This window comes from Stenotrophomonas sp. SbOxS2, from assembly GCF_013416715.1.
GTDB classification, from domain to species: domain Bacteria; phylum Pseudomonadota; class Gammaproteobacteria; order Xanthomonadales; family Xanthomonadaceae; genus Stenotrophomonas; species Stenotrophomonas lactitubi.
In genome coordinates this window covers 226482-340156 of record NZ_JAAVXD010000003.1, presented here as the reverse complement: position 1 = coordinate 340156, position 113675 = coordinate 226482, and the positions used below count along the sequence as shown (strand labels likewise).

At 65.3% G+C, this 113675-nt stretch carries 109 protein-coding genes, 2 tRNA genes and 1 pseudogene (2 of these 112 cut by a window edge); 50 read left to right on the top strand and 62 right to left on the bottom strand.

Going from position 1 to position 113675, the window contains the following annotated elements:
- The 6 genes from yccS to HFK18_RS06710 form a co-directional block, all read left to right on the top strand.
- Window positions 1-1698: the 3' portion of a YccS family putative transporter gene (gene yccS / locus HFK18_RS06735; protein ID WP_100462181.1), read on the top strand. The gene continues 480 nt to the left of window position 1, outside the view; 1698 of the gene's 2178 nt are visible here — the last part of the coding sequence; the start codon falls outside the window, past its left edge; its stop codon occupies window positions 1696-1698.
- 129 nt (window positions 1699-1827) lie between these two features.
- Window positions 1828-2625, top strand: a complete 798-nt coding sequence (locus HFK18_RS06730) for an SDR family oxidoreductase (RefSeq protein WP_180165246.1) — start codon at window positions 1828-1830, stop codon at window positions 2623-2625.
- A gap of 145 nt (window positions 2626-2770) precedes the next feature.
- Window positions 2771-4660 carry an MFS transporter gene (locus HFK18_RS06725; RefSeq protein ID WP_180165244.1) on the top strand — a complete coding sequence of 630 codons (1890 nt, stop codon included), beginning with the start codon at window positions 2771-2773 and terminating at the stop codon, window positions 4658-4660.
- Between the two features lie 183 nt (window positions 4661-4843).
- Window positions 4844-5131 (top strand): CD225/dispanin family protein, encoded by a 288-nt coding sequence (locus HFK18_RS06720; protein ID WP_089237339.1) that lies wholly within the window; start codon window positions 4844-4846, stop codon window positions 5129-5131.
- A gap of 33 nt (window positions 5132-5164) precedes the next feature.
- The gene (locus tag HFK18_RS06715) at window positions 5165-5449 is read left to right on the top strand and encodes a CD225/dispanin family protein (RefSeq protein ID WP_100462178.1); all 285 of its coding nucleotides are present in this window, start codon (window positions 5165-5167) and stop codon (window positions 5447-5449) included.
- A 43-nt stretch (window positions 5450-5492) separates the two neighbouring features.
- Window positions 5493-5918 (top strand): DUF2752 domain-containing protein, encoded by a 426-nt coding sequence (locus HFK18_RS06710; RefSeq protein ID WP_180165242.1) that lies wholly within the window; start codon window positions 5493-5495, stop codon window positions 5916-5918.
- Window positions 5919-6429: 511 nt separating this feature from the next.
- Here HFK18_RS06710 and ampE read toward each other — a convergent pair.
- The 5 genes from ampE to HFK18_RS06685 form a co-directional block, all read right to left on the bottom strand.
- Window positions 6430-7317 carry a regulatory signaling modulator protein AmpE gene (ampE, locus tag HFK18_RS06705; RefSeq protein WP_180165240.1) on the bottom strand — a complete coding sequence of 296 codons (888 nt, stop codon included), beginning with the start codon at window positions 7315-7317 and terminating at the stop codon, window positions 6430-6432.
- Between the two features lie 94 nt (window positions 7318-7411).
- A complete protein-coding gene (gene nudC / locus HFK18_RS06700) occupies window positions 7412-8344 on the bottom strand; it encodes an NAD(+) diphosphatase (RefSeq protein ID WP_089237348.1) in 933 nt (310 codons plus the stop codon).
- A gap of 142 nt (window positions 8345-8486) precedes the next feature.
- Entirely contained in the window at window positions 8487-8879 is a 393-nt protein-coding gene (erpA, locus tag HFK18_RS06695) for an iron-sulfur cluster insertion protein ErpA (RefSeq protein WP_025874631.1), read from the bottom strand.
- A gap of 31 nt (window positions 8880-8910) precedes the next feature.
- Complete coding sequence (locus tag HFK18_RS06690) at window positions 8911-9375, bottom strand: polymer-forming cytoskeletal protein (RefSeq protein WP_089237350.1); 465 nt, start codon at window positions 9373-9375, stop codon at window positions 8911-8913.
- A gap of 4 nt (window positions 9376-9379) precedes the next feature.
- On the bottom strand, window positions 9380-10123 hold the full coding sequence (locus tag HFK18_RS06685; RefSeq protein WP_089237352.1) for a DUF6776 family protein: 744 nt from the start codon (window positions 10121-10123) through the stop codon (window positions 9380-9382).
- Between the two features lie 178 nt (window positions 10124-10301).
- Here HFK18_RS06685 and HFK18_RS06680 point away from each other — a divergent pair, with 178 nt between their 5' ends.
- The 3 genes from HFK18_RS06680 to HFK18_RS06670 are packed head-to-tail and all read left to right on the top strand — an operon-like array spanning window position 10302 to window position 15067.
- Window positions 10302-10919 (top strand): DUF4126 domain-containing protein, encoded by a 618-nt coding sequence (locus HFK18_RS06680; RefSeq protein ID WP_100553815.1) that lies wholly within the window; start codon window positions 10302-10304, stop codon window positions 10917-10919.
- A gap of 44 nt (window positions 10920-10963) precedes the next feature.
- The gene (locus HFK18_RS06675) at window positions 10964-12862 is read left to right on the top strand and encodes an EAL domain-containing protein (protein WP_180165238.1); all 1899 of its coding nucleotides are present in this window, start codon (window positions 10964-10966) and stop codon (window positions 12860-12862) included.
- A complete protein-coding gene (locus tag HFK18_RS06670) occupies window positions 12863-15067 on the top strand; it encodes a hybrid sensor histidine kinase/response regulator (RefSeq protein WP_180165236.1) in 2205 nt (734 codons plus the stop codon).
- Window position 15068: 1 nt separating this feature from the next.
- Here the strand turns inward: HFK18_RS06670 and bfr are convergent, their stop codons facing one another.
- The 4 genes from bfr to HFK18_RS06650 form a co-directional block, all read right to left on the bottom strand.
- Entirely contained in the window at window positions 15069-15539 is a 471-nt protein-coding gene (gene bfr, locus HFK18_RS06665) for a bacterioferritin (protein WP_025874625.1), read from the bottom strand.
- Window positions 15540-15679: 140 nt separating this feature from the next.
- On the bottom strand, window positions 15680-15889 hold the full coding sequence (locus tag HFK18_RS06660; protein WP_089237360.1) for a bacterioferritin-associated ferredoxin: 210 nt from the start codon (window positions 15887-15889) through the stop codon (window positions 15680-15682).
- Between the two features lie 135 nt (window positions 15890-16024).
- Window positions 16025-16327, bottom strand: a complete 303-nt coding sequence (locus HFK18_RS06655) for a hypothetical protein (RefSeq protein ID WP_257216084.1) — start codon at window positions 16325-16327, stop codon at window positions 16025-16027.
- Window positions 16324-16947 carry an RNA pyrophosphohydrolase gene (locus HFK18_RS06650; RefSeq protein ID WP_025874624.1) on the bottom strand — a complete coding sequence of 208 codons (624 nt, stop codon included), beginning with the start codon at window positions 16945-16947 and terminating at the stop codon, window positions 16324-16326. Before HFK18_RS06650 ends, HFK18_RS06655 begins: the two co-directional genes overlap by 4 nt.
- Window positions 16948-17068: 121 nt before the next feature.
- Between HFK18_RS06650 and HFK18_RS06645 the strand changes: the two genes are divergently transcribed.
- Window positions 17069-17145 (top strand) — tRNA-Met (locus HFK18_RS06645).
- 58 nt (window positions 17146-17203) lie between these two features.
- Window positions 17204-17277, top strand: a tRNA-Gln gene (locus HFK18_RS06640).
- Between the two features lie 282 nt (window positions 17278-17559).
- Here HFK18_RS06640 and rpsI read toward each other — a convergent pair.
- Both rpsI and rplM read right to left on the bottom strand, forming a co-directional pair.
- Entirely contained in the window at window positions 17560-17952 is a 393-nt protein-coding gene (gene rpsI, locus HFK18_RS06635) for a 30S ribosomal protein S9 (protein WP_005411311.1), read from the bottom strand.
- A gap of 2 nt (window positions 17953-17954) precedes the next feature.
- Window positions 17955-18383 carry a 50S ribosomal protein L13 gene (gene rplM / locus HFK18_RS06630; RefSeq protein ID WP_025874623.1) on the bottom strand — a complete coding sequence of 143 codons (429 nt, stop codon included), beginning with the start codon at window positions 18381-18383 and terminating at the stop codon, window positions 17955-17957.
- A gap of 196 nt (window positions 18384-18579) precedes the next feature.
- Between rplM and coq7 the strand changes: the two genes are divergently transcribed.
- Complete coding sequence (gene coq7, locus HFK18_RS06625; RefSeq protein ID WP_180165234.1) at window positions 18580-19224, top strand: 2-polyprenyl-3-methyl-6-methoxy-1,4-benzoquinone monooxygenase; 645 nt, start codon at window positions 18580-18582, stop codon at window positions 19222-19224.
- Window positions 19225-19319: 95 nt separating this feature from the next.
- Here coq7 and sugE read toward each other — a convergent pair whose 3' ends face one another.
- A complete protein-coding gene (gene sugE / locus HFK18_RS06620; protein WP_025874621.1) occupies window positions 19320-19640 on the bottom strand; it encodes a quaternary ammonium compound efflux SMR transporter SugE in 321 nt (106 codons plus the stop codon).
- 166 nt (window positions 19641-19806) lie between these two features.
- Window positions 19807-20601, bottom strand: coding sequence for an adenosylmethionine decarboxylase (gene speD / locus HFK18_RS06615; RefSeq protein ID WP_025874620.1), 795 nt, complete (start codon window positions 20599-20601; stop codon window positions 19807-19809).
- Window positions 20602-20751: 150 nt separating this feature from the next.
- Between speD and crp the strand changes: the two genes are divergently transcribed.
- Window positions 20752-21441 (top strand): cAMP-activated global transcriptional regulator CRP, encoded by a 690-nt coding sequence (crp, locus tag HFK18_RS06610; protein ID WP_089238148.1) that lies wholly within the window; start codon window positions 20752-20754, stop codon window positions 21439-21441.
- 139 nt (window positions 21442-21580) lie between these two features.
- Window positions 21581-22342 carry a sulfite exporter TauE/SafE family protein gene (locus HFK18_RS06605; protein ID WP_180165232.1) on the top strand — a complete coding sequence of 254 codons (762 nt, stop codon included), beginning with the start codon at window positions 21581-21583 and terminating at the stop codon, window positions 22340-22342.
- A 158-nt stretch (window positions 22343-22500) separates the two neighbouring features.
- Here the strand turns inward: HFK18_RS06605 and HFK18_RS06600 are convergent, their stop codons facing one another.
- The 7 genes from HFK18_RS06600 to HFK18_RS06570 all read right to left on the bottom strand — a co-directional run bounded on the left by HFK18_RS06600 (window position 22501) and on the right by HFK18_RS06570 (window position 30599).
- Window positions 22501-23217 (bottom strand): haloacid dehalogenase-like hydrolase, encoded by a 717-nt coding sequence (locus HFK18_RS06600; protein WP_099819691.1) that lies wholly within the window; start codon window positions 23215-23217, stop codon window positions 22501-22503.
- Entirely contained in the window at window positions 23214-24008 is a 795-nt protein-coding gene (gene trpC, locus HFK18_RS06595; RefSeq protein ID WP_180165230.1) for an indole-3-glycerol phosphate synthase TrpC, read from the bottom strand. The genes HFK18_RS06600 and trpC overlap by 4 nt, the downstream gene beginning before the upstream one ends.
- A gap of 74 nt (window positions 24009-24082) precedes the next feature.
- On the bottom strand, window positions 24083-25114 hold the full coding sequence (trpD, locus tag HFK18_RS06590) for an anthranilate phosphoribosyltransferase (protein ID WP_180165228.1): 1032 nt from the start codon (window positions 25112-25114) through the stop codon (window positions 24083-24085).
- A gap of 16 nt (window positions 25115-25130) precedes the next feature.
- Window positions 25131-25718, bottom strand: a complete 588-nt coding sequence (locus tag HFK18_RS06585; RefSeq protein ID WP_088101793.1) for an aminodeoxychorismate/anthranilate synthase component II — start codon at window positions 25716-25718, stop codon at window positions 25131-25133.
- Between the two features lie 2 nt (window positions 25719-25720).
- Window positions 25721-26452, bottom strand: a complete 732-nt coding sequence (locus tag HFK18_RS06580) for an SIMPL domain-containing protein (RefSeq protein WP_257216099.1) — start codon at window positions 26450-26452, stop codon at window positions 25721-25723.
- A 112-nt stretch (window positions 26453-26564) separates the two neighbouring features.
- Window positions 26565-28040: an anthranilate synthase component I gene (trpE, locus tag HFK18_RS06575; protein WP_180165224.1), complete on the bottom strand. Its 1476-nt coding sequence runs from the start codon at window positions 28038-28040 to the stop codon at window positions 26565-26567.
- 177 nt (window positions 28041-28217) lie between these two features.
- The gene (locus HFK18_RS06570; RefSeq protein WP_257216083.1) at window positions 28218-30599 is read right to left on the bottom strand and encodes an XVIPCD domain-containing protein; all 2382 of its coding nucleotides are present in this window, start codon (window positions 30597-30599) and stop codon (window positions 28218-28220) included.
- A 39-nt stretch (window positions 30600-30638) separates the two neighbouring features.
- Between HFK18_RS06570 and HFK18_RS06565 the strand changes: the two genes are divergently transcribed.
- Window positions 30639-31562, top strand: a complete 924-nt coding sequence (locus HFK18_RS06565; RefSeq protein WP_257216082.1) for an ankyrin repeat domain-containing protein — start codon at window positions 30639-30641, stop codon at window positions 31560-31562.
- Window positions 31563-31570: 8 nt separating this feature from the next.
- On the opposite strand, the gene yegS is transcribed toward HFK18_RS06565, so the two are convergent.
- The 5 genes from yegS to HFK18_RS06540 form a co-directional block, all read right to left on the bottom strand.
- On the bottom strand, window positions 31571-32503 hold the full coding sequence (gene yegS / locus HFK18_RS06560) for a lipid kinase YegS (RefSeq protein ID WP_180165222.1): 933 nt from the start codon (window positions 32501-32503) through the stop codon (window positions 31571-31573).
- Between the two features lie 255 nt (window positions 32504-32758).
- Complete coding sequence (locus tag HFK18_RS06555; RefSeq protein WP_180165220.1) at window positions 32759-33346, bottom strand: hypothetical protein; 588 nt, start codon at window positions 33344-33346, stop codon at window positions 32759-32761.
- A 26-nt stretch (window positions 33347-33372) separates the two neighbouring features.
- A complete protein-coding gene (locus HFK18_RS06550) occupies window positions 33373-33852 on the bottom strand; it encodes a GNAT family N-acetyltransferase (protein ID WP_180165624.1) in 480 nt (159 codons plus the stop codon).
- A 12-nt stretch (window positions 33853-33864) separates the two neighbouring features.
- Window positions 33865-34542, bottom strand: a complete 678-nt coding sequence (gene rpe, locus HFK18_RS06545; protein ID WP_180165218.1) for a ribulose-phosphate 3-epimerase — start codon at window positions 34540-34542, stop codon at window positions 33865-33867.
- A gap of 57 nt (window positions 34543-34599) precedes the next feature.
- Window positions 34600-34929 carry a DnaJ domain-containing protein gene (locus HFK18_RS06540; RefSeq protein WP_025874605.1) on the bottom strand — a complete coding sequence of 110 codons (330 nt, stop codon included), beginning with the start codon at window positions 34927-34929 and terminating at the stop codon, window positions 34600-34602.
- Between the two features lie 141 nt (window positions 34930-35070).
- Between HFK18_RS06540 and HFK18_RS06535 the strand changes: the two genes are divergently transcribed.
- From HFK18_RS06535 to HFK18_RS06500, 8 genes are all read left to right on the top strand, one after another.
- The gene (locus HFK18_RS06535; protein ID WP_162291998.1) at window positions 35071-35997 is read left to right on the top strand and encodes a phosphoribosylaminoimidazolesuccinocarboxamide synthase; all 927 of its coding nucleotides are present in this window, start codon (window positions 35071-35073) and stop codon (window positions 35995-35997) included.
- Window positions 35998-36135: 138 nt separating this feature from the next.
- A complete protein-coding gene (locus HFK18_RS06530; protein WP_100462165.1) occupies window positions 36136-36621 on the top strand; it encodes an Mpo1-like protein in 486 nt (161 codons plus the stop codon).
- Window positions 36622-36953: 332 nt separating this feature from the next.
- Window positions 36954-39782, top strand: a complete 2829-nt coding sequence (locus tag HFK18_RS06525) for a monovalent cation/H+ antiporter subunit A (RefSeq protein WP_180165216.1) — start codon at window positions 36954-36956, stop codon at window positions 39780-39782.
- Window positions 39782-40159 carry a Na+/H+ antiporter subunit C gene (locus HFK18_RS06520; RefSeq protein ID WP_025874601.1) on the top strand — a complete coding sequence of 126 codons (378 nt, stop codon included), beginning with the start codon at window positions 39782-39784 and terminating at the stop codon, window positions 40157-40159. Before HFK18_RS06525 ends, HFK18_RS06520 begins: the two co-directional genes overlap by 1 nt.
- Window positions 40156-41691, top strand: coding sequence for a monovalent cation/H+ antiporter subunit D (locus HFK18_RS06515; RefSeq protein ID WP_180165214.1), 1536 nt, complete (start codon window positions 40156-40158; stop codon window positions 41689-41691). The genes HFK18_RS06520 and HFK18_RS06515 overlap by 4 nt, the downstream gene beginning before the upstream one ends.
- Complete coding sequence (locus tag HFK18_RS06510) at window positions 41688-42194, top strand: Na+/H+ antiporter subunit E (protein ID WP_025874599.1); 507 nt, start codon at window positions 41688-41690, stop codon at window positions 42192-42194. Before HFK18_RS06515 ends, HFK18_RS06510 begins: the two co-directional genes overlap by 4 nt.
- On the top strand, window positions 42191-42475 hold the full coding sequence (locus tag HFK18_RS06505; RefSeq protein WP_025874598.1) for a K+/H+ antiporter subunit F: 285 nt from the start codon (window positions 42191-42193) through the stop codon (window positions 42473-42475). Before HFK18_RS06510 ends, HFK18_RS06505 begins: the two co-directional genes overlap by 4 nt.
- On the top strand, window positions 42472-42858 hold the full coding sequence (locus HFK18_RS06500) for a Na+/H+ antiporter subunit G (RefSeq protein ID WP_089237394.1): 387 nt from the start codon (window positions 42472-42474) through the stop codon (window positions 42856-42858). Before HFK18_RS06505 ends, HFK18_RS06500 begins: the two co-directional genes overlap by 4 nt.
- Before the next feature lie 36 nt (window positions 42859-42894).
- Here HFK18_RS06500 and HFK18_RS06495 read toward each other — a convergent pair whose 3' ends face one another.
- Window positions 42895-43851 (bottom strand): sodium:calcium antiporter, encoded by a 957-nt coding sequence (locus tag HFK18_RS06495; protein ID WP_180165212.1) that lies wholly within the window; start codon window positions 43849-43851, stop codon window positions 42895-42897.
- Between the two features lie 73 nt (window positions 43852-43924).
- Window positions 43925-44569, bottom strand: a complete 645-nt coding sequence (locus HFK18_RS06490) for a hypothetical protein (protein WP_180165210.1) — start codon at window positions 44567-44569, stop codon at window positions 43925-43927.
- 124 nt (window positions 44570-44693) lie between these two features.
- On the opposite strand from HFK18_RS06490, the gene HFK18_RS06485 reads away from it, so the two are divergent.
- On the top strand, window positions 44694-45230 hold the full coding sequence (locus HFK18_RS06485) for a hypothetical protein (protein ID WP_180165208.1): 537 nt from the start codon (window positions 44694-44696) through the stop codon (window positions 45228-45230).
- A 115-nt stretch (window positions 45231-45345) separates the two neighbouring features.
- On the opposite strand, the gene hmgA is transcribed toward HFK18_RS06485, so the two are convergent.
- The gene (gene hmgA, locus HFK18_RS06480) at window positions 45346-46644 is read right to left on the bottom strand and encodes a homogentisate 1,2-dioxygenase (RefSeq protein WP_180165206.1); all 1299 of its coding nucleotides are present in this window, start codon (window positions 46642-46644) and stop codon (window positions 45346-45348) included.
- Between the two features lie 103 nt (window positions 46645-46747).
- Window positions 46748-47860: a 4-hydroxyphenylpyruvate dioxygenase gene (hppD, locus tag HFK18_RS06475; RefSeq protein ID WP_170919610.1), complete on the bottom strand. Its 1113-nt coding sequence runs from the start codon at window positions 47858-47860 to the stop codon at window positions 46748-46750.
- Window positions 47861-47989: 129 nt separating this feature from the next.
- Here hppD and HFK18_RS06470 point away from each other — a divergent pair, with 129 nt between their 5' ends.
- From HFK18_RS06470 to HFK18_RS06460, 3 genes are all read left to right on the top strand, one after another.
- Complete coding sequence (locus tag HFK18_RS06470; RefSeq protein WP_050815698.1) at window positions 47990-48484, top strand: MarR family winged helix-turn-helix transcriptional regulator; 495 nt, start codon at window positions 47990-47992, stop codon at window positions 48482-48484.
- Window positions 48485-49023: 539 nt separating this feature from the next.
- A complete protein-coding gene (locus HFK18_RS06465) occupies window positions 49024-49251 on the top strand; it encodes a hypothetical protein (protein ID WP_100462157.1) in 228 nt (75 codons plus the stop codon).
- 19 nt (window positions 49252-49270) lie between these two features.
- Window positions 49271-50332 (top strand): PDDEXK nuclease domain-containing protein, encoded by a 1062-nt coding sequence (locus tag HFK18_RS06460; RefSeq protein ID WP_180165204.1) that lies wholly within the window; start codon window positions 49271-49273, stop codon window positions 50330-50332.
- Window positions 50333-50373: 41 nt separating this feature from the next.
- On the opposite strand, the gene HFK18_RS06455 is transcribed toward HFK18_RS06460, so the two are convergent.
- The 4 genes from HFK18_RS06455 to HFK18_RS06440 all read right to left on the bottom strand — a co-directional run bounded on the left by HFK18_RS06455 (window position 50374) and on the right by HFK18_RS06440 (window position 54857).
- Window positions 50374-51513, bottom strand: a complete 1140-nt coding sequence (locus HFK18_RS06455) for a hypothetical protein (RefSeq protein ID WP_180165202.1) — start codon at window positions 51511-51513, stop codon at window positions 50374-50376.
- 170 nt (window positions 51514-51683) lie between these two features.
- Complete coding sequence (locus HFK18_RS06450) at window positions 51684-52286, bottom strand: thioredoxin family protein (protein WP_180165200.1); 603 nt, start codon at window positions 52284-52286, stop codon at window positions 51684-51686.
- A gap of 16 nt (window positions 52287-52302) precedes the next feature.
- Window positions 52303-53802: an oligopeptide:H+ symporter gene (locus tag HFK18_RS06445; RefSeq protein WP_100553839.1), complete on the bottom strand. Its 1500-nt coding sequence runs from the start codon at window positions 53800-53802 to the stop codon at window positions 52303-52305.
- Between the two features lie 179 nt (window positions 53803-53981).
- Complete coding sequence (locus tag HFK18_RS06440; protein WP_180165198.1) at window positions 53982-54857, bottom strand: tryptophan 2,3-dioxygenase family protein; 876 nt, start codon at window positions 54855-54857, stop codon at window positions 53982-53984.
- A 325-nt stretch (window positions 54858-55182) separates the two neighbouring features.
- Here HFK18_RS06440 and pdhA point away from each other — a divergent pair, with 325 nt between their 5' ends.
- From pdhA to HFK18_RS06420, 4 genes are read left to right on the top strand one after another with little or no spacing between them, the layout of a single operon-like run.
- Window positions 55183-56265 carry a pyruvate dehydrogenase (acetyl-transferring) E1 component subunit alpha gene (gene pdhA, locus HFK18_RS06435; RefSeq protein ID WP_089237414.1) on the top strand — a complete coding sequence of 361 codons (1083 nt, stop codon included), beginning with the start codon at window positions 55183-55185 and terminating at the stop codon, window positions 56263-56265.
- Window positions 56258-57325 carry an alpha-ketoacid dehydrogenase subunit beta gene (locus HFK18_RS06430; RefSeq protein WP_089237416.1) on the top strand — a complete coding sequence of 356 codons (1068 nt, stop codon included), beginning with the start codon at window positions 56258-56260 and terminating at the stop codon, window positions 57323-57325. The genes pdhA and HFK18_RS06430 overlap by 8 nt, the downstream gene beginning before the upstream one ends.
- Before the next feature lies 1 nt (window position 57326).
- The gene (locus HFK18_RS06425) at window positions 57327-57680 is read left to right on the top strand and encodes an SH3 domain-containing protein (RefSeq protein WP_025874583.1); all 354 of its coding nucleotides are present in this window, start codon (window positions 57327-57329) and stop codon (window positions 57678-57680) included.
- The gene (locus HFK18_RS06420; RefSeq protein WP_180165196.1) at window positions 57677-59071 is read left to right on the top strand and encodes a dihydrolipoamide acetyltransferase family protein; all 1395 of its coding nucleotides are present in this window, start codon (window positions 57677-57679) and stop codon (window positions 59069-59071) included. Before HFK18_RS06425 ends, HFK18_RS06420 begins: the two co-directional genes overlap by 4 nt.
- Window positions 59072-59193: 122 nt before the next feature.
- Here the strand turns inward: HFK18_RS06420 and HFK18_RS06415 are convergent, their stop codons facing one another.
- The 3 genes from HFK18_RS06415 to HFK18_RS06405 form a co-directional block, all read right to left on the bottom strand.
- A complete protein-coding gene (locus HFK18_RS06415; RefSeq protein WP_257216098.1) occupies window positions 59194-59559 on the bottom strand; it encodes a VOC family protein in 366 nt (121 codons plus the stop codon).
- A gap of 499 nt (window positions 59560-60058) precedes the next feature.
- The gene (locus HFK18_RS06410; protein ID WP_180165194.1) at window positions 60059-60766 is read right to left on the bottom strand and encodes a YafY family protein; all 708 of its coding nucleotides are present in this window, start codon (window positions 60764-60766) and stop codon (window positions 60059-60061) included.
- A complete protein-coding gene (locus HFK18_RS06405) occupies window positions 60766-61401 on the bottom strand; it encodes an NAD-dependent dehydratase (RefSeq protein WP_180165192.1) in 636 nt (211 codons plus the stop codon). The genes HFK18_RS06410 and HFK18_RS06405 overlap by 1 nt, the downstream gene beginning before the upstream one ends.
- Window positions 61402-61507: 106 nt before the next feature.
- Between HFK18_RS06405 and HFK18_RS06400 the strand changes: the two genes are divergently transcribed.
- On the top strand, window positions 61508-63046 hold the full coding sequence (locus HFK18_RS06400; protein ID WP_180165190.1) for a GGDEF domain-containing protein: 1539 nt from the start codon (window positions 61508-61510) through the stop codon (window positions 63044-63046).
- Between the two features lie 173 nt (window positions 63047-63219).
- On the opposite strand, the gene HFK18_RS06395 is transcribed toward HFK18_RS06400, so the two are convergent.
- Window positions 63220-64146, bottom strand: a complete 927-nt coding sequence (locus tag HFK18_RS06395; RefSeq protein ID WP_100553846.1) for a DUF808 domain-containing protein — start codon at window positions 64144-64146, stop codon at window positions 63220-63222.
- Between the two features lie 233 nt (window positions 64147-64379).
- Here HFK18_RS06395 and HFK18_RS06390 point away from each other — a divergent pair, with 233 nt between their 5' ends.
- Entirely contained in the window at window positions 64380-66023 is a 1644-nt protein-coding gene (locus HFK18_RS06390; RefSeq protein ID WP_230112444.1) for an AarF/UbiB family protein, read from the top strand.
- Between the two features lie 271 nt (window positions 66024-66294).
- Entirely contained in the window at window positions 66295-68400 is a 2106-nt protein-coding gene (locus HFK18_RS06385) for a phosphoglycerol transferase I (RefSeq protein ID WP_180165180.1), read from the top strand.
- 567 nt (window positions 68401-68967) lie between these two features.
- Here HFK18_RS06385 and HFK18_RS06380 read toward each other — a convergent pair.
- Entirely contained in the window at window positions 68968-71397 is a 2430-nt protein-coding gene (locus tag HFK18_RS06380; protein WP_180165178.1) for a DUF3772 domain-containing protein, read from the bottom strand.
- 90 nt (window positions 71398-71487) lie between these two features.
- Window positions 71488-71736: a hypothetical protein gene (locus HFK18_RS06375; protein ID WP_025874572.1), complete on the bottom strand. Its 249-nt coding sequence runs from the start codon at window positions 71734-71736 to the stop codon at window positions 71488-71490.
- Window positions 71737-71918: 182 nt separating this feature from the next.
- Between HFK18_RS06375 and HFK18_RS06370 the strand changes: the two genes are divergently transcribed.
- The 3 genes from HFK18_RS06370 to HFK18_RS06360 all read left to right on the top strand — a co-directional run bounded on the left by HFK18_RS06370 (window position 71919) and on the right by HFK18_RS06360 (window position 74251).
- Entirely contained in the window at window positions 71919-72413 is a 495-nt protein-coding gene (locus HFK18_RS06370) for a lipocalin family protein (protein ID WP_100553850.1), read from the top strand.
- A 12-nt stretch (window positions 72414-72425) separates the two neighbouring features.
- Complete coding sequence (locus HFK18_RS06365; RefSeq protein ID WP_180165176.1) at window positions 72426-73634, top strand: FAD-dependent oxidoreductase; 1209 nt, start codon at window positions 72426-72428, stop codon at window positions 73632-73634.
- A 125-nt stretch (window positions 73635-73759) separates the two neighbouring features.
- Window positions 73760-74251 (top strand): hypothetical protein, encoded by a 492-nt coding sequence (locus HFK18_RS06360; protein ID WP_099819724.1) that lies wholly within the window; start codon window positions 73760-73762, stop codon window positions 74249-74251.
- A 53-nt stretch (window positions 74252-74304) separates the two neighbouring features.
- Here the strand turns inward: HFK18_RS06360 and HFK18_RS06355 are convergent, their stop codons facing one another.
- A complete protein-coding gene (locus HFK18_RS06355; RefSeq protein WP_180165175.1) occupies window positions 74305-74739 on the bottom strand; it encodes a PepSY domain-containing protein in 435 nt (144 codons plus the stop codon).
- A 148-nt stretch (window positions 74740-74887) separates the two neighbouring features.
- On the opposite strand from HFK18_RS06355, the gene HFK18_RS06350 reads away from it, so the two are divergent.
- The 3 genes from HFK18_RS06350 to HFK18_RS06340 are packed head-to-tail and all read left to right on the top strand — an operon-like array spanning window position 74888 to window position 77153.
- On the top strand, window positions 74888-75178 hold the full coding sequence (locus HFK18_RS06350) for a PepSY domain-containing protein (RefSeq protein WP_180165620.1): 291 nt from the start codon (window positions 74888-74890) through the stop codon (window positions 75176-75178).
- The gene (locus tag HFK18_RS06345; protein ID WP_025874566.1) at window positions 75178-75837 is read left to right on the top strand and encodes a response regulator transcription factor; all 660 of its coding nucleotides are present in this window, start codon (window positions 75178-75180) and stop codon (window positions 75835-75837) included. The genes HFK18_RS06350 and HFK18_RS06345 overlap by 1 nt, the downstream gene beginning before the upstream one ends.
- Window positions 75834-77153: a HAMP domain-containing sensor histidine kinase gene (locus HFK18_RS06340; protein ID WP_180165173.1), complete on the top strand. Its 1320-nt coding sequence runs from the start codon at window positions 75834-75836 to the stop codon at window positions 77151-77153. Before HFK18_RS06345 ends, HFK18_RS06340 begins: the two co-directional genes overlap by 4 nt.
- A 108-nt stretch (window positions 77154-77261) precedes the next feature.
- Here HFK18_RS06340 and HFK18_RS06335 read toward each other — a convergent pair whose 3' ends face one another.
- Together HFK18_RS06335 and speA are read right to left on the bottom strand one after the other, a co-directional pair.
- A complete protein-coding gene (locus HFK18_RS06335; protein WP_033832425.1) occupies window positions 77262-77582 on the bottom strand; it encodes a DUF6122 family protein in 321 nt (106 codons plus the stop codon).
- Window positions 77583-77625: 43 nt separating this feature from the next.
- Window positions 77626-79515, bottom strand: coding sequence for an arginine decarboxylase (gene speA / locus HFK18_RS06330; RefSeq protein WP_099819728.1), 1890 nt, complete (start codon window positions 79513-79515; stop codon window positions 77626-77628).
- Window positions 79516-79694: 179 nt separating this feature from the next.
- Between speA and speE the strand changes: the two genes are divergently transcribed.
- Entirely contained in the window at window positions 79695-80549 is an 855-nt protein-coding gene (speE, locus tag HFK18_RS06325) for a polyamine aminopropyltransferase (protein ID WP_180165171.1), read from the top strand.
- 112 nt (window positions 80550-80661) lie between these two features.
- Here the strand turns inward: speE and HFK18_RS06320 are convergent, their stop codons facing one another.
- Window positions 80662-81567 carry an aspartyl/asparaginyl beta-hydroxylase domain-containing protein gene (locus HFK18_RS06320; protein WP_049465655.1) on the bottom strand — a complete coding sequence of 302 codons (906 nt, stop codon included), beginning with the start codon at window positions 81565-81567 and terminating at the stop codon, window positions 80662-80664.
- Between the two features lie 441 nt (window positions 81568-82008).
- Between HFK18_RS06320 and HFK18_RS06315 the strand changes: the two genes are divergently transcribed.
- On the top strand, window positions 82009-82668 hold the full coding sequence (locus HFK18_RS06315; protein WP_089237465.1) for an RIO1 family regulatory kinase/ATPase: 660 nt from the start codon (window positions 82009-82011) through the stop codon (window positions 82666-82668).
- A 96-nt stretch (window positions 82669-82764) separates the two neighbouring features.
- Here the strand turns inward: HFK18_RS06315 and HFK18_RS06310 are convergent, their stop codons facing one another.
- Window positions 82765-83103: a P-II family nitrogen regulator gene (locus HFK18_RS06310; RefSeq protein ID WP_032977217.1), complete on the bottom strand. Its 339-nt coding sequence runs from the start codon at window positions 83101-83103 to the stop codon at window positions 82765-82767.
- Between the two features lie 158 nt (window positions 83104-83261).
- On the opposite strand from HFK18_RS06310, the gene HFK18_RS06305 reads away from it, so the two are divergent.
- Window positions 83262-83513 carry an accessory factor UbiK family protein gene (locus HFK18_RS06305; RefSeq protein ID WP_180165170.1) on the top strand — a complete coding sequence of 84 codons (252 nt, stop codon included), beginning with the start codon at window positions 83262-83264 and terminating at the stop codon, window positions 83511-83513.
- 125 nt (window positions 83514-83638) lie between these two features.
- Complete coding sequence (arr, locus tag HFK18_RS06300; protein WP_180165168.1) at window positions 83639-84073, top strand: NAD(+)--rifampin ADP-ribosyltransferase; 435 nt, start codon at window positions 83639-83641, stop codon at window positions 84071-84073.
- A gap of 667 nt (window positions 84074-84740) precedes the next feature.
- On the opposite strand, the gene HFK18_RS06295 is transcribed toward arr, so the two are convergent.
- The 9 genes from HFK18_RS06295 to HFK18_RS06265 form a co-directional block, all read right to left on the bottom strand.
- Complete coding sequence (locus tag HFK18_RS06295) at window positions 84741-85436, bottom strand: ABC transporter ATP-binding protein (RefSeq protein WP_180165166.1); 696 nt, start codon at window positions 85434-85436, stop codon at window positions 84741-84743.
- A 51-nt stretch (window positions 85437-85487) separates the two neighbouring features.
- On the bottom strand, window positions 85488-86702 hold the full coding sequence (locus HFK18_RS06290; RefSeq protein ID WP_180165164.1) for an FtsX-like permease family protein: 1215 nt from the start codon (window positions 86700-86702) through the stop codon (window positions 85488-85490).
- Between the two features lie 11 nt (window positions 86703-86713).
- Window positions 86714-88033, bottom strand: a complete 1320-nt coding sequence (locus tag HFK18_RS06285) for an ABC transporter permease (protein WP_180165162.1) — start codon at window positions 88031-88033, stop codon at window positions 86714-86716.
- A 56-nt stretch (window positions 88034-88089) separates the two neighbouring features.
- Window positions 88090-89697, bottom strand: coding sequence for an ABC transporter ATP-binding protein (locus HFK18_RS06280; protein WP_180165160.1), 1608 nt, complete (start codon window positions 89695-89697; stop codon window positions 88090-88092).
- Between the two features lie 16 nt (window positions 89698-89713).
- Window positions 89714-92437, bottom strand: coding sequence for a class III lanthionine synthetase LanKC (lanKC, locus tag HFK18_RS06275; protein ID WP_180165158.1), 2724 nt, complete (start codon window positions 92435-92437; stop codon window positions 89714-89716).
- A gap of 107 nt (window positions 92438-92544) precedes the next feature.
- Entirely contained in the window at window positions 92545-92667 is a 123-nt protein-coding gene (locus HFK18_RS21660) for a class III lanthipeptide (RefSeq protein WP_217706647.1), read from the bottom strand.
- A 430-nt stretch (window positions 92668-93097) separates the two neighbouring features.
- Entirely contained in the window at window positions 93098-93220 is a 123-nt protein-coding gene (locus tag HFK18_RS21655) for a class III lanthipeptide (protein WP_200731923.1), read from the bottom strand.
- A 1222-nt stretch (window positions 93221-94442) separates the two neighbouring features.
- Window positions 94443-94919: a nuclear transport factor 2 family protein gene (locus tag HFK18_RS06270; RefSeq protein WP_180165156.1), complete on the bottom strand. Its 477-nt coding sequence runs from the start codon at window positions 94917-94919 to the stop codon at window positions 94443-94445.
- A gap of 62 nt (window positions 94920-94981) precedes the next feature.
- Window positions 94982-95551 (bottom strand): TetR/AcrR family transcriptional regulator, encoded by a 570-nt coding sequence (locus HFK18_RS06265; protein WP_180165154.1) that lies wholly within the window; start codon window positions 95549-95551, stop codon window positions 94982-94984.
- Between the two features lie 183 nt (window positions 95552-95734).
- On the opposite strand from HFK18_RS06265, the gene HFK18_RS06260 reads away from it, so the two are divergent.
- From HFK18_RS06260 to HFK18_RS06250, 3 genes are all read left to right on the top strand, one after another.
- Window positions 95735-97240 carry a YifB family Mg chelatase-like AAA ATPase gene (locus tag HFK18_RS06260; protein WP_180165152.1) on the top strand — a complete coding sequence of 502 codons (1506 nt, stop codon included), beginning with the start codon at window positions 95735-95737 and terminating at the stop codon, window positions 97238-97240.
- Window positions 97241-97339: 99 nt separating this feature from the next.
- A complete protein-coding gene (locus HFK18_RS06255; RefSeq protein ID WP_180165150.1) occupies window positions 97340-97792 on the top strand; it encodes a hypothetical protein in 453 nt (150 codons plus the stop codon).
- Window positions 97793-97828: 36 nt separating this feature from the next.
- Window positions 97829-102172, top strand: coding sequence for an ATP-binding protein (locus tag HFK18_RS06250; protein WP_180165148.1), 4344 nt, complete (start codon window positions 97829-97831; stop codon window positions 102170-102172).
- Between the two features lie 39 nt (window positions 102173-102211).
- Here HFK18_RS06250 and HFK18_RS06245 read toward each other — a convergent pair whose 3' ends face one another.
- The 3 genes from HFK18_RS06245 to yidA all read right to left on the bottom strand — a co-directional run bounded on the left by HFK18_RS06245 (window position 102212) and on the right by yidA (window position 106225).
- On the bottom strand, window positions 102212-102520 hold the full coding sequence (locus HFK18_RS06245) for a hypothetical protein (RefSeq protein ID WP_343202949.1): 309 nt from the start codon (window positions 102518-102520) through the stop codon (window positions 102212-102214).
- A gap of 192 nt (window positions 102521-102712) precedes the next feature.
- A complete protein-coding gene (locus HFK18_RS06240; protein WP_180165144.1) occupies window positions 102713-105028 on the bottom strand; it encodes a TonB-dependent receptor in 2316 nt (771 codons plus the stop codon).
- Window positions 105029-105391: 363 nt separating this feature from the next.
- The gene (gene yidA, locus HFK18_RS06235) at window positions 105392-106225 is read right to left on the bottom strand and encodes a sugar-phosphatase (protein WP_180165142.1); all 834 of its coding nucleotides are present in this window, start codon (window positions 106223-106225) and stop codon (window positions 105392-105394) included.
- 172 nt (window positions 106226-106397) lie between these two features.
- On the opposite strand from yidA, the pseudogene HFK18_RS06230 reads away from it, so the two are divergent.
- Window positions 106398-107042: pseudogene (locus HFK18_RS06230) on the top strand (exopolysaccharide biosynthesis protein); the annotation flags it as partial.
- 49 nt (window positions 107043-107091) lie between these two features.
- On the opposite strand, the gene HFK18_RS06225 reads toward HFK18_RS06230, so the two are convergent.
- Window positions 107092-108402, bottom strand: coding sequence for a sorbosone dehydrogenase family protein (locus HFK18_RS06225; protein WP_165378337.1), 1311 nt, complete (start codon window positions 108400-108402; stop codon window positions 107092-107094).
- Window positions 108395-108835 (bottom strand): DUF2231 domain-containing protein, encoded by a 441-nt coding sequence (locus tag HFK18_RS06220; protein WP_089237509.1) that lies wholly within the window; start codon window positions 108833-108835, stop codon window positions 108395-108397. Before HFK18_RS06220 ends, HFK18_RS06225 begins: the two co-directional genes overlap by 8 nt.
- 317 nt (window positions 108836-109152) lie before the next feature.
- Here HFK18_RS06220 and HFK18_RS06215 point away from each other — a divergent pair, with 317 nt between their 5' ends.
- On the top strand, window positions 109153-110919 hold the full coding sequence (locus HFK18_RS06215) for a S8 family serine peptidase (protein ID WP_100553893.1): 1767 nt from the start codon (window positions 109153-109155) through the stop codon (window positions 110917-110919).
- On the top strand, window positions 110919-111500 hold the full coding sequence (locus tag HFK18_RS06210) for a DNA breaking-rejoining protein (protein ID WP_180165140.1): 582 nt from the start codon (window positions 110919-110921) through the stop codon (window positions 111498-111500). The genes HFK18_RS06215 and HFK18_RS06210 overlap by 1 nt, the downstream gene beginning before the upstream one ends.
- 164 nt (window positions 111501-111664) lie before the next feature.
- On the opposite strand, the gene HFK18_RS06205 is transcribed toward HFK18_RS06210, so the two are convergent.
- The 4 genes from HFK18_RS06205 to cyoB form a co-directional block, all read right to left on the bottom strand.
- A complete protein-coding gene (locus HFK18_RS06205) occupies window positions 111665-112351 on the bottom strand; it encodes an SCO family protein (protein ID WP_180165138.1) in 687 nt (228 codons plus the stop codon).
- Between the two features lie 114 nt (window positions 112352-112465).
- Window positions 112466-112798, bottom strand: a complete 333-nt coding sequence (gene cyoD / locus HFK18_RS06200) for a cytochrome o ubiquinol oxidase subunit IV (protein WP_025877422.1) — start codon at window positions 112796-112798, stop codon at window positions 112466-112468.
- A 1-nt stretch (window position 112799) separates the two neighbouring features.
- On the bottom strand, window positions 112800-113435 hold the full coding sequence (cyoC, locus tag HFK18_RS06195; protein WP_080149637.1) for a cytochrome o ubiquinol oxidase subunit III: 636 nt from the start codon (window positions 113433-113435) through the stop codon (window positions 112800-112802).
- Window positions 113432-113675, bottom strand: the final stretch of a protein-coding gene (gene cyoB / locus HFK18_RS06190; protein ID WP_100553897.1) for a cytochrome o ubiquinol oxidase subunit I. It continues 1733 nt past the right edge of the window; 244 of the gene's 1977 nt are visible here — the last part of the coding sequence; its start codon lies beyond the right edge, outside the window; it ends in the stop codon at window positions 113432-113434. Before cyoB ends, cyoC begins: the two co-directional genes overlap by 4 nt.

The window sequence follows — 113675 nt, the reverse complement described above, 5'->3', positions numbered from 1 at the left end:
TCGATCCTGTGGACCACGTTGTTCGCCAACCGGCCGGTGCGCGAGCGCGTGGCGCGCCTGTACGTGGAACTGGGCCGTTACCTGCAGCTCAAGGCCGCTCTGTTCGAACCCGTGCGCGAGGCGGACCTGCAGCGCCGCCAGCTCGACCTGGCCGAGCAGAACCGCCGCGTGGTCGGTGCGCTGAACGAAGCGAAGACGGCGATCCTGGCACGCTTTGGCCGCTCCGGCCGGCCCGGCGTCAACTCCGGCCTGTACCTGCGCCTGTACTACATGGCACAGGATTTCCATGAGCGCGCCAGCTCCTCCCACTATCCGTATGGCGCGCTTGTCGATGCGTTCTTCCACAGCGACGTGCTGTACCGCTGCCAGCGCCTGCTGGACCTGCAGGGCCAGGCCTGTGCACGGCTGGGCGAAGCGATCCGGCTGCGCCGCCCGTTCGTCTACGGCGAGAGCAACCAGCAGGCTGGGCGCGACCTGGCCGATGCGCTGACCTACCTGCGCGACCAGCAACGCCCGCAGTGGCAGCGTCTGCTCGGCTCCCTGGACCTGCTGGTGCACAACCTGCGCAGCATCGAGCGCCGCCTGCTCGATGCCGAACGTTCCGAAGCCAGCCTGGACAACGTCGACACCCGTCTGCGCGACAGCAACCCGCACACCCTGCGCGAAATGGGCGTGCGCCTGCGCCAGCAGCTCACCCCGGGCTCGGTGCTGTTCCGCCATGGCCTGCGCATGGCGCTGGCACTGATCGCCGGTTTCGTTGCCATCCGTCTGTTCAACGCACAGAACGGCTCGTGGGTGCTGCTGACCATCGTGTTCGTGTGCCGGCCCAGTTTCGGCGCCACCCGCCAGCGCCTGGCCCAGCGCATCGTCGGCACGCTGGCCGGCCTGGTACTGACCTGGGCGCTGCTGCAGCTGTTCCCCCGGCTGGAGATCCAGCTGCTGATCGCGCTGCTGTCGGCGCTGCTGTTCTTCTTCACCCGTACCGACCGCTATCTGGTCGCCTCGGCCGCCATCACGGTGATGGCGCTGACCTGCTTCAACCTGATCGGCGACGGCTTCGTACTGATCGTGCCGCGCATGGTCGATACGATCCTCGGCTGCGCGATCGCAGCCGCCGCCGCGTTCCTGATCCTGCCGGACTGGCAGGGCCGACAGTTGCACCGCGTGCTGGCGCGGGTGCTGGATACCGCCGCCCGTTATCTGGAATCGGTGCTGGGTCAGTACCGCAGCGGCATGCGCGACGATCTGGCCTACCGCATCGCCCGCCGCGACATGCACAACGCCGATGCCGCACTGTCCACCGCTTTGTCGAACATGCTGCGCGAACCGGGCCACGTGCGTCGCAACCTCGATTCGGGTTTCCACTTCCTGGCGTTGTCCAACACCCTGCTCGGGCACCTGTCGGCGCTGGGTGCGCACCGCGACCAGGTCGACAGCTATGCGGGCGATCCACTGGCGCTGGCCGCTGGCGAGCGGGTGCGCAAAGCGCTGCAGCAGCTGGCGTCGGCATTGACTGCGCAGCAGCCGGTGTCGGAAGAAGACAACGATGCCGATCGTGCGGTGGCTGCGGAACTGGAACAGCTCGATGAGACGATGCCGCCGAAACTGCAGCTGATCCGCACGCAGATGGCGCTGGTGCTGCGGATGCTGCCGAAGGTGAGAGCGGCGGCGAATGGCGCGGTGCGTGGTTTGAGCTGACGGCATCCACGCATGACGTGGATCTACGGGTGCGGCTGACGGCCGTGCAACATCGTGTTGCGTCCACGGGGGCATTCCGATCACGCCCCGGCGCCGATACTGCCGTGTCGCCCACGCAGGATCTCCCCCATGAAGATCGAACTCAACGACCGCACCGCGCTGGTCACCGCCTCCACCGCTGGCATCGGCCACGCCATCGCACAGGGGCTCGCCGCCGCCGGCGCGCAGGTCATCCTCAACGGCCGCAGCGCCGACAGCGTGGAACGCGCGCGCCAGCGCCTGCTGGCTGCCCTTCCCAAGGCCAACGTGCTGGGCGTGGCCGCCGACCTGTCCGACGCCAGCGGTGTCGACACCCTGCTGGCCGGCCTGCCGGGGAAGGTCGACATCCTGGTCAACAATGCCGGCATCTTCGGCCCGCAGGACTTCTTCGAGACCGACGATGCCACCTGGGAGCAGTACTGGCAGACCAACGTCATGTCCGGCGTGCGCCTGTCGCGCGCCCTGCTGCCGGCGATGGTCGACGCCGGCTGGGGCCGCGTGCTGTTCATCTCCTCCGAATCGGCACGCAACATTCCGGCCGACATGATCCATTACGGCGTCAGCAAGACCGCGCAGCTGTCGCTGTCGCGCGGCCTGGCCAAGCGCGTGGCCGGCAGCGGCGTCACCGTCAATGCGGTGCTGCCCGGCCCGACGTTGTCCGACGGCTTCGCAACGATGTTCGAAGAAGAACGCGCGCGTAGCGGCAAGCCGCTGGAACAGATCGGCCGTGAGTTCGTGATGGCCCATCGTCCTGCGTCGGTGATCCAGCGCGCGGCCACGGTCGAGGAAGTGGCCAGCATGGTGGTCTACCTTGCCTCGCCGCAGGCGTCGGCCACCTCCGGCGCAGCGTTGCGGGTCGACGGCGGCGTGGTCGACGATATCGTCTGAGGTTCTCAGGTGTGCGGACCAACGGTCCGCACCCACCGTCCGTACCCAGGGGGTCTGAGTAGATCCACGCCATGCGTGGATGCATGCCGCCACGGTCCCGACAGATGGGCAGGAATGCTAGGCTGCGCCGGTCCAAGGAGGTTCCATGTCCGGTCACAACCAGTTCGCCCTGCTGCGCCAGCGCCGTTTCCTGCCGTTCTTCATCGTGCAGGGGTTGGGTGCCTTCAACGACAACGTATACCGGCAGGCGATCATCGGCCTGCTGTTCTACCTCGGCGTGGCCGAGAGCGAGCGCACGCTCTACACCAACCTGGCGCCGGCGCTGTTCATCCTGCCCTACTTCCTGTTCTCCGCCCTGGCCGGGCAGATCGCGGAAAAGCTGGAGAAATCGCGACTGATCGTGATCACCACCACCATGGAGATCGTGATCATGACGCTGGCCGCGGTGGGCTTTCTCGCCGAGAGCCTGCCGGTGCTGCTGGTGGCCCTGTTCTGCACGGGCCTGCAATCCACCCTGTTCGGTCCGGTGAAGTACTCGGTGCTGCCCTCGGTACTGCGCCCGGAAGAACTGACCGGTGGCAATGGCCTGGTCGAGATGGGCACGTCGATGTCGATCCTGACCGGCATGATCGTCGGCGGCCTGGTGTTCACTCTGGCCGGCACCCATGGCCCGATCGTGGCTGCCACGGCGGTCATCGCGCTGGCGATCTGCGGCAACCTGGCCGCGCGCATGATCCCCAAGGTCGATGCCGGCGCCCCTGATCTGAAGATCAACTGGAACCCGATCCCCGAATCGCTGGCCGTGCTGCGCATGGCCAGGAAACAGAAATCGGTACGCAACGCCATCCTCGGCGTGTCCTGGTTCTGGTTCGTCGGCACCATCCTCACCGCGCAGCTGCCGTCCTATGCGGTCACCAACCTCGGTGGCGAGCCCACCCTGTACATCTTCGCGCTGGCGCTATTCTCGGTCGGCACCGGCGTCGGTTCGCTGCTGTGCGAAAAGCTGTCGGCACGCACCGTGGAGATCGGCCTGGTGCCACTGGGCGCGTTCGGCATGACCGCGTTCCTGCTGGACCTGTACTTCGCACGCGCCGGTGAAGCCACCGCGCAGGGCCTGTCGGTCACCCAGTTCGTGCATCAAGCCGGCAGCATCCGCATCATCGTCGACCTGCTCGGCATCGGCCTGTTCACCGGTTTCTTCGTGGTGCCGCTGTTCGCATTGATCCAGAGCCGCACGCCGAAGTCGGAGATGTCGCGCGTGTTCGCCGCGCTGAACATCCAGAACTCCGGCTTCATCGTCGCAGCGGCGGTACTTGGCCTGCTCACCCAGCGCCTGCTCGGCTGGACCATCCCGCAGCTGTTCCTGGCATTGGCCATCGCCAACGCGGTGGTAGCGATCTACATCTTCACCATCGTCCCCGAATTCCTGATGCGTTTCCTCAGCTGGGTGATGGTGCGCACGCTGTATCGCCTGCGCCCGCATGGCATCGAGGGCAACGTACCCGATGAAGGTGCCGCACTGCTGGTCTGCAACCACGTCAGCTACATGGACGCGCTGATTTTGTCGGCGACGATTCCGCGTCCGGTGCGATTCGTCATGTACTACAAGATCTTCAACATCCCGGTGATGCGCTGGATTTTCCGCACCGCCAAGGCGATTCCGATCGCCGGTGCGCGCGAAGATCCTGCGCTGATGCAGCGTGCGTTCGATGAAGTCGATGCCGCACTCGCCGAGGGCGAACTGGTGTGCATCTTCCCGGAAGGCGCGCTGACCCGCGACGGCACGATGGCACCGTTCAAATCCGGCGTGGAGAAGATCCTCGAACGCCGCCCGGTACCGGTGGTACCGATGGCCCTGCGCGGCATGTGGTCGAGCATGTGGAGCCGCCGCGATACCCGCCTGGGCCGCATGCGCGTACCGCGCCGGTTCCGGGCGACCGTGGAGGTGGTCGCGGCACCGGCGGTGAATGGCCATTCGACCGATGCTGCCACCCTGGAAGCCCAGGTCCGCACCCTGCGCGGCGACCTCGCCTGACGCAATCGCCCCTTCCGTGAGGCGATGACGGTACGCTGCATACGCCCCCGTCCAAGGGCCATACGAGGCCTGACGGGGCTGAAAACGCATACATGCGTCGCCGGTTGCGGTAGATTACGCACCCACAGGGGGGAGGTTCGGCCTGTCTATGACACGCCGACCGCCAAGGAATGGAGTCTTGCTTTGAATCAACCGCCACCGCTCAGCCGTCCGGTCTACATCCCCAACCATCTGGTCTGGGCGATCCTGACGACGCTGTTCTGCTGCCTGCCGTTGGGCGTGGTGTCGATCGTGTATGCCGCCCAGGTCGATGGTCGCCGCGCGGCCGGTGACCTGCCGGGGGCCTATAGCGCGTCGCGCAAGGCGGGCTGGTGGGCGGTGGCTTCGGCCGTCGCTCTGCCGGTCCTGTTGCTGTTGTGGTTCGGGCTGTTCGGCGGCTTGGCCGTGCTGGGCGCTCTATCCGACCTTTGATTCACCACCACCACCCATCGAGGAGCTTGAACCATGAACACCAGTACCCCGCAGGTCCCCAACAATCTGGTCTGGGCCATCCTGTCCACCCTGTTCTGCTGCCTGCCGGCCGGCATCGTGTCGATCGTCTACGCCGCCCAGGTCAACGGCAAGCTGGCTGCTGGCGACGTCGCCGGTGCCCGTGATTCGGCCGACAAGGCCAAGAAGTGGGCCATGTGGTCGGCCATCGCCGCCGTCGTCGTCATGGTGCTGTACTTCATCGTGATCATGGCCGTTGGCGGCCTGGGCGCCCTGAGCGGCGGCAACGGCAGCTACTGATGCCCGCGACGGGGTCCGGCCACGCGCCGGATCCCGCTCCTGCATGTCCGCACTTCCCGCTCGTTCCCGCCTGGCCCGCTGGGCCCCGCTGCTGGCCGCTTCCGGCCTGGCTGCGGGTGCCGCCGTGGTCCTGCGCCACGTCAATCCGTATGTCTCCGGCAATCCGCTGCCGGGCTGCCCGCTGTATGCACTGACCGGCTTCTACTGCCCCGGCTGCGGCAGCACGCGCTGCCTGTATTCACTGGTCCACTTCGACCTGCCCGGCGCGATGGCGATGAACCCGTTGCTGGTCATCAGCCTGCCCTTCCTGTTCCTGATGCTGCTCAACACAGCCGGCGTGCGCCCGCGCGTGCTCAATCCGCTGATGCGGGTACTGGCCAGTCCTACGTTCTGGCTGTGGCTGCTGCCTGGCTATGCCGTGCTGCGCAACCTGCCGTGGGCGCCGTTCACTGCGCTGGCTCCGGTGTAGTTTCCAGCCAACGGCGCAGCCCCTCGTGGTGGTCGTTGAAGGCAGAAGCCGTTGGGGTTGGCCGGGCGGGTGGGCTGCGCAGGGGCGCCGTAAACCCATCCATGGGGGCTCGGGCGCGCCATCCATGGCGCTTACGCCCCTGCGCAACCCACCCGCCCGGCCACAGACAATTTCCGTGCGCGTCCACCACGCAAGAAAAAGAGAAGATCAAAAGCGGAAGCGGGTCGCTGCGTTCGGCATCCACGCATGGCGTGGATCTACCGTGTGGACCAAGGTCGACACCTACCAACAGCCGCCGGAACCTGTCGGGGGTGGGGCGGTGTGGGGCTGCAGGACCGTTGGCGCCATGGATGGCGCCATCGAGCCCCCATGGATGGGTTTACGGCGTGTCCTGCAGCCCCACACCGCCCCGCCCAACCCTCAGCAACCCAGAGCCGCTGTTGCTGTTGCTGTTGCTGTTGCTGTTGCTGTTGCTTTCAGCGGGTGCAGGGCTGCAAGCCCTGCAAAGCAACTAGGTCACCCAGCCTGCTATCACCAGCACGGCAAGCGCCGCCAGCCACAGCAGCAGCATCCGCCACACCAGGCTCATCGCATCACGCAGGTCCGGCAGCCGCTGCCACACCGGCAGCAGGCCGGCTTCGGTGTAATCGTGTGCATCTTCGCGCAGTTCGGCATTGACGCTGGCACGCGCCACCGCGCCCAGGAAACCAATGTCGCCGGCCAAGCGCTCACCATGCGCCTGGCGCCATGCCTTCCAGGCGGTGTCGAAGTTGCCCACCAGGGCCATCGAGAACGCCATCAACTGGGCCACCGGCCACTCGATCCAGCCCAGCAGCCGCTGCGCCAGCGCCAGCGGTTCCACCGTCACGCGCGCGCGCATCGGGCTTTCCGCCATCAATGCCAGCAGGCGATAACCGAGCGCACCCACCGGGCCCAGCAGCAGGAACCAGAACAGCACCGCGAACCAACGCCGCAGTGCGTTCAGCACGGTCGCCTCGACCAGCGAAGGAACATCCTCGCGCAGGCTGCCACCGGCCGACTGCAGGTTGCGTACCGCTGCCTGCCGGGTCGGTGCATCATCGGCATCGATGATCGCTTCGATGTCGCGGTCCAGATCCCGCGGGCCCCAGCACCAGGCCAGCACGGCCACGCCCAGCAGCAGCGCCGGAAGGCCGAACAGCACCCCGCGCAGCAGCCAGGCAACCAGTGCCATCAGCAGCAGTGGCGGTACGATCGCCAGCGCCACGCCGGCCGCTCCCTGCCAGGTACGACCACCGCGCGCGTCCAGCCAGCCCAGCCAGCGCCGGAAGCCGTCGAAACGGCGCAGCGACGCGGCAGCGGCCGGGGCGACATGGCCAAGGGCCAGTGCCACCAACACGGCGACCAGGGTGGTGAACATGGCAGGTCTCCCTACGAGCAAGCGTTCGGCGTCGCTACCTTACCTGTCGCAGCGCCGCCGTCAGCGGTGAACCGTACTGTAACCGGCAGCGTGTTCAGGTGGCGGCAATGCTGGCGCCGCCGGACGCCGGTTGCTGGCGGTACCAATGCTCGATCAGGCCCCGCGAAATGGAGATCGGCGGCGACAGACGGATGCCTTCACCATCGTCCTCGACGTCACGTGCGAGGGCAGCTCCCACCTCTTCGGCGCTGAACCAGCGCGCGTCTTCCAGCTCCCCATCCACGGTCGGCACGTCGTCCTGTGCCTGCGCCCGGAAACCGACCATCAATGCACCGGGGAACGGCCAGGGCTGCGAGCCCAGGTACTGGCAGGCGGTCACCCGCACCTTGCTCTCTTCGTGCACTTCGCGCGCTACGGTCTGTTCGAAGGTCTCGCCCGGCTCGACAAAGCCGGCCAACACCGAATAGCGGCGCGGCGCCCAGTTGGACTGGCGGCCCAGCAACAGCCGTCCCTGGTTTTCCACAGCGACGATCACTGCCGGATCAACGCGCGGGTAGTGCTCGGTCGCGCACTGCGGGCAGCGGCCGACGAAGCCGCCACGGGCGAACGTCACGGCCGTGCCGCAGACGCCGCAGAAGCGGGTGCGCGACTGCCAGTAGGACATGCCGCGGGCATAGCTGAAGGCGGTCGCATCGGCTACGGTCCACAGCAGTGCGGCCTGGCGCAGATCGAGCCGGCGTGGCGCGGTGACCGTCACGCTGGCAGCTTCCACCGAGAACCACGCCTGCTCGCCACGCAGGCCGAGGAAGATGGCGACACCGGGCCCGCCACCGACATCAGCGCCGGTCAGCGCCAACGGCTGGTCGTCATCACCGGTGAAGGCGGTGCCGTCCTGGTCCAGGACAAGAATGCGCGCATCCGGCCACAGGCGCGCCAGAGCATCGGCATCTTCGCGCATGGCATCGGCGCGCTCCAACGGTTCACCCACGAAGGCAAAACCGGAAAGCGGCGAAGGAGAAGTGAGCATCCAGCTAGCCTGCCGCCAATCGATGCGGGTGGCAAGGTCGGCACTGTGCGCAATCTGCTGTTGTGGTTGCAGGACAGGCCATCCACGCATGGCGTGGATCTACCGAAGGCACCGCGCGGGGCGCATGCCCCACGCCCTGCAATTACATGCTGAAACTGCTGCCGCAGCCGCAGGTGGTCTTGGCGTTCGGATTGCGGATCACGAACTGCGCACCGGTCAGGCTCTCGGTGTAATCCACCTCGGCGCCCATCAGGTACTGCAGGCTGAGCGGATCGACCAGCAGGGTGACCCCGCTGGTCTGCACCGCCAGGTCATCGCCGGCACGGTTCTCATCGAACTCGAACCCGTACTGGAAGCCCGAACAGCCGCCACCCTCGATGTACACCCGCAACGACAGGTCGGGGTTGCCCTCGTCCTGGATCAGTTCCTTGACCTTGGCCGCAGCGGCCTCGGTGAAGTTCAGCGGCCGATCCAGCGACTGGTAGTCGGGCGCGGCGGCCGGCGTGGCGCCGGGGAGGGAGACGAGCGTGTTCATGGGCTCAGCATGGGGGCGCAGGCGGTGGCTTTCAAGCCATCGCCTCGGCCAGCTTGCGGCGCGCGGCGGTGTCGCCCTTGCCGTCACCGGCGTCCTGGCTCTCCGGCGCTGGCAGGGCCTGCATCGGGGCGCTGGCATGGATCAGCCGGCCGTTCAGCTGGGCGCCCGCATTCATTTCCACCACCTGGTAATGAACGTTGCCGTTGACCCGGGCACTCGGGGTCAGTTCGACCTTCTCGGTGGCATGCACGTCACCGTCCAGGCGGCCACTGATGACCACCACCTGGGCGCGGATCTCACCCTCGATGACGCCATGCTCGGCGAGGGTCAGGGTCGCCGCGCTGGCGCCCTCCTGGGCAATCACCTTGCCGTGGATGCGACCTTCCACGTACAGGCCACCACTGAATTCCACATCGCCACGGATCACCACCTGGTTGCCGATCAGGGCATCCACCACCAGTTGGCCATCACGGCTGGATTTGCTGCTTCCGAACATCTGCCTACTCCCCTTTGCTGGCCGGTGCGCCGGCCTGTTTCCAGTCGAATACCTGCGTGGTGCCCCCCGCACCACTCCCCAATGTCACCTTCACCCGTTGCGGGGTGAAGTCAGCCGGCAGCATCACGCTGCCGGTGAGCTGCTGGAAGTACCGGAACGAGTAATCCTGTCCCGGCACCTTGCTGCGCTGGTGCAGCTCGTCCCAGCTGATGGTGGCCAGCTTGCCGTTCTTGACGCCTTCCACCGTGAAACGCATCTGCCCCTGGCTGATCGCGCCCCGGTTGAGGTTCTGGGTCAGCACCACGCTGTACTGCCAGGTGCCGGCCGATTCCGGGCTGAATTCAATCGAATGGGTGTTCAGGCCCTTGCGCTGGCTGGTCGAGCCCACCAGGCGTTCGTAGAAGGCGACGTCAGCGCGCAGGCCGGCGATCTCTTCGTCGCGCTCGGCCAGCGAAGACTGCACTTCGTTGTTGGCGGCGCGGCTGATGCGGTCCGACGCTTCCAGCGTGGCCTGCTTCTGCTGCAGCTCGGTCAACTGGGTCTGCAGGGTATCGGCGCGCTTCTCGGCAACCTGCACGCGCTGGCCCTGTTCACCGCGCGGCGCACCCAGCCAGCAGCCACCCAGCACCGCAAGCACCAGGCTCAGCAGCCAGATGCCCGCGATCACCAGCAGGCGACGGCGGTCGGCGGGGGGTTGCGGTGCACCGGGAAGGCGGACCTGCACACGCATGGGAGGGCGGTTGTTCATGGGTAGTCTCCGTGGCATCGCAGTGGCGACGCCAGTACGGCCCCTGGGGCAAACGACGGGCTAGTGTATGACAGGAACGGCAGGTTTCCCCCTTGCCGGCCGGCACCGAGCGGTGGCATTCAGCCACTCCATCGTCGATAGTGTGGCACCCCGCACAGTTCCGCCGCCGGAGCCCGCCATGACCGAAGCCCACCTGTTCGTGATCGGCATCCTGCTGGCCTGGCTGGCCGGCATCCGCGTCTACCTCACCGTATTCGGCGTCGGCATTGCCGGCCTGCTCGGCTGGGTCGACCTCCCACCGGCACTGCAGGCCACCGAATCGTGGTGGGTGCTGGGCACGTCGGCGGTGCTGGCCATCGCCGAATTCTTCGCGGACAAGATTCCCGGCGTCGATTCAGCCTGGGACCTGGTGCAGACCCTGGCGCGCGTACCCGCCGGTGCCTTCCTCGCAGCAGCGACATTGTCGCCCGATGGCGATCTGGGCACCGGTGCACTGGTGGCCGGCGCGGGCGTTGCACTGGCCAGCCACGGCCTGAAGGCCGGCACCCGCGCCCTGCTCAACACATCGCCGGAGCCGGCCAGCAACTGGGTCGCCTCGGCGGCCGAAGATACCGTGGTGATCGGCGGGCTGGCGCTCGCGCTGGCGCATCCATGGATCGCACTGGTGGTGGTGCTGGCCTGCAGCCTGGCCGGTGCATTGCTGGTCTGGCTGGTCTGGCGCACCCTGTGGAAAAGCGTGCGCTGGTTGGCACGTGGCGGCAGCGACGACGGACAACGGCAACCCGGTACCGGCTGATCGGCGGGCTTGTCGCATAATGGCCGCGAACACCAGGAGCATCGATGGCCGCAAACGAATCCGCCACGGGCCCCCGCCCGGGACGCGCTGAAACCCCTCCGGCCGATCATTGGCAACGTTGGGCCGCCCCCTTGGCTGCGGCCACGCCTGCCGAGGCACCGCCGTCAGCGACCGTGCAGATGCCGGCCTCGTCAGCACCCAGCGACGGTACCCGACTGGCTGCTCCGCCGCCGCTGCCCTCCGCCGCAGCACTGCCAGAGGCGGGCAACAGTGACATGGCGCCTGTCGACGCCGACTCGCCCTACCGCGTGCTGATCGTCGAAGACGACCGTGCCCAGGCGCTGTTCGCGCAGAGCGTGCTGCATGGCGCCGGCATGCAGGCGATCGTGCTCGGCGACGCCGATGGCGTGCAGCAGGCCATCCGCGAACAGCGCCCGGACCTGATCCTGATGGATCTGCACCTGCCCGGGCTGGATGGCATGCGGCTGACCGCGATGATCCGCCAGCAGCCCGGCATGCAGCTGCTGCCGATCGTATTCCTCAGCGGCGATCCGGACCCGGAGCGCCAGTTCGAAGTGCTCGACTGCGGCGCCGACGATTACCTGAGCAAGCCGATCCGGCCGCGCCACCTGATCGCCGCGGTGGCCAACCGTATCCGCCGCGCACGCGCGCAGGCCGCAACCCTGCCGGGTGCCAACGGCGCACCGGCGACCAGCAACCCGGAAACCGGGCTGCCCACGCGCCACCACGTGCTGCAGCAGCTCAACGCAACGCTTGCCCAGCACGAACGCGGTGGCGTGTTCTTCGTGGAAATCTCCAGCGCGCTGGGCCTGCGCGAGCGCTACGGCTACGCGGCCTTCGAGCGGCTGATGGTGCAGGCCGGGCAACGCCTTGCCGAAGCTGGCCATCCGCACCTGTTGGCGCGCCTGAACGACAACAGCTTCCTGCTGCTGGCACGCAACACCGATGAGGAGAGCCTGGAAGCGATTGCCGGCACCCTGCGCGAGCAGCTGTCCGCGCGCGCCTTCGTGATCCGCGACGACGAATCGGTGCACCTGCGTGGTGTGGTCGGCTACGCGCCGCTGTCGCCGGGTTTCGACGATGCCAGCAGCGCCCTGGAAGCGGTCGAACGCACCACCCTGCAGGCACGCCTGCTCAGCGCCGGTGTGGCGGGCCACGTGCACCGCCAGGTGACGACCGAGCAGGAGCACCTGGCGCTGCTGGAAGGCCAGCTGGAGCTCGCTTACCAGCCGATCGTCGCCGTCGCCGGCGGCAGCAGCGCGCAGTACCAGCTGCTGCTGCGCCTGCGCCGGGCCGATGGCAGCGTGCTGACCGCCGGCCAGGTGATTCCGGCGGCCGAAGCTGCCGGCCGCATCGCCGACCTCGACCAGCAGGTGCTGGAGCATGCGATGGGCCTGCTCGACCTGTATCGCCATGCCACCCAACCGCTGAACCTGTTCGTTTCGCAGTCGCTGCGTACCCTGCAGCGCGATGCCTTCGCCGACTGGCTGCTGGAATCGCTGCAGCAACGCCGCCTGCCCGGCAGCGCGCTGGTGATCGACGTGCGCCTGCCCGATGCGCTGATCCACACCGTGCCGTTGCAGCAGTTCTGCCAGCGCATGGCCAGCGTCGGCGTGCGCTTCTGCCTGAGCCAGTTCGAACCGGGCAGCGAAGCCCTGGCCCTGCTCACCCAGCTGCCGCTGTCGTTCGTGCGCATGGCCGCACGCTTTTCCAGCAGCCACTCCAACCCGGATACGCGCGAAGAACTGCGCCGATCGATCGAGCAGGCGCATGCCGCCGGCCTGCAGATCATCGGCCAGCAGATCGAGGATCCGCAGGCAGCGGCCGCGATGTGGGTCGGTGGTGTCGATTACATCCAGGGCAACATGGTGCAGTCGGCCGGCAGCGACCTGAACTTCGACTTCCACAACGCGGTGCTCTGAGTGTCATCGACGGTCGCGCTGCTGGCGGTGCTGGCCTTGGCCATCATCGCCCTGCTGGTACTGGGCCTGCGATTGCGTTCGCGCAGTCACGCGCTGGCGGCACTGCAGCGCGACCGCATCACCCTGATCAGCGAGCGCGACCAGCTGCGGCGCACCACCGAGCGCCAGGGCCAGCTGGAACATCAGCTGCTGCAGGCCAAGCAGGCGGCCGAAGCGGCGGTGCTGGCCAAGGGCGAGTTCCTGGCCACCATGAGCCATGAGATCCGCACGCCGCTCAACGGCATCCTGCCGATGCTGGAGCTGATCGCCCGTGGTCCACTCGGCGAGGACCAGCGGCAGATGCTGGCCACTGCCTCGGCCAGCTCGCAGCAGCTGCTGCGCATCGTCGATGACATCCTCGATTACTCGCGACTGGAAGCGCAGGCACTGGAACTGGAGATCACCAGCTTCAACCTGCGCGAGCTGCTCGACGGCGTGGTGCAGCTGCTGCAGCGCGCCGCCGAAGCCAAGGGCCTGACGCTGAGCCTGCAACTGGATCCGGCCGTGCGCCTGCCGGTACGCGGCGACCCGGTGCGCCTGCGCCAGGTACTGGGCAACCTGCTGGCCAATGCCATCAAGTTCACCGCACGTGGCCAGGTGCAGCTGCGCGTGCAGCGGCTGGGCGAAGGCCCCGCCCAGCACCAGCTGCGTTTCGAAGTGGTCGACACCGGCATCGGCATCGATGAGGCCCAGCAGGCGCGGCTGTTCCAGTCCTTCAGCCAGGCCGACGCGTCCACCACCCGCATCTACGGTGGCACCGGCCTGGGCCTGGCCATCTGCAAGCGCATCACCGACCTGATGCATGGCGACATCGGCGTGCGGTCCACCCCGGGACAGGGTGCAACCTTCTGGTTCGAAATACCGCTGCTGAAGGTCCCCGGCGATCTGCCGGCGCTGGCACGCTCGCCGGCAGCGCTGCTGCTGTACACCGCCGATGCGCAGCTGCAGCTACGCGTCGAACGCATCGCCGCGCACCACGGCCTGCAGGTACAGCTGCTGGCCAGCATCGATGAGGCAATGGAACGCCTGCGCGCAGCGCCACGTCCGGGCCAGAGCACGCCGGCATGGCTGCTGATCGACGCGCGCCAACGCCGCAATGGCGAGGCGGCCCTGCAGCGGGCCCTGGCCGAGCGCGGTGCCGACGACACGCTGCAGGTACTGTGGCTGCAGGACGATCCGGTCACGCTGCGACCGCGCCAGCAGCAGCTGCACAGCACATTCAACGATGCCGCCCTGCACGCGCTGCTGGCGCAGCCAACCGCCATCGCGCGTCCGGCAGCGCTGCTGGCCAACGCCGAAGACGCACAGCCGGCCGCCACGCTGCCGTCATTGGATCTGCGTGTCCTGCTGGTCGAGGACAATACGGTCAACCGGATGGTGGCCGAGCACCTGCTGCGGGTCTTCCAGTGCCAGGTGCGCAACGCCGCCGACGGCGAGCAGGCCCTCGCACTGTTGCGCGAAGGTGGAATCGACGTCGTGCTGATGGACTGCCAGATGCCGGTGCTCGACGGCTACGGCGCAACACAGCGCTGGCGCGAGGAAGAAGCCGATGCGGGGGGCACGCGGCTGCCGATCATCGCGATGACTGCGAATGCCATGGCGGGTGATCGCGAACGCTGCCTGCAGGCAGGCATGGACGACTATCTGTCCAAGCCGATCGCGCGGGAGGCGCTGCATGCGTTGCTGCAACGTTGGGGCCGGGCATCCGCGGATCGCGCACATGCAGCGCTGCCGGAACCTGTGCAATTGCCCGCAGCGCCGAGCGCGCCCGACGGCGAAGGCCCGCGCGATGAACGAGCACGCTCGATCCCGATTCCACAGCCGGTGCTTGATCGCAGCGTGCTGGATGAGCTGCACGCGGTGATCGGCGATGCCGCTGCGCAGATCGTGACGGTATTCCTGGAAGACGCACCGCAGTTGGTGCAGCAGTTGCAGCAGGCCGCGCAGGGCAACGACATCGAACGCCTGCAGGCGCTGTCGCACAGCCTGAAATCCTCCAGTGCCAACGTCGGTGCGCTGTCGCTGTCAGCAGTGGCGCGGCGGATCGAACACGAAGCCCGCAGTGGCAGCCTGCAGCGCCCTGCCGTGGCAGTAGCGCTGCTGGTGGCGGAGTTCGCCCGCGCACGCGTGGCGCTGACCGGCTATCTCGCCGGCCAGGCCCGCTGAATCACTCTTCGAGCTTGCTCAGCAGGTACTTCGGCTCACCGATGCGCTCGATCAGCTCCAGCTGGGTTTCCAGCCAGTCGATGTGCTCTTCCTCGGAGTCGAGGATCTTCACGAACAGCTGGCGGCTGACGTAGTCGCCGACCGAATCGGCGTAGGCCACGGCCTCGCGCAGCGTGACCACGCCGTCGCGTTCCAGCGACAGATCGCACTGCAGGATCTCGGTCGGGTTCTCACCGATGCGCAGCTTGCCCAGCGCCTGGAAGTTCGGCAGGCCTTCGAGGAACAGGATGCGATCGGCGAGCATGTCGGCATGCTTCATCTCCTCGATCGATTCCTTGTACTCGTGTTCGGCCAGTTCCTTGATGCCCCAGTTCTTCAGCATCTTGGCGTGCAGGAAGTACTGGTTGATCGCGGTCAGCTCGTTGTAGAGGACCTTGTTGAGGAATTCGATGACCTTGGTGTCGCCCTTCATGGGGATGCTCCTGCACGCTGAAATCGCGGGCACTGTAACGCCTTGCGCGCGCGCGTGAAGGAACGCGAATCGTGCGCATTGGCCAGTGCGGCCAGCAATGAAGATCAGGAGAGCGCGGCGTCAACGCGCTGCGAGACGACTCAGGCGACCTGCGCCAGACCCAGTACCGGCAACGGCAGATCGTGGGTGGCACGTGCCTTGGCCAGCAGATCGCCGGCCATGTCCAGGCAGGAACCGCAGGTCGCGCCGCATCCGGTGCGCATGGTCAGCTCGGCCACCGACGTGACGCCATGGCTGGCGGCTTCGCGGATCTGGTGGTCGGTAACACCGTTGCAGATGCAGACGTACACGGGCGGGAACCAGGGCAGCAGGCCAGTAGCGGCCTGGTCGCTATTCCAATGGAAACGAGAATGGTTGTCAATCAGAGACCTGAACCATTCTCGATACGGTTCAGCGTCCCGCCGAACCCGCCCGCGATGAGGGGGCTACAGACGCAGCAGCCCTAGCGCCAGCACCGGTGCACTGAAGAAGACGATCAGCCACTGCACGCCCCCGCCTGCCGCTCTCATCCGCAGCAGGTGGTCCGCCAGCAACAGCGCACCTGCACAGGTCGCGAAGGCGAGGCACGCCCCCAGCGCAAGCGGCATCCATGCGAGGTCGCCGAGGACCACCACGCTCAACAACAGCCAGGGGAGGCTTGCCAGGCGGACAACCAGTCCTTGCCGGAAATAGCCGGCAGCGCTGCGTTGCGACCGATCGACCTGCTCGTTGCGCAGCCTGCGCGTCAAACCGCCCCCGGTTCACCCTTGGCTTTCCGCGGCCAGTACCCGCCGCGCATGGGTGTGCGCTTCCTGGGCCTGTCATGGCCGGCGGCGTGGCCTGGCATCCAGGCCTCGGCAGCGCTCTTGGGCATGGCACTGATGCCCTGCCCCGCCACCCCCTGGGCCAACGGCGCCAGATGCCGCAGGGCGCGCGCATAGACGCCACGCTTGAACACCACCACATGCTCCACCGGGTACCAGAAGTCGACCCAGCGCCAATGATCGAACTCGGGCGAGTCGGTATGGTCCAGGCTGACGTGCGCCTCGTCACCGGTCAGGCGCAGCAGGAACCAGACCTGCTTCTGGCCGATGCAGACCTGGCGTTCATTGCGGCGGATGGCACGCGCCGGCAGCTTGTAACGCAGCCAGCCCGGTGTCGCCCCAAGCACTTCAACGTGCTCCGGCAACAGCCCGGTCTCTTCCTGCAGTTCACGATACATGGCCTCGACAGGCGTCTCGTCGGTGTTCATGCCACCCTGCGGGAACTGCCAGCCATCCCGGCGCACACGTCGTGCCCAGAACACCTGCCCATCCTGCCGCATCAGCACGATGCCGACGTTCGGTCGATAGCCGTCCGGATCGATCACGATGCGGACTCCTAAGAAAATCTACTGGTTGGGACTATCCCATGCCGTCTGTCGGGCCACAAGCTCGATACAAAGGTGTTGACAGTCCTTGTACACATCAGCAGAATAGCGGGCTCACCAAGGCTATGTAGCTCAGCCGGTTAGAGCACAGCACTCATAATGCTGGGGTCGGTGGTTCGAGTCCACCCATAGCCACCACACTGAAAATCAAGTTGTTTTTCAGCGTGAAGAGTGAGAAAATAGTTACACGTTACATTGCCCCTTAGCCAAGCGGTAAGGCACCTGACTCTGACTCAGGCATCGGTGGTTCGAATCCATCAGGGGCAGCCAAATTAAACGCAAAAGGCCAGATCTTTCGATCTGGCCTTTTGCGTTTAATTTGGTCACGCATTCCACCTTATCCCCGCGCCTGTCGGCGCACCCCCTTGAACATCAAGGGGGCTCTCCTCCAGACAGAACTCCGGGGTCGGGTATGCGGAACCACGGGGAGTGCCGGCCACTGGCCGGCAACCTCGAAATGCACACCCCCAGAACGACAAAAGCCCGGCCGAAGCCGGGCTTTTGCTTTTCCAACCAGCGGGCTCCCGAAGGAGCCCAACCAGGCGCGGCAGATCAGCGCTTGGAGAACTGGGTGGCGCGGCGGGCCTTGTGCAGACCGACCTTCTTACGTTCGACTTCGCGGGCGTCGCGGGTCATGAAGCCGGCCTTGCGCAGCTCGGACTTCAGGGTTTCGTCGTACTCGACCAGAGCACGGGCGATGCCCAGACGGATCGCACCGGCCTGGCCGGTGGTGCCGCCGCCAGCGGCGGTGACCAGGATGTCGAAGCTCTCGGTGTTCTTGGTCAGCTCGAGCGGCTGGCGCACGATCATGCGAGCGGTCTCACGGCCGAAGAACTCGTCCAGCGGACGGCCATTGACGGTGATGTTGCCCGAACCCTTGCGCAGGAACACGCGAGCGGTGGAGGACTTGCGGCGGCCAGTGCCGTAGTTTTGAGTGATAGCCATGATTAGATATCCAGAACCTGCGGCTGCTGTGCGGCGTGCGGATGCTCAGTGCCGGCGTAGACCTTGAGCTTGCGGTACATCTGGCGACCCAGCGTGCCCTTCGGCAGCATGCCCTTGACGGCGGTCTCGATCACGCGCTCCGGGTGGCGCTCAAGCGCCTGGGCGAGGGATTCGGTCTTCAGGTTGCCGATGTAACCGGTGAAACGGTGATACATCTTGTCCTGCAGCTTCTTGCCGGTGACGACAATCTTTTCTGCATTGATGACGACCAGGTAGTCGCCGGTATCAACGTGCGGGGTGTAGACCGGCTTGTGCTTGCCACGCAGACGGCGGGCCAGCTCGGTGCAGAGACGGCCCAGGGTCTTGCCCTCGGCGTCGACGAGGTACCAGTCGCGCTGGACGGTCTCGTTCTTGGCAGTGAAAGTGCTCATGAAGAACTCTTGGTTAGGTCGGGCTCATTGCGGCGAAGGACTCGCCGGAACTCTGCCACGCGTTGTGAAAGGTGGAGCGTAAGGGGCGGCATTGTACGCAGCTTGGCTGGCGGGTGCAAGCCGGCTCCAGCCCCGGGTTGGCAGGGAACCGGGGCCGGGCGAGAATCGGGCCTCCCCCGCTTCACGCCGTGCCGCCATGACCGTGCTTCGCCAGACCACCCCGCTGGACCATCTGCTGACCGAGGCGCAGCGCGCCCTGGACACGGTGTTCGGCAACCCGCCGGCCAGCCGCCCTTATCCGGCCACGGACACCAGCGAGCCCGGCATGGACAGCGCGCAGCGGCGCCACGCGGCCGGGCTGATGCGGATCAACCATGTCGGTGAAGTCTGCGCCCAGGGCCTGTACTTCGGCCAGGCCGCGGTGGCGCGCGATCCGGCGACCCGCGAGCATCTGCTGGAAGCGGCCCAGGAAGAGACCGATCACCTGGCGTGGTGCGCCACCCGCCTGGGCGAGCTGGACAGCCGCCCGAGCCTGTTCAATCCGCTCTGGTACGCCGGCAGCTACACCATCGGCACCCTGGCCGGGCTGCGTGGCGATGGCTGGAACCTGGGTTTCGTGGTCGAGACCGAGCGCCAGGTGGAAGCCCATCTGGACGAACACCTGGTCGACCTGCCGGCCGGCGACCTGCGCAGCCGCGCGGTCATCCGGGTGATGAAGGAAGACGAGGCCCGGCATGCCGAGCACGCCGAGCAGGCCGGCGCCCGCCGCCTGCCGTTCCCGATTCCCGGCGCGATGGCGTTGGCCTCGAGGGTGATGAAGAGCATTGCCTACCGCATTTGAGGCGGCGCCCCCACCAACGGTGGGGGCCTACCAAAGCACACGGTGGGGGCCGACCCAACCACACGGTGGGGCCCGACCGTTGGTCGGGCCACCTTTCAGTTGGGTGACACCAGCTTCAGGCCAATCACGCCGGCCACGATCAGGCCCACGCAGGCCAGGCGTGCCGGCGAGGCGCTGTCGTTGAACAGATAGATGCCCAGCACCGTCACGCCCATGGCGCCGATGCCGGTCCAGATCGCATAGGCCGTGCCGACCGGAATGTTCTTCATCGCCTGGCTCATCAGGTACAGGCTGATCAGGGCCGACACCACCGTCAGGGCAGTCGGCACGGGTTTGCTGAAACCTTCGGAGTACTTCATTCCAAGGGCGAATCCGATCTCGAACAGACCGGCCAGCAGCAGATAGATCCAGGGCATGGGTGGGGGCTCCTTACCTTTTTTGAGAAAAACGAAACGGCCCGGTGTTTTCACACCGGGCCGTAGGTCGGTACATCGCCGTGGAACTGAAGATTGCGCCAAGCGCAGGCTCCACGGGGCGGGGCGTCCCGCCTGGGTGGCGATGCCTGACGGCATCGCGCATGGGTCACTCAGCCAGGTTGCGGCCGTGGAACAGCTCTTCGATCTCACGACGCAGCAGCGCCTCGATCTTCATGCGTTCCTTGAACGAGATGTTCTTGGCCTTCTCCTCGAACAGGTACTGGTCCAGGTCGAAGTCCTTCAGGTGCATCTTCGTGTGGAAGATGTTTTCCTGGTAGACGTTGACGTCGAACATCTCGTAACGCGACTTGATGTTCTTGGCCAGGAAGTTCTGGATCGAGTTGATCTTGTGATCGATGTAGTGCTTCTTGCCCTTCACATCACGCGTGAAGCCACGGACACGGTAGTCCATGATCACGATGTCCGATTCCAGGCTCTCGATCAGGTAGTTCAGTGCCTTCAACGGCGAAATGACGCCGCAGGTAGCCACGTCGATATCGGCGCGGAAGGTGGCAATGCCTTCCTGCGGGTGCGTTTCCGGATAGGTGTGCACGGTGATGTGCGACTTGTCCATGTGCGCGACCACGGCATCGGAAATCAACTCCTTGCCGGCCTGCTTCTTGTCGATCACCGGCTCTTCGGAGATCAGGATCGTCACCGAGGCACCCTGCGGATCGTAATCCTGGCGCGCCACGTTGAGGATGTTGGCGCCGATGATCTCAGCGACATCGGTCAAGATTTGAGTAAGCCTGTCGGCGTTGTACTCTTCATCGATGTATTCAATGTAACGCTGACGCTCCTCTTCGGTGCGCGCGTAACACACGTCATAGATGTTGAAGCTCAGCGCCTTGGTGAGGTTGTTGAAACCCTGCAACCTCAGGCGAGGCAACGGCTTGACCACGGCGGTCGATTCCTGTGTAAGAAGGGAAAGGGTGAATTATGCGGCATAAGTGTCTCCAGGGGGAACGTGAAGACGCTCAGCTTCTGGCACACTGTTTGCCCTTAACAATTGCGCTGGTTAAGCTCCGCTATCGACCCCGTGAATCCGTTCATGCGCAGAGGGAGCGCCCCTATCGTGTCAACCGTGCGCCTAGCTAGCAGCCCATTGGCCTTGGACATCGCAACAATCGACCGCTTTCTGGCCCACAGCCACAGGCGGCGCTATCCCACCCGTACCGACGTCTTCCGACCCGGTGACCCGGCTGGCACTCTGTATTACGTCATCAGCGGCTCGGTTTCGATCATGGCCGAGGAGGAGGAGGACCGTGAGCTGGTGCTGGGCTATTTCGGCGCCGGCGAGTTCGTCGGCGAGATGGGCCTGTTCGTGGAGTCGGACCGCCGCGAGGTGATCCTGCGCACCCGGACTGCCTGTGAGCTGGCCGAAATCAGCTACGAGCGGCTGCATCAACTGTTCCTCGGCCCGCTGTCGGCCGATGCCCCGCGCCTGCTGTACGCGCTGGGCCAGCAGATCTCCAAGCGCCTGCTGGACACCAGCCGCAAGGCCAGCCGTCTGGCCTTCCTGGATGTCACCGACCGTATCGTGCGCACCCTGCACGATCTGGCGCAGGAGCCGGAGTCGATGACGCACCCGCAGGGCAGCCAGCTGCGCGTCTCACGCCAGGAACTGGCCCGTCTGGTCGGCTGCTCGCGCGAAATGGCCGGCCGGGTGCTGAAGAAGCTGCAGACCGATGGCCTGCTGCACGCCCGCGGCAAGACCGTGGTGCTGTACGGCACCCGTTGATCGACAGATGTCCGCCGGGCATGGCCCGGCGCTACCCCAAGGTCTCCACCACGGTAGCGCTGGGTCACGCCCGGCGGATCGTCGTAAGTGCGACACGCCATCGCATGTCGCGCACACCCGCATCCGCTAGGCTCGATCCATGGAGCTGAGCAGCGAATTCTGGTGGTTCATCCTCATCGGCCTCGGCGCACAGCTGGTTGATGGCGCGCTGGGCATGGCATTCGGACTGGTTTCTTCATCAGTGCTGCTCAGCATGGGGCTGCCTCCCGCACAGGTCAGCGCCAGCGTGCATACCGCTGAAGTGTTCACCACCGGGGCCTCCGGTGTGTCGCATCTGGTCGCCGGCAATGTCGACAAACGCCTGTTCTTCCGCCTCGCCCTGCCCGGCGCACTGGGCGGTGCACTCGGCGCGTACGTGCTGACACAGGTCCCTGGCGACCTGATCCGCCCGCTGATCTACCTGTACCTGCTGGTGCTGGCCATCATCATCCTGGCCCGCGCGGCCGGCCGCTGGATGCCCAAGGGCGAGATCCGCCGGGTGCCGGTGCTGGGTTTCTTCGCCGGCCTGCTCGATGCCAGCGGCGGCGGCGGCTGGGGCCCGGTGGCCACCTCCACCCTGCTGGCCCGCGGCGGTCAGGCCAGGACCACGATCGGCACCGTCAACGCGGCCGAGTTCGTGGTCACCTTGACCATTTCGGCCACGTTCCTGCTGTCGATGGGCATGCAGCACCTGCAGATCGTCGCCGGCCTGCTGATCGGCGGCATGATGGCCGCGCCGGTGGCGGCGGTGCTGGTGAAGCGGGTGAAGGAACGCTGGGTACTGGTCGCAGTGGGCGTGCTGGTGCTGGGCATCAGCCTGTTCCAGGTGGGCCATGCGCTGTTCGGGTATCTGTACCGCTGAGCGCTCGCCGGGCATGGCCCGGCGCTACCCGCGTGGGATGCGGTAGTGCCGGCCGCTGGCCGGCAACCTCATGGCCTGCGGAAGCGCGTGCACGGTTGCCGGCCAGCGCCCGGCACTACCGGGTCCTTGCCCCACGCCCGGCGGGCAGGCGGGATCGATTACGCCTTGTCGCCGCCCCGGTCCACGCAACCCCAGTTGAGGATGCGGGTGCCGGCCGGCAGCACGCGACGGAAGAATTCCACCTTGGCAGGCTTCGGATTGACCACCACCGGCGCTTTCGCCGCAAGCAGCAGCGGCAGGTCGGCAGTGCTGTCGGAGTAGGCGATATCGATGTCGCCGTAGCCGCGCTCGCGCAGCATGCGCATCTTCTCTTCGTTGTGGCAGTGACGGGTCGGCCCTACCCCGCCCAGCCGCGGCCCCACTTCGGTGCCGATCACCGGCACGTCCTGGTGGGCGACGAAGGCCAGGATCGCGCGGGCAAGCTCCGGCGGTGCGCCGGTGGCCACCACCACGCGATCGCCCTTGGCACGGTGCGCGGCGAACACCTCCAGCGCCTGCGGCAGCAGCTTGGCGCGCATCTGCGCCTCGTTGCGCAGCACATAGGCATCGATCACCTTGTTGAACTCGCGGGCGCGATGCAGGCCGAAGCTGCCGATCCAGACGTAGACCGAGATACCGGCACGGCGGGTCGGCAGCATCGCCACCATCGGCCCGGCAATCGGAGTGACCAGCAATGCCGCCAGCATCCGCAGCGGGTTGCGCTTGATCAGCGAGGCGAACAGGTGGGTACCCGAATCGCCGTCATACAGGGTGTGGTCGAAGTCGAAGACCACCAGCGGCGCATCCTCGCGCGGCGTTGGATAGTACGTTTTCATGCTGCGAAGAATAGCTGACGCAGACCCTCGCCCGGCTCTTCCACGCGCATGAAGGCCTCGCCGACCAGGAACGAGTGGATGCCGGCATCGCGCATCAGCGCCACATCCTGCGGGCCGAGAATGCCGCTCTCGGTGACCAGCAGGCGGTCGCGCGGCACGGCCAGGCGCATGTCCAGGGTGGTCTGCAGCGACACCTCAAAGGTGCGCAGGTTGCGGTTGTTGATGCCGATCATCGGCGCCGGCACCTGCAGCGCACGCTCCAGCTCGTCGATGTCGTGCACTTCCACCAGTACGTCCATGCCCAGCGACATCGCCAGCTCGGACAACGTGGCCAACTGCGTGTCGTCCAGCGCGGCGACGATCAGCAGGATGCAGTCGGCACCCAGCACGCGCGCCTCGACCACCTGGTAGGCGTCGATCACGAAGTCCTTGCGCAGCACCGGCAGCGTGCAGGCCTCACGCGCCTGCTGCAGGTAGGCATCGGCCCCCTGGAAGAAATCGACATCGGTCAGCACCGACAGACAGCTGGCGCCGCCGAACTCATAGCTGACGGCAATGTCGGCCGGGCGGAAATCCGGGCGGATGACGCCCTTGGACGGGCTGGCCTTCTTCACCTCGGCGATCACCGCCGGGTCGCCGTTGGCCACCGCCGCCTGCAGCGCTCGCACGAAGCCACGTACCGGCGGGGCGCTGGCCACGGCGGCCTGCAGGTCCTCGAGGGGACGCTGGGCACGGCGCTGGGCCACTTCTTCGGCCTTGCGGGCCAGGATCGTCTGCAGGATGTCGCTCATCGTCGTCGGTTCAATGCGGGGGCGGTGAGGACGGCCATTATCGGCCATCGAGGGGGTCAGGCTGAACCGCGCGCTCAGGCAACCAGCGCGCGGGTGGTATCGACATACTGCTGCAGGCGGGCACGGGCGCTGCCATCGGCGATGACCGCGCGGGCGCGGGCCAGGCCATCGCCGATGTCGCTGGCCACGCCGGCCACGTACAGCGCGGCGCCTGCGTTCAGGGCCACGATGTCCAGCGCCGGGCCGGGAGTGTTGTCCAGCACCGCACGCAGCATGGCAATGGACTGCTCCGGGCCGTCCACGCGCAGGTTGCGGCTGGCCGACATGGCGATGCCGAAATCCTCCGGGTGGATCTCGTACTCGCGCACCTTGCCGTCGCGCAGTTCGCCGACCAGGGTGCCGGCGCCCAGCGAGATCTCGTCCATGTTGTCGCGGCCCCAGACCACCATGGCGCGCTCGGTGCCCAGCTCGCGCAGCACCCGCGCCTGGATACCCACTAAATCGGGGTGGAACACGCCCATCAGCACCGACGGTGCGCTGGCCGGGTTGGTCAGCGGGCCGAGGATGTTGAAGATGGTGCGCACGCCCATCTCGCGGCGCACCGGCGCGACCACCTTCATCGACGGGTGATGGATCGGCGCGAACATGAAGCCGATGCCGGTCTGTTCGATGGCCGCGGCCACCTGCGCCGGCTGCAGCTCGATGGCCGCGCCCAGTGCTTCGACCGCATCGGCACTGCCCGACTTGGACGACACGCTGCGGTTGCCGTGCTTGGCCACGCGCGCGCCGGCGGCAGCGGCAACGAACATCGCGCAGGTGGAGATGTTGAAGGTATGCGAGCCATCGCCACCGGTGCCGACGATGTCGACCAGGTGGGTGGTATCGGCGACCGGCACGGCCAGCGCGAATTCGCGCATCACCGTTGCGGCGGCGGCGATCTCGTCGATGGTTTCCTTCTTCACGCGCAGGCCGGTGAGGATGGCGGCGGTCATCATCGGCGAGACGTCGCCGCGCATGATCTGCCGCATCAGGTCGACCATTTCGTCGAAGAAGATCTCGCGATGCTCGATGGTGCGTTGCAGGGCTTCCTGGGGGGAGAAGCTCATCGGAATACTCCTTGGATCAGGCAGCCGGGCGCTGCAGGAAATTGCGCAGCAGGGCGTGACCGTGTTCGGTGAGGATCGATTCGGGATGGAACTGCACGCCCTCGACCGGGAACTGGCGGTGGCGCAGGCCCATGATCTCTTCGATCGAGCCGTCCTCGTTCTCGGTCCACGCGGTCACTTCCAGCGCATCGGGCAGGCTGTTCTTGTCCACCACCAGCGAGTGGTAGCGGGTGGCCTGGTAACCGTCCGGCAGGCCGGCGAATACGCCCTTGCCCTCATGGCGGATCGGCGAGGTCTTGCCGTGCATGATGTTGCCGGCACGGATCACCGTGCCGCCGTAGACCTGGCCGATACCCTGGTGGCCCAGGCACACGCCGAGGATCGGCGTGGTCGGCCCCAGGCGCTGGATCAGCTCCAGCGACACGCCCGCTTCGTTGGGCGTGCACGGGCCGGGCGAGATGACGATGCGCTCGGGCTTCTGCGCGGCGATCTCGTCCACGCTCATCGCATCGTTGCGCACCACCTTCACCTCGGCACCCAGCGTCTGCAGGTACTGCACGAGGTTGTAGGTGAAGCTGTCGTAGTTGTCGATCATCCACAACATGGTCAGGTTCCGTCGCTTATCAGGAAAATGGCGTACACGTTTTCGGTGTAGGTGATGGGGCCGGCTTCGATCGATTCGCGCGCGCGCGAGCCGGTTGTCTCGATGCTGGTCGGTGCCGGAGCCGGCGGGCTGGGCGGCGTGACCATGTCACCGCTGCGGGGCCAGTTGCCTGCCTGCACGCCGTAGGCGAAGTTCGGGGCCACGTCGGAGATGCTGTAGAGGCCGGTGATGCGCGCGCCATAGGCCGTGGCAAGGTGCTTGGCGGAGGCACGTGTCTGCGTTGCCGCTTCGGCCTTGAGTTCGCCACGCAGTGCGGCTTCCTTCGAGTAGCCAGGCCGCATGCTGCTGATCTGCAGGTCATCGCTGGCATCGACCGCGCGCAGGAAGGCCTGCAGGTCACCGGTGGTGCCGAAGCTGCCCTGCAGGCGCCGGCTCACCCGCGTCCCCAGGTATTCCTGCTTGCCCTGCACGCTGTAGCGGTAGTCCGGCTGGATGGTCAGGTTGTCTGCCACCACGCTTGCCGGCAGTGCATGGTTGCGCTTGAACGCACCCAGCACCGCATCGACATTGCCCTGCACGCGCGAGCGCGCTGCATCCGGCTGAAGGTCGGTGGACTTGACCAGCAGTTCGACGGTGAACCGGTCCGGCATCACCGTGCGGGTACCCTGCCCCTTCACCAGCAGGTGCGGCTGCGAGGGAATGGTGTTGGCCTGCGCCCACGCAGACGGGGCCATCGTGGCCAGCAGCGACGACCACAGCAGAACGCTCAGCAGCTTCATGCGGTACTCCTTGTCTTGAATGGAAACAGCGAAGGGTGCTGCGGCTCAGGCCACAGCACAGGGAAACTCACAGGCCCTTGGCGGCCTGGGCGACGGCGCGGAACAGCGCGCGGCCCTTGTTCATCGTCTCGTCCCATTCCTTGTCCGGGTCGGAGTCGTAGACGATGCCGGCGCCGGCCTGCACATACAGGCGGCCGTCCTTGATCACCGCGGTGCGGATCGCGATCGCAGTATCGGCATCGCCGTGCCAGCCGATGTAGCCGATGCTGCCGGCGTAGACATTGCGCTTGATCGGTTCCAGCTCGCGGATCACTTCCAGCGCGCGGATCTTCGGCGCGCCGCTGACCGTACCGGCCGGGAAGGTGGCGCGCAGCACGTCGGCATAGCTCAGGCCCGGCTGCAGCTGCCCGGTCACTTCGCTGACGATGTGCATGACATGGCTGTAGCGTTCGATCACGAACTGCTCGCCCACTTCGACGGTGCCGGCCTTGGACACGCGGCCGGCGTCATTGCGGCCCAGGTCGATCAGCATCAGGTGCTCGGCGCGTTCCTTCGGATCGGCCAGCAGCTCGACCTCCAGCGCCTGGTCCAGCTCCGGCGTGGCGCCGCGCGGACGGGTACCGGCGATCGGGCGCACGGTCACTTCACCGTCCTGCAGGCGCACCAGGATTTCCGGCGAGGAGCCGACCACCTGCAGGTCGCCAACATCCAGGAAATACATGTACGGCGACGGGTTCAGTGCACGCAGCGCGCGATACACATCCACCGGGCGCGCCTTGAACGGCACGCTCAGGCGCTGGCTGAGCACCACCTGGAAGATGTCGCCGGCACGGATGTATTCCTTGCTGCGCTGGACCGCGTCGACGAAGCCCTCGCGGGTGAAACCGGAAACGAAATCGGACTCGTCCAGCACGTCGCTGGTCAGCGGTGCCGGATAGCCTGCACCCGGCGCACGCAGTTTGGCGGTCAGTGCATCCAGGCGGGCCTGGGCCTGCTCGAAGGCGCCTTCGACACGCGGGTCGGCATGCACGATCAGGTACAGCCGGCCCTTCAGGTTGTCGAACACTGCCAGCTCATCGGAGTGCAGCAGCAGGATGTCCGGGGTGCCCAGTTCGTCACGGCCGGCCGGCGAGGCCAGGCGCGGCTCGATGTAGCCGATGCATTCGAAGCCGAACCAGCCGACCAGGCCACCTGTGAAGCCCGGCAGGCCTTCCAGCTTGGGCACCGAGTGGGCGCTGCGCAGCGCCTCGACCTCGGCGAACGGGTCGGCCACCTCACGGGTTTCCACCACATCGCCGTGCTCGCGTACGGTCAGGGTGAGGCCGTGGAAGGCGTACACGCGGCGTGCCGGCAGGCCGATGATCGAGTAACGACCAAAGCGCTCGCCGCCTTCGACGGATTCAAACAGGTAGGTATTGGGGCCGTCGGCGAGCTTCAGATAGACCGAAAGCGGCGTGTCCAGGTCGGACAGCACTTCGCGGACAACGGGAATATGGGTGTGGCCTTCAGCGGCCTGCTGCTGAAACTGAGCGTGCGAGATCAAGACGACTTTCCTTCCGGGACACAGCGTTATGGGGACGGACGACGGCAACAGGCCACCATCGCCACCAACGGCGTGCGGAAGAAAGGGTATGCGGGGTCGTCAGGCTGGACACCCAATGACTGTATCGCAGCTTTGGCCGCAGGGAAACCCTTTGGCGACGGGCGGCTTGTCTTCGCCCTAGCCCATCCGCCGCGCCTGTTCCTGGGTCTCCTGCACCTGCTGCTGGGCCAGCGCCCCCCCCTGCGCCTGCTCGCGACTGGCGTTGATCGCGTCGATCTGGGCAGTGCTCGCGCTCAGCGGCTGGGCCATGCCCGCCGCCACCTCGACGTGGGCATGGCGGCGGTGCGCGGCGTTCAGGTCGGTCGTATCCACCGCGAAGGCGCGGCGGTGATCCTCGCTGAGCACCACGTGGGAAATGGACTCCAGCCCCTCGCGCTTGGCCTGCACGGCCAGCGCACCGGCGAGCTGGTCGCTCTGCAGGTTCGGCACGCGGTTGTGGGCGGCATCCAGGGCGTGCACGCCGGTCTGTGCGCCATTGAACAACCGGTAATCGGCGTGGCCAGGGTCGTTGATGCCGGGCCCGCGCGCAGCCGGTTCTGCCGCCACGCCGGCGCGACGGCCATCCTCCGGAGGTTGTATGCGCTGGTGCTGCTCGACCAGCTTGCGGGCGGCGGCTTCCTGCTTGATCAGTTCCGAATCCAGGCTGGGGATGACGGTCTCGGCCATGCCATGGCGGGCCGTTGCCTCGCCAAATGCTGGACCGATGTTACGGATCAATCGCGCGGACTGGGCAAGATTGGAGAGCTTCACCGCATCCAATGGCAGGGCACCGGTGGGTACATGCGTTGCTGCCGCGGTGCCCACCCCCACACTGATACCCCCGACCGTCGCCATGGCAGCTGGCGCTTGGGCGGTAACGCCCTTCACCTTCGATGCCACCAGGTCATAGCCGCGGTCCACATGAGCGCCGGCGGTGGCAAAACCGTTCTGCAGCTTGCCGGCCACCCACTGCCCGTCATGGCCGATGGCAGTGGCCGTCCGCTCGCCAAAGGCACGCGTTCCCTCGGCATCGGCATGTGCTTGTCGCGATGCATGCACCGCGCGTTGCTCGCCCGTAGTACGTGTCCTTTCGGCCTCTTTGGCCAACCTGTCGGCCGCGTCATCCAAACCGATCCGACCGGCCACCCAAGACAGCGCGGATATGCCGTGGGAACTGGCCTGCGATTGCGCCCGATGCAGGGTCGCCTCGATGCTTCCAGTCAACTCGCGCCCGGAGGCGATCACGGTGGTGGTCGCCCGGGTACCCACCTGGAGGGTAGTCGACCCCATGTTCACGACCTGGCCGATGGCCATGCCCTGGGTCCTCAGGATCTGCTCCGCGCCATCACCCGCCCTGTCCAGCACGTGCGCGCCGGCCGCACCCGCGCGCTCAACCTGTTCACCAATCACACGTCCTCCGCGCATGCCGTAGCCAGTGGCGTGCAGCACCGTGGACAGCGGTCCAGCCAGCTCTGCAACCTGGCTTGGCGCCGCTACCTGCGAACGATTGACGATATTGCCCTGTGCGTCGCGTGTCTTGGCCTCAAGCAGCAGTTCGGCACGGCCAGCGGCCATCGGGATATTGCGCAGAGCTTCCTGCCCCGGCTGTGTCGCCAGTTGTTCGATGAACTGCGCCGCGGACGTCTGCGCACCCGGTGGCATCATCTCGCGCAGCTTGTCGCCCACCAGCTTCTGCATGGCGGGCTCCTTCAGCAACATGCCCATTTCATTGGCAAGCACGCCATAGCCGCGACGCTGCTGCTCGCTCAGGCGCTGCATGCCGTTCTGCACGTCATTCAGCACCTCGCCGGTGGTCTGGTAGGTATGCACGCTTTGTTGCGGGTTGAAGGTGGGCAGACCATTTTCCTTCGCGAAACGTGCCGCCGTTTCCGGATGCAGGCCTGCCGCATTGAAGGTGGTGGCGCGTGCGCCAGTGACGGCCGACGCAGCCGAGGCCATGCCACCGCCGAGGGAGTGGCCGGCGATTTCGAAGTTGTTGCCAATGCGATCATTCAGCTGCGTGGCAAGTGACATGGCGCGATCGTAGTAGTCGCTTCGCATCCCAATGCCTTGCTGCCCATTGTTCAGAAAATCTTCGCCACCAGACTCGCGCCATCCATTCGGTGCAAGAGGGTCGACGATCTTACCGGTAGAGCCCTTGTAGACCACCACCGGCTTTGCGTCTGTACCGAAAAGCTCTTTGTCGGGAATATATATCTCCGCGCGGAATCCAGACTGCGGCGGTTGCAGAAGCTCGCGCAACTCTTCGTCAGACATGTTGATGCCTGCAGCGCGCAGCGCATCCGGATCGGAGCTGCCGCGCGTCCATCCCACGGGAGGCGCACCTTCGTGCTTGGCTGATTGATAGACATCAGCTGCGAGACCAGACATTTCACGTGCGTGATAGGTCTCCTGAAGACGATCAGCCTCTCTGTCATTGCCGCTTTCCCGCAGCTGTTGAACGAGAAGATTCTGCTCCTGGAGGGCGCGCACGCGCGCCTCGATGTCAGTTCCATTCATGGCAAACTCCATTGCGCCGGGCACGGGCTTGAGCACGCGATGCTTATCGATTATCAGAACTTTTTGCTAATGTCACGCTTCAGCCCAATCATCAGGATGATAATGCCCATTCACTTTCACAAATGTGTGCAGAAGGCCCTCCTCTCCGCGGCTTGTCTCACACTTTTGCTGATCAGCGGCTGCGCGGCATCATCGAGTCATGGAGCAGACCAGTACTTTGAAGGAAAGGCTCTGCAGCTGGCCATCGCCACTGAAAGCGGCGATTCAAAGGCTATTCACCGCCTCATCGGTGAAGAAGGGGTCGATCCGGACAAGACGTTCTCGCGCGAAGACGGGATTCCCATGGTCGCCTGGCCTCTACGCGCAGGCAATCTGGACGGCCTCCGCGCACTTCTGGAAAACGGCGCAGATCCAAATGCCCGCGCCTACAAGGTCGTGGATGGCCGCAGACTTGGCTACAACAACGCCATGGTCTATGCCGCAAAGCTGGACGACCCGCGATACCTGCAATTGCTGCTTCAGCACGGTGGAGACCCCAACACGCGGAACTCAGCGGGCGAAACGTTGCTGTTTCAAGCCTTCATTGCGGGCAATCAGTGGGAAAACGTGAAACTGCTGATTGAGAATGGAGCGAACATCAATGAATCCAATCGCGGCACAGCCGACACAGTACTGAGCTGGTACACCACCCGGGGTGGATTCGAGCATGCCTATTGGCTGCTGGAACACGGGGCAGACCCTACGGTACTGCTGAAATCCTCCGTCGGCGCCCCCGACAGAATGCTGATCGCCGAGCACATCTTCTGGGGCATCACTACACCCGATCTTCTACCATGGCAGAGGAAGTGCCAGCAGTGGCTCGTCACACGCGACATCCCTCGTCCCCCGATGCCGAAAGGCATCCGCGACAAACGTGAAGCCTTCGGCTTCCCCACGAAGGAAGAAGATATTCCGCTGCTGTAATTCCTGTATCAGCGGCCGGAAAGCAGCACACAATCCTCCGGCAGGTGCATCCGCACCCTGCCCGCCACGCATTCGATGCGGAAGCTGCGTGCCTGCACCGGTTCGCCGTCCAGGTTCAAGGTCAGCGGCTGCGGTGCGTCGATCTGCAGCCACGGCAGCTGCGCGCGCGTGGCGACACGTTCAAGCGCCGCTTCCTTGCCGCCGGTCAGTATCTGCCCAAGGGTGGCGGCGACTTCACCGTCCAGTTCCGGCACCACGGTGATATCCAGCAGGCCGTCATCGATCAGTGCCTGCGGGCACAGCTGCTGACCGCCACCCGCCTGGCGGCCGTTGCCGATACCCAGCGCGATGAACCCACCTTCCCACTGGAAATCCGGCCCGCTCAGGCGCGCGGTGATCGGTTCGATGCGCCCGAGCTTGGCGATGCCGGTGATGACATACGCCAGACCGCCGAGCATCTTCTTCAAGCCCGCATCGGTTTCCACCGTGACCTGGGTACCGAAGCCGCCGCTGGCGAGGTTGGCGCACCACCATGGCTTGCCGTCGGCATCGACACGCAGCAGGTCCATCGGACGCGGCGTACTGCCGGCAATCAGTGCGAAGGCCTCCTGCGGCTCCACCGGAATGCCGGCAGCGGTTGCGAAATCGTTGGCGGTGCCCATCGGCACCAACGCCAGTGAAGGCAGCGCCCCGGCCGGCTCGTCACGATGCGCCAGCGTCTCGGCCACCGCGCTCAGCGTGCCGTCGCCACCGGCCGCCACGATCACGTCCACGCCGTGGTCGATGGCCTCGGCCACGTAGCGCTCGGCGTCACCGTCTTCCCAGGTCACCCGCACTTCCAGCTGCACGCCACGGTCGCGCCAGTGGCCCACGGCCTCGCGCAGGTCGTCGTTGCCTGCGGACTTGCCGTTGAGGATCAGGCGCCAGCGCGGTGTGCTCATGCGGTACATCCAGGGAAAGGCGGCACAGGCTAGCAATCGCGCGTTCGGGGCCAGTGAAAGACGCTGGCAACCGTTCAGGTCAGATGGTTGGGCTCGCCAATGCAGGATGTCATGCAGGTGTCATCGGCGGCCCGGAGAATGGAAGGCCATAGCAGGGACGACGGATGGAGGCAGGATCAGCCTCCCACGCATGCAGCAAGGCCACGCCGGTTTTTGGCGTGGCTTTTTTTTTGCGGCGCGGCGCTGCATATCGGCTTACAGGTAGGCATCGATGGGACTGTGCAGGAGGCAGCTGTCGAAGGTCTCGATACTGCGCAACATCGCTTCATCGATTGCGTACTGCTGCAGCAGAAGGGTGAGCGCCTCAATGCCGGTCACGAACCTGCGCTCCACCCGCGTCTGCGCGTCCTGCACGGCGTAGTCGTAGTCGAAGCCATGGGTGGTCTCGGTGAAGCGTGCGGCATGGGTGATCAAGCGCAGCTCGAAGGTCTCTTGTTCGCCGGGAATGACATGGGCGAAGCAGCGCAATCCGGTGTCCACCGAGGCCAGCTCCGCCGCCATCGGGCATCCCTTTTCGAGCGCTGCGAACGGCGGTGGTGGCGGCAACGGGTGCCGGCGGCGCCAAAGCACGAAGGCGCGCTCGATGTCATGACCAGCAGCCTGAAGATCGATGGCGGCGTCGGCGGCGCCCGATCCTGTGCGGTGCCTGTAGTCGGCCACGAGCTGATCAACCACCAGGACGTGCGCCTGTGACAGGTCACCGCCGGAAGCCTCCAGCGCCTGCCTGCAGACAGCAATCGAGGCCGGCAGCCGCTGGCGGAGCGCGGCAATGGCGTATTTCATCGGCAGGCCAGTCACCAGGACACGGTCTACCCGGCGAATGCCTTCAGCGCCTCGCCTTCCAGCCGGTAGACCGTCCACTCGTCCTGCGGCTTGGCGCCGGCGGCGGTGTAGAAGTCGATGGCCGGCGTGTTCCAGTCCAGCACCGACCACTCGAAGCGGCCGCACCCTTCAGCCACCGCCTGGCGGGCGATGTACTTCAGCAGCGCCTTGCCCGCACCGGAACCACGCTTTTCCGGGCTCACGTACAGGTCTTCGAGGTAGATGCCCTTGCGGCCCAGCCAGGTGGAATAGTTGTAGAAATACACCGCGTAGCCGATGGCTTCGCCGTTCGCCTCGCAGATCAGCGCGCGGGCGGTGGCGTCGGCGCCGAACAGGCTTTCGGCGATGCCGATTTCATCGGTCTGCACCGAATGCTCGGCCTTCTCGTAGATCGCCAGTTCGCGGATGAAGCGCAGGATCAGGCCGGCGTCGGCGACGGTGGCCGGGCGGATGTTCAACACGGCCACCGTGCTCATGGCTCAGCCCCGTGCCGCAGCGACGTTGGCGCGCATCTGCGCGATCACGTCCTGGTAGCTGGTCTTGGCGTTGAAGATGGCCGAGCCGGCAACAAAGGTGTCGGCACCGGCGGCAGCGATCTCACCGATGTTGTCGGCCTTCACGCCACCGTCGATCTCCAGGCGGATGTCACGGCCGCTGGCGTCGATCTTCTTGCGCACCACGCGCAGCTTGTCCAATGCCGACGGAATGAACGCCTGGCCGCCGAAGCCCGGGTTGACCGACATCAGCAGCACCAGGTCGAGGTCGTCCAGCACCCAGTCGAGGATATCCACCGGGGTGGCCGGGTTCAGCACGATGCCCGGCTTGCAGCCCAGCGAGCGGATCAGCTGGATGGTGCGGTGCACGTGGCGGCTGGCCTCCGGGTGGAAGCTGATGTAGGTGGCGCCGGCCTCGGCGAAGTCCGGGATGATGCGGTCCACCGGTTCGACCATCAGGTGCACGTCGATCGGTGCGGTGACGCCGTGCTTGCGCAGCGCCTGGCAGACCATCGGGCCGATGGTCAGGTTCGGCACGTAGTGGTTGTCCATCACGTCGAAATGGACCCAATCGGCGCCAGCGGCCAGGACGTTGTCGACTTCTTCGCCCAGGCGGGCGAAGTTGGCCGAGAGGATGGAAGGAGCGATGAGGCAGTTGGACATGGCCGGGGCCTTCGGAACGGGGAAAGGGGTCTCCCGCCCGCAGGCGGGACTGTGGGGTCAGCGCTTGCGCAGGGTCTTGATGCGGTCGTAGGCGGCGTTGATGCGCCGCGACTTCTGCTCGGCCTGCTGCTGCAGCTCGGGGGCGGCGCCGCCCAGCTTGTCGGGGTGGTACTGGGAGATCAGCTTGCGGTAGGCGCGCTCGACCTCGGCATCGGTGGCCTCGGAGGTCAGCCCCAGCTCGCGGTAAGGGTTCTCCTTGTTCAGGCGGAACCAGTCGCTGTCAAAGGCATGTCCCAGCAACAGGCCTACCACCGCGCCGAACAGCGGATTGGGCCGGAACAACAGGGCCCCGGCGATGAAACCGAGCAGTTTTCCGTACCAGCGCATGGCGCTCCGGGGTCGGCCGACGAAATGGACGCTCATTTTACGTCACAGCGGGCCCAGACCGCTTTACACTAGGCCGCCCGCTGGTCAGCGGGCCCGCCGGGTCCGTTGGGCAGCCGTATCGACGAAGCCCCAGGAGTGCCCGTGCCAACCACGCTGTTGCAATCCGATCTCCCCGGCCTGCCCTTGCGCCACCGCGGCAAGGTGCGTGATGTGTTCGATATCCCGCGCGAGCGGCTGCCGGCCGGTACCCCGCCGGGGGACTACCTGTTGATGGTCGCCACCGATCGCCTGTCGGCGTTCGACGTGGTCCTGCCCGACCCGATCCCGGGCAAGGGCGAGATGCTCTGCCAGGTGTCCAACTTCTGGTTCGCCAAGACCGCGCACCTGATGCCCAACCACCTGACCGGCATCGACGTGGCCAGCGTGCTGCCCGAGGGCGTGGACGCGGCCCTGTACGCCAAGCGCGCGGTGGTCACCCGCAAGCTGAAGCCGGTACCGGTGGAAGCGATCGCCCGCGGCTACCTGATCGGCAGCGGCTGGAAGGACTACCAGCGCACCGGCAAGGTCAGCGGCATCGACCTGCCCGACGGCCTGCGCCAGGCCGAGCAGCTGCCCGAGCCGATCTTCACCCCCTCGACCAAGGCCGCCGTGGGTGACCATGACGAGAACATCGACTTCGACGCGATGGTGAAGACGGTCGGTGCGGAGATGGCCGAGCGCGTGCGCGACGCCACGCTGCGCATCTACAAGTTCGCGGCCGATTACGCGCGCGAGCGCGGCATCATCCTGGCCGACACCAAGTTCGAGTTCGGTACCGACGCCGATGGTCGCCTGTACATCATGGACGAGATGCTGACGCCGGATTCCTCGCGCTACTGGCCGGCCGACGAGTACGAAGTGGGCACCAGCCCGCCGAGCTACGACAAGCAGTTCGTGCGTGACTACCTGGAGACGCTGGACTGGGGCAAGACTGCCCCGGGCCCGAGCATCCCGGCCGAGATCATCGAGCGCACCCGCGCCAAGTACGCCGAGGCGCTGCAGCGCCTGGCCGGAATCAGCGTCGACTGATTCCCCTGCGCCCCCGGCCGGCCTGGCTGGGGGCGTTCTGAATGCGGTGGTGCCGGCCGCTGGCCGGCAACCTAGGCGGACCTGCAGCCAGGCATGGCCTGGCTCTACTGTCGGCCCCGGCCGGGGTATGCTGGCCGCATGCAGACCACCACCCAGCTTGCGCGTCCGATCGACCGCTACTTCGCCAGCTACTCCGACGATCACCGCAATGTGGTCAACCAACGCATCCACGTGGTGGCGGTGCCGGCGATCCTGTGGTCGGTGGTGGCCCTGCTGTGGTGCGTGCCGCCGCTGATCACCTGGTTCCAGTACGGCATCTGGTCGGCGTTCGCGATGTTCAGCGCCTGGTGCTTCTACAACAAGCTGTCGCGCCCGCTGGGCATCGGCATGCTCATCCAGTTCTTCGTGTTCGGCTGCCTGTGCCGGCTGCTGGAAGCGGAAATCGGCCTGCACAATCTGTTCTGGCTGGCGATCGGCGTCTTCGTCGTCGCCTGGATCGCGCAGTTCATCGGCCACAAGTTCGAAGGCCGCAAGCCCAGCTTCCTGACCGACCTGACCTACCTGCTGATCGGCCCGGCCTGGGTGATGGCCAAGGCCTATCGCAAGCTCGACTGGCGCTACTGACCGGCGTCACCGCATCGACGCCTTCGTTTCCTGAACGGGCAGATGCCATCACCCACACTGCACGGCGCGCCTGCCAGCCTGCCGCGGTGACCTCCTCTCCCAGCCCCGCCCGACGGCGGCGGTCCCTGTGCGACAGGGGCTGCGGTCTCCCTGCGTGGGCGTAGGGTGGACCCGTCAGTCAGGTCCTGACGGGGCATCCACGCGGCATGCTGCATCGCAGAAAAAATGAATCAGCGCACGTTACATGCAATTGATCGCTGTTCAATGGGTTTCGGCGACATTTGGCAGCCTGTTATGCTCCCTGACCTGCTCGTGAATCATGGATTCCCTGCATGCTCCCCAGCCTGCCCCTGCTGCTGGCCCTGCCGTTCCTCATGGCAGTGGCTGTCGCAGCCTTCCCCCGTAGTTCGCGCTCGACTGCTGCCTGGCTGGCGGCGCTGGCGCCGTTGGGCGGGCTGGCGATCCTCGCCTGGCTGACCCCATCGGTGCTCGACGGCCAGGTGGTGCGGACGATGGTTCCGTGGCTGCCGCAGATCGGCCTGGACTTCACCCTGCGCCTGGATGGTCTGGCCTGGATGTTCGCCGGGCTGGTGCTGGGCATCGGTGCGCTGGTGGTGCTGTATGCGCGCTACTACCTGAGCCCGCAGGACAGCGCACACCGCTTCTATACCTACCTGTTGCTGTTCATGGGCGCCATGCTGGGCATGGTGCTGTCGGGCAACCTGTTGCTGCTGATGATTTTCTGGGAAATGACCAGCATCAGCTCGTTCCTGCTGATCGGTTTCTGGTCGCATCGCCAGGACGCCCGCGAGGGCGCGCGGATGGCGCTGGTGATCACCGGCGGCGGCGGCCTGGCCCTGCTGGCCGGCGTGCTGCTGATCGGCCGCATCGTCGGCAGCTTCGACCTGGACGTAGTGCTGGCCGCCGGTGAGCAGATCCGCGCCAGCGCGCTGTACCCCTATGCGTTGTTCCTGGTGCTGGCGGGCATCTTCACCAAGAGCGCCCAGTTCCCGTTCCACTTCTGGCTGCCGCACGCGATGGCCGCGCCCACCCCGGTGTCGGCCTACCTGCACTCGGCCACCATGGTGAAGGCCGGCGTATTCCTGCTGGCGCGCCTGCATCCGGCGTTGGCCGGCAGCGATCTGTTCTTCTACACGGTCAGCGGCATCGGTGCGATCACCCTGCTGATCGGTGCCTGGAACGCGATCTTCCAGCATGACCTGAAGGGCCTGCTGGCCTATTCGACGATCTCGCACCTGGGCCTGATCACCCTGCTGTTCGGCCTGTCCACGCCGATGGCGGTGGTCGCCGGCGTGTTCCACATCCTCAACCACGCCACCTTCAAGGCCTCGCTGTTCATGGCCGCCGGCATCATCGACCACGAGACCGGCACCCGTGACATGCGCAAGCTCGGTGGCCTGCGCAGGCTGATGCCGTTCACCAGCGCGCTGGCGATCATCGCCTCGCTGGCGATGGCCGGCATCCCGCTGCTCAATGGCTTCCTGTCCAAGGAAATGCTGTTCGCCGAAGCGCTCTCGGCCGGTGGCACCGACACCATGCGCACGGCGGTGTCGATCGCCGCGCTGCTGGCCGGTGTGTTCGGCGTGGCCTACAGCCTGCGCTTCGTGCACGACACCTTCTTCGGCAAGGGCCCGCATGGCCTGGACCGTGTGCCACACGAGCCGCCGCGCTGGATGAAGGTGCCGGTGGAGATCCTGGTGGTGATCTGCGTGGCGGTGGGTATCGCCCCGGCACTGACGGTGGCGCCGGTACTGCACGCGGCGGCGGCCTCGATCCTCGGCAGCGCGATGCCCGAGTACAACCTGTCGATCTGGCATGGCTTCAACCTGCCGCTGGCGATGAGCGCCGCGGGCGTGGTCGGTGGCGTGGCCCTCTACTTCGGCCTGCGCAAGCTGATCGACCTGCATGGGGTAACCAACACCACGCCGGGGCGCAACGTCTTCCACCACCAGCTGGACCTGCTGTCGGCCGGTGCGCAGCGGTTGACCGCCGGCATCGCCAACGGCAGCCTGCAGCGCATGCTGCTGGGCTTGGTGCTGGTGGCGATCGTGGTCGCCGCTGCGCCCTACATCGCCAACCCGGCCTCGCCGGAATGGACCAAACCGCAGCCCATCCCGCTGCTGGGCTGGGCACTGTGGCTGGTGATGATGTCCTGCGCGGTGGCGACGCTGCGCATGTACAAGCAGCGCCTGCTGGCGGTGCTGCTGGTCGGCGGTGTCGGCCTGATGGTGGCGCTGACCTTCGTGTTCCTGTCCGCACCGGACCTGGCACTGACCCAGCTGCTGGTGGAGATGGTGACCTTGGTGCTGATGCTGCTGGGCATGAACTACCTGCCCGCACAGTCGGGCCCGGAGCGGCCGCGCTGGCGCAAGCACCGTGATGCGCTGATCGCGATCGTGGCCGGTGCCGGCCTCGGCGCGCTGGCCTACAGCGCGATGACGCTGCCGCCGAACACCATGGCCGGCGAACTGCTTGCCCGCGCACTGCCCGAGGCGTACGGCCAGAACGTGGTCAACGTGATCCTGGTCGACTTCCGCGGTTTCGATACCTTCGGTGAGATCACTGTGTTCGGCATTGCCGCACTGGTCGTGCATGCGCTGCTGCGGCGTACGCGGATGGCGCCGGAGCAGATCATGCCCGGCCCGCCGATCAAGCTGCCGGTGCCGGCCGATCTGGCCCAGATCATGTTCCCGCTGACCCTGACGGTCTCCATCTTCCTGTTCCTGCGCGGCCACAACGCGCCGGGCGGGGGCTTCATCGCCGGCCTGGTGCTGGCGGTGCCACTGCTGATCCAGTACGTGATCCAGGGCACCGCGTCGGTGGAATCGCGCTTCGGCTTCGACTACATCCGCTGCATCGGTACCGGCCTGCTGATCGCCATCCTCAGTGGTGGCGCCTCGATGCTGTTCGGCGTGCCGTTCCTGACCAGTGGTCACCTGGACCTGCACCTGCCGTTGATCGGTGATGTACCGCTGGCCAGCGCGATTGGTTTTGATATCGGCGTGTACCTCGTGGTGTTCGGTGGCGCGATGCTGATGCTGTCGATGATGGCCACCGTCAAACCCTCGCGGACGCGCACCGCGCGCAAGGGCGAGATCGACCTGCAACGCCGCTCGGCACGAACGGGGGAGATGCACTGATGGAACTGGCCCTGGCCTCTGCGATCGGCGTGCTGACCGCCATCGGCATCTACCTGCTGCTGCGCGCGCGCAGCTTCGATGTGATCCTCGGAATGACCTTCCTGTCCTACGCCACCAACCTGCTGATCTTTGCCGGTGGCCGCGTGGTGCAGGGCAAGGCGCCGGTGCTGCAGGAAGGCGTGGAGAGCCACCTCGGCAACTACACCGATCCGCTGCCGCAGGCGCTGGTATTGACCGCGATCGTGATCGCGTTTGCGATGACTGCCGTCAGCATCGTGCTGGCCATGCGCAGCCGCAGCGACAACCACAGTGACCATGTGGACGCACACGAGCCGGACGACGATGCACCGCCGCGCCGTGGCGAGGACCGCGCATGAATCATCTGGTGATCCTGCCGATCCTGGTTCCGCTGCTCGGCGCTGCGCTGTCGCTGTTCGTTGAACACCGCCGCTATGGGCCGAAGGTGCAGCGTGCCGTGGCGTGGACCTCGCTGGCCGCGCTGGCGGTGGTGGTCGGCCTGTTGTTCGCCGACACCGCCGGTGGCGACATCCGCGTGTACCTGCTGGGCGACTGGCCGTCGCGGCTGGGCATCGCGCTGGTCGCCGACCAGCTGTCCGCATGGATGCTGCTGACCACCCTGCTGCTGGCCATTCCCTGCCTGCTGCATGCGTGTTCAGGATGGGACCGCCGCGCACCGCACTTCCATGCGCTGTTCCAGTTCCAGCTGGTGGGCCTCAACGGCGCCTTCCTGACCGGCGACATTTTCAACCTGTTCGTGTTCTTCGAGGTGATGCTGATCGCCTCCTACGGCCTGCTGCTCAGTGGCGGCCGTGGCCTGCGCATGCGCATCGGCCTGCACTACGTGGTGTTCAACGTCACCGCCTCGACCCTGTTCCTGATCGCGCTGGGCCTGCTGTACGCCTCGCTGGGGTCGTTGAACATGGCCGAGCTGTCGCAGCGCATTGCCGAGGTGCCGCCGGCGCAGCTGACCCTGGTGAAGGCGACGATGGGCCTGTTGCTGCTGGTGTTCTGTGCCAAGGCCGCGCTGATGCCGTTGTACCTGTGGCTGCCCGAATCGTATGCGCGTGCACCGGCGGCGGTAGCGGCGCTGTTCGCGATCATGACCAAGGTGGGCCTGTATGCCGTGCTGCGCATCCAGATGCTGTGGTTCGGCGAGGATGCGGGTGCGATGGCCGGCTACGGCCGCGACTGGCTGCTGTGGGCCGGTGTAGCGACACTGGTGCTGGGCGGCCTGGGCGCGTTGGCCGCAGCGCGCCTGCGCGTGCTGATTTCGTATCTGGTGATCGTCTCGGCGGCGACGCTGTTCATCGCCTTCTCTGTCGGCACGCCGAAAGTGCTGTCGGCCGGCCTGTACTACCTGCCGCACAGCAGCTTCGTCGCCGCCGCACTGTTCCTGGTTGCCGACCTGATCCGACGCCGCCGTGGCGGCGCCAGCGACCGCAAGGAAGTGATCGCACCGATGCCCGGCAAGGAGACCCCCGCCGTGCTGTTCCTGATTGCGGCGGTGTCGGTGGCCGGCCTGCCGCCGCTGTCCGGCTTCCTGGCCAAGGCCGCACTGTTGGCCGGCATGCCCGACCAGTACACCGGCGCGGTATGGACGGCAGTGCTGGTCAGCAGCCTGCTGGTCATCATGGGCCTGACCCGCGGCGGCATCCGCCTGTTCTGGCGCGTGCCGCTGCCTGATCCCGAGGCACCACCACCGCGCAAGGCACCGCTGCGCCGTGTCGAGCTGTTTGCCGCCTGCATCCTGCTGGCCTACGGCATCGGCATGACGCTGTTCGCTGCCCCGCTGATGCAGCACACCGACGCCATCGCCACCCAGCTGCTGCAGCCGGGCGATTACGTGCAGCAGTTGCGCGCGACCACGCCGGAGATCCGCCAGCCATGACCGCCAAGCGTTCCCCGATCCGCCGCCTGCTGCCCTCGCCCGCGCTGAGCGTGATGGTGGTGGTGTTCTGGCTGCTGATGTCCGACAGCTTCACGCTCGGCCAGTTCCTGCTGGGCCTGCTGCTGGGCGTGGTGATTCCGCTGTTCGCTGCGCGCCTGGACCGCGAGTTCGCCCGCATCGGCACCCTGCGGCCGCTGCCGAAGCTGTTGTTCGTGACCCTGTGGGACATCCTGATGTCCAACATCCGCGTGGCCATCCAGGTGCTGGGCCCGGAAAAGAACATCCACCCCGGTTTCATCTGGCTGCCGCTGGACATCGCCAACATCCACGGCATCGCCGCGCTGACCAGCATGATCACCCTGACCCCCGGCACGGTGTCGGCCGCACTCAGCGACGACCGCAAGTTCCTGCTGGTGCACGTGCTGCACCTGGAAGACCCGCAGGAGCTGATCGACACGATCAAGCGCCGTTATGAAGCCCCGTTGATGGAGATCTTCCCATGACTGGATTCCAGATCATCCAGACCACCCTGGTGGTATGCATGCATGTGGTCGGCCTGGCCATGCTGCTGGCCACCTGGCGCCTGCTGCGCGGGCCGACCGTGCCCGACCGCATCCTTGCACTGGATACGCTGTCAGTGACCGCCATCGCCGAGCTGATGCTGTTCGGCATGTACCTCAATTCGGCGATCTACTTCGAGGCGGCGTTGATCATCGCCATGCTCGGCTTCGGCAGCACGGTGGTGCTGAGCAAGTTCGTGCTGCGCCGGGACATCGTCGAATGATCACCTTCATCCAGATCGCGCTGTCGATTCTGCTGCTGTTCGGCTGCTTCTTCATCCTGGTCGGCGCGCTGGGGCTGGTGAAGCTGTCCACCTTCTTCAAGCGCCTGCACGCACCGACCAAGGCCAGCACGCTAGGCGTGGGCTGCGTGCTGGTGTGCTCGGTGTGTTACCACATCTTCCTGGGCCAGGATCCGCAGCCGCGCGAGCTGCTGATCACCGTGTTCCTGTTCATCACCGCACCGATCAGCGCGCACCTGATGGCCAAGGCCGCGCTGTCGCTGCTGATGGAAACGCGCCCCACTCTGCCGGGCAACGAGCGTGCGGAAGAAGAACAGCTGCCGCCGCCGGAACCGGAGCGGGAAGAGGAAACCACCGCGCGTTGACGGTGGGTGCCGACCGTTGGTCGGCACGACATTCGATCAGGCGGCGGTCAATGCGATTTCCAATCCCAACCAAGCCACGAACGCCCCCAGCAGCACCGCACCTTCGATGCGGCTGATGCGCAGGTCGCCGCGCAGCATCGGGTACAGCACCAGGGCGAACGCCAGCAGCGCCGGCAGTTCCAGGCGTACGAACGAAGCAGGCAGCGCCAGCGGCTGCATCAGCCCCATCGCACCGATCACCAGCATCAGGTTGACCACGCTGGAACCGAGCACGTGGCCCAGCACCATGTCGCCGTGACCACGGCGCGCTGCCGCGACGGCGGCTGCCACCTCCGGCAAGGCGGTGCCGATCGCCACCGGCAACAGACCGACCAGCAGCGGCGTCCAGCCCAGCGCAGCACCGAAATCAGCGGCAGCACCGACCACCAGGCGCGCGCCCCAATACAGCGCCAATGCGGCAATCAGCACGCGCAGCACATTCAAGGGCAAGCTGGTGCGGCTCAGTGCCGACTCGGCGATGATCGCCTGTACCTCGGCGCTCTCATGGCGCCCGCGTCGCAGCAGCAGGAACTGCACCACCACGAACCCGGCCACCAGCACGCCAGCCTCCCAGCGCAGCAGGCGGCCATCGAGCCCGAACACGATCAGCAGCAGGCCCGCGGCCAGCAACGCCCACCACAGCACCGTCTGCAGGCGAGCACGCAACAACAGCGGCGCGGCAATGGCAGCCATTGCCAGGGTCAGGCCAAGGTTGACCACGCTGCTGCCGACGGCGTTGCCCAAGGCCAGCTCCGGCTGGCCCATCACCAGTGCGCGGGCGTTGACCGCCAGCTCCGGCAGCGAAGTAGTGATGCCCAGCAACAGCAGGCCGGCGGTGAATGCGCTGGCACCGAAGCGCTGCGCCAGGCCGGAAACGGCTTTGACGATGGAGTCCCCGCCCAGGGCCAGCAACAGCAGGCCGAGCAGGAACCAGGCAATGGCAATGGCGATCATCGAGCACTCCCCAGCGGTCGTGGCGCGATTCTACGCTCGGCCCACCCGCTGCGGGTGAGCCGAGAAGGGTGGATCAGCCGCAGCCTTCGGCGTAGTCCACCTGCGGGGTCCTGCCGACCCGCCAGGCGCCGACCTTGCCGTCAGCGCCGAGGGCGAAATCGATGATCGCCGCGCCCTCCTGCGCCGGGCGCACGCGCAGGTGCTGGGCCTTGTCGTCGTACTTGTCCGGGCCAACGTCGGCGCGCTCGGGATAGAGCACCTGCAGCTCGCCGAGAGTCATGCCGACGCGGCCGCCACCGGGGGCGACGATGGACGGGCTGCGTACGTCGTAGCGGACCAGCTTGCGCGCCTCGAACATCAGGCGCGGGTCTTCGGCGTCCTGCGGGCGCAGGAAGTAGCAGCCTTCATTGGCATCGTCGGCAGGCAGCGGCTTGCCGGCGGCATCGGTACCCAGGCCCTGCAACGGCGTGCCGAAACCACTGCGGACCTCGGCGATGCCGGCGCCCAGCGTGGCACCGCCGAAGCCATCCAGGCGTGCCGGGCTGTCGCGGCGCGGGTCCACCGGCGAAGCGGTGGCCAGATCGGCGTCGGCGGGGACGGAGGCATCCTTCGCCGGTGTGGTGGCGGCGGCAGGTGCGTCCGCCGCGGCAGTTTCGGGACTACGGTTGCAGGCGGCCAGCGACAACAAGAGCAGGCCGGCAATCGGGAGGTGCTTCATCGGTGCGGATCCTTGGCACAGGGTGGGTGCACGCTACCCCAGCGCGCGTGCACGCGCTGCATTGTCATCGCGGTTTCATCGCCCTCATTCAGGCTGGGCAAGCACCGACTTGGCTGTCCTCCCCATGCAACCGCGCAAGACCGACCTCGCCCGAACCGCGCTGCAGGCCCACCGCGCGCCGCTGGACATGCGCCAGCGACGGCTGCTGATCCTGTGCGATGGCCAGCGCAGCATCGCCGAGCTGACCGCACTGCTGGGGCAGGACGCGGCAGCGATGGTGATCCAGCTGATCCAGGCCGGATATCTGGTGACCGGCGCGGACGCCGCCGTTTCCACGCAACCTGCGCCGAGTGTGGCTGCTGCCACTCTGGCGCCCTCAGCCGCCGCAGCGTCCGCCGCGCCAGTCGAACGACGCCGCTCGCTGGTCGCCGCGCGCATCTATGTGCTGGGAATCCTGGAGATGCAGCGGCATCCCAACGCAGCGGCGTTGTTCCGCGACCTGCAGCAGGCGCGCGCGGAAGGCGAGGTCCTGCGGGTGATGCAATCGGCGCTGCAGGTGCTGCCGGCGCTGACCTCGGAAGGCTACTGCCAGCGCGTGCGGCAGCGGCTGATGGAGGCATTGCCGGTGGAGCATTGCGGCGCGTTCGCGGCCATCGCCTGATCCGGCGAACAGCATCCACGCATGGCGTGCATCTACTGCATCACGAACCCCGATGGGTCCACGCCGCGCGATATCGCGCCACCGGTAGATCCACGCCATGCGTGGATGCGGACGATCAACGGAAATTGTTGCGCAGGCCGTTCCAGCACTGCTGGTAATCGCCCTGGCGGTGGCCCGCGGCCAGCGCCTGCGCGGTCGGGCGGATCACCCCACGGGTCTCGAACATGAAGGCCATGGTGTCCTTGATCACGTCCGGCTTGGACAGATCGGCACTGGAGGCCTTGTCGAAGGTCGGCGCATCCGGACCGTGGCCACTCATGCAGTTGTGCAACGACGCACCGCCCGGAACGAAGCCTTCGGCCTTGGCGTCGTAGGCACCATGCACCAGGCCCATGAACTCGCTGGCGATGTTGCGGTGGAACCACGGCGGGCGGAACGTGTTCTGCGCCACCAGCCAGCGCGGCGGGAAGATCGCGAAATCCATGTTGCTGGTGCCCGCGGTATCGCTGGGCGAGTGCAGCACCAGGAAGATCGACGGATCCGGGTGGTCGTGGCTGATCGAGCCGATGGTGTTGAAGCGGCGCAGGTCGTAGCGGTACGGTGCGTAGTTGCCGTGCCAGGCGACCACGTCCAGCGGCGAATGATCGATCGGCGCACGCCACAGGCGGCCGTCGAACTTGGCGATCAGCTCGAAATCACCGTCGATGTCTTCGAACGCTGCATGCGGGGTTTCGAAGTCGCGCGGATTGGCCAGGCCGTTGGAGCCGATCGGGCCCAGGTCGGGCAGCTTCAGCAGCGCGCCGTAGTTCTCGCAGATGTAGCCACGGCTCGGACCATCAGGCAGCTCGACACGGAAGCGCACACCACGTGGAATCACCGCGATCTGCTGCGGTTCGATTTCGATCACGCCCAGCTCGGTCAGCAGCCGCAGGCTGCCCAGCTGCGGCACGATCAGCAGCTCGCCGTCGGCGTCGTAGAAGTAGCGGCCAACCATGTCACGGTTGGCGGCGTACAGATGGATACCAACACCGGCATGCGCATCAGGCGAACCGTTGCCGCCCATCGTGTACAGGCCTTCGACGAAATCGGTCGGCAGCTCCGGCAGCGGCAGCGGGCTCCAGCGCAGCTGGTTCGGCGAAGCGGGCTGCGCACCGAAATCGCCCTGCAACTGCGATTGCGCGAACGGAGTGAACTCGCCATGGGTCACCGCCGGGCGGATCCGGTACAGCCAGCTGCGGCGGTTGCTGCCGCGCGGTGCGGTGAAGGCGGTGCCGGTCAGCTGCTCGGCGTACAGGCCATGGGCCACCTTCTGCGGCGAATTCTGGCCGACGGGCAGTGCACCGGGCACGGCCTCGCTGGCGAACTCGTTGCCGAAACCGGACTGGTAGCCGCGGGCGGTGATGGCGCTGGACATGGGGGGCTCCTGGGTACGGCGGGACCGGAACGGAAAGCAGCCGAGCATGGCTCGGCTCTACAGATGGGCAGGCGCCGGGACTGGCCCGGCGCTACCGAAGACCTTACAGCACGCCGCGACGGATCTGGTCGCGCTCGATGCTCTCGAACAGCGCGGTGAAGTTGCCTTCGCCGAAGCCTTCGTTGCCCTTGCGCTGGATGATCTCGAAGAAGATCGGGCCGATGCAGTTCTGGGTGAAGATCTGCAGCAGCTTGCGCTGATGGGTTTCCGGGTCGGCGTCGATCAGGATCTTGTTCTTCGCCAGGCGGGCGACGTCCTCACCGTGGTTCGGCACGCGCTGGTCGATCACGTCGAAGTAGGTCTCCGGCGTGTCGAGGAAATCCACGCCCTGCGCGCGCATTGCTTCAACGGTCTCGTAGATGTTCTCGGTGAAGCAGGCGATGTGCTGGATGCCCTCGCCCTTGTACGCGTCCAGGTACTCATTGATCTGGCTCTTCGGATCGGACGACTCGTTCAACGGAATGCGCACGATGCCGTCCGGCGCGGTCATCGCCTTGGACACCAGACCGGTCTTCAGGCCCTTGATGTCGAAGTAACGGATCTCGCGGAAGTTGAACAGGCGCTCGTAGTAGTCCGACCACTGCTGCATGTTGCCGAAGTACAGGTTGTGGGTCAGATGGTCGATGAAGGTGAGGCCGAAGCCCTTCGGGCGCAGCTCGGCGCCGGCGATCAGCTCGTAGTCGCCATCGAAGATGCTGCCGGCATCGCCGTAGCGATCCACCAGGTACAGCATGCAGTCGCCGATGCCCTTGATGACCGGGGCGTTGACCGCCTTGCTCTCCGGCTTGAAAGCGATGGCTTCAGCGCCATTGCCCAGCGCGGTCTGGTAGACCTCCGCACCCGGCTTCTTGAAGCGGATGGCGAAGCCGCAGGCGCATGGGCCGTGCTTCTCGGCGAAGTCGGCAGCGAACGAATCGGGGTCTTCATTGACCAGGAAGTTGACGTCGCCCTGGCGATAGACGGTAATCGGACGCTGCTTGTGCTTGAGCACCGCGCTGAAGCCCATCTTGCGGAAGTACTCGTGCAGCTCGGCACCACGGCCGGCCGGTGCGGCGAATTCGACGAACTCGAAGCCGTCGATGCCCATCGGATTTTCGAAGGTGGTGACCTGCATGCCGGGGTTGGGATGCGAGGCGGACGGGACTGCGGTATTCATGGCGTGGCTCCGAATCGGTGCCGCATCGGCACAAACCAGGTGCGGGCGGGGTTGGACCCGGCGAGAATGCAGGGTACGGACCCAACACTTATAGTTACACTTGAAACCACCAGCAAGGTGCACCGCAACATGAGCCCCGCCGATCCCGCTTCCACCCGCCTGCGTGCCTCCCACGTCCTGCTCGACCTGGAACAGTTCCTGCCGTACCGGCTGAGCGTGCTGTCCAACCGGGTCAGCGGCAACATCGCCAAGCTGTACGGCGACCGTTATGGCCTGGCCATCCCGGAGTGGCGGGTAATCACCATCCTGGCGCTGTACCCCGGCTCGTCGGCCAGCGAGGTCTCCGACCGCACGGCGATGGACAAGGTGGCGGTCAGCCGCGCGGTGGCCCGGCTGCTGGAGCGCGGTTTCATCAAGCGTGAGACGCATGGCGATGACCGGCGTCGTTCGGTGCTGGCGCTGTCGGCGGCGGGGTTCGAGGTGTACGAGACGATCGCACCGATGGTGATCGAGATCACCCGCAAGCTGATGTCGGTGCTGAGCGAAGAAGAGGAGCAGGTGCTGGAGAAGCTGATCCTGCGCCTGGCCGGGGATGGCCTGGAGCGGATGGGCGAAGGGGTCTGACCCCTTCGGGGCGGCGCCCACCCCGCCGCTCTTGGTAGGTGTCGACCTTGGTCGACACATGGACCCACGCCAAGCATGGATGATGTCGCGGGCTGCGCTGTGAGGGATCCGGCGCGCTCCATTGATGACGTGCAACGCGCGGTGTTCATGGCCCGCCGACGAACGGTCTTTCGGCCGGGTTCGACTCGACTTGTCGCGTTTACCACCTGATGTTTCGGCATCGGGCCGGTAGAGTCCTGGCCGACAGAGCGGTTGTATCGAAATTCGCGCATCGAATGGCATTGCCTATTGGACGGCCGGTCCCATCGGCCCGAGGGTAGGCGCGCAGCGGAACACCGCTGCCGGGGTTGAAAGCCCGATGATTCGAAGGAAACCACGCCGCACCCGTCGCCGTCCTTCGCGGGCGGCGGCGACTCGCGCTGCCCTGCTTTGGCGGGCGGTGCGTGGGGCCGCATGGCCGCCGTTCTTCCTTCGGATCACGGTCTTTCAACCACGCATCGCCTGCCGCCTTTCCGGCGGCCTCTCCCCGGAGCTTCGCCATGACACGCCCCAATCACCCCACCACCGAGCCCATCGACCGCGAAGCCGACCTGCAACGCATCGATGAGGCGTTGGCCACGTTGGAAACGGTCACCCAGGCGTGGTTCGAACATCAGCGCCTGAAGGCCTGCCAGCCGGGCCTGCTGCTGTCGTTGAACCGGCTGCTCGACCTGACCAGTCTCGCCAAGGGCTATGCCAGTGCGCTGCGGGTGATTGCTGAACCCTGACCCTGCTGGAAGGCACCTCATGGATGACACACCGCCCCTCACCCTGCCGCATACCCACGATCTGCTGGCTGATATCCGGGCACTGATATCCACGGCCCGCGCCGGGATGGTGAGGACCGTCAATGCCGAACTGACGCTGCTGTACTGGCGCATAGGACGTCGCATCCATGTCGATCAGATGGGTGGACGCCGGGCACGCTATGGAGAGGTCCTGTTCAAGCGCATCGCCAGGATACTGTCTGCCGAGTTCGGCGGTTCGTTCGGTGAAAAGAGCCTGCGCAGGATGGTGCAGTTCTCCATCGCATTTGCCGACGAGCAGATTGTCGTATCACTGCTACGACAATTGAGCTGGACCCATTTCATCGCGCTGATCCCGCTGTCTGATCCGCTCAAGCGCGACTTCTACGCCCAGATGGCCAGCACGGAAGGCTGGAGCGTCCGCATGTTGCGCCAGCGCATCGACTCGATGCTGTACGAACGTACGGCACTTTCCAGCCAACCCGAGCAGACCATTGCCAATGAGCTGTCGGCGTTGCGCAGGAACCAGCAGCTCTCCCCGGGCCTGGTCCTGCGCGACCCGTACGTACTGGATTTTCTCGGGCTGAAGGAATGCTGGGACGAGCAGGAGCTGGAAGGCGCCATCCTGCGTGAGATGCAGGGATTCCTGCTTGAACTCGGGGCAGGCTTCAGTTTCGTCGCCCGCCAGAAACGCATCCAGATCGACGACGATGACTTCCATCTCGACCTGTTGTTCTATAACCGCCGCCTGCGCAGGCTGGTGGCCGTCGAATTGAAGATCGGTGACTTCAAGCCTGCGTACAAGGGCCAGATGGAGCTCTATCTGCGTTGGCTGGATCGGTATGAGCGAGAGGAAGGTGAGGAGGCGCCGCTGGGCATCATCCTTTGCACAGGCAAGAAGGCAGGCCAGATCGAGTTGCTGGAACTGGACCGCTCAGGCATCCATGTGGCGGAGTACCTGACATCCCTTCCCTCCCGGGAAGTCCTCAAGCAACGGCTGCAGGCCGCCACGGAGCGTGCACGGCAGCGCATGGAGTTCACTGCTGCAGAGATCGACCGTTAGGGGGTCAACAGATCCACATCACGCGCGGATGGCCCACGCACTCAGCTCAGATGCTTGCGCCGCGCATGGATCCACGGCACCGCCAGCGCGCCGATGGCACCCCCGGCAAAGCCCAGCGAGGCGGCAACCGTGGCCGCTTCAACCGCCCCCGGCAGTGCCAGCGCAGCGGTGACCAGCAGCAGCGATGGCAGGCCAACAAACGTCCCAAGGAAGAACGGCCAGCGCGGCGACCAGGTGTTCAGCTGCAGCAGGCTGACCGGCTGCCATGCCTCGGACGAGGCGTCTTCGGCGATCTTGGCGACCACTCTGCCCAGATCCACTTCCGGCAGCAGCTTGCCCGGACGCGCGGCGGCAATCGCTTCGGCCACGGCTTCAACGGGCGGGAAGCTGCCCGGCCACGCCACCGGAGCAGGCACGCCATAGGCGGTCAGCAGTGGCACGCTCAGCCACGGCGCAACCAACGGGCGCAACCTGCGCCGGCCATGCACGCACCAGATCTGCGGCTGGCCGTGCGCGGTCACGCTGTACAGCGCCAGCTCGCCCGGTGGCGGGTAGCCCAGCATGGTCACCCGCGCCGCCAGGCTGTCCTGGTCCATCGCACGCAGGAAGCCGGGGCGGCTGCGCCCTTCCTGCATCCAGGCCAGGCCCAGCGCGCCGACCAGATAGGCCTCGGCAACATCCTTGCTGCCCGCGTTGGCGCGGTCATCGCTGGCCAGGTACCAGGCCAGTGACTTCGGTTCGGGTACATCGACCAGGCCCCAGCGGCTGTCATCGCCCAGCACGTGGCGCACCGGCAGGCGGGCCGGTGCGGTCTCACCTCGCTCGGCGGGCTGCAGGAACGGCAGCACGCCCTGCACGAAACTGGACAGGTCGATCGCGCGCACGCCGTTGCCGTGCCATTCCGGTGGCAGCAGACCGGCCAATTGCCCTTCGGCGGCCAGTCGATCCAGCCGCGCCTTCTGTTCCACCAGCTTCTGCACCGCGCCCTTCAGCACCACGTTGTCGGGCAAGGCGATCTGCGGCAACCGATGCCGCGGCGGTGCGAGTTCAAGCGTTGCTGCGCCGGTGCCGGTGTCATCCAGCAGGGCTTCCTGCGGTGGCAGGCTCACGCCATCGCCTGCTCCGCCTTCGGCCAGTTCAGTGGCAGGTTCGTGCAGACGTTCGGCGTGATCGCTGTGCATGGGCGTTCCGTTAGGTTGCATCGACGGGTCGTCGACTGAAGTCCTTGCCGGTAACGGCGTGCGCACGCTGAAGTTGAGATGTGGAGTCGGAGAGTGTGACGGCGCGCGCAGTAGATCCACGCCATGCGTGGATGGCCGGGCAGCGGAGAGGCTGCCGGGCAGGCCCGGTGCTACCGGTCAGGCGCCCACTGCTTGAGGAACGCCATCACGCGTGCGGTCTGCACGGTCTTGCCCTTGTGCATCGCTTCGCTGGGCTGTGGCGCCAGCAGCGTGCCGTCGGCATCGATCACCAGCAGGTGCGGGTGCTCGCCTTGCAGCGGCGGGAACTGGCCCAGGAAGGCCGCGTTCGGATTCTCGGCACTGTCGTTGACCTTGACCCACACGTAGTGGGCATCACGGAAGCGGCGCAGATCGCCATTGCCTTCCACGGCTTCATCCAGCGCATGGCAGGGCTCGCAGGCGGCGTTGCCCACTTCCAGGATGATCCGCTTGTTGCCGCGCTGGGCTTCGACCTTGGCCGTTTCCAGGTCGGCAACGGGGTCGCGGGCCGGGTCGAACTGCGCGCCAAGCCCGGCGATGGCGGCGATATCAGCCGCCGCCGGAGTGTTGCCCGAGGCCACCGGTTCGCTGGGGTCAGCGACCGGTGGCTCGGTGGGGCGGGTATCGAGGGGCTGCGTGGGTTCGGGGGCCGCGGGAGGTTGAGGCTGCGAACAGGCGCCGATCAGCGCCGCACACACCACTGCCACCACTGCACCACCGAACGTTGTACGCATGCCCACTACCCTCTCATTACTTCACGCCGTGCATCAGCTTGTTGATCAGCGGCGCGACCAGGAACAGGACCACACCCGAACCGATCAAGGCCCAGAACCCGAAGGTATACCCCTTCAGTGCCGATTCGACCGTCATGCCGCCTTCACCACTGACCGCGCCGGCGAAGATGCCCGACAGGTTGTTGCCGATGCCGGTGGACAGGAACCAGCCACCCATGCCGAAGCCGACCAGGCGTACCGGGGCCAGCTTGGTCACCATCGACAGGCCGATCGGCGACAGGCACAGCTCACCGACCGACTGGATGACATAGACCATGAACAGGGTCCAGAACGGGATCTTGCCGTCCACGACCATGGTCGACAGGGCGAACATCAGCAGTGCGAAGGCCGCGCCGTTGAACAGCAGGCCGAGGCCGAACTTGCGCGGGATGGACGGATTGGCGCGGCCCAGGGCCACCCAGATCCAGGCGATGATCGGCGCCAGGGTGATGATCGCCACCGAGTTGACCGACTGGAACCACGCGGTCGGGAAGGTCCACTCACCCAGCTGGCGGTTGACGATGTTCTCGGCCAGGAAGGTGAAGGAGCTGCCGGCCTGTTCGAAGAACATCCAGAACATGACGTTGAAGGCGAAGATGATCAGCATGGCGATCACGCGGTCGCGCTGCACCTTGCCCTCGCGGATGCCTTCCACCAGCAGCAGCACGGCCAGGGCGGCAAACATCACGCCGAGGATCCAGGCCAGCGCGGTGGCGCCGGTGGCGAGCAGGAAGTAAGCCACCGGAATGGCGAACAGCGAACCGACCAGCACCATGATGATGCGGCCGAAACCCTCAGCACCAGCCGGCGGTGCACCGATGCCCTTCAGGCCGGCACGACCGATGTAGAACCACACCAGCGAGATCAGCATGCCCACGCCGGAGGCAATGAACACGACCTTGTAGGAGGGCATTTCCGAGGTACCGAAGACCTTGCGGGCCAGGTACTCGGTCAGCACCGGGGCGATCATCGCGCCGATGTTGATGCCCATGTAAAAGATGGTGAAGCCCGAGTCGCGGCGTTCGTCCTTCAGGCCGTACAGCTTGCCGACCATGGTCGAGATGTTGGGCTTGAACAGACCGTTGCCGACGATGATCGTGGCCAGTCCAAGCTTGAAGATGTGCTCCTGCGGCAGCGAGATCATGAACAGGCCGACGGCCATGATGATCGCGCCGGTCAGGATCGAGCGCTGGTAACCCAGTACCCGGTCGGCCACGTAGCCGCCGAAGATCGCGGCGGCATACACCAGCGCCAGGTAGGCGCCGTAGATGCGGCTGGCGTCGCCTTCACCGGCGGCGTTGCCGTTGTAGAACTGGGCAACGATGTACAGCACCAACGCCCAGCGGATGCCGTAGAACGCAAAGCGCTCCCAGAACTCGGTCATGAACAGCATCCACAACGGGCGCGGGTGGCCCATCGTGGTGTTGAAGTCCGGCAGCGCCGGCTCTGGGGTGTTCGCAGTGGCGTTTACGCTCATGCGGAATTCCTGGTTCGGTGGATGGAGGCACGTCCGATGTGCGGTGAAGCAACGCGCGAGGATCACCGACTTCTGGCGTTCACGTCAAATACACGCCGTTTGAGGCAGGTCGCTGCCTGCTCGCTGAACTTGCATCTGAAACGATCCAGCCAGCCGTAAGCGGCCAAGCTGAATGGGGATCAGGCCAGATCCGGTGGGGGCGCGACCTGCAGCGTGGTGCGCACCTGGAACAATTCAGGGAAGAAGGTCAGCTCCAGCGCCTTGGCCAGGAAGCCCACGCCGGAGGAGCCGCCGGTGCCGCGCTTGAAGCCGATCACCCGCATCACCGTGCGCATGTGGCGGAACCGCCACAGCTGGAAGGCCGTTTCCAGGTCCACCAGGTCCTCGCACAGCGCGTACTCGCGCCAGTAGCGGTCAGTGTCCTGGTAGATGCGTTCGAAGACCGGCTGCAGTGCATCATCGGCCACATGCGGCTGGGTCCAGTCGTGCGCCTCGTACACCGCCGGCACGGCGTGGCCGAAGCGGGCCAGGTACTTCAGGAACTCCTCGTACAGGCTCGGCGCCTCCAGCACGGTGCGCAGCTGCGCCTGCCCGGCCGTGTCGTGCTCGAACACCTGCAGCATCTGCGCGTTCTTGTTGCCCAGCAGGAACTCGATGTAGCGGTACTGCAGCGACTGGAAGCCCGAGGACGGGCCCAGCACGTCGCGGAAGCCCATGTACTCGGACGGGGTCAGCGTTTCCAGCACCGACCATTGCTCGGTCAGCTGGCGCAGCACCTGCTTGCTGCGCGCCAGCACCTTGCGGCACTGCCAGACCTCGTCGCGCTGCAGGAAGGCGATCGCCGCACCCAGCTCGTGGCCCAGCAGCTTCAGCCACAGCTCGGAGGTCTGGTGCTGGATGATGAAGAGCATCTCGTCGTGATGCGGCGGATTGGACAGCGGCTGCTGCGCGCTGAGCAGCTGGTCCAGCCGCAGGTAGCCGCCGTAGGTCAGCCGCCCCTGCAGATCGGTGTGGATACCGGCTTCGAGATCGCGTTGGTTGTTGTCGACGGACATGGGCGGGACCAGATCGGGGGCGGCAAGGGTAGCGCGTTGCCGCCGCGCTGGCAGCCGCGATGACCGTACCGGGGCGTGCGGCGCGGCTGTGGAACGGCCGTTGCGCGTGGAACCGTTTGCGCCGTTCTACTGGCGCTCAGCCCAGGGCACGTTGTGATGCTTTGCAGCAATGGCTGAATACGTTGAAGTTATTGGCATCATGCACCTGGAAGGGGGTACAAAGGCCGGCAGGCCGTGCTGCGCCGCAGGAGAGCTTTTTCGTACGCATTCCTTAACATGGCGATTCATATCATTTGTAACTTCTCTGTCGAAGGTGCAGTACGCAATGACGGTTGCCGCTGAGTTCAAGATCGAATACCTGCAGTATCTGGACACGGACGGCACGCTCGTCCGCGATGATCTGCCCGAAGCCCTGCGCGACCCGCGCGCGTTGCTGCCGATGTTCAAGCAGATGCTGTTCGTGCGCGTGTTCGACGGCAAGTCGATCGCGCTGCAGCGCACCGGCAAGCTGGGCACCTACGCCGCCTGCCTCGGCCACGAAGCCGCGCATGTGGGCATCGGCGCCTCGATGCAGAAGGACGACGTGTTCGCACCGTCCTACCGCGAGTACGGCGCGATGTTCATGCGTGGCGTGCGCCCGCACGACGTGCTGATGTACTGGGGCGGCGACGAGCGCGGCAACGACTACGGCGGCAATGCGGCCAAGGACTTCCCGTTCTGCGTGCCGATTTCCACCCAGTGCCTGCACGCCGCAGGCGCTGCGCTGAAGTTCAAGCTCAACAAGGAACAGCAGATCGCGGTGGCCGTGTGCGGCGACGGCGGCAGCTCCAAGACCGACTTCTACGCTGCGCTGAATTCGGCCGGCGCCTACAAGCTGCCGCTGATCCTGTGCATCGTCAACAACGGCTGGGCCATCTCGGTCCCGCGTTCGGCCCAGACCGGTGCCGAGACGCTGGCACAGAAGGGCCTGGCCGGCGGCCTGCACTGCCTGCAGGTGGACGGCAACGATCTGATCGCGGTGATGGCCGCCATGCTGCAGGCGCGCGAACGTGCGCTGGCCGGCGACGGCGGCACCGTGCTGGAACTGATGACCTATCGCCTGTCCGACCACACCACTGCCGATGACGCGCGCCGCTACCGCGACGACGCCGAAGTGAAGGATGCCTGGCAGCGCGAGCCGATGCTGCGCCTGCGCAAGTACCTGACCAACGCCGGTGTGTGGAGCGAGGAAGAAGAAGCGGCCTGGACCGCCGAGTGCGGCAAGCGCGTGGACGAGGAAGTGAACCTGTACCTCAACACGCCGGTACAGCCGGTCGAGGCGATGTTCGATTTCCTCTATGCCGACCCGCCGCAGGACCTGCTGGCCCAGCGCGCCCAGGCGATCGCCCTGGAGCAGCGCCATGGATGAGATCAAGAACGGCGCGTCCAGCGCGCACACCAACGCCGCCGACAGCGCTGCCGTCGCGCGCGGAGAACAGAACATGACCGACACCCCGATCACCCTCATCGAAGCCATCACCCAGGCACTGGCCTGGGAGCTGGAGCACGACAAGTCGGTGCTGGTGCTGGGCGAAGACGTGGGCGTCAACGGCGGCGTGTTCCGCGCCACCGCCGGCCTGCAGCAGCGCTTCGGCGCCGACCGCATCCTCGACACCCCGCTGGATGAAACCACCATCGCCGGCCTCACCATCGGCCTGGCCGCACAGGGCATGAAGCCGGTGGCCGAAGCCCAGTTCGATGGCTTCATGTACCCGATGGTCGACCACATCATCTGCCACGCTGCGCGCCTGCGTTACCGCACCCGTGGCCGCCTGCACTGCCCGATGGTGCTGCGCGTGCCGTGGGGTGGTGGCATCCGTGCGCCGGAACACCACAGCGAAGCCAACGAAGCGATCTTCACCAACGTGCCGGGCCTGCGCGTGGTGCTGCCGTCCTCGCCGCAGCGCGCCTATGGCCTGCTGCTGGCCGCGATCCGCGAACCGGATCCGGTGATCTACATGGAGCCCAAGCGCATCTATCGCCAGTACAAGGAAGTGGTCGTCAACGACGGCGAAGCCTTGCCGCTGGACGTGTGCTTCGTGCTGCGCGATGGCACCGACGTGACCTTGGTGACCTGGGGCGCACAGGTGAAGGAAGCGCTGGAAGCGGCCGACAAGCTGGCCGGCGAAGGCATCAGTGCCGAAGTCATCGACGTGGCCACGCTGCGTCCGCTGGACTTCGCCACCATCGCCGAGTCGGTGGCCAAGACCGGCCGCTGCGTGATCGTGCAGGAAGCTCCGAAGACCGCGGGCTTCGGCGCGGAAATCGCCGCACGCCTGGCCGAGGAATCGCTGTACGACCTGCTGGCTCCGGTCGAGCGCGTTACCGGCTACGACACCCACATTCCGCTGTTCCGCCTGGAGATGAAGTATCTGCCGAGCGTGGAGCGGATCGTGGCGGCGGCCAAGCGCGCGGTGGCGGCAGGCTGACATGCGGGCCCGCCTTCTCGGGGCTTACCGCAGCCAGTATCCCAACCCGCTCCGGTTCCGCACCGGCCAGATCGTCGAAGTAGGCGTACGTGACGAGGAATGGCCGGCGTTTGCCTGGGTGCGCACCAGTGATGGGCGCGCCGGATGGGCACCGGTAGCGTGGTTGCAGCTGTTGGACGATGGTCGCGCAGAAGCCCTGCGCGACTATGACGCCCGCGAGCTGGATGTGGAGAACGGCGAGATGGTCAAGCTTCATCACGAACACGGCGGGTGGTGGTGGTCCGAGCGCGCCAATGGCGCGACGGGCTGGTTGCCTGCCCGCGAACTGGAACTGCTGGAAGAGAACTGCAAATGAGCCAGACCAAGAACTTCAACCTGCCCGACCTGGGCGAAGGCCTGCCGGACGCGACCATCGTCGAGTGGTTCGTCAAGGAAGGCGATGTGATCAAGCTGGATGAGCCGCTGGTCTCGATGGAGACCGCCAAGGCCGTCGTCGAAGTGCCCTCGCCGTTCTCCGGCACGGTGCTGAAGCTGTCCGGCGCTGCCGGCGACATCATCCCGACCGGCGCGGTGCTGGCCAGCTTCGCGCTGGACCCGAACCTGCCGCAGCGCGCTGACGGCCAGGACACCGGCCACAGCCACGGTCATGCCGCTCCGGCGGCTCCGGCCGCACCGACGCCGCCGCCGCTGCCGACCGCAGCCGCCCCGGTAGCTGCTGAAGAAGCCAAGCCGGCGGCCGCCGAGCGTGATGACGCCGGCACCGTGGTCGGCGCGATGCAGAGCTCCAACGCGGTGCATGCCGAACAGGCGCTGGCCGTTGGCGGCGTCAAGGCCGTACCGGCCGTGCGTGCCACCGCGCGCAAGCTGGGCGTGGACCTGAGCCGCGTGCGTGCCACCGGCACCGATGGCGCGGTGACCATGGCCGACGTCAAGCAGGCCGCTGCCGATGGCAGCGCGAAGATCGGCGCCGCACCGGTAGCGGTTGCTGCACCGGCTGCTGCCGCACCCGCTCCGGCGCAGGTGGCCGCGCCGGTACAGTCCGACGCACGCACCCCGCTGTCTGCCGCTGGCAAGCCGATGCGCACCCAGCCGCCGGGCGTGGTCGCCAAGGGCCAGCCGGAACCGCTGAAGGGCGTGCGCCGCAACATGGCCCGCGTCATGGCCGATGCGCACAGCAAGGTCGTGCCGACCACGCTGAACGACGACGCCGACATCCACGCCTGGCTGCCGGGCAACGACGTCACCGCGCGCCTGGTGCGCTCGATCGTGGTCGCCGCGCAGAAGGTGCCGGCGATGAACGCCTGGTTCGACGGTGAAGCGCTGACCCGCACCCTGCATGCGCAGGTGGACATCGGCATCGCCGTTGATACCGACGACGGCCTGTTCGTGCCGGCGCTGCGCAATGCCGACATGCTGGATGCCCGTGGCATCCGCGAAGGCGTGAACCGTCTGCGCGAGCAGGTGGAAGCGCGTTCGATCGCGGCGTCGGAACTGAGCGGCTACACCATCTCGCTGTCCAACTTCGGCATGTTCGCCGGCCGCTACGCGACCCCGGTCGTGGTGCCGCCGTGCGTGGCCATCGTCGGTGCCGGCCGTGCCCGCCACCAGATGACCCCAGTGATGGGCGGCGTGGAAGCGCACAAGGTGATCCCGCTGTCGGTGACGTTCGACCACCGTGCTGCTACGGGCGGTGAAGCGGCCCGCTTCCTGCGCGCGATGATGGACGATCTGGCGCTGGCCAGCTGATCGACCACCTGATCGGTGGGTGCCAACCGTTGGTTGGCACATGAACTGGAAAAACGCCGGGCATTGCCCGGCGTTTTTTGTGCGTCTTCATCCACGCATGGCGTGGATCTACTTCGCGCTGATCAATCGCGCGCGACCATGCCCTCGGCGCGGCTGTAGACACGCAGGCGGTGGCCATCGGGATCGACGCCGACGAAGGTGTGGCCGAACTCCAGCGTCACCGGCGCCTGCGCAATCTGCACACCGAGTGCGCGCCAGGCATCGTGCAGCTGCCGTACTTCATCAGGATTGGCGACCACCATCGCCAGCTCGGCTGCACCCGCCTCGGCGGTGACAGGCGGCTGCACGTCATCGCGTTGCCACAGGCCCAGCGCGGCGCCATCGCCGAGCAGGAACAGGGCGAAGCCGGGCGACTGCTCGACCGGCTGCTTGCCGAGGATGCCGCTATAGAACGTGGCGCTGGCGGCGACGTCGCGCACGTACTGCAGCAGGGTGCTGGGCTTGAACCTGGGGAACCTCCGTTGTTGGGAGCATCCATGGTGGCCCTGCCCTGCTGACAGTTCCTGTCAGCAGCCTCGAACTTGCTCGACGGCTGTTGCCCTGGCCCTGGTAGATGTCGAGCTTGCTCGACTGCTGTTGCCCTGGCTCTGGTAGATGTCGAGCTTGCTCGACTGCTGTTGCCCTGGCTCTGGTAGATGTCGAGCTTGCTCGACTGCTGTTGCCCTGGCTTTGGTAGATGTCGAGCTTGCTCGACTGCTGTTGCCCTGGCTCTGGTAGATGTCGAGCTTGCTCGACTGCTGTTGCCTTGGCTCTGGTAGATGTCGAGCTTGCTCGACTGCTCTCCGCGAAGAGCAAGAGCAGTCGAGCAAGCTCGACATCTACCAAGAGCAAAGAGCAAAAGCGTCGGGCAAGCTCGACATCTACCGAGAGCGGAGAGCAAAGATCAAAGGCGGTCGAGCAAGCTCGACCTCTACCAAAGCTAGTCCGTCACGAACGGTCCAGCCAATCCGGGGCAATGCCCTGCGCCTTCTGCCAGCGCCGCAGCAAGGTGGCACGCGGCACAAGATAGTGATCCGGCAGTGCGCGCACATGGCGGATGCGATCCAGGCGGAAATGGCGGAAGTCCTCGCGACCCTCACACCACGCCGCCAACATCGGCACTTCATCGAAGTAGCCCAGTGCGAACGGCCAGACCACGCGCTCGGTACGCCGTCCCTGTGCATCCTCATAGGCGAACTGCAGCCGCTGCTGCGTACCCACCGCTTCGCGCACGGTCTGCAGGCGCGCCGGGGGCACCTTGGCCGCTGTACGCGAAGGACCCACCCGCAGGCCGCTGTCACGCAGTGCTTCGCGGCGTGCCGCTGGCAGCACGTGGGCGATGCGTGCCAACGCATCACGCGCGGCCTCGGCCAGCGCCGGCTCGGTGCGTGCCGCTACCCAGCGCAGGCCCAGCACCAGCGCGTCGATTTCCGCCGGTGGCAAGGTCAGCGGCGGCAGCACGTCGCCCGGTTCCAGCTGGTAGCCAACACCGGCTTCCCCGCGCAGGTCGGCGCCCTGTTCGCGCAGCGTTTCGATATCGCGGTACAGCGTGCGCAGGCTGATGCCCAGCTCTTCGGCCAGCGCCTGCCCGGCCACCGGCCGGCGGTGGCGGCGCAGCACCTGCAGCAGCTGGGTCAGACGCAGCGCGCGCGACATCAGTCCACCAGGTCTTTCGAAGCCACCACGTGCTCGCCCGGTGCCGGCGCCAGTGCCGCGTTCACCAGCGCCCGCGCAATACGCGTGGCCGGGTTGATACGCCACGCTCGCGGCAGCACCGGCCGCAACGCACCAAGCACCTGCAGGGCGAACTGTTCGCCGCGGCGCGCCTGTGGGCGGTGGCCGCCGATCAGGCCCGGCCGGACCAGGGTCAGCGAAGCGAAGCCCAGCGCGCGCAGGTCGCGCTCCAGCTCGCCTTTTACCCGGCTGTAGAAGATGGCCGAACCCGGATTGGCCCCCGCCGCCGAATTCAGTACGAAGGCACGCGCGCCCTGGGTCCTGGCCAGGCGGGCGAAGGCGAGCGGGTAGTCGTGGTCGATCCGGTAGAAGGCCTCGCGGCTTCCCGCCAGGGCCATCGTGCTGCCCAGCGCGCAGACCACTGCATCCACCGGTGCCCAGCCCGGCGCATCCGGCAGCTGATCGAAGTCCAGCACCGGGGCGTGCAGTTTCGGGTCGCGCAGGTCCAGCGGCCGCCGGGTCGGGGCCACCACAGCGCGGCAGCGCGGGTCGTCCAGCAGCATCGGCAGGGCCAGCCCGCCCACCAGCCCCGTCGCCCCCAGCAACATCACACGCATACCCACCTCCACTGCGGCATCCTGTCGCCCATCCTATCGGTTCAAGCCACCGCCAGTTGCGCCGATATGCTGTGACCAGCCTCCCTGCCACCCCAGGATTCGTTCCATGACGGACCAGCCCGACCCCCGCCCTGCCCCCGGTACCGCCATCGGGCCGCCTGCGCGCGTGCGCGCGGTGGTCGATGACGGGCGCGGCGATCGGGTAGTGCTGCAGGGCGGCAGCGGCGTGGCATTGCAGCAGCTGTTCGCCGGAGCCGATGCACCCGAGCCGCTGCTGGCCGCCTTCGCCAATGGCATGGCCACCCTGCCCGGCGAGCTGGGCGACATGGGCGATCGCCTGCAGTCGGCGCAGGCCAGTGCCGATTGGCCGCGCTATGGCCGGGCGATGCGGCAGCTGATCGACAAGTACATCCGCACCATCGACCAGCATTCGCCCGATGGCCAGCCCGACAGCCTGCGCCTGTCCGAGCAGTTGCGGTTGCTGCTGGGCGGCGCGGTGGTGGCGCTGCTGCAGCACGATCCCGACCTGCGCGAGCAGGCCCAGGCACTGGCCGTACGCCTGCGCCAGTGGCAACCGGGCGCGGCACTGGAGCCGATCGAACAAGGTGCGCGCGAGTTGGGTCACCAGATCGGCGTGCGCGCCGAGAGCTGGCAGGAACAGCAGGCGTTGTTGCTTGAGTTGTTCGCACTGCTGCTGGAGAACGTCAGCGAGCTGCTGGATGACCGCAGCTGGCTGCAGGGCCAGATCGCAGCCGTGCGCCAGTTGCTGGCCGGGCCGCTGGAAGCCGAATCGGTCGAGCGCACCCGCGCCGAGCTGCGCGAAGTGATCTACAAGCAGGGCCTGCTGCGGCAGGGAATCGATGATTCGAAAGCAGCCATGCGTAGCCTGATGGGTGAGTTCATCGAGCGCATGGACGGCATGGCTGCCAGTACTGGTGAATACCACGACCGCATCGGCAGCTACGCGCTGCAGCTGCGCGAGGCGCGCAGCATCGCCGACCTCAACCACCTGCTGCAGGAAGTGATGCAGGACACCGGCAAGGTGCAGCAGCAGGCGGCGCAGGCACGTGATCACCTGGCCAGCGCACGGCAGGAGGTGGAACGCGCCGAGCAGCGCATCAACCAGCTGGAACAGGATCTGCGCGCGGCCGGCGATCTGGCGCGTATCGATCCGCTGACCCAGGCCCTGAACCGGCGTGGTCTGGACGAACTGCTGCAACGCGAACTGGCCCGCGCCGCCCGCAACAACTCGCCGTTGGGGCTGGCGGTGATCGATCTGGATGATTTCCACCAGACCAACGACGAACACGGCCACGCCGGCGGCGACGCGCTGCTGCAGCACCTGGTGTCGGTGTGCCGCCTGCTGCTGCGTGCCACCGATGGCATCGCCCGGCTGGGTGGCGACGAGTTCGTGCTGGTACTGCCGGAAACCCCCGGCGCGGACAGCATGGCCACGGTGCAGCGGCTGCAGCGTTCACTGGCGCATCGCGTGCTGACCGTGCAGGACCGGCGGGTACCGGTGCATTTCAGTGCCGGGCTTTCGCAATGGCAGCCGGGCGACGATGCCGATACGTTGCTGCGACGCGCCGATGACGCCCTGTATGTGGCCAAGCGCGAAGGCAAGAACCGGGTGCACGCCGGGTAGTTCGCGAGCAGGTGCCAACCTTGGTTGGCACGCGCGGCAAACAAACCGCCGACCTAGGTCGGCCTCTACCGGACAAGGCACCGGAAACCGCTTGGTAGGTGCCAACCTTGGTTGGCACGCGCGGCAAACAACCCGCCGACCAAGGTCGGCCCCTACCGGGCAAGGAGCTGGCGCTATTTGCCGCGCAGCTTCTGCACGCCGGTCACCACCGCCAGCACGATCGCACCGGCAATGATGCCGACCACCATGTTGCCCATCGCGTTGACCAGCCAGCCCCACTGGCCTTCACCGCCCAGCGCCTGCACCGCGTGGTGCAGCGCCGGTACGTTGTGCACCAGGATGCCGCCGCCGACCAGGAACATCGCCGCGGTACCGGCCACCGACAGGAACTTCATCAGCCATGGTGCCGACACCAGCAGACCACGGCCGACCGCCGCCAGCGCCGCGCCCTTGCGCGACAGGTACAGGCCCAGGTCGTCCAGCTTGACGATGCCGGCGACCAGCCCATAGACGAACACGGTCATCGCCAGCGCAATCACCACCAGGGTGCTGACCTGGTTGATGAACGACGCCGTGGCGACCACACCCAGCGACAGCACGATGATTTCGGCCGAGAGGATGAAGTCGGTGCGGATCGCGCCCTTCACCTTGTCCTTCTCCCACGCGACCATGTCCACCTGCGCATCGGCCAGCGCCTTGCGCCGCTCAGCCTGGTGTTCGGCGTCCTCGTCGGCGGAATGCAGGAAACGGTGCGCCAGCTTCTCCACGCCCTCGAAGCACAGGAAGGCACCGCCGATCATCATCAGCGGCACGATCAGCGGTACGTTCCAGCCACGGCTGTGCAACCAGGCTTCCAATGCGCTGATCGCCAGCGCAGCCGGCACCAGGATCACCTTGTTCACCAGCGAGCCCTTGGCCACCGCCCACACCACCGGCAGTTCGCGGTTGGCATTGACGCCGGTCACCTGCTGCGCGTTCAGCGCCAGGTCGTCGCCCAGCACGCCGGCGGTCTTCTTGGCGGCGACCTTGGTCAGCACCGAGACGTCGTCGAGCAGGGAGGCGATATCGTCGAGCAGGGCAAACAGGCTGGCACCGGCCATGGGGGATCCAGTAAAGGGAATGAGCGGATTCTGACCGATCCTGCGCCGCCTGCGGTAGCGGGTTCACCGCGCGCCTACCGGCGCGCAGGGACACTGGCAGCGTATTCCGATCCCGCCGGGCATGGCCCGGCGCTACCCGGCCGCCAGAACACGGCCGCCGGGGCGTCGCTTTCGAGGAGTTCTGTTTGAGCAAGCCGCCCGCCGCCACAGGCAATCCCCCGCTGATCCGGGGCATGAACCGGCGCAGCCAGATCCTGCGCCTGTTGATGCGCTACCGCCATTCCGGCGTGTTCTCCGGCATGAACCTTGACGCTGCCGGCAGTCACACCGATGTGCCCCCCGACGGCAATCCCGAGCAGTTCGTCAGTGACCTGGAAGCGCTGGGGCCAACCTTCGTCAAGCTCGGGCAGATGCTGTCCACCCGCCCGGACATGGTACCGGTGGAGTTCGCCACCGCGCTGGAGCGGATGCAGGAGAAGGTCGCCGAGATCCCGGTGGAACGCATTCATGCCATCGTCGAACAGGAACTGGGCGCGCCGGTGAACAAGCTGTTCGCCGCATTCGACCCACAACCGCTGGGCTGCGCGTCGATCGCCCAGGTGCATCGCGCGGTGCTGCATGACGGCCGCGAGGTCGCGGTGAAAGTGCAGAAGCCGGAAGTGGCCGCGCAGCTGCGTTCGGATCTGGAAGTGCTGCGCAGCTTCGCCCTGGCCGCCGACCATCTGACCCAGATCGGTCGCCGCGTGCGCCTGCGCGACTGGCTCAACGAGTTCTCCAAGACCCTGATGCAGGAGCTGGACTACCACGCCGAGGCCGAGAACCTGTCGCGCTTCGGCCGTCATCTGAAGCCGTTCCGGCGCCTGTGGATTCCGCAGCCGCTGTGGGACTACTGCAGTCATCGCGTGCTGACCATGGAACTGGCCAGCGGCGTACGCGTGGATGCCATTCCCGATGTGCGCCGTACCGAACAGGCGATGGACCCGCTGGCGGCGGCGCTGATCCGCGGCTATCTGGACCAGATCTTCGTGCACGGCGAGATCCATGCCGATCCGCACCCGGGCAATCTGCGGGTACTGCCCGATGGGCGCCTGGCGATCTTCGATCTGGGCATGGTCGCGCACATGCCGCCGCGCCTGCGCGAGCGGCTGCTGAAGATCCTGTTCGCCGCCGTCGATGGCCGTGGCGAGGAAGTGGCCGACGACCTGATCAGCATCAGCACCCGGCTGGAGGCGTTCGATGAAGAGCGTTACCTGCGCGAGACCGGCCAGCTGATCGCACGCTATGCGGCCAGCGCGAATTTCTCCGAAGGACGTGTGGTGCTGGACATGGTGCGCATCGCCACCTCGTCCGGATTGCGTACGCCGCCGGAGCTGAGCCTGCTCGGCAAGGCGCTGCTCAATCTTGAAACCGTATGCCGTCTGCTGGCACCGGACCTGGATACGCGGCGCATCGTCGAGCGCCAGTTGCAGCACGTGATGCGCGCGCGCCTGAAGAAATCCCTGTCGGCCGCCAACCTGGCCAGCGAAGCCATGGAGGTGCAGCAACTGCTGCGCGACGGACCGCGCAAGCTCTCGGACATCATGGCGCTGCTGGCCGAGAACCGCCTGCAGATGAAGGTGACCGGGCTGGAAGAGTCGCGGCTGATGGAGAACCTGCAGAAGATCGCCAACCGTGTTGCGGCCGGCATCATCAGCGCAGCGTTGATCATGGCGGCGGCGATGATGATGAAGATCGATACCGGCTGGCATGTGCTCGGCTATCCCGCCATCGCCTTGGTGCTGCTGTTGATCGGCGTGGTGCTTGGGCTGGGCATCGTGACCAGCGCATTGCTGTTCGATCGGCGTGCGCGTTCGCGCGAGGAACGTGGACATCGATAGCGTTGATGCATTGTCGTATCCACGCGTGTGGTGAATCTACGAAAACAGCGCATTCATGCGGTTTTTAATGCAATCGAGCGTGAGTTTTCACGCTCGATTTACGTTCGCGGCGTGATATCGCACGCGCGATTTCAACAAACATTTCAGTCAGGTTCGTGCATGCACTATCGGGTCATCGGCCTGTCATGCAGATGTGCTTGCAGCAGCGCCGGTCGGATGGACACGCGTCGGTACGACGTCCATCGCCACCCCGTCACTGCCGAAGCTGCCCATGCTCTGGATTCTGCTGCTGTCGCTGTTGTTGTTGTCCTGGTTGTTCCTCGCGTCCGCAAAGTGGGTGTGGTGGAAAGCCGGCTTGTTCTCGCTGTTGCTGCTGGCGCTCAGCGCCTGGTGGCTGATCGACAAGCTGTCCGGTGACGGACTCAACGCCGCCACCCTGTACCACCTGGGTGCGGACATGGAAGGCGCCGGTGTCGCCGACTTCAAGGGCTATATCGCCGGCTTCATCGTGCTGGCTGCTGTGTCGCTGCTGCCGCTGTTCGCGACGCGGGTGAAGCGTTGGCGCCGCCCCACGGCCGGTGGTGCGTGGTTTGCCGGTTTCGCCGCGCTGTGGATGGCCACGATCATGATCAGCCCGCTGGCGCGCGATGGCCAACGCCTGTACCAGCAGCTGCGCCCGGTGGATTTCGCCCGTATCGCTCCCGAATACCAGATCCCCACGCAGGCCCTGCAACGCCCGCGCAACATCGTCTGGATCTACGGCGAGAGCTTGGAGCGCACCTATCTGGACGAGGCGGTGTTTCCCGGCCTGATGCCCAATCTCAACCGGTTGGCGGCCAAGTCGCTGGATGTGCGCGGGTTGGCCTCGGCCGAAGGCGGTGGCTGGACCATCGCCGGCCTGGTGTCGTCGATGTGCGGCGTGCCGCTGACCACCTCGCAGGGTGATGAGAACAGCATGGACCGCATGGGCAGCTTCCTGCCCAAGGCGGTGTGCCTGGGCGATTACCTCAAGCAGCAGGGCTACACCAACCATTACCTGGGCGGTGCCAACGGCCAGTTCGCCGGCAAGGGCCAGTTCCTGGCCAGCCATGGCTTCGATGAAGTACATGACCTGGCCTGGTTCAAGCAGCAGAAGAAGATCGGCCGCATCCACTATTCGGCGTGGGGCGTGCATGACGACGTGCTGCTGGACACTGCCTACCAGCGCTTCGAGCAGCTGTCGCGGCAGGACGCACCGTTCATGCTGACCACGCTGACCATGGACACGCATCACCCGGCCGGGCATCTGCCGGTGGCCTGCAAGGGCGAGCGCTACCAGAGCCAGTACGGCAACATCGGCATGCTCAACGCACTCAAGTGCACCGACCGCCTGATCTCGCAGCTGGTCGAGCGCATCCAGGCCAGCCCGTATGGCAAGGACACGCTGATCGTGATCGCATCCGATCACCTGGCCATGCCCAATGACCTCAGCCATATCCTGACCAGGCAGAAGCGCGAGAACCTGCTGCTGTTCCTGGGTGACGGCGTGGCCCCGCGCCAGCTGGCCGCCGAAGACGGCTCGACGCTGGACTCGGGTGCCACCCTGCTCAGCCTGCTCGATCCGAACCTGCAGACGATGGGCTTCGGCCGTTCGCTGCTGGACGACAAGCGCACACCGAGTGCCAGCGCCGCCGCGCGCCGCGATGGCGGCCGCGACTATCCGCAATACCTAGCCTTCGCCCGCTCGCTGTGGCTGGGTGAACCGACGCGGCAGCTGAAGATCGACGGTGACGACCAGGTCGTTGTCGGCCTGCAGCACGTGCAGCCGCCGGTGCTGCTGGAGTACGACAAGGACTGGGACCTGAAATCGGTGTACCTGGAAAACACCTCGCGCCAGTTCGACGATGCTGACCCGGACAACACACTCGCCTACGTCGATCGCTGCACCGCGTTCGAGGATGGCTCAGCCGACGGCGACTGGTGCGCGCTGCTGGTGAACCGCGACAACGGCATCAAGCTGTACCGCGATGGCCAGCTGCGCAACGGCATCGACGTGGATGCGCCGCTGGATGCGTTCCAGGGCCCCCGCCCCAGCGTGCGCCAGGCACACATGATCACGCAGAAGGGCCGCCGTACCCGCGCCGGCCAGTACATGCTGCAGCTGGTGGCGAGCACGCGCCCGGATCGCGGTTTCTGGATCGAAGCGGTGTCTTCGCAGCGCAAGGTGGTGCTGGCCCAGCAGTGGGTGCAGCCCGATGCAGACGGCAAGATCAACGTGTCGTTCGGCCTCGACCACGAAGTGGACGATCTGGAAATCCGCGCGTGGTTGAACCACGCCGAGAAGCTGGCAGTGGATACGTTCGCACTGGTGCCCTCACGCGGGCGACCGCGGGGGTAAAGGGGTTCTTTCGGCAGGGCTGCGCCCTGCACCTGCCGGAGCCGAAGCAACGGCAACAGCCGAAGCAAAAGCGGGTTTCCTGTGGGATGGCGGGGTGGGTCCGGTTGCGGGGGACGCTGCAAGTACATCCATGTAAGCTCGGTCGCGCCATCCATGGCGCTCACGCCCCCGCAACCGGACCCACCCCGCCTTCGACAGATTTCCGCGATCTGTCGGAATGTCATGGCCTGCTTCTGGTGGGTGTCGACCTTGGTCGACACGTAGATCCACGCCATGCGTGGATGCTTTTTGATCAATTGTCGAAATATTCGATTTCGATGGAGATTCATCCACGCATGGCGTGGATCTACCAGACATCGGGAAACTGTCGAAGGTGGGGCGGTGTCGGATTGCGGGGTGTCAGCCGCATGGATGCGGCTGCCAAGCCTACAAGGACGTACTTGCGGCGTCCCCGCAATCCGACACCGCCCCGCCACCCCACGGAATACCCGCGTTTGCTGTTGCTTCGGCTGTTGCCGTTGCTTCGGCTTCTGCAGGTGCAGGGCGCAGCCCTGCCGACCCACCCTCTTACTGCTGCGGATCGCGGGTGATGTGGATGTCTGTTGGCGTGGACAACGGAATGTTCCGCTCGGCCAGGATCTGCAACAGGCTGAAATACAGATCGCTGCGCGTGCCATACACCTGCCGCGGGCTGGCCACGTAGGCGAAGCTGTTGATGGTGATCTGGCCGCCAGCGATGCTGTCGATGTACACCGACGGCGCCGGCTGCTGCAGCACCGTGTTGTGCGCACCGTAGGCATCCAGCAGCGCCTGTCGCAGGCTCGCAACGTCGGTGCTGGCTGGCACCGCGAACTGGATCTGGATGCGGCCCTGGTTGTTGCCCATCGTCATGTTGCGGATGGTCTTGGTGATCAGTTCGGAATTGGGCACGATCAAGGTGGACTTGTCGCTCACCTGGATCTCGGTCGAACGCACGTTGATGCGCTTGATATCACCTTCCTGGTCACCCAGCTTCACCCAGTCACCGATCTTCACCGGCCGCTCGGTCAGCAGGATCAGGCCGGACACGAAGTTCTGGATGATCGCCTGCAGGCCGAAGCCGATACCCACCGAGAGCGCGCTGACCAGCAGCGCCAGGTTCTTCAGGTTCAGGCCCATCGCGGTCAGCGCCCACAGGCCCACCAGGATGATGCCCACGTAGCCGGCGATGGTGCTGATCGAATTTCGTGCACCCAGGTCGAGTTCGGTCTTGGGCAGGTAGGTATCGGTCAACCAGCGCTGCAGCAGCTGGGTCAGGCCCATGCCCACCAGCAGCACCAGCACGCCGGTGACGATGCGGCCCGGCTGCAGCGTCAGGTCCTTGTTGATCACGATGCCATTGGCCAGCGAGGCAATGCGTTCAACGATCGTGCCGATGTTGCCGAACGGTGCGGCCAGCGCCAGCAGGGCAATCAACACTACCAGGGTGCGCAGCATCGCCGACAGCAGCACGCCCGCCTGTTCCAGCTTCGACACGCTCAGTCCGGTGCTGAGCAGGATGGTCTGGCCAACCTTGCTGTCGGCGTTGAGCAGCCAGGTGGAGAAATCGTCGACGAACTTGAACAGCAGCGTTGCCGCCAGCACCACGATGCTGCCGCCGATCAGCTGCTGGTTCACGAACTTGGCGAAGTTCACATAACCCAGCAGGGTGGCGATGATCGCGGCCACCACGGCGATGTTGCCCGCCACGCGGGCCAGCACCAGCCAGCTGCTGCGTCGTACCGGCAGCTGTGCGCCAAGACCGTCGGCCTGTGCTTCCAGCTTCGCCTCGGCCTCGGCGGTCTGACGCCGGTGCAGGCGCGCCAGGGTCACCAGCATGGCCATGATCAGGCCCAGGTAGGTCAGTGCGATCACGCCGTCCAGCGCCACCGTGGTGACATCGCTGGTGCGGGTGGCGCGATCAAGTGCCACCAGCACCGTACTCAACCAGGCCAGTGCCGCAGCACCCCAAGCATACTTGCGCAGTTTCAGCGCGGCGGTGTCATCCAGGTTCAGCAGCCGCCAGGAGGGCCGCTTGGGCACCAGCAGGCAGGCGCTGAGCGCGGAAATGAAGGCCGCAGCGAACGTCGCTGCCTGTACGCCTTCGGCCACGCTCTGCAGGCGCGGCGGAATCGCGCCGATGGCATCCAGCGCAGCCACCAGCACCACCACGGCGTAGCCGGGCAGCAGGGTACCCACCAGCAGCAGCCACATGGCCAGGCCGGAGCGGCGCAGGCGGCCGTCGGGGGCGCGCTCGGACGCGGCGAACCGGCGCCCCAGCGCGCGCAGCCACAGGCGCAACGGGAACATCATCACCAGTGCCGCCGCCAGCCCCAGCAGCAACGTGCCCCAACCGTGGGTGGCAATGGCCGTGGTCAGCGCAGCACGGCCCTGCTGGGCCAAGGGCGTAACGCGGGCGATGTCATTTGGCAGCTGGTCGGCCACCTGTCGCCACAGCGTCGGTGACAGCGGCGAGGCGACCTTGCGTCCCAGTTCCTCGGTGCGCTGCGCGTTGCGCTGCTTGTCGATGTCCGCGCTCAGCTGCTGCGCGCGCACGGCGCTGGACTTCGCCTGGGCAATCGATGCCACCAGGGCATCGCGCTGGCGGGTCAGCGTGCGCCGCTGCGCGGCCAGCTCCGGCGGTTCAGTGGTGTCCTTGGGCGCATCGCCCAGCTGCGTCAGCTGCTCGTTGAGCTGGTCCAGCTGCGGCTGCAGGGTCTTTTCCAGCGCCTCGGCATCGCGCTTGGCCTGTGATGCAGTTTCCGAAAGCGTGCCCAGCGTTTCGGTGGCCTCGGCGTCAACGCGCTTGCGTGCAACATCCTTCAGCGTGCTGTCGATCTGCGCCAGTTGCTGCTTCGGTGTGGGGTCATCATCCTGGGCCAGCGCCGGCACAGCCAGCAGCAACGTGCAGCACAACAGCAGGCCCAACCACGGGCCACGCACCAGGATCGTTTGGAAGAAGGAAGACAAGCCAGCCACACCGGTTCACGCGGACCACCGCGCCTGCGCGCGACTATACGGCAGGTGCTGTAAACGGCGGATGCGCAGGCGCTGGCGGGTGGCGGCGGCTCAGTACTTCAGCCGCAGCTCTTCCACCTGTGGCTGCTGCAGTGCGTACCAGTCCTGGAATTCTTCCTCGGTGATCTCGTCCGGTGCGTACACCGCGATCGGGTGCCAGGCATGGTCGGTCGGCAACGGCTGGCGCGGCCCGGCGCGCAGGCTGTAGGCCACGCCTTCGTAGTCCACCAGATCGTCGACCTGCGGCCACTGCTCGCGGGCGAACTGGGTTTCACTCTTCAACAGGATCACCTGGTACATCGGCACCTCCACTGCGGTTGGATCGGAAAAACGCGGCGCTGGCGGAAGCATACCGCTGCGCCGATGACGGCACGCGCTCCGCCGGGGCGACGGAATGTTCTGGACATGGCCCTCGCCCCGGCTTCACCCGCCCGTGGCAGTGTCCTCGTCATCTTGGAGGTCCTCTCCTGCCACGCCTGACAATGACCGACCTGCCGCCCCTGAAGACCGTCACCGACCTCAAGCTGCCCCGCTACCTGGGCACCTGGTACGAGATCGCCCGCCTGCCGATGCGCCACGAGCCGGAGGGCTGCACCGACGTATCGGCGCATTACACCCTGCTCGACAGCGGCAACGTGGGTGTCACCAACCGCTGCCGCATGGACGGCGAGGTCGAGGAAGCCACCGGTGAGGCGTGCGCGATCGACAACGACAGCGCGCGGCTGGAAGTCAGCTTCCTGCCCAAGGGCCTGCGCTGGCTGCCCTTCGCCAAGGGTGACTACTGGGTGATGCAGGTGGCGCCGGACTACAGCGTTGCCCTGGTCGGCAGCCCCGATCGCAAGTACCTGTGGCTGCTGGCGCGTGAGCCCCGGCTGGATGCCACCGTGCAGGAACATTATCTGGCAGCCGCACGCCTGCAGGGCTTCGATCTGTCCGAACTGATCCAGACCCCGCATACCGGCCACCCCACTGCCTGAGCACCAACGCGCATGGACCTGAAGAGTGGCTACCCGTGGTGGGCGGTGCGCAACGGCCTGATCCAGGCCTTTCCGCCGCTGGAACAGGATCTGCAGTGCGATGTGCTGGTGGTCGGTGGCGGCATCACCGGCGCGCTGATCGCCGATGAGCTGTCGGCCCATGGGCACGACGTTGCAGTGATCGAGCAGCGCGACATCGGCTGGGGCAGCACCGCAGCCAGTACCGCGTTGCTGCAGTACGAGATCGACACCCATCTGCTGGAGCTGACTTCGCAGTATGGCGAAGACGCTGCGGCGCTGGCCTACCAGGCATGCGCGGATGCGATCCCGGCCCTGCGCCAAGTGGCACGCGGCCTGAAGGACGTGGATTTCAAGCAGATGGACAGCCTGTACCTGGCCAGTCGCCGCCGTGACGTACCGCGGCTGATGGCCGAAGGCGAGGCGCGCCGTGGCATCGGCCTGGATGCGCGCTGGCTGGACCGGGAGGCGCTGCAGGAACGTTTCAGCGTCGATGCCGGCGGCGCGTTGCTGACCCGCCAGGCCGCGCGCGTGGATCCGTACCGTCTGGCCTATGGCCTGCTCGAGCGTGTGCGTCGGCGCGGCGGCGTGGTCCACGACCGCACCGTGCTGCATGCCCTCACCCCCAGCACGCGCGGCGTGACCGCCCGCACCGAATCCGGCATGCAGATCCGCGCCCGCCACGTGGTGCTGGCGATGGGCTATGCCAACCAGCAATGGCTGGACCCGCGCGTAGCCCGCAACCGCAGCAGCTACGCCTTCATCACCGACCCGATCAACGCCGACGAACTGGGCTGGCTGCAGCGCACGATGGTCTGGGAGAGCGCGCGTCCCTACCTGTACTTGCGCGCCACCGGCGACCGCCGGTTGCTGGTGGGCGGGCTGGACGATGCCATCGATATTCCCGCCCGCCGCGATGGCCGGGTGGAAAGCAAGGCCCGTAAACTGATGAAGCAGCTGCTGCAGTGGTTCCCGCACCTGCAGCCAACCCCGGCGTTCTCGTGGGCAGGCACCTTTGCCGAGACCGCCGACGGCCTGCCGTTCTTCGGCCCGCATAAGCAGTGGGGCCCGCGGGTGCAGTTCGCCATGGCCTATGGTGGCAACGGCATCACCTATTCGATGATCGGCGCCGGGCTGTTGCGGGCCGGGATCGAGCGGCGCCGGCACCCGCTGCAGGAGCTGTTCGGGTTCGGGCGGTTGTAGCATGCAGCCAGGCATGGCCTGGCTCTACCGCAACCGGGCGCCGACAGGCATCATTCAAGCAACGCCTGCTAGCGTCGGCCTGTACCGCCGCGTTCTGCGCGGCCCCTCTCCGTTGGAGCGCCGTCATGATCCGCCCCCTGACCCTGCTGCTGTGCCTGGCCGCCCTGCCCGGGACTGCGTTGGCGCAGTCCGCCGCTGGCGCCACCGCGCCGCAGGCCTCCGGCCTGGACCTGTCCGTGCCGCAGACGCCGATCCGCTATCTCAACGATCCCACCCTGCAGCAGGACCCGCCGGGCACGTTCTACGGCGACAAGACCGGCCCGCGCGTGAATGGCGACGGCAGGATCGCCGACGTGACGGATGACAAGGTCAAGGTGTCCGGCAGTTTCACCACCGGCATCGGCTACGCCAAGAATTACGGCAACACCCACTACAACGCCGCCACGCTGAATCTCAGCAAGAACTACACCAACGATGAAGGCAAGACCCGTGGGGTCAACGTCAACATCCACGTGAGCGAAGGCAAGGGCCCGGGCTTCTTTGGGCCGTATGGTGGTGGTGGCTACTACGGTGGTGGCCCGGGCTATTGGGACTACCCGCCGCCTTACGGCTGGTAATCCACGCCCTGGGTAGGTGTCGACCTCGGTCGACAGGCCCACCCCAGCAGGCATCAATCCAGCCAGCCATCACGCTCGCTGTGCAGGATGCGGCCGTCATACCCACTCACGCGCACTTCCACACGCTGGTTGCGGGCATTCCGCGCTTCCAGCGACCACGTCGCTCCATCGCGTTCCAGCGAATGGATCTCACGCAGCCCCTGCGACTGCGCCTTGGCCAGCACCTGCTCGGTGCCCAGCAGCGCGCGGCTGTCGTGCTCGTCGAAGATCTCGCCGGTCTTCGGGTCCACATACACCTCGCTGAAGCGACCGTCGGCACGGCTGACATCGGCTTCCCACAGGCCGTCATCGCGCTCGATCTCATGGATCTGGGTGTAGCCGGCCTTGCGCAGGGTCTGTTCGACCTGGGCCATGCCCAGCGGTGCCGCCTGGGCAGCAGGAGCGACGGCAAGCGCAACGACAGTGGCGAGGGTGAGCGACTTCAACATGGGGGTTCTCCTGTTCGGTGCCGGACCATCCCGGCAACGCCACGATGCGCCGCGTGGTTAACAGCCACTTAGCCGGCGCTGTTAGCCAACGGTTAGTCGGCGGCGGCACACTCGCGCCTGTTCCCCACTCCCCATCATCTACGTGCCGATCCTGTCTTCCCTGTCCCTGCTGCTGGCGCTGGTCAGCGCTCCGACCGCCCCCGGCCCCGCCCAGGACCCGGCGCAGCAGGTCGCGCGCCGGGCCGTGCAACAGGGCCGTTACGTGCCGCTGGAAAGCGTGGTGCGCGATGCACTCAAGCGCCACCCCGGCCAGCTGCTGGAAGTGGAGCTGGACGATGGCGTGTACGAAGTGGAGATCCTGCGCGCCGACGGCGTGGTGGTGGAGCTGGACTATGATGCGCGCAACGGCAGGCTGCTGAAGACGGAGCTGGACGACTGATGCGCATCCTGTTGGCCGAAGACGATGCCGCATTGGCCGAGCGCCTGCAGCCGCTGCTGGAGCAGGCCGGTTACGTGGTCGAGGTGGTGGCCGATGGTCGCCAAGCCGAGGAGATCGGCCAGGTGGAAGACCTGCAGGCCGCCATCGTCGATCTGGGCCTGCCCGGGCTGGATGGCCTGAGCGTGATCGAGCGCTGGCGCGGCAACGGCCGCGACTTTCCGGTGCTGGTGCTGACCGCACGCGGACGCTGGCACGACAAGCTGGCCGGCTTCGATGCCGGCGCCGACGACTACCTGACCAAACCCTTTCAGGCCGACGAACTGGTGCTGCGCCTGCGCGCACTGATCCGCCGCAGCCACGGCCATGCCAGCCCACGCCTGCAGTGCGGCCCGCTGCAGCTGGACGTCAATGCCGGGCGCTTCGACCTGGACGGCCAGGCACTGGCACTGAGCCCGCAGGAATTCCGCCTGCTCAGCTACTTCATCCACCACAGCGGCCAGGTGATCGGCCGTGACCGCTTGGGCGAACATGTGTTCGATGGCGGCCACGATCCCGATTCGAATGCGCTGGACGTGCTGCTGGGGCGCGTGCGCCGCAAGCTCGGCACCGACCTGATCCAGACCGTACGCGGCCAGGGCTGGCGGTTGGCCGCGCCGTGAGCCGGCAACCGTCACTGCGACGCCGGCTGCTGCTAGCCGGTGGCATCGGCCTGCTGCTGGTCTCAGCACTGGCCAGCGCGCTGCTGGGCGAACTGTTCAAGCGCAGCGCGCGCGACCGCCTGGACAACGAACTGCAGCAGGACATGCTGACCCTGCTGGCACAGGCCGAGATCGATGCCGACGGCCAACTGCAGCTGCGCCAGGAGCCCAACGACGCGCGCTTCCAGCGCGTGTTCTCCGGTGCTTACTGGCAGATCGCCGATGGCAGCGGAAAGGTGCTGCTGCAGTCGCGTTCGCTGTGGGACGAGACGTTGCCCGTGGCCGCCAATGGCGCAGCCGTGCGCAATCTGCCTGGCCCGCTGCAGCAGTCGCTGCGCGCGCGCGTGCAGCAGGTGCGCCTGCCACGCGCGAACGAACCCTACGTCGCCGTGGTCGCCACTGATCGCAGTGCACTGGACGCGGACGTGGCCGCGTTCCGCCAACGCAGCGCGATGGCGCTGGCGGTACTGGTTGCTGCGTGGCTGGCGGTACTGGCCAGCCAGGTGCATTTCGGCCTGCGCCCGCTGCAACGTCTCGGTACGCAGCTGGAGCGTGTGCGCCGCGGCGATGCACAGCGCATCGATACGGCGGGACTGGGCGCTGAAATCGCGCCGCTGGGTGACGAACTCAATGCATTGCTGGACCACCAGCAACGGATGGTGGCGCGCGCGCGTACCAGTGCGCAGGACCTGGCGCATGCGCTGAAGACACCGCTGAGCGTGCTTGCCGCTGAAGCCGATGGCGAAGGCCGCGAGTGGCGCCCCACGCTGCGTGAGCAAGGCGCGCGCATGCAGGCCAGCGTCGATCGCTATCTTGCCGCCGGGCTGACCGCTGATCATCGCGAACGCACGCTGGTGGCAGCGGTGGCGCAGGCGATGTGCCGGTTGATGGCGCGGGTGCATGGCGACCGTGCGTTGCAGTTCCAGGCCGAGGGTATTGCCAGCGACCTGCAGTTCGCCGGCGCCAGCGCCGACCTGGAAGAGATGCTTGGCAACCTGCTCGACAACGCCGGCAAATGGGCGCAGCAGGACGTGTCAGTGACGGCGCGTGCGGACGAAGGGCAGTTGCGCATCGACGTGCGCGATGACGGCCCGGGTTTGGCAGCCGAGGCGCTGGCGCAGGTTACCCAGCGCGGCGTGCGGTTGGATGAGCGCGAAAGCAGCAGCGGCCTGGGGCTGGCCATCGTGGGTGATATCGCTGCCAGTTATGGCGGACGGTTGGCGTTGGAGAATGCGCAACCGGGATTGCGCGCGACGCTGTGGTTGCCGGTGGGGTGACCTGCCGCTGCGCTCGCCGGGCATGGCCCGGCGCTACCGGATCACGCGCCACCCGGTAGATGTCGACCTTGGTCGACACGCATCAAGAGCGCCGACCAAGGTCGGCAACTACCGGTGATGCATCCACCAGCAATCGATGGCATCCAGCACGATGTGGATCATCAGGCCAATCCCCACCAGCCGCGTCTTCTTCGGCACGCACAGGCCCGCATACACGGCAATCGCCGGCGCGGTATGCAGCGGGTGGAAGCCGATGCTGCAGCGGTTCGGGGCGTAGATCGGATCGGCCAGCAGATGGTCCAGATCGATGATCCAGCCCAGCAGCAGCAACAGCCACGCCGAGGCGAAACGCTTGCGCCAGAACAGCCATGCCAGCAGGGCTGGCACGGCTGCATGCAGGAACAGGTGGAAGATCGCGCGGGCGCTCATCAGCACCGGTAGCGCCGGGCCATGCCCGGCGTTCCGGTCACCCTCAGATCAGCGGTTCGTCGGACAGGTAGGTGTAACCGGTCAGGCCTGCTTCCAGCGCTTCGGACAGTTCCTGCGCGCGCTCCGGCGACAGGTCCGCCGATGCCACGCGGTCGGCGTAGGCCGCACGCAGGTCATCCAGCTTGTAGCCCACGTAGTCCAGCATCACGTCGGTGGTGTCGCCGCGACGCTGCTGGGTGATGGCGTAGCCATCGGCATCGGCCAGCACTTCCACCGCGTCGGTATCACCGAACAGGTTGTGGATGTCGCCGAGGATTTCCTGGTAGGCACCGACCATGAAGAAACCGATGCGGTAGCTCTCGCCGTGCTTGATCGCGTGCAGCGGCAGCGAGCTGTCCAGGCTTTCGTTCTCGACATAGGTCTTCACCATGCCATCGGAGTCGCAGGTCATGTCGGCGATGATGCCGCGGCGATCCGGCGTTTCGTTCAGGCGCTCGATCGGCACGATCGGGAACACCTGGTCGATCGCCCACGCATCGGGAATCGACTCGAACACGCTGAAGTTGACGAAGTACTTGTCGACCAAACGCTCGTTCAGTTCATCCAGCGCCGGGCGATGGCTCTTCTCGTCATAGCTCAGGCGCGCACGCACGCCGTGGGCGATGGCATAGAACAGATCGTCGATGCGCGCACGCTGCGGCAGGTCGATCTGGCCCAGCGCATAGCTGGACAGGCCTTCGGCATGGAAGTGCTGCGCTTCCTGGAACAGCTCCACCGCCGGACGCACGTCCAGTTCTTCGTGGATCTCGCGCAGGTGGCGGATCGAGGCCGGCTCGTCGTCGTGCTGGTCCGGCACGCGGCCTTCCTGCGCCTGTTCCACTTCGGACACGTTGGCGATCAGCACCGCGTGGTGCGCGGTCATCGCGCGGCCGCACTCGGTGACGATGCGCGGCGGGGTCAGGCCGTGTTCTTCGCAGGCGTTGGCCAGCGGCTGCACGATGTTGCTGGCGTACGAATTCAGGCCGTAGTTGATCGAGCAGAAGCTGCGCGACCGGGTGCCTTCATAGTCCACGCCCAGGCCGCCGCCCACGTCGACGTGGGTGATCTTCGCACCCAGCTGTGACAGCTCGACGAAGTAACGGGTGGCTTCGCGCATGCCGTTGGCGATGTCGCGTACGTTGGAGATCTGCGAGCCCATGTGGAAATGCAGCAGGCTCAGGCAGTCGGCGTATTCGGTATCGCGCAGCGACTTCCACAGGTCCAGCAGCTGGCGCGGGGACAGGCCGAACTTGGCCTTGTCGCCACCGCTGTTCTGCCACTTGCCGGCGCCCAGCGAGGCCAGACGCATGCGCACGCCCAGGCCCGGCTTCACGTCCAGTGCCTTGGATTCTTCCAGCACCAGCTTCAGCTCGGACGGCTTCTCGATGACGATGAAGGTCTGCAGGCCCAGCTTGCGGCCGATCAGGGCCAGGCGGATGTACTCGCGGTCCTTGTAGCCGTTGCAGACGATCAGGCCACCGGGGCGCGACAGCGCCAGCACGGCCATCAGTTCCGGCTTGCTGCCCGCTTCCAGGCCAAAGCCCTCACCGTGGTGGCTGGCCAGGGTGCCGGCCACGCCGCGGTGCTGGTTCACCTTGATCGGGTACACAGCGGTATAGCCGCCCGGGTAGTCCCAATCCTGCTGGGCCTGCGCAAAGGCGGCCTGCAGCTTGCCCAGGCGCTGGCCGAGGATGTCCGGGAAGCGCACCAGCAGCGGCAGCTTGGCGCCGGCCGCGCGCGCGGCATCCACCACCTTGGGCAGCGACACCACCGGGCCATCCGCCCCGGTCGGTCTCACCACCATGTGCCCGGCCTGATCCACGTCGAAATAACCATCCGCCCAGTGCGGGATCGAGTAGGTCTTGCGGGCTTGGTCGAGGGACCAATCGGTCATTGCAGTCGGCCTTGTGGCAAATAAAAGGGGGGGCATGATAACGCCTATATGCCCACAGGTTCGTTATCATGCGCGCCCGCGCCCGCGGCAGGTTCCAACCTGAACGGGCCGATCCGTCCGGATGCGTGGCACCCCGCCTTCAGCCCGGCTCCATCCCTTCCGAACAGGAATGCTTTCCCATGACTGACAACAGCAACTGGTACATCGAACACTTCGAGCGCACCGGCTCGGCCATCGGCTACCGCATCACCGGCAAGCTGGACGAAGTGCAGTCGCCGTTCCAGAAGATCGAGATCTTCCAGACCACCGACTGGGGCAACCTGATGACCATCGATGGGGCCATCATGCTGACCAGCAAGGACAACTTCTTCTACCACGAGATGATCAGCCACCCGGTGCTGTTCACCCACGCCGCGCCCAAGCGCGTGGTGATCATCGGCGGCGGCGACTGCGGCACCCTGCGCGAAGTGCTCAAGCACAAGGGCGTGGAGAGCGTGACCCAGTGCGACATCGACGAGCAGGTGACGGTGATGGCGCGCAAGCACTTCCCGGAACTGTGCGATTCCAACGACGACCCGCGCGCCGAGCTGATGTTCGATGACGGCGTGGCCTACATGGCCAACTGCCCGGCCGGCAGCGTGGACGTGGTGATCGTCGATTCGACCGATCCGGTCGGCCCGGGCGAAGGCCTGTTCAACAAGGCGTTCTACGAGAGCTGCTTCAAGGCCCTGAAGGACGACGGCATCCTGGTGCAGCAGTCCGAGTCGCCGCTGATGCAGCTGGAGCTGATCAACGAAATGCGCGCCGAGATGGGCAAGGCCGGCTTCGGCTCGTTCAAGACCCTGCCGTTCCCGCAGCCGTGCTACCCCACCGGCTGGTGGAGCGTGACCCTGGCGCGCAAGGGCGACAGCAGCTTCGACTTCCGCCAGGCCGATTCGGCCGCCAAGACCTTCGACACCCTGTACTACACCGCCGCGCTGCACACCGGCGTGCTGGTGACCCCGCCGTTCGTGAAGGCGGCGCTGAAGGGCTGATCGAAACGCGTGCCAACCAAGGTTGGCACCTACCAAAACAAAAACCCGCGCTGGCGACAGCGCGGGTTTTTCGTTTTCCGGTAGCGCCGGGCCATGCCCGGCGGCCGTCCGCTTACAGCGCCCAGATGCCAGCGATCACCGCCACCACCAGGCCCCACTTGATCACCTGGTAGGCCACCACGCTGCGCTCGCGCAGGGCCTTGGCCTTCAGCCGCACCTTGTAGACGCTGCCGAAGGCCTTGTTGACGCCGCCGGTCGGGTCACCCGGCAGGTTCGGCGATGCACCACCGGCCAGCAGCGTAGACGCCACCAGGCGGTTGAACAGGCCCGGCAGGCCGAAGCGCAGCGGGCGGGCGATATCGCAGAACAGGATCACCCGGTCATCGGGCGTCTCGTTGTGCGCGTGGTGGATATAGGTCTCGTCGAACATCATCCACTCGCCGTCGCGCCAGCTCTTCTTGATGCCGTCCACTTCGATGTAGCAGGCATCGTTGTTGGGCGTAGCCAGGCCCAGGTGCAGGCGCAGCGAACCGGCGAACGGATCGCGGTGCGGGCGCAGCTCGCTGCCCGACGGCAGCTGCGCGAACATTGCCGCGCGCACGTCCGGCAGCGATTCCAGCAGCGCGGTGGTCTTCGGGCACATCGCCTTGGCCGACGGGTGTGAGGGGCCGTACCACTTCAGGTAGAAGCGCTTCCAGCCGCGGCGGAAGAACGAGTTGAAGCCGGCATCGTTGAACGTGCTGGAGGCAGCGATCGCCTGCGCATCGCGCAGCGCCAGCGCCTCGTCGCGGATCATCTGCCAGTTCTGCCGCAGCGGCTCCAGCTGCGGGAATTCCTTGCCAGGGTCCAGGAACGGCGTGGTCGGCACCTTCGAGAACATGTACATGACCACGTTGATCGGGGCCATGAAGCTGGAGTGGTCCAGCAGCTGGCGCGACCAGCGCGCACGGACCTTGCCACGGAAGTGGATGTACAGCACGCAGGACACGAACAGCGCCGCAAGTACGATTTTGATGATCAAAACACTTTCCTCCAGCACACGCCGGACAGGGAAACAGGGCGATGCGGCCGCAGGGCCGGCATCAGTGGGGGAACGCGGCAGGAGACGGGGACGTGCCGGGTGGGTGCGGCCGTCGATGTCGCGTGTAACAGCTTATGGTCGGCAGGCCGTGCGCCGGGGTCAAGCCGGGCGTGCGCGACGCGCAGCGCGGCCGTGTGAGCGGCAACGCTCGTTCTCACAAGCTATTGAAATTCAATGCCTTTTAAAAAAGTGAGACAGAATTGTCCGAATGTATGTGACGAACTGTTCCAGCCACGACGCCGACATTTCTCCGACAAATTGTGGAATAGCGAACTCGCCGGTACTAAAATTGACTTAACGAAAGTTTAGCCAGTTCCCCCAGTCGTACCGGTTCGCTTGACGCTTCAGCGCCGCCCACCGGGTCGCCCGAGACCCCAGATGATCCCTTCCATTACCCCCTCCCCGTCCTGCGGCGATGACGCCGTGGCGCCGCTGCTGCTCAAGCGCGGTGAACGCTTCCTCGCCCCCGATGTCTACCGCACCTGCCTGGACGGCCGTCCGGCGGTGGTGAAGGACTACTCCCGCTACCGTGGCACCCCGGTGTCGCCGATCGCCCGGCTGATGGTGCGCCGCGAGGCGCGCATGCTGGAGCGCCTGGGCGGCTGGAAGCACGCCCCGGCCCTGCTCGGCACCCTCGGTGGCCTGGCGCTGGGCATGGAATTCATCCCCGGCCAGACCCTGAGCACCGCGCAGGCGGTGGGCAATGAAGTGTTCGAGCAGCTGCAGCACGCGATCACCCGCCTGCATGCCGCCGGCATCACCCACAACGACCTGCATGGCACCAACGTGGTGGTCAGCGCCGGCGTACCGGTGCTGCTGGATTTCACCTCGGCCTGGCGCGTACCGCGCTGGCTGCGCCGCAACCCGCTGAGCCGGCAGCTGAGCCGTAGCGACATGAAGAACCTGCTGAAGATGCGCCAGCGCGTGACCGGGCAGGCGCCGAGCGCCGCGCAGGCCGCGCTGGTGGCCGACCCGGGTTGGGTGGCGGCCGTGCGGCAGGGCTGGAAGCGGTTCTACAAGTGGGCGAAGCGCCGGTAGAGGTCGAGCTTGCTCGACCACTTTTCTGTAGAGCCGAGCCCACGCTCGGCTGCTCTTTGCACCCGCCGAGCGTGGGCTCGGCTCTACAAAAACGGCTTACAGCGCGTCCGCGTCCAGCTCACCGGTACGAATACGCACCACACTACCCAGGTCGTACACGAACACCTTGCCGTCGCCGATCTTGCCGGTGCCCGCCGCCTTCACGATGGCTTCCACCACCACTTCCACCTGATCGTCGGTCACCGCCACTTCCAGCTTCACCTTCGGCAGGAAATCGACCACGTACTCGGCGCCACGGTACAGCTCGGTATGGCCCTTCTGGCGACCGAAGCCCTTCACTTCCGTCACCGTGATCCCGGTAACCCCGCGCTCGGCCAGCGCTTCGCGCACGTCGTCGAGCTTGAACGGCTTGATCACCGCCATGACCATCTTCATCGTCTATCTCCTGTATTCCGGCGTGGAGGATAGCGCCTGAACGCGGCCGGTGCGAAACCCGCAGTGCCTGTCCGGCAGCCCGGGGCCAGCAGTATCCTTAGCGCCGAACAGCCGTGGCCGCGCCGGATGCGCAGGCCCACCACCCCACGGAGCACCCCATGATCGACCTGAACCAAATCGATGACCTCGCCCGTCGCCTCAGCGACCTGGTGCCGCCGGGCCTGCGCGAATCGCGCGAGGAACTGCAGGCCACCTTCAAGAGCGCGCTGCAGGCGGGGCTGGCCAAGCTGGACCTGGTGACCCGCGAAGAGTTTGAAGTGCAGCGTGGAGTGTTGCTGAAGACCCGCGAGAAGCTGGATGCGCTGGAAACGGCGGTGCGCGAGCTGGAAGGCCGCGGCAAGGCAGAATGAAAAAGGAGGCGCACCGCGCCTCCCACTTACAGAGTATTTCCCTGATGGGGCCTTGCCGCAAGGCCCGCCCGGCGCCCTAGACTCGCCGGCCTGTCGATCCGGCAGGACAGGTAGGGGCAGTGCTGATGACACAGGACACCGAATGGACACCCGTTTCGCATGACACCTGCGACCAGGTCGCCGGGCCGTTCTATCACGGCACCCGCGCGAACCTGGCGGTGGGCGAACTGCTGAGCGCGGGCTTCCGCTCCAACTATCGCGACAGCGTGGTGATGAACCACATCTACTTCACGACGATTGCCAAAGGTGCTGGACTGGCTGCGGAGATGGCGCGGGGTGAAGGGCGACAGCGTGTGTATGTGGTGGAGCCGACCGGGCCGTTTGAGGACGATCCTAATGTGACCAACAAGAAGTTTCCCGGGAATCCGACGCGGTCGTATCGGAGTGAGGAGCCGTTGCGGGTTGTTGGGGAGATTACGGAGTGGGAAACCTACGATGCGGAGTTCATCAGGCAGATGAGGGAGTTCATTGCCTCCGGCGGCGGCGAGATCAGCAACTGATCTGGCCGCCGCCAGGCAATCGATCTGAAGTCAATTCACGCCGGGGCTATAGTTTTCCACCTGGATCAGCACGAAGCTGAGCCCTCCCTCAGGCCGTGTGGCGATCCTGCCCCGGTAGATTCCCGGACGGCTTTGCCAATCCATACGAACACCACGACCTCGCCGTAGATCTGCAAGAAAAGCGTCGACATTCGCGCTAGCACCCGTATCGGGAACCTCTATACGCAGTTTCCGGCTGCACCCACTGGAACCAATGTACATGCCATGCAATCCGTCAGTCTCGATGACGGCCCGCACGGCAACCTGTCGCTCGCTCGCCTCAAAATGCAGATCACAGAACTCCGCCTCGGGCGGACGTGCATTGGACTTCTCGTGATTGCCCGCGCTGGTACAACCAGCGGCAACCACTAGGGCAACGAACAATGCTGCCCTCAACATCCTTTGAACCCCGGTTCAGCACACCAAGCCTGCGTGGATCTCTCCGCCGCCTGTTTGATCTTCTCATCAGTGCCAAGTCCGATATCCATACCAAGGCCCCGTGCAACGGCTGCACCAGAACTATATGCATTCAACTCCGTTCGCATGACCTTAGACCTCGTATCGGGTCTGCCGGCGAGCAGCCCGAGATCGCCTTCGCTAGCATTTGCAGAGGCGACCAAAGGCTTGGCTAGGCCGCAGCAAGGCCGCCTTCCGGCCTGACCAGATCGGAAAGATGACCATCAACGATGTGCACGTTCCGACTGGCCCGAAGTGCAAGCTCCTGATCATGTGTGACCATGATGATTGTCGCGCCGGCAGTATTGATCTCTTGGAGCAGCTCCATGACACCACGGGCCATCTCGGTGTCCAGGTTACCGGTCGGTTCGTCTGCCAGTAGCAGCCTGGGAGTCCCAGCCAATGCCCGCGCAATTGCGGCCCGCTGCTGCTGACCGCCGGACAGGGCACCTGGATAGTGCTGGGCCCGGGAGCCAAGGCCTACCCTCTCAAGAACGCCAGTAATCCTTTCCCGCCGGTCCTTCGCGCCAAGTCCCCGATACCGCAGAGGAACGTCAATGTTGTCATAGAGTGTTAGATCTGGAATCAGATTGAAGCCCTGGAAGATGAAACCGATCTTCTCGTTTCTGATCCTGCTGCGCTGGCTATCGCCTAGACGCGACACATCCTGGCCATCCAGCTCGTAGGAACCCGCCGTAGATTCCTCAAGCAGGCCTGCAATGTTGAGAAACGTCGACTTTCCCGAGCCGGATGGCCCAGTGACTGCGACGAACTCACCCTCTCGCACATGTAGATCAAAGCCTCTGAGGGCATGAGTCTGCACCTGTTCAATCTGGAATACTTTACTGAGTCCTTGCATCTTCAGCATGTCGCACCTTGGTGTCTTCATGCGCCCGAGCGGGCGCAACTGTGATTCGAGTCAGAGAGATCGGATTGCTTGAACCGGTGTGATGGCTGAAGCCTTCAGTGCAGGCACCAGCACCGCGGCCTGACCGAGAAGCCACAGCGCAATGGCACTGATCGGCAGGTAGGCCACAGGGAGCCTTGGCAGCTCATAAAACCGCATCAGGCCCAGATTCATCGCATAGGAAAGGATCAAGCCGGCTGCGATCCCGATGGTGACGATGAGGAAGTTCTCGATCTGGAAGTAGCGAAGAATGTCCGATCGCGTGGCCCCCAAGGCCCGCCGAATGCCAATCTGCTTTCGACGCTGTTCTACCCAATAGCTTGCCAAGCCCACGATTCCCAGGGCTGTAGCACCGAGAAGTGCAACGATCACTGCCGCAAGCAGACCCATCATGACCTTTGCCCCGCGGAAGTAGTCAGACCTTAGTTCAGACAAAGGCCGACTAGCAGACTGATCGAAGACCACATCGGGCGCAGCTGCAGAAACTACCTTGCCCACTTGACCAAATATGCGAGGCAGGTCTTGAGGCTTAGCACGCACGACGTACCTGCCAGCGAGCTGCGGGCCCGCAACGGCGGGAACGATGAGTGACCAGTCGTTACCCAAAGCCTCTCCTCCGCCTGGCTGCGACACCACAAGATGTTCGACCACTCCGATCACCGTAAAGCGGGTGTCCATCGCCCAGACGCTCTGGCCGACTGCCGTTTGTCCAGGCCAATAGCGATCCGCCAGCTGCTGGGTCACCAGCACCGGCGCATTGGTGGGAACGTACTGCGCAATGGGCGCGTACTCCCCAGGCTCGGGCATCCGCCCTGATGTCAGTTTCAGACCCAGCGCGTTCAGGGCCACTGCATCGCCGAGATAGAAGTCCAGCACGCCACCGGACCGCTCAAGGGCCTCATCGGTGTTCACGCCGGCGCGGACACCGGGATCGCCAAACGGTACCGCGCTGATGACCCCGACTGACTCCACGCCAGGAATGGCCCGGATGGCGCTTATGACCCGCGCATTGATGTCATTGGCGCTGTCGGCACTGAATCCCGAGAGCTGAACGACCCCAAGGGAAGACTCTTCGACGCCACTATCCAAATTCAGCGCCCGACTCTTCTCCATGAACATAAAGATGGCGTTGCAGAGCACGGCACATGCCAAGGCGATCTCGATGGCGATCAAGAACGTAGCCAACCGGTGCTTCTTTAACGCAGCAACAATGATTCCCACTTGCATAGCGCACTCCCTCAAAGCAGCTTCAGCTGGGCGACCGGCTGGATGGAACTCGCCCGATAGGCAGGAATGGCACCCGCTACGAGACTGGTAACCAAAGACAGTACAAATGTGCCCAAGAACATGGCGATGTCCAAGTGCACCAGATCGGCGTACGCCACTGGCTGGATACGAATCGTCCACAGACCCAGTAGCGTCAAGAGCAGGCCGACAACGCCGCCGATGGCTCCGATCACCGCCGCCTCAACCAAGCACTGTGTAAACACCGCAATCCTGCTTGCGCCTAGCGCGCGGCGCAGGCCAATCTCTCCGCCGTGCCGCATGAATTTTGCAAGAAGCAGTCCTACCACGTTAGCCAGGCAGATCAGCAGGAACGCGAACGCTAAAGCAGTCTGGACCTTAACGTCGCTGGGAACGACCTGATTGAAGTCCAACCATCCCATCAACGACCGCATCCTCGTATTGTCGTCGTGCTTGATGCGACCTAGTCGCTTCTGCTCAGCTGCGTAGTTGCGAAGGAATCGTTCGTAGGCCTGCACACGATCTGGCCCCACAAGCTTCACCCACAACGCCACGGCAACACACGGGGCACCCTCAAGAACTCCAGGGCGCTCCGGTGCCGCCCAGCACGTGAACGGCTGAAAGTCACCCTCATTGATCTCCAAACTGGCCGACAGAGGCAGGAGAATGTCATCTGCCGCGCCATAGAATCCGGATGTCTCGCCACCAGAGAAACGTCCACCTCTGATCTTGTAGAACAAGGGCGATGGCCGCCATGCTCCAAGGACGCCGATGATCTGAAGGTTCGTATCCTTGACCCGGATGCTCTGACCGACGCTGTTGCGACCAGCGAACAACTGTTGGTTGAGGCGGTGAGAGATTACGGCAACGCGACTGCGGCGCTCATCGTCTTCGGAAACCCACGACCTTCCATATTGCAGTGGCACGTCGAACATCGTGAAGAAGTCTGCCGTCGTCGAAATGGATGAGATCATCAGCGGCGCCGCGCCGGGAATCTCCGATCGGATCTTGACGGGATTGGAGACGACCATCGTCTGGCTATCCGCCTGCTTGGCGGACCAAAGGTCATAAGCCGTCCTGTAGTCCATGACGTCATATGGCTCCCGCCCCTTGGACTCCGGGTTCACGTCGACCTGGGGGTAGTAGATATCTCCACTCTTGCCGGGAAGCGGGTCGCCAGACAGAAGGTGCATGACCGTCAGGGTCGTCATGCTTGCTCCGATTCCCACAGCAATTGCCAGGATCATCAAGCCGGTAATGACCTTGTTCCTGGCAGCGTTGTGCAAAGCAACTTTCACGTAATAGCCAAACATCTAAGCAGTGCTCCTTTCTTGTTCCTATCCGCTATGCGCACACCTATGTCGCACGGCTATGCTGGCTGCAGTTCCAAGCCATCGCCAATGAAGACAGTTGGCGATTCCAAGTCATGAACATCGTCGAAGAGGTCGCGATACTCCAGCCCTCCATGCATGATCATCACCAGAGTTCTCCCATTCGTGATCTGCATGATCTTCTCCATTGCGATCGCTTGGGTACTGACATCCAGGTTTGAGAGCGGCTCGTCCAGCACATAGAGATCGGCTTTCTTTGCGAGAGCCAGCGCAAGTGCGACCTTCTGTTGCTGACCTGCAGACAGCTGATCCGGGTGTGCGTCCAGGATCTCCGGAGAGCAAACAGCCAAGGCTTTGAGAAGACCAAGATCAGCGCCAAGATCCCTGACAGCCAAGGGGGGGAAAGCAAGTGGAAGCGTTGAGGAACTGATCTGGATAGGCAATGAGATGCTACCAGTGGTTGGCCGCAAGTTCCTTGCGAGGATGTTTGCGAGTGTTGTCTTCCCAGAACCGTTGTCGCCGGTGATAAGGAGCCGCCTGCCTGGATTGATCGTCAGGGAGACGTTGCGAAGCACGTCTTTCTGGCCATAGCTGAACCCCACGGAATCCAAGATGACGCTGTCCGAATGACAGATCTCCAGCGGGTCCCGTTGCCGAAGGAACTCGGAGATGCGATGGACGGTAGCACCATAACTCTGCAGCTCTGCCCAATGTTTGAATATCGCGATTAGAGTGGTAGCGGCCCGCCAGAATGCGTTCATGAACGCAATGAAGGATCCGAAGGTCATCTTCTTCTGAAAGACGAACAACGCACCCACGAAGATTGAACATACGTCCGAGACCACCATCGTCAGGTCGCTTGCACCCTGCAGCGTGCGGACCACCTTGAACCGGCGGTATCCGGTGTCCAGAAGATCACCCATTCCAGTGTCGAAGGACTTCACTGTCTTTCCCGCTAGTCCAAACGTTCCAACCATCTTCAAGCTGCCGACTGCCTTGGTGAGGACGCCTAGAACTTCAGCTTCCTTTTCCCGTTCCGTAGACGTCAGTGCCCTGATTCGCTTGCCAACGATCAAACTGACCACCGTGGCTATCGGGATGATTGCAGCGAGGACTGCGAAGGCCTGCCATGATATGTAGAGGAGTGCGCTGACCAAGGCGGCAAACATGGCCACCTTTGCCACCATCCCCCTTACCAGGACGAGCATCGGCACCAAGCCGTCCTTCACGTCAGACCTGATTCGCGAGACGTAATGCCCTACGCCATTTCGCAGGAAATCGTTGTAGCGCTCGCTGTAGAACGCGCGCAGGAGATCCTCGCTTACCCGTCGGATGATCCGGTTGTCCAGTCGTTGCTGCCAAAGCGAAGTCACATAGGCGCCGGCGTTGAGTGATACGCCCAGAGCAAGGTAGCCAAGCACCAGATACATCAGGCGCGCGAAGTCACCTCGCAGCGAGGCCTCGTCGAGGATAGCCTTGATCAGCAACGGATGTATCAGCCCCTCTGCCGCACCGACAATGGCCGCGACTGCGGTTACCGCCAGATACTCAGCCCGGTGCTGACCGAGCAAGCGGGAGAAGTCCCGCCACTCGGTGCGCGCTTGCTTTGGATCTGGCGCGGAGCGCGAAGAGTCAGGTGCGTTCATCGTGAGCCCAGCCCCATTACGCTATCTCTCCGACGAGGTGGAGGAATGGCTGAGTGCGCGACATATGCCTCAAAGCCGAAGCATCCAGGATGTCCAGGCAGAAGTCATCTGGATGCGGCGAACTCAGCCGGTGTAGTGCCCGGATGGCGCCACTCATGCCTGTAGCGTAGTCGCAGGAGATCCGGAACAGATTCTCACCCGGTATCATTGCCGTGTCGTCGTCCCCGAACACATAGAGTTCCGTGAGGCCCTCGTATGGTCTATTGGCCAAGTCGAGATACTTGGGGTCACCTGAGTAGACATAGGCATCCACCAGCGTGTCGATGAGTCCGGCGAGGCCATAAATGAGCCCGGGGAAGCCAGAGTACTTGCGATACAGGTCCATCACCAACGAATCAACCACATCCCACTGCCCATACCTGATGGCAACCTTGATGATGCCGGCGGTACCCTGCTCCACGTAGGGCTCATAGGTCGACACACCGGTGGGCGCCGCGGCGAATGTCGTAATTCCAGGCTCCAGCTCGTATCCATGCGAAAGGTCATACGCCAGCGCCGATGCACCCATCGACTTCCACTGAGGATCGCCAGTGACTTGGGACAGCCTGAGCAGGAACAGGGCGACCCCTGACTGCCCATAACCGAAGCCAATCCGAACAGCGCCATCCCCCTCCCAGAAGATGCCGCGCTCAGATCGGAGTGCGGATGCGCTCAACTCAACCGCGAGATCGAGAGCAGCATCCAGATACTCCTGGGACTTTGAGGCAACGAAGGCCGCCAGATTCGCCATGCCGATGCCGGCCGCCCCGTAGTACAGCGACACTTGCCCCTTGACCCTCCGGCTCGCATTGGCCATGTCGACAAAGCCAAGGCCCACTGTATTGTGGCCTATTGCCAGATGCGCCCAACCTATCCCGGCCAAGCCCGTCAGTACGCCTGGCGCCGTGTTTCTCTGATTCAGGCCTGCGATCTCCAAGAAATGCCTCTCAAGCGCCTCATCGGGCACCACATTGCCGGAGCGGGTTAGCGCATAGATCACACCTGAAGAACCGAACCCAAGACCGCCCGCATTTGTAGAAAGCGCGAACGGGTCACAAGGGAACAAGGTGTACTTGGGCTCCAGCCGATAGTTGCTCTGAACGAATCGCGACAATCGCTTGACCAGATCTGCAACCGGATCCAGGGCGCTCTGGCGCGCGCCGTAAGGCTCAACTACGAGTGCGCTCTGATGCAGGCGGTTCTCAGCCTGACGGAGATCGATTCGTCCCTGCGCAAGATCTCGAATCAGCCCCAGGACTGGCGTACCCTCCCAGCCCATGTCACGAATGATCCGGGGAAGAACATCGTCAAAGAGATCGTCCCGAACATAGGCCATAGCCACAATCGGGAACATGGAGTACATCATTATCGCAGCGACTGCATACAGATCATCTTCGACGCTACTGACCTTGACCCTGCTCTTGATCTTGCTTCGGAAGCCAGGCGTATGGATGTCATCGGACTCTCCCAAGGCAGGCTGGAATGCCGCCTCCAGATCAATCAGACGCACCTCCAGTGACTGCTTCTCTACGAGGATGTTTGGGGGAGACAGATCGCCAATGACAATCCCTGCTCCATGGGCGGTATCAACGGCTCGGAAGATGTTGGTGAAGATCGTCCGATACATCTCATAGAACTTCTGACTGTCCTCGGCGGTTGGCCTTACGGTCATCAGCGGAGAGAACTGCAGCATGATCTGTCGCATGTCATGAGCATCGAAATGCTCTTCGACCATGTAGAAGTTCTCCCAGTCCCAGAAGGAATCCAGCACTGCAGGAGCAACCCCTAACGGGCTGAGAATATTGAGATTCCCCATCTCGCGCTTTAGACGAGTGGTTGCGTCTCCACCGTTCTCATAGAGCTCGACGTGAGGCCTTGCCTCCTTGATCACCACCTGCTGGCCAGATGTCACATCCTTTGCCAGATACACGCCACCGGTGTTGGAGAACCCCAAGGCGCTCTCGATCAGATAGCGGCCATCTTTCAGGGTCATCTCGCCAGCGTCCTCGTCCTCCAACGGGAACGGATCTTCAGCCCACGGCGGCGTCTCGAAGTACGGTGTACGACGATCAGCGATGTGGTCCCCTTCGGGCGATACCAGCATTGGGATCATTCGACCCATGAAGTCCAGGCGACTTACTTGGATGATGCCACCATACCTGTAGTAGATGCAGCGACTGTCCTTGTAGCGCCTATCAGAGAGGATGTAAGACCCGATGTTGGATCCGACTTCCTGATACAACAACTCAATGAGTTCCTTGAACTCGCTTTCCGTGCGCGGATAAATCGTGATGAACTTCCCAGATCCGCCGCGTGGCCAACGCTTGGACGTCATCATCCTCATGGTCCGGCAGTCATTGGCAAACTTGAACTGCACATCACGCGGCAACAGGATCTCAGCAACGGAACTCAGGATTGCCTTGCAGTTCTCTTCAATTGCCGAAAGGTGGATTTTCCAGCCTTGGGCAGGAAGCATCGGCACGCCGGAGCCGACGGGAGGAACGACGTGCGACCATACGCCGATCCGACGGATGTCCCATCCTCGACCATGCGCGGCAAGCAGCGGATAGACAAGCGAAGCCAGCTCATCACTGGGCTTGTAGTGATCGTAGTTTGGCTCGTAGAAGCGTTCATCACTGCTGATGAAGTTAATCTTGTCCACATGTCGCAGCTCTCGCAGCGTCGGGTTTCCGGCTGACATCAGGCGCTATCCTTAGAGATGATCGGCCTGACGCCTCTCAACGGGAGGCCTGAAGCCGGTGTTTGTACAAAAGGGCGTCGGAGATCCGACGCCCTTCCAGAAGCGACTTACGAAAGCTTCTCTACCTGCTCAGGACCGCAGCAGGTGTGGGTCGAGCTGGTCGAGCTGTTGCCCATCACGCTGACCGAGGTGTCGAGCGCCAGACGCTGCAGATTCAGTACACGATTCATTCGTTGTTTCCTTTGTTTGACTCGAGGAACGCCACTCCCCCCGACTCATCGCCCTTGGATGAGCGCGCTCCCCTGGGAGCTGGTGAAGAGATTGCGCCAGCACTTTTGGCCATGCCGCACGCTGGCGATGCGCTCTTACTGAGGTTCCTGCGATCCGGTGTTGCAGCAGGAATGAGCAGAGCTGGTGCAACTATTGGCGAGCAAGGAAATGCTGCTGTCCAGTTGCAACTTCTGCAAGCTGAGAACTCGGTTCATAGAGAGACCCTCTTTCTGACAGGAGACTCACCGCCTTGCCACACACGACCACATCGCGGTGTAGATGGCAGCGGCGACACTCCATTGCGGGATGTCGATCAGTAGGCCTGGCAAAGCATCAGTGCCGCTGTCGCACCTAGGAAGCAGACAGCGGCACGCCATGCGTCAGCAGCTGTTACAGCTGCTGTTCCTGCGAGCTACCGTCGCAGCAGCTGTGGGTCGAGCTACCCGAGCTATTACCCATCACGCTGACGGAGGTATCCAGGGCCAGACGCTGCAGATTCAGTACACGGTTCATAACAACTCTCCTTAGTTGACTACGAAATACCGATCAAACCTGGCCATCGGCCAAGCAGTCGGCGAGACACTGCGCACTGACAGGTCAGTGGCGCAGATACGTAGGCAAGAGATTGTTGCTGGGGCAGAACGGGGAGCGACGCACTCAACCCGCAAGGCACGCATATCTAGACTTCGTGCGCACTTGACTGCTCTGGCCATCCCTTGCCGATACAGACTCCTCCATGCATGCAGTTCGCCAATCATGCTCTCGATCAGAGACGGGCGTGCAACTGCAGTTGAACTTGATAGTGCATCAAACTTCGCGTCGAGTCTATCCAACTTCCCATCAAAAACATTGCCGGAACATTGCGCAGAGACAAACATCACACTTGGCCGCTAGATGTTGCAGGGCATCATTCGGTAATTCTCTAGTCGACTGTATTGACGACGACTTCTTCCGATGTCACCTTGCGGCCTGTCTAGGAGGTGGCATCGGAAATGCACGCGCAATTGAGCGCGACCACCGCCGCTGAATGCCGGTTTTGCAGGCGTTTTTCCCTGCATTGTTCGGTGTGCACCTGCCGACATGGTGTCGACGGGTTGTTTTTCTTCAACAACTATGGAGAGTTGTCATGAACCGTGTACTGAAGCTTCAGCGTCTGGCCCTGGACTCGTCGGTTGGCCTGCTTGGCAACAGCTGCAGCAGCTCGACTCACTCTTGCTGCAACAGCCAGCAGCAGAAGTGATGCAAGTGGAGCAGCGGCACATGCCGCTGCTCCTCCTGTCCGCCATGTTTCGACTTGCCCTCCTAGATTACCTTTTGCCTCGTAAATGAGGTTGCCGGTGACGTGATGGCGAGACGCGGCACAAAGCGCTGATGGACGCGCTGACTGCGCATCGTGGCAGCGGATAGTGATACCAACCAACGTCATTTGGGTTGATGGACAGCCAGTAAACCAGAGCTGAACTGACGGCAGGCGCAAAGGCAGCGATCGCGCCGAGCGTAGACCTTGTGGTGATGGGCAGCCTTCGCCACCCAAGAGTCTGTGTGTTGCGCGATCCAGACGTCCTGGTCACCCCACGTCATCTTGCCCCTGGCATAGTTCTATGCCTGACCAAATAGACCTCCGCTGCAAGCATGGATTGTCGCGGCTTTGAAGGAAGCCAGGGGACTGATCTGATGCGCTGGGGAGCTGGGTTCCTGCGCCAGTGCGAAGGCGAGTGCAGCAGGCCCAGGTCGATTACATGCCCAGATCGCACAGCGCCGGATGATCATCCGGGCGACGCCCTAGCGGCCAGTGGAACTTGCGCTCGCTTTCCTTGATGGGCATGTCGTTGATGCAGGAGAAGCGACGCGCCATCAAACCGTCCCCCCCGAATTCCCAGTTCTCGTTTCCATACGAGCGGAACCAGTTGCCGGAATCGTCGCGCCATTCGTACGCATAGCGCACGGCGATACGGTTCCCGGTAAAGGCCCATAGTTCCTTGATCAGGCGGTACTCCAGCTCCTTCTTCCATTTGCGCGCAAGGAACTGCCGGGCTTCCTCCCGACCGTCGGTAAACTCGGCACGATTACGCCACGTGGTGTCGAGCGAGTAGGCAAGCGCGACCTTGTCGGCATCGCGGGTGTTCCAACCATCTTCGGCAAGGCGAACCTTCTGGATCGCCGATTCAAGGGTGAAGGGGGGAAGCGGGGGACGGGTTTCAGCAGCGGACACGGTGTGACCTCCAGTCAAAATGGATGAACGGGTTGCTTCAACGGATTCGGTGTCGCCCGGCGCTAACGCGTGGCCTGTTTCAGCAGCAACTGCGCGACGTCTCTTGCATTGTCTGCGGCGTCGTAGTCGCCCATTACGCGCGATATGGTGATTGCGCCTTCCACCAGCACCAGCAGTTGCCGTGCCAGAGTGGCCGGCTGCTTGATGTCCAGCTGGCCTGTGAGCTCAAGCGTGTAGTCGAGCAGTTTCCGTTTATGGTGCTTGGCGATCACCCGGATCGGATCATCGGGATTTCCGACTTCGCCTGCGGTGTTGATGAATGCACAGCCGCGGTAGCCTTCCGACTGGAACCACCCCTTGAGCACGGTGAACATGCGCAGGATGCGTTCTTCGGGGCCATCGGCCTTGTTGCATTCCTGCATGAACCAGTCGAGCCAACGCACGTCGCGCGCACTCAATGCAGCGGCTGCGACCTCGTCCTTGTTTTCGAAATGACGGTAGATGCTCTTGCGGGCGACGCCGGAGGTCTTCACCAGCAGGTCCATGCCCGTGGCATGGATACCGTTCTGATAGATCAGCGCTTCGACCGTTGCCAGGATCTTCTGCTTGGTGTCGGTCATGGGCTTGTCCATAGCGCCAAGGTAGAACGCTCGTTCTACCTTGTCAACACGTAGTTTGTTGGGTCATACGGCAGCGCATTACGCGTGGGCGTGGCCTGCGGGCCAGAATCCACCTAGGCGCATCACCTGCAAGCCCCGATAGCACCCGCAGACCGCCTACCGCACCATCGAGCGTCTGTCCGCAGGAAACCACACATGAGCCTGGCGCTGGTCCACAGCCGTGCCCGCGCCGGGGTCGACGCCCCGCTGGTGCGCATCGAGGTACATCTCTCTGGCGGTCTGCCGGTTACCCAGATTGTCGGCCTGGCAGAGACCAGCGTGCGTGAGTCGCGCGAGCGCGTGCGTGCCGCGCTGCTCTGCGCGCGCTTCGATTTTCCACAACGACGCATCACCTTGAACCTGGCCCCGGCCGACCTGCCCAAGGAAGGTGGTCGCTATGACCTGGCGATTGCCTTGGGCATCCTCGCCGCCAGTGGCCAGGTCGATCCGCAGTCGCTGCTGCAATACGAGTTCCTCGGCGAGCTGGGCCTGACCGGCGAGCTGCGCCCGGTGTCCGGCGCGCTGCCCGCCGCCATCGCCGCCGCCGAAGCCGGGCGCATCCTGATCGTGCCGCCGGGTAACGCTGCCGAAGCCGCGCTGGCCCAGCACGCCGATGTGCGCGTGGCGCGTACCCTGCTGGAATGCTGTGCGGGGCTGGGCAACCCGCGCCTGCTGCCACAGGTGGAACGCGTGGACACCACACCTTTGCCGCTGCCCGATCTGGCAGACGTGCGCGGGCAGGCGCTCGCGCGCCGGGCGTTGGAAGTGGCGGCGGCCGGTGGCCATCATCTGTTGCTGATCGGCAGCCCCGGCTGCGGCAAGACCCTGCTGGCCTCGCGCCTGCCCAGCCTGCTGCCGGATTCCGAAGAGATCGATGCCCTGCAGTTGGCGGCCATCACCTCGGTCAGCGGCGAAGGGCTGGACCCGAAGCGTTGGCGGCAGCGGCCGTTCCGGGCGCCGCACCACAGTGCGAGCGCGGCGGCGTTGGTGGGTGGCGGTAATCCGCCCTGCCCCGGCGAGATTTCGCTGGCCCATCACGGCGTGCTGTTCCTGGATGAACTGCCGGAGTGGAACCGCAGCGCGCTGGAAACTCTGCGCGAGCCGCTGGAATCAGGCCACATCCGCATCTCCCGCGCGGCGCGCAGCGTGGTCTATCCCGCGCGTTTTCAACTGGTGGCGGCGATGAACCCATGCCCCTGCGGCTGGGCCGGCGACCGCAGCAACCGCTGCCTGTGCAGCGACGAGCGCATCACCCGCTACCGCGCGCGGGTGTCAGGCCCGTTGCTGGACCGCATCGACCTGCACATAAACGTGAGCCGCATGGATGCGGTGGAGCTGCGCGAGAGCACACCGCTGGGCGAGCCCAGCGCCAGCGTACGTATGCGGGTGGAAGCGGCGCACGCGCGGCAACAGGCGCGTGGTGGCCTCAACGCGCACCTGCCGCCTGCTGCCCTGCGCGCGTGCACGCGCTTGAGTGAAGCCGACCAGGGCCTGCTGGAGCAGGCCATCGAGCGACTGCAGCTTTCAGCGCGGGCGATGCATCGCATCCTGCGCGTGGCACGCACGATTGCCGATCTTGCCGAAAGCCAGAGCATCCAGACCGCGCACCTGGCCGAGGCCATCGGCTACCGGCAGCTGGATCGGGGCAAGCCAGGTACTTAGCGCGCCACTGCATCCAGGAAGGAATCAGATTCATCTGATATCTGCCATGCCACCTGCGCCCTGACCATTTCCTCGAGCCCATACACAAGGAGACGCGGTTTGCTCAGGATGCTCATCATGGGCGGGCAGGAAGCCGCCCGTCAGCGGATATCACGGACGATAGGACGGCGCGGCCTGATCCGCATGGAATCGATCTACAGCGTGGACAGCGGCCTGTCGGTGCTGGAGTGGCGCAACTACGACCTGGTGGGAACGTTCCTGGCGGCTGGCCTCGGCAAGCGCCTGCAGGAGTCGTTCGTGCTGCGGGATGCGAAGGTACAGCTGGTGCTGTTCGGCATGGGGCTGAGCGAAGAAGTGGCCAGCATCCGCCTGCGCCTGCGCGCGCAGGGCCTGCCGTCGCCGATTCTGGTCCGGACCGACTTCGACAGCTACGACGAATCGCTGTTCTGGCGATCGCTGACGGCGCACATGATCCTGCCGTCGGTACAGGAGGGCGTTGGCCCCCTCCCCGCCGTGGGCGACGCGTGCGACCATGCAGGACCCAGCCCCTAGCGGTGCCTGCCTTGTCAGGTGCCCGCCCAGTCATTCATGAGCACTCCCCAGCCGCCGCACCTGCCGACCTCCGATGCATCCACCCCGCTGACACCTGCGGCGACTGGCGGCGGGTCAGTGGGTGAAACGAAGATGCGCGAAATCGCGGTGCGGATCTCGCAGTACTTCCGCGATTTCCTCGAGTCCGATTTCAAGCGCGCGCAGGCCCCGCGGCGCCGCATCGTGCTCACCAGCGATTCCGGCTTCCGCGCAGGCATGCGCACCGCGCCCTACCCGGCGTTGGACAAGGAGCTGTGGAAGCTGCTCAGCCGGCCCTCCGGCGAGGAGCTGTCGTTCGCCATCGGCCCGCGCAGCTATACCCGGCCGATCAGCGCGACGCTGCGCCGCATCGTCGAAGAGCAGGTCAACGCGATCACCGAGACCGCCATCGCCACGGTGCGCGTAACCGTGCTGGACAAGGCACGTTCCAGCATGGCAGGTGCGCTGGAAGACCCGGAAGCCTGGGTGGAATCGGTGCAGGGCACCCTGGTGGATGCGATGTGCGTGCAGGTGGTGCGGCCGCTGATCGCGCATCTGGCCGGTCCACTGCAGGGCCAGGCGTACTGGGTGATGGATTCGCTGCACGCGGCGGAATCGGACCTGGTCACCCGCTCCGTTGTCGATCTGTACCAGACGCTGCCGGAAGTGCTGGCGCGCCTGCTGGCCACCGGCGACGAGCTGCCGCTGCAGCTGGCCTGCGAGCACCAGTTGACCCGCGACGGCACGATCAGCGCGCTGATGGCGTTCTTCGAGAACTTCGTGGCGGCCGATGCCTTCCATGAATTCCGCGACCTGGAAACCTATGTCGCCACCGGCGATGGCCTGCAGCTGTATCTCTACGTGGGCACGCTGAAGTACGCGGGCGTGCAGTACCCGGTGTTCTACCTGCCGCTGGACGTGGTGCGGGCCAAGGATGGGTCCGGTTACACCCTGACGCTCAGCAACCGTCTGTTCGCCAACCGCCGCGCGATCGACTTCGTGCTGCAGGAGCTGGCGGTGGGCATGGCGCGCGAGTGGGTATCGCCGATCCAGGAGCGCATCCAGTACCTCGACCCGGCACAAAGCCTGTTTGAAGTGGCGGCATCTCTGTTCCGCCAGGTGGCCAATGCGGTGGATCTGGGCGGTGAAGTCTCGCTGTCCTCGTCCGCCAGCGAGGCGTCCACCGCCACCGTGGCGCTGTCGCCTGCGCTGCACCTGGCTGCGTTCGAGCGCGCCGACGAGGCGCTGCTGAACGATTTCGAAGAGATCATCGACCAGGCCCGCAATGGCGGGTCGAAGCTGGTGGATCTGTTCCACGGCATGGTGGAAGGCGTGCTGATGCGCAATCCCGAGCCGATCGGGGAGCGGGTGGAATCGGCCTGGGATGCGCTGCCGCTGGTGGAGCGCATGGTGTTCGATTCGCCCATCCCGTTGAATGAAGAGCAGCGCAAGATCCTGCTGGCCGTGCGCGAGCCGCAGGGGCGGATCGTGGTGGTCGAAGGCCCACCCGGCACCGGCAAGTCGCACACCATTACCGCCATTGCCGCCGACTGTGCGTTCAACAAGAAGAGCTGCCTGGTGCTGTCGGACAAGACAGAAGCGCTGGACGTGGTGTACGACAAGCTGTCCGATGCGATGAGCCGGGTCCGCCATGATCGCGATTTCCCCAACCCCATCCTGCGGCTGGGCCAGCAGGCAGCGAACTTCAAGCGCCTGACCTCCACCGGCACCATCAGCCAGATTTCGGCCTTCGCCAAGGCCATGAAGGCCAACCAGCCCGCTCTTGAGAGCGAGCGCCAGGACACCGCACAGACCCTGCGGCAGGCCATCTCCAGCACCGTGCAGACGCTGGGGCGTGTCTCGCTTGCCGCCGTGAAGGCCATGCACGAGCAGGAAGCGGAACTGGGCGAACGCGCACCTGCGGTATTGCAGCAGGTGCATGCGGTGATGGATGCCAACGTGCTGGCCGAGCTGGAAACGGTGGCTGCGCAGGCGGACGTGCTTGAAACCTATCTGGCCGACCTGTTCGGCAGCACCGACTACACCCCGGCGTCGCTGGACGAGCGCATCCGTCGCGATGCAGTGACAACGGCCTTCCTTGCCGACCGACCGGTCGACGGCTGGGAGCTGTTCGAGTCGTTGGATGCCGAACAGGTACGGCTGCTGGGTACGATCCTGCTGCAGCACCAGCAGCTGAAGATGCCGGTGCTGGGCTATCTGCTGCGCGGCAATGCGGTACGCGGGCTGGAACTACAGCTCAACCAGCTGGGCACCACCCGGCCACTGCTGCTCAAGCACGATGCAGCGGCCCTGCAGGCCATCGTGCAGGGCGCAAACGCGCTGCGCATGAAGCTGGAGGCCGAAGGCCTGGGCGCACAGCTGCCTGCCAGCTACCGGCAGATCGCCCACGGCGCCGCGCCGGGACCGGGTGCGGCGGTTGCACGGCAGGCAATGACCCTGCTGGCGCGGCTCAATCCGGCCATCGTCGAGACCCTGCTGGCCGAGCCGAAGGACGATCCCGCGCTGTGGGCGCTGACCCTGCGCTTCCTGCAGGGCTGGATGGCCACGCGCAAGGCCTTCGTCGACGCACCGCAGTACGACTATGTCGGCACCAAGACCAAGCTGGAACGCCTGAACACCTCGGTGATGAATGCCCACGTGGATGGGCGCCTGATCAGCTTCATGGACCATCACCGCGCCGACGCGCGGGCGTTGGCAGGCGTGATTGCCAACCGGCAGAAATTCCCGGTGGACAAGTTCGAGAGCGTGCGCGAGTCGTTCCCGGTGATGATCGCCAGCATCCGCGAGTTCGGCGAGTACATGCCGCTGGCGCCGGACCTGTTCGACGTGCTGGTGATCGATGAAGGCTCGCAGGTATCGGTGGCGCAGGCGCTGCCGGCGCTGCTGCGCGCGCGCAAGGTGGTGGTGCTGGGCGACTCCAAGCAGTTCTCCAACGTCAAGGCGGCCAACGCCAGCATCGCGCTGAACGACAAGTACCGCTCGGACCTGGTCAACTACTTCCGCGCCAACGTCAGCCAGCAGGCCGACGTGCTGGAACGGTTGGCCATGTTCGATGTGAAGCGCTCGGTGCTGGAGTTCTGCTCGCTCTCGGCCTCGTACTCGGTGATGCTGCGCAAGCACTTCCGCAGCTATGCGGAACTGATCGGGTTCTCGTCCTCCACCTTCTACAACCACCAGTTGCAGGCACTGAAGATCCGCAGCCGGCCGCTGCAGGAGGTGATCCGCTTCAGCCAGGTCGATGCCAGCGGGCACCGCACCAGCCGCAGCACCAACGACGCCGAAGCGGCGTTCATTGCCGAGCGCCTGGTTGAACTGCTGGATACGGAGGCACCGCCCACGGTGGGCATCATCACGCCGTTCCGCGAGCAGCAGACACTGTTGTCCAAGGCGTTGTTCAACCATCCGCGCGGCCGCGAGTTCGAAGAGCGGCTGCGGCTGAAGGTAATGACGGTCGACTCCTGCCAGGGTGAGGAGCGCGGGCTGATCTTCTATTCGATGGTGGCGACCGTCGGCCAGGATGCGCTGAACTACATCTTCCCGGTCAGCCTGACCGGCGCGGTGGATGCGGTGGAGGACAAGTTGAAGGTGCAGCGCCTGAATGTCGGCTTCTCCCGTGCGCAGGAGGCGATCTGGTTCGTCCATTCGATGCCGGTCGATGCGTTCCGCGGTGCGATCGGCAATGCGCTGCGTTACTACGCCAGCCAGTTGGAACGCCCCGCGCCCGACGCCGCGCAGACCGACGCGCGCAGCCCGATGGAATCGAAGGTGCTGCAGTGGCTGCAGCAGACGCCGTTCGTGCTTGCCCATGGCGATGCGGTCGAGATCATTCCGCAGTTCCCGGTGGGCGACTACCTGCGCCAGCTCGACCCGACCTACCAGCATCCGGCGTGGCGCGTGGACTTCCTGGTGACCGTGCAGACCGTGCGCGGCGCGCTGCAGATCGTGATCGAGTACGACGGCTTCGAGTTCCATTTCCGCCGCGACAAGCCGGTGCATGTGGGCAACCACGAGCGCTATCTGGTGGAGGCCGATGTCGAGCGCCAGCTGACGCTGGAAAGCTACGGCTATCGCTTCCTGCGCATCAACCGCTTCAATCTCGGCAGCGACCCGGTGCAGACCCTGTCCGACCGGCTCTATCGCCTGATTGAAGTGGCCGGTACGGAAATCCGCTCGGCTGCGGTCGATCAGGTGATCGAGCAGGTGCAGGGGCTGGAGTCGAAGGAAAAGAAGGTCTGCAGCCGCTGTGGGCAGATCCGCAGCCAGGAGGAGTTCTTCGACCCTGACCTGCGCGCCGGTGCCGGCGGGGTGGGACGGATCTGCATGCCCTGCAAGGTCAGCTGACGGGGGCGATGGCACGCGTGGTGGGTGATGCGGGACGGATCAGGATCCCATCATGCGGAGGGGATCCTGGCCGCGTACCGCCACTGCCGCCAGCCGGCGGCTGACGAGCGCGTACAGTTCCTCCAGCTCGGCGGCGCGGTCGGCGGTCATGTTCGCGCCGAACAGCACGCGTGACAGCGCGAGCTTGTGGGTGTCGTCGGGATAGCGCGCCCGCGCCCGGTACACGGACTGCAGCACCAGCCAGGCCAGGCGGAACCCGCCCCCGGGCAAGGGGCGGACCACGCGGTCATAGACCTGCCAGAACTGGTACTCGGCCTCCAGGTCGACCGCCGGTGCCGCGAACGGCACCGGACGCGGACGTCCATGGGCGCGTCTGCGGACCGGAGGAAAACGGGGGTTCTGCTGTGCCATGCGTACAGGATGACCCAGCAACATTGTGGGAACCTTGCGCTGGTGCCACGAAATCAGTGCAGATCGTGCAAACAGCGGGTGGGGTCGGAACCCTTTGCGTGGCAGAGGGATCCGACCCCGGTCCGCAGTTCAGAACGACATCGAGGTGCTGAACATCACCTGCCGTGGTGCGCTGCGCTGCAGGGTCTGGTAATCCCCCGAGAACGACGAACCGGCGATGGTGGCGGTGCCGATGTTGTTGCGGTTGAACAGGTTGCTCACGTCCAGCCGCAGCTCCAGCCCCGGCACCAGGCTGTCCGGCCCCAGCTTGTAGGCCGTGTATGCGTTGACCTGCCAGAACGTCGGCACGCGGATGTCGTTTTCATAGGTGAAGGGCTGGCGCAGGTACGAGGTGCTGGTGGCACCGAAACGCCAACCGCCAAAGTGCGCGGACAGGTCGCTGACCAGCGACAGCTGCGGATAGCCCGGCTGTGCGTTGCCCTTGATCGGGTACACGGTATCGCCCACCACGAAATCGCTGTCGTAGTACGAGCGCGCAAGCGCGATGCCCTGGTAGAACTGCAGATGATCGGTGAGGTCGGCGGTGATGCCGAGGTCGGCGCCGATCACATGCATCTTCGGCATCAACCTCACCGTATTGATCTGTGCGAACTGGGTGCCGATCGCCGCCGACAGCAGCCGGTTGCGGATGTCGTTGTAGAACACGTCCGCAGTCACCGTCAGGTGGTCGAAGCGATGGCTGGCACCGACGGTCAGGTTCCAGTTCTTCTCCGGCCGCAGGGTGCCGGCCACGCGGTCGAACTCTTCCTGGTCGGTGATGGTCCAGGCCGATGCGGTGTAGCCGATGTTGCCGCGCTGGGCCACGCGATAGCCGTTCAGGGTGTTGGCCAGATCGATGAAGGCATCGGTCCGTTCGGTCGGGCTCCAGTACAGCGACACATGCGGCAGGAAGTTGCTCTTGGCGCGCAGCGTGCCGTTCACCGGCCGCTCCGGCGCATCGCCGATCCCACCGCCGGTGGTGCTGAAGTCCACCGCCTTGAAGCCCAGCCCCAGCACCAGCGTGTCGGTGACGGCGTAGTTGTCATGCAGGTAGAACTGCCGTGAACGGGTCACCCAGCTCGATACGTTGTCGGTCTGGAACGCCGGCCCGTACACATCGAACGGCCCGGTCGCCTTCAGTGGCTTGCCCTCGCCCAGCAGCGGCTGCTGGTACCACTCGGTCTTGGCGGCCGCCTTGCTCTTCTCCTGCCAGAAGCCGGTGGTGATGGTGTGGGCACCGGTCTCGAACTGCAGGTTGAACATGCCGCCCAAGCGATTGAGGTGCGGCGTCTGCACCTGTTCGGAGAAGGGCGCGCCATTGGGCGACGGCACGGTCGGGTCGGTCAAGGTGGCCTGGGTGTGGCTGTTGGCGTTGTACAGCTGCACGTTGCCACTGAGCGCGGGCGTGATCTGGAAACGGTGGTTGATCGACGCAACGCGGTCACGGGTCACCTGACCGGTGTCGTACGGAATCAGTCCGGACAGCTCACCGCAGGTGTAGGCGCCGCAGGATTTGTCAGCGTTCTCCGGCGAGGCCACGTAGTACGCCCACGCATAGTCCGGATAGAAGCTGTCGGCCTTCCAGCCCAGCTTGCGGATCATGTCGAAGGAGATGTTGTTGTAGCCCCACACCGCGGCCTTGCTGTCGGACAGGAACACGGTGAAGTCACCCCACGCCACATCCTGCTGCGCCTTCAGGTCGCCGCGCAGGAACTTCTGCGTGCCGGCGCCCTGGTACTTGTCGGCCGACACGCGCTGCAGGTCGACCAGCAGCTTCGGGCCGTGCTCACCCAGCTGACCGCTCTGGCCCGAGACCGTGGTGACCAGCGTGTTGTTGCTGCCTACGCCCTGTTTGATGCGCAGGCTGGGCGTGTCCTGCAGTTCTGCAAGCCGGTACTCGAGGCTGCCGCCGTTGACGCTGCTGGAGAACACGCTGACCGGCGCGCCGCCCGGGCTGACCGTGATCGAGCCGATGCCATCGGGCACGCCGACGTTGACCACGCTGGTTCCGGTAAGCGAGAGGAAGCCGTTGTCGTTCAGCGGCACGCCTTCGAAGGTGATGCCCATTTCATTCATGCGGAAACCGCGCACGAACAGGCTGGTGGCGGAGATATCCAGACCGAGACCGTCGGTGGCGGTGTAGCTGGCGCCCGGCACATTCTTCAGCATCGACAGGCCGTTGTTGCCGGACACCATGGCGTCCAGGTCGGTGGCGTTGATGACGTAGCGGTTGGGGCCGACCACCTGGGTGGGGGCGACAGCGGCACCGCGCGGCGTGGCGATGACCTGCAGCGCGTTCAGGGTGGTGGGGGTGTCGTGGGCGGCGTCGGTCGACTCGGCAGCGTGCAGTGGTGCAACGAGAGCGGTGCCGATCGCCAGGGCAAGAAGCGTAGGTGGAGTGTTCATGGCCAGATCCAGGGTGCAGGGGAAAAGTGGCGCAGGCGCACGCCCAGCGCGATGCAGCGCCGGTGTACGGCGCGCTGGCTGGCGGCGATTGCGATGAAGGAATGACGGCGCGGTGCGCGCCGGTCAGAGGCGGATGGAAGCGGTGATCTTCCGGGTGATGCGGCGGGGTGATTTCGACGTGCGGAATTCTTGCATCGCACTGCCGCATACGCCATTGCACCGTGGTACAGCGCCAATGGCGATAGGGATGGCCAGGCTATACGTGGGTATAGCCCCGGCGTGGTAGAGGCCGACCTTGGTCGGCGCTTGCCGTCTGCGTGTGCCAACCAAGGTTGGCAACTACCTGGGCAGATCGACGTGCGGTTACTGCAGGACGAAGCGCTCGATCGCCTTGGCCACGCCTTCATCGGCGTTGGTCGCGGTCTCGAAACGCGCGGTCGCCTTCACCGCATCGATGGCATTGCCCATCGCCACGCTGGTACCGGCGTACTGCAGCATGGTCAGGTCGTTTTCCTGGTCGCCGATGGCCATCACGTTGGCGCGGTCGATGCCCAGGTGCTCGGCCAGCTTCTGCAGGCTCGGCCCCTTGCCGGCCTGGCGGTCGAATACTTCCAGGAAGAACGGCGCGCTCTTCAGCACCGCGAAACGCTCGGTCAATGCGGTTGGCAGGCGCGCGATGGCAGCGTCCAGCACCTCTGGTTCGTCGATCATCATCAGCTTGATGAAGGACATGCCCGGGTCCATGTCGGCCACGCGGCGGTACGACAGTGGCATGCGCGAAAGATGCGAGTCGGCCACGGTGTAGATGCTGATGTCCTGGTTGGGCGTGTACATGCGCTGCGCGTCCAGTGCCTGGAAATGTACGCCGATCTCGCGGGCGACCTGTTCGCAGTACACGAAGTCGTCGAAGCTGAGCGGGTACTCGACCACTGTCTCGCGCGGGCCGATGCGCTGCACCAGGCCACCGTTGCAGGCGATGCAGTAGTCGTCGTCGCCCTCGATGCCAAGTTCATGCAGGAACGGCGCCAGCCCCGGCACCGGACGGCCGCTGGTCAGCACGATGTGCACGCCCAGCGCGCGCGCCTCGGCGATGGCCTGTTTTACCCGCGGAGTAAGCTTGTGGGCGGGGTCCAGCAGGGTGCCATCCATATCGATGGCGACCAGTTCGATGGTCGATTGCCTGCGACCCATGTCCATCATCTTCAACCATTGCGGGGGACGCCCATTTTAGGCCAGGCTGCGGGGCACTGCCGGCCTCATGCCCGGTTCACCTCCGCGCCGCGCTGGCCGGAGATACTCATGGGGCCTGTGCGTCCCCCACCGCAGGACGGCCCTATCGACCGCCCTTCCCTGGACACTTCTCCGACGCATGACCTACCAAGCGCCTGACGCCAACGACACCGCCCCGCTTGCCCAGCAGATTGAAGACCTGATTGACGGGCTGCCCGGCGACCATATCCGCGTTGGCACCCTGCTGCATGCACTGGGCGACGAGGGCCTGATGCTCGTGGTGATCCTGCTGTCGGCGATCTTCCTGATTCCGGTGTCGATTCCCGGGCTGAGCACGGTATTCGGTGCGTCCATCCTGCTGATCGGCCTGAGCCGCGTGCGCGATCGTCCGTTGTGGGTGCCGCAGCGGTTGGCCGACAAGCAGATCGCCACCGACAAGCTGAAGGCCAACCTGGGCCGTGCCCTGAAGTGGGTGCACCGGATGGAGCGGTTGTCTCGGCCGATGCGGCTGTCAGCGATGGTGCGCTCGAAGAAGATGATGCGGCTGAACAACCTGGCGCTGGTGTTCGCCACGATCCTGCTGATGCTGCCGGCCGGGCCGATTCCCTTCAGCAACACGCTGCCGGCGCTGGCGCTGATGTCATTTGCGATCGGCTTCATCCAGCGCGATGGCGCCGCAGTGGCGGCCGGCTACGGCTTCGTGGTGGCGTCGGTGGTGTACTTCGGCGTACTGCTGGGCGGTGTAGGGTTTGCGGCCGAATCGGTGTTCAGTGGCTTCCGCAGCGGGTCATCGGCTCGGCTCTACAGAAAGCCTGCGAAGTGCGGGTGGCCGGCTACTTCGCCGATACCCGCCACACCACGTCGCCCACATCGTCGGCGACCAGCAACGCGCCTTCGGCATCGATGGCCATGCCTACCGGCGCGCCCATCAGCGTCTTCTCATCCTTGGACGCGAACCCGCTCACCACCGCTTCCGGGCGGCCGGCCGGCTTGCCGTCCTTGAACGGCACGTACACCACTTCGTAGCCGCTCAACGGCGAGCGGTCCCAGCTGCCGTGCTCGCCGATGAAGGCGCCGCCGTGGTACTTCGCCGGCAACGCCTGGCCGGTATAGAACAGCAGGCCCAGCGGTGCCACGTGCGAGCCGATGGCAAAGTCCGGGCGGATCGCCTTGGCCACCAGGTCCGGCCGCTGCGGCTGCACGCGCTCGTCGACGTGCTGGCCGTAGTAGCTGTAGGGCCAGCCGTAGAAGCCGTGCTCCTGCACCGAAGTGAGGTAATCCGGCACCAGGTCGGCACCGATCTCATCGCGCTCGTTCACCACTGCCCACAGCTTGCCGGTGCTCGGCTCCCAGTCCAGGCCGGTGGGATTGCGCAGGCCCGAGGCGTAGATGCGGCTGCCGCTGGTGGCCACGTCCACTTCCAGTACCACCGCACGGCGGTACTCGACGGCCAGGCCGTTCTCAGTGATGTTGCTGTTGGAGCCCACGCCCACGTACAGCTTGCTGCCATCGCGGCTGGCCAGCAGTTCCTTGGTCCAGTGGTGGTTGATGGTGCTTGGCAGGTCGGTGAACTCGCTGCCCTTGTCGGACATGCGGGTTTCGCCGGGCACGTAGTGGTACTTCATGATGTTGCCGGTGTTGGCTACATACAGCGTGTCGCCGATCAGCTGGATGCCGAACGGCGAGTGCAGGTTCTCGATGTACACATGCTGGGTCCAGGCGTTGGTACCCGGCGTGCGCCGCAGCAGGGTGACCCGGTTGCCGCCCTTGCCGGCCTTGCCCGAGCGCGCCTTCACCTTGCCGGCGATCCATTGCTTGGGCGTGGTGACCGGCTCTTCGCCCGGGCCATTGCCTTCCACCACCAGCACATCGCCATTGGGCAGCGACAGCAGCCGGCGCGGATGCTGCAGGTTGGCGGCGATGCGTTCGATCTTCAGGCCGTCGGCCACCGACGGTGCCTGGCCCTCGGCCCAGCCCACGCCCTTGGGCACCTGCATCGGCGGCATCAGGTAGTTCTGCGGCGCAGGCAGCGGTGGCTGCGCACCGGACTGATCGGCCGGGTGGTATTCGGCCTTGCCGGCACATGCGGCCAACGCCAATGCCAGTGAGAGCACGCCCACGGCGGGCAGGATGCGCTTAGCCATGACGGGCTCCTTGCAGCACCGGCTGCTGCAGCGAAAGCAGGATGAAGCCGAGCGCGATCAGTGCCACCGTCAGCGCGGAAAGGAGGGTGCCCGGTACAGCCGCCGCATAGGCGTCGCGGCTGTGCACGAAGGCGTTCCAGATGGCCAGCACGATGGCGACCAGGTTGAGCAGGAAATCGAGGCGGTCGGTGCCGGTGGCGGTGCCGTTGCGGCGCCAGACCGCGAACAGGTTGATCAGCCGCGGCAGGATCGCGATCAGCAGGCCGAAGGTGATCAGCCACGCGGCCGACTTGCCCCACATCACTTCAGCGGTGTTGAGGTAGAGGATGTCGAAGATGAGGCCGGCCACGAAGAAGCCGAACGGTATCGGGTTCAACAGGCTGAAGAGTGTGGTGCCGAGGCCGCGGTGGGCCTGGGCGACAGGGTTGACCATGGTCGTGCTCCGTACGGGGAAGGGCTGCACGGGCTGTAGTAGCACAGGGGGGCGGGAGGGGGTGCGATGACCTGGTAGATCCACGCCAAGCGTGGATGCGCGGTGCCAACCAAGGTTGGCAACTACCGAAGCACAGGCCAGAGCGGCGCAGTCGTGATTACCAGGCGGCATAAGTGTTTGTGACGCATTTGGCACATCAGCACATTGGCTGCGTGAAGAGGTAGGGGGTTGTTCGTTGTGTCGCGTTTGGCTCGTTGCGATGGGGCAGATCCGCCCCGCCGTCCTGCCATGCCGATTCACAACAGAAGGATTCGTGTATGAAGCGACACACGCAACGCTCCGCGCCACCGCGCTCTGCGCGCTTGGCCCTGGCCACTGCCCTGGTACTGGGCAGCCTGGCCCTTACCGCCCAGGCGCAACAGGCTGATCCGCTGGCCGGGCGGCAGTGGCACCTGCTCAACACCGGGCAAGCGGTGCTGGGCGATACCCTGCCCGTGGCCGGCAACGATCTCAACGTGGATGGTCTGTTCCGCAATGGCATCCGCGGTCAGGGCGTCACCATCGCGATCGTCGATGACGGCCTGCAGATCGCCCACCCGGACCTGGCAGCCAACGTCGCGGCAATCGCGGGCAAGAACTTCGCCAACGGCAGCAACAACCCTTCGCCGTCCGACCCCAACAGGGACAACCACGGCACGATGGTCGGCGGCATCGCCGGCGCGGTCGGTGCCAACGGCGTGGGCGTCCGCGGCGTTGCGCCCGCCGCCACGCTGAAGGGCTTCAACGTGCTGGCCTCGGATGCAGGGGGTAACCAGCTGAGCAATATCGAGTACTCGTGGTGGGATGGTGCCGAGTCGGCCGATGTGCAGGTGTTCAACAACAGCTGGGGCGCCGGTCCCAGCAACCCCAACCTGCCGTTCGCCTTCAGCCAGAACGACGTGGCATCCAATGAGCAGGCCCTGTCCGGCACGCGTGGCGGCCGCGGCGGCATCTACGTAAAGGCGGCGGGCAACAACTTCGACAACGCCGCGATCAACCAGTTCCAGGACGTCTGCACCGCCGACACCAGGAACCGCAGAACCGGCTGCGTGCCGGCCGGCCGCGATCCACGCAACAACCTGTTCAACGTGATCACCGTGGCGGCAGTACGCGCCGACGGCGTGCGTTCGTCGTACTCGTCCACCGGTTCGGCGCTTTGGGTGTCCGGCTTTGGTGGCGAGAACGGCTGGCAGCGGCAGTACGTGCCGAACCAGTTGGCGGTTCGCTACGATCCGGCCATCCTCACCACCGACGTGACCGGCTGCGCGCAGGGCAGCAACACCAATGCCCAGCGTTACAACGCGCTGGACAGCAACCTGTCGGCCCTCGACAGCACCTGCAACTACACCGGCAGGATGAACGGCACCTCGGCAGCGACGCCGATGGTGTCGGGCGTGGCGGCACTGGTGCTGGAAGCGAATCCGAACCTGTCCTACCGCGATGTGAAATACATCCTGGCCACTACCGCCACGCGCAATCATCCCAACCAGCCGGCGGTGACGCTGGCCGACGGGCGCACGCTGGTGCCGGGCTGGACGGTGAACGCCGCCAACCGCGCGTACAGCAACTGGTACGGCTTCGGTGTGGTCAATGCGGCGCGTGCCGTGCAGGTAGCGGAGAACTTCCAGTCGCTGGGCCCGCTGGTCGACACCGGCTGGCGCACTACCACGCGCACCGTTGCCATCGGCAACACCACCAACGCGGCTGCGCGGCTGACCTTCCAGGTAGCCAATGGTGCACGCAACATCGAATCGGTGCAGCTGGGCTTCCGGGTGAACCACAGCAACACCCGCCAGCTGCAGTTCGTGCTGGTTTCGCCCAGTGGCACGCGTAGCGTGGTGCAGCCGGCGTTTACCGCCATCGGCTCGGGTACGGGGGGCGTGCAGCGCAACTTCACCAACTGGGATCTGCTGTCCAGCAATGCCTTCCTGGATGAGAACGCCACCGGCACCTGGACGCTGGAAGTAACCGACATGGGGCAGGCCGCAAACGCTGCATCGCGCGGCAACCTCGAATTCTTCAAGATCCGCGTTCTGGGGCACTGATGATGAAGACGACCATTCTGTTGAGCACGCTCGCCTTTGCGGCGATGACCTCCCCTGCCTGGGCACAGAGCTCGGGGCAGACCCCACCGGCCCGGAGCCTGTCCACCGTGGATGCGCAGGAACTGAAAGCCTCCGCCACCGGCCGTTCGTTCGATGTGGGCGGCGCGCGTTTCCAGCTGTCTCCTTCGACCACTGTGAAGCAGGCCGCAGGCGGTCAGTTCACGATCACCCCGCAGGCCGCGGCGACCACGACCAGCGCGCGCAGCAAGCGTTCGCTGGATGGTGCAGCAGCAGGCGGCGCTGATGCCGGTGCCGGCAAGTTCGCGGCGGCGGTATCCAATGATGGCGCGCCGGTGGTGGCGACCTCGCGGGTGAAGGTGTTCTTCACCGATGCGGCCTCGGCCCAGCGCGCGGCCACTGCCACCGGCGGCACCGTGGTGAAGGTGTCCAAGGCCGCGGGCCGCGCGATTGTGGAGTACCCGTCGGTGAACGCGGCGCTGGATGCGACCACCAAGCTGCTGTCGACCGCCGGCATCAAGGCTGCCGAGCCGGACGTGGTGCAGTGGGAAGAAACCAAGTAAGGCGTTGAGTGGTGCCCCTGGCCGGTTGGCTCTCCTGGCCGGCCGGGGGATTGGCGCATGTGTGATCGTGTCGACCAAGGTCGACACCTACCAGAGCGAACATCGTGTCGACCCAGGTCGACACCCACCGGAGCGGGCATCACCCACCGGAGCGGACGCGTCGCTCAGCGGGCGGCGATGCTGGTGTTGTGCGGCAGTTTGCATGCGGCCAGTGCTTCGCTGCCGGCAGCTGGATGTTCCGGCTCCAGCAGCAACCGCTGCACGTCCGAGAACAGCTGTTCCACCGGCATGCCATAGGGTGCGAACAGGCGCAGACGGCCCTGGCGGTCGAACACGTAGCCGCCGGCGATGTGGCTCATCGTGTAGGTGTCCGGCAGCTGCCCGGGCTCTTTCTCGTAAAACGCCTTGAAGTCACTGGCCATCGCCGAGAGCTGTGCTTCATCACCCACCAGTGCAATCGCCTTCGGGTCGAATGCGTGCACGTAGGTGTGTGCGACTTCGGGCGTATCGCGCGCCGGGTCCACGCTGACGAACACCACCTGCAGCTGATCGGCATCCTTGCCCATCAGGTGCTTTACCTGGCTCAGCTCGACCATGGTGGTCGGGCACACGTCCGGGCAGCTGGTGAAGCCGAAGAACAGGTAGGTCACCTGCCCCTGCAGGTCCTTCGGGCCACGCAGGGTGCCGGCGCTGTCGGGCATGGTCCAGTGCTGGCCCAGTTCCTCGCAGGCGATGTCCTTGGAATAGAAATCCATGCGCGACTGCGCGCTGCAGCCGGCCAGCAGGCCGAGTGCCAGGCCTGCGGCAAGCAGCGGCAGGCGAAGGGAACGAACAACGGAAGCAACACGCATCACGGGTACCACCAACACGAGGTGGGCGCGGTCTCGGTCAGGCCTGCCCTGGGGGGAGTGAGGGCTGAGGTGCCAGGGCGATCGCGCACTCCTTGCCGATCGCCCCGGCCACGGTCAGTTGATCATCATGTGGTAGTGCATGCTCCAGATGATCCAGATCGACAATGCGACCACGATGAACAGGATCACCAGGGTGAACACGAAGCTGGCCAGGTTCCAGCCACCTTCGGACTTGCGGTCCATGTGCAGGAAGTACACCAGCTGCACCAGGATCTGCGCGACGGCGAAGCCGACCAGCAGGAACAGCGTCACCGGCCGCGACAGCACCGGGTTCATCACCAGAGCGAACGGCACCACCGTCAGCAGCGCGCACAGCACGAAGCCGATCAGGTAGGACTTGGTGGAACCGTGCGCATTGCCGGCGCGCGAGGTTTCGACGTGGGCCATGTCAGAAGGCTCCGATCAGGTAGACGAAGGTGAAGACGCAGATCCACACCAGGTCCAGGAAGTGCCAGAACAGGCTCAGGCAGGACACGCGGGTGATGTTGGTCGGGGTCAGGCCACGGCGATACACCTGGTGCATCACCACCGCCATCCAGATCAGGCCGCTGGCCACGTGCAGGCCGTGGGTGGCGACCAGGGCGAAGAACGCCGACAGGTAGGCACTGGTGCTGGGGCCGGCACCTTCATGGATCAGGTGCGAGAACTCGTACAGCTCCATGCCGATGAACGATGCACCGAGCACGAAGGTCACGCCCAGCCAGCGCAGCACCGCTGCCTTGTCCAGGCGGTGCATGGCCAGCACGGCCTGGCCGTAGGTGATGCTGGACACCAGCAGGATGAAGGTCTCGGCCATCACGAACGGCAGCGAGAACAGCTCCTTGCCGGTGGGGCCACCTGCGTAGGCGGTGCTGAGCACCGCGTACGAGGCGAACAGCGAGCCGAACAGCACCAGGTCGGACATGAGGTAGACCCACATGCCGAACACTTTCATGCCGCCCTGTTCGTGGGCATGGTCGTGCTCATGGTGGTCGTCGTGGACCAGCGCATCGCTGTCCAGTTGCGGACGGGTCAACAGGTTCATGCGCGCACCTCCTGCAGCTTGGCATGGTTGGCCGCTTCGGTACGCGCCACCTCCTCGGAGCTGACGTAGTAATCCACGTCCTCGTTGTAGGAGCGCGCGATCAGGGTGACGATCATCGCGATGAAGCTGGCACCGGCCATCCACCAGATGTGCCAGACCAGGGCGAAGCACAGCACCAGGATCCAGACGTTGAGGATCAACGGCACGCCGGTGTTCTTCGGCATGTGGATGGGTGCGTAC

Coding starts and splice junctions, on each gene's coding strand:
- HFK18_RS06730 (WP_180165246.1), top strand. CDS start 1,828: ATGAAGATCGAACTCAACGACCGCACCGCGCTGGTCACCGCCTCCACC.
- HFK18_RS06725 (WP_180165244.1), top strand. CDS start 2,771: ATGTCCGGTCACAACCAGTTCGCCCTGCTGCGCCAGCGCCGTTTCCTG.
- HFK18_RS06715 (WP_100462178.1), top strand. CDS start 5,165: ATGAACACCAGTACCCCGCAGGTCCCCAACAATCTGGTCTGGGCCATC.
- HFK18_RS06710 (WP_180165242.1), top strand. CDS start 5,493: ATGTCCGCACTTCCCGCTCGTTCCCGCCTGGCCCGCTGGGCCCCGCTG.
- ampE (WP_180165240.1), bottom strand. CDS start 7,317: ATGTTCACCACCCTGGTCGCCGTGTTGGTGGCACTGGCCCTTGGCCAT.
- nudC (WP_089237348.1), bottom strand. CDS start 8,344: ATGCTCACTTCTCCTTCGCCGCTTTCCGGTTTTGCCTTCGTGGGTGAA.
- erpA (WP_025874631.1), bottom strand. CDS start 8,879: ATGAACACGCTCGTCTCCCTCCCCGGCGCCACGCCGGCCGCCGCGCCC.
- HFK18_RS06690 (WP_089237350.1), bottom strand. CDS start 9,375: ATGTTCGGAAGCAGCAAATCCAGCCGTGATGGCCAACTGGTGGTGGAT.
- HFK18_RS06685 (WP_089237352.1), bottom strand. CDS start 10,123: ATGAACAACCGCCCTCCCATGCGTGTGCAGGTCCGCCTTCCCGGTGCA.
- HFK18_RS06680 (WP_100553815.1), top strand. CDS start 10,302: ATGACCGAAGCCCACCTGTTCGTGATCGGCATCCTGCTGGCCTGGCTG.
- HFK18_RS06675 (WP_180165238.1), top strand. CDS start 10,964: ATGGCCGCAAACGAATCCGCCACGGGCCCCCGCCCGGGACGCGCTGAA.
- bfr (WP_025874625.1), bottom strand. CDS start 15,539: ATGAAGGGCGACACCAAGGTCATCGAATTCCTCAACAAGGTCCTCTAC.
- rpsI (WP_005411311.1), bottom strand. CDS start 17,952: ATGGCTATCACTCAAAACTACGGCACTGGCCGCCGCAAGTCCTCCACC.
- rplM (WP_025874623.1), bottom strand. CDS start 18,383: ATGAGCACTTTCACTGCCAAGAACGAGACCGTCCAGCGCGACTGGTAC.
- coq7 (WP_180165234.1), top strand. CDS start 18,580: ATGACCGTGCTTCGCCAGACCACCCCGCTGGACCATCTGCTGACCGAG.
- sugE (WP_025874621.1), bottom strand. CDS start 19,640: ATGCCCTGGATCTATCTGCTGCTGGCCGGTCTGTTCGAGATCGGATTC.
- crp (WP_089238148.1), top strand. CDS start 20,752: ATGCGCAGAGGGAGCGCCCCTATCGTGTCAACCGTGCGCCTAGCTAGC.
- HFK18_RS06605 (WP_180165232.1), top strand. CDS start 21,581: ATGGAGCTGAGCAGCGAATTCTGGTGGTTCATCCTCATCGGCCTCGGC.
- HFK18_RS06600 (WP_099819691.1), bottom strand. CDS start 23,217: ATGAAAACGTACTATCCAACGCCGCGCGAGGATGCGCCGCTGGTGGTC.
- trpC (WP_180165230.1), bottom strand. CDS start 24,008: ATGAGCGACATCCTGCAGACGATCCTGGCCCGCAAGGCCGAAGAAGTG.
- trpD (WP_180165228.1), bottom strand. CDS start 25,114: ATGAGCTTCTCCCCCCAGGAAGCCCTGCAACGCACCATCGAGCATCGC.
- HFK18_RS06585 (WP_088101793.1), bottom strand. CDS start 25,718: ATGTTGTGGATGATCGACAACTACGACAGCTTCACCTACAACCTCGTG.
- HFK18_RS06580 (WP_257216099.1), bottom strand. CDS start 26,452: ATGGCCCCGTCTGCGTGGGCGCAGGCCAACACCATTCCCTCGCAGCCG.
- HFK18_RS06570 (WP_257216083.1), bottom strand. CDS start 30,599: ATGAATGGAACTGACATCGAGGCGCGCGTGCGCGCCCTCCAGGAGCAG.
- HFK18_RS06565 (WP_257216082.1), top strand. CDS start 30,639: ATGCTTATCGATTATCAGAACTTTTTGCTAATGTCACGCTTCAGCCCA.
- yegS (WP_180165222.1), bottom strand. CDS start 32,503: ATGAGCACACCGCGCTGGCGCCTGATCCTCAACGGCAAGTCCGCAGGC.
- HFK18_RS06555 (WP_180165220.1), bottom strand. CDS start 33,346: ATGAAATACGCCATTGCCGCGCTCCGCCAGCGGCTGCCGGCCTCGATT.
- rpe (WP_180165218.1), bottom strand. CDS start 34,542: ATGTCCAACTGCCTCATCGCTCCTTCCATCCTCTCGGCCAACTTCGCC.
- HFK18_RS06540 (WP_025874605.1), bottom strand. CDS start 34,929: ATGCGCTGGTACGGAAAACTGCTCGGTTTCATCGCCGGGGCCCTGTTG.
- HFK18_RS06530 (WP_100462165.1), top strand. CDS start 36,136: ATGCAGACCACCACCCAGCTTGCGCGTCCGATCGACCGCTACTTCGCC.
- HFK18_RS06525 (WP_180165216.1), top strand. CDS start 36,954: ATGCTCCCCAGCCTGCCCCTGCTGCTGGCCCTGCCGTTCCTCATGGCA.
- HFK18_RS06520 (WP_025874601.1), top strand. CDS start 39,782: ATGGAACTGGCCCTGGCCTCTGCGATCGGCGTGCTGACCGCCATCGGC.
- HFK18_RS06515 (WP_180165214.1), top strand. CDS start 40,156: ATGAATCATCTGGTGATCCTGCCGATCCTGGTTCCGCTGCTCGGCGCT.
- HFK18_RS06510 (WP_025874599.1), top strand. CDS start 41,688: ATGACCGCCAAGCGTTCCCCGATCCGCCGCCTGCTGCCCTCGCCCGCG.
- HFK18_RS06505 (WP_025874598.1), top strand. CDS start 42,191: ATGACTGGATTCCAGATCATCCAGACCACCCTGGTGGTATGCATGCAT.
- HFK18_RS06500 (WP_089237394.1), top strand. CDS start 42,472: ATGATCACCTTCATCCAGATCGCGCTGTCGATTCTGCTGCTGTTCGGC.
- HFK18_RS06495 (WP_180165212.1), bottom strand. CDS start 43,851: ATGATCGCCATTGCCATTGCCTGGTTCCTGCTCGGCCTGCTGTTGCTG.
- HFK18_RS06490 (WP_180165210.1), bottom strand. CDS start 44,569: ATGAAGCACCTCCCGATTGCCGGCCTGCTCTTGTTGTCGCTGGCCGCC.
- HFK18_RS06485 (WP_180165208.1), top strand. CDS start 44,694: ATGCAACCGCGCAAGACCGACCTCGCCCGAACCGCGCTGCAGGCCCAC.
- hmgA (WP_180165206.1), bottom strand. CDS start 46,644: ATGTCCAGCGCCATCACCGCCCGCGGCTACCAGTCCGGTTTCGGCAAC.
- hppD (WP_170919610.1), bottom strand. CDS start 47,860: ATGAATACCGCAGTCCCGTCCGCCTCGCATCCCAACCCCGGCATGCAG.
- HFK18_RS06470 (WP_050815698.1), top strand. CDS start 47,990: ATGAGCCCCGCCGATCCCGCTTCCACCCGCCTGCGTGCCTCCCACGTC.
- HFK18_RS06465 (WP_100462157.1), top strand. CDS start 49,024: ATGACACGCCCCAATCACCCCACCACCGAGCCCATCGACCGCGAAGCC.
- HFK18_RS06460 (WP_180165204.1), top strand. CDS start 49,271: ATGGATGACACACCGCCCCTCACCCTGCCGCATACCCACGATCTGCTG.
- HFK18_RS06455 (WP_180165202.1), bottom strand. CDS start 51,513: ATGCACAGCGATCACGCCGAACGTCTGCACGAACCTGCCACTGAACTG.
- HFK18_RS06450 (WP_180165200.1), bottom strand. CDS start 52,286: ATGCGTACAACGTTCGGTGGTGCAGTGGTGGCAGTGGTGTGTGCGGCG.
- HFK18_RS06445 (WP_100553839.1), bottom strand. CDS start 53,802: ATGAGCGTAAACGCCACTGCGAACACCCCAGAGCCGGCGCTGCCGGAC.
- HFK18_RS06440 (WP_180165198.1), bottom strand. CDS start 54,857: ATGTCCGTCGACAACAACCAACGCGATCTCGAAGCCGGTATCCACACC.
- pdhA (WP_089237414.1), top strand. CDS start 55,183: ATGACGGTTGCCGCTGAGTTCAAGATCGAATACCTGCAGTATCTGGAC.
- HFK18_RS06430 (WP_089237416.1), top strand. CDS start 56,258: ATGGATGAGATCAAGAACGGCGCGTCCAGCGCGCACACCAACGCCGCC.
- HFK18_RS06425 (WP_025874583.1), top strand. CDS start 57,327: ATGCGGGCCCGCCTTCTCGGGGCTTACCGCAGCCAGTATCCCAACCCG.
- HFK18_RS06420 (WP_180165196.1), top strand. CDS start 57,677: ATGAGCCAGACCAAGAACTTCAACCTGCCCGACCTGGGCGAAGGCCTG.
- HFK18_RS06410 (WP_180165194.1), bottom strand. CDS start 60,766: ATGTCGCGCGCGCTGCGTCTGACCCAGCTGCTGCAGGTGCTGCGCCGC.
- HFK18_RS06405 (WP_180165192.1), bottom strand. CDS start 61,401: ATGCGTGTGATGTTGCTGGGGGCGACGGGGCTGGTGGGCGGGCTGGCC.
- HFK18_RS06400 (WP_180165190.1), top strand. CDS start 61,508: ATGACGGACCAGCCCGACCCCCGCCCTGCCCCCGGTACCGCCATCGGG.
- HFK18_RS06395 (WP_100553846.1), bottom strand. CDS start 64,146: ATGGCCGGTGCCAGCCTGTTTGCCCTGCTCGACGATATCGCCTCCCTG.
- HFK18_RS06390 (WP_230112444.1), top strand. CDS start 64,380: ATGAACCGGCGCAGCCAGATCCTGCGCCTGTTGATGCGCTACCGCCAT.
- HFK18_RS06385 (WP_180165180.1), top strand. CDS start 66,295: ATGCTCTGGATTCTGCTGCTGTCGCTGTTGTTGTTGTCCTGGTTGTTC.
- HFK18_RS06375 (WP_025874572.1), bottom strand. CDS start 71,736: ATGTACCAGGTGATCCTGTTGAAGAGTGAAACCCAGTTCGCCCGCGAG.
- HFK18_RS06370 (WP_100553850.1), top strand. CDS start 71,919: ATGACCGACCTGCCGCCCCTGAAGACCGTCACCGACCTCAAGCTGCCC.
- HFK18_RS06365 (WP_180165176.1), top strand. CDS start 72,426: ATGGACCTGAAGAGTGGCTACCCGTGGTGGGCGGTGCGCAACGGCCTG.
- HFK18_RS06360 (WP_099819724.1), top strand. CDS start 73,760: ATGATCCGCCCCCTGACCCTGCTGCTGTGCCTGGCCGCCCTGCCCGGG.
- HFK18_RS06355 (WP_180165175.1), bottom strand. CDS start 74,739: ATGTTGAAGTCGCTCACCCTCGCCACTGTCGTTGCGCTTGCCGTCGCT.
- HFK18_RS06345 (WP_025874566.1), top strand. CDS start 75,178: ATGCGCATCCTGTTGGCCGAAGACGATGCCGCATTGGCCGAGCGCCTG.
- HFK18_RS06335 (WP_033832425.1), bottom strand. CDS start 77,582: ATGAGCGCCCGCGCGATCTTCCACCTGTTCCTGCATGCAGCCGTGCCA.
- speA (WP_099819728.1), bottom strand. CDS start 79,515: ATGACCGATTGGTCCCTCGACCAAGCCCGCAAGACCTACTCGATCCCG.
- speE (WP_180165171.1), top strand. CDS start 79,695: ATGACTGACAACAGCAACTGGTACATCGAACACTTCGAGCGCACCGGC.
- HFK18_RS06315 (WP_089237465.1), top strand. CDS start 82,009: ATGATCCCTTCCATTACCCCCTCCCCGTCCTGCGGCGATGACGCCGTG.
- HFK18_RS06310 (WP_032977217.1), bottom strand. CDS start 83,103: ATGAAGATGGTCATGGCGGTGATCAAGCCGTTCAAGCTCGACGACGTG.
- HFK18_RS06305 (WP_180165170.1), top strand. CDS start 83,262: ATGATCGACCTGAACCAAATCGATGACCTCGCCCGTCGCCTCAGCGAC.
- arr (WP_180165168.1), top strand. CDS start 83,639: ATGACACAGGACACCGAATGGACACCCGTTTCGCATGACACCTGCGAC.
- HFK18_RS06295 (WP_180165166.1), bottom strand. CDS start 85,436: ATGCTGAAGATGCAAGGACTCAGTAAAGTATTCCAGATTGAACAGGTG.
- HFK18_RS06290 (WP_180165164.1), bottom strand. CDS start 86,702: ATGCAAGTGGGAATCATTGTTGCTGCGTTAAAGAAGCACCGGTTGGCT.
- HFK18_RS06285 (WP_180165162.1), bottom strand. CDS start 88,033: ATGTTTGGCTATTACGTGAAAGTTGCTTTGCACAACGCTGCCAGGAAC.
- HFK18_RS06280 (WP_180165160.1), bottom strand. CDS start 89,697: ATGAACGCACCTGACTCTTCGCGCTCCGCGCCAGATCCAAAGCAAGCG.
- lanKC (WP_180165158.1), bottom strand. CDS start 92,437: ATGTCAGCCGGAAACCCGACGCTGCGAGAGCTGCGACATGTGGACAAG.
- HFK18_RS21660 (WP_217706647.1), bottom strand. CDS start 92,667: ATGAATCGTGTACTGAATCTGCAGCGTCTGGCGCTCGACACCTCGGTC.
- HFK18_RS21655 (WP_200731923.1), bottom strand. CDS start 93,220: ATGAACCGTGTACTGAATCTGCAGCGTCTGGCCCTGGATACCTCCGTC.
- HFK18_RS06265 (WP_180165154.1), bottom strand. CDS start 95,551: ATGGACAAGCCCATGACCGACACCAAGCAGAAGATCCTGGCAACGGTC.
- HFK18_RS06260 (WP_180165152.1), top strand. CDS start 95,735: ATGAGCCTGGCGCTGGTCCACAGCCGTGCCCGCGCCGGGGTCGACGCC.
- HFK18_RS06250 (WP_180165148.1), top strand. CDS start 97,829: ATGAGCACTCCCCAGCCGCCGCACCTGCCGACCTCCGATGCATCCACC.
- HFK18_RS06240 (WP_180165144.1), bottom strand. CDS start 105,028: ATGAACACTCCACCTACGCTTCTTGCCCTGGCGATCGGCACCGCTCTC.
- yidA (WP_180165142.1), bottom strand. CDS start 106,225: ATGGACATGGGTCGCAGGCAATCGACCATCGAACTGGTCGCCATCGAT.
- HFK18_RS06225 (WP_165378337.1), bottom strand. CDS start 108,402: ATGGCTAAGCGCATCCTGCCCGCCGTGGGCGTGCTCTCACTGGCATTG.
- HFK18_RS06220 (WP_089237509.1), bottom strand. CDS start 108,835: ATGGTCAACCCTGTCGCCCAGGCCCACCGCGGCCTCGGCACCACACTC.
- HFK18_RS06215 (WP_100553893.1), top strand. CDS start 109,153: ATGAAGCGACACACGCAACGCTCCGCGCCACCGCGCTCTGCGCGCTTG.
- HFK18_RS06210 (WP_180165140.1), top strand. CDS start 110,919: ATGATGAAGACGACCATTCTGTTGAGCACGCTCGCCTTTGCGGCGATG.
- HFK18_RS06205 (WP_180165138.1), bottom strand. CDS start 112,351: ATGCGTGTTGCTTCCGTTGTTCGTTCCCTTCGCCTGCCGCTGCTTGCC.
- cyoD (WP_025877422.1), bottom strand. CDS start 112,798: ATGGCCCACGTCGAAACCTCGCGCGCCGGCAATGCGCACGGTTCCACC.
- cyoC (WP_080149637.1), bottom strand. CDS start 113,435: ATGAACCTGTTGACCCGTCCGCAACTGGACAGCGATGCGCTGGTCCAC.